Genomic DNA, 109,962 nt, shown 5'->3' with positions numbered 1-109,962 from the left:
TACGCCCTCGATCCCGCGCCGACCTACGCGCGGCTGCGCCGGGAGCGCCCGGTCACCCAGGTCGCCCTGCCCAGCGGGCAGAAGGCGTGGCTGGTCACCAGCTACGCGCACGTACGCGCCCTGGTCACCGATCCGCGGATCAGCTCCGACCACACCCATCCGAACCTGCCGATGCTGGCGCCGCTGCGCCCGGAGGACATCGACACCCCGCACGAGCCCGTCAACACGCTGGTCGGGCTCGATCCGCCGGAGCACTCCGCGCCGCGCCGCTCCGTCATAGCCGAGTTCACGGTCCGCCGCATCCAGGAGATGCGCCCCCGCATCCAGGAGATCGTGGACGGTTGCGTGGACGAGCTGATCGCGGCCGGCCCCGGCAGCGACCTGGTCAGCACGGTGGCGGTGAGCGTGCCGTCCCAGGTGCTGTCGGAACTGCTCGGGGTGAACCCGCCCGACCGCGAGTTCTTCCACGTGCGTGCCTCCAAGATGCTCGGCAGGACGACCAGTCCGCAGGAGCGCCGGACGGCCATGATGGAACTGGCCATCTTCATCAACGGCCTGCTCATCGAGAAGGACCGCGAGCCGACGGACGACCTGCTGGGCCGCCTCATCGTCAACAACCGCGAGACGAAGGTCTTCACCCACCAGGGCCTGCTGCACATGGCCTACCTCCTGCTGGTCGCCGGCAACGAGACGACCGCGAACATGATCTCGCTCGGCACCACGGGCCTGCTGGAGAACCCGCACGTCCTGGCCGAGCTGAAGGCCGATCCGAGCCTCATCGGGCGCACCGTCGAGGAGCTGCTCAGATACTTCACCATCTCGGACGTCCTGGTCCGCGTGGCCAAGGAGGACATCGAGATCGAGGGGGCGACGATCCGGGCGAACGACGGCGTGCTGCTCTGCCTCGGTTCGGCCAACCGCGACGAGACGATCTTCGAAGATCCCGACAAGCTGGACATCCACCGGGGCACGCGGCATCACATGGCCTTCGGTTACGGCATTCACCAGTGCCTCGGGCAGAACCTGGCCCGCGCCGAGCTGGAGATCGTCTTCACCACGCTGTTCGCCCGGCTGCCCAACCTGCGGCTGGCGAAGCCCCTGGCGGAGCTGCCGTTCAAGTTCGACTCCAACACGTACGGCCTCCACGAGCTGCCCGTCCAGTGGTGAGTCGTCGGGTGGACCGTGAGGCGGAGGCGAGGGACATGCGCATCGTTGTCGAGCGGGACGCCTGCATCGGGGCCGGTCAGTGCGTACTGACCGAGCCGCGCGTCTTCCGGCAGAGCGAGGAGGACGGCATGGTGCAGCTGAACACGGATCGGCCGGCTCCGGACGCGGTGGAGGCGGTGGAGACCGCGGTCTCCCTCTGCCCGGCCCGGGCGCTCTCCCTTGAGCCCTGACGTGCGGGGCGGGAGGCGCCGGCCGTCCGGCGCCCTCGCGGTCGTGTGCGGGTCGGTGCGGTGACGGGAGGACCGATGGGTACGGAGAAGGCGTGGCCCCGGGCCGGCACCGGGTTGCGCGGGATGGTCGGCGACCGGGCCGTGGAACTGGGCGAGCCGCACGGTTGGCGGGCGCTGGACTGCGACGTGACCGACGCCGCCGCGGTGCGCAGGGCGGTCGCGCAGACGCCGGCCGAGGTCGTCGTCCATTTCGCCGCGTTCACCGACCTCGCCGCCGCCCACGCGCAGACCGGTGAGCGCGGCGGATCCTGCTACCGGGTGAACGTCGACGGGACGCGCAACCTCGCGCAAGCCTGCCGGGAGAACGACAAGTACCTCATCCACGTGTCCACCGACTACGTCTTCAGCGGCGCCGAACAGGAGCCCTACCGGGAGTCGGACATGCCGGCCCCGCAGGACTGGTACAGCCGGACGAAGTACTGGGCCGAGGGCGAGGTGCGCGGGTCGGGGTGCCGGTTCTCCATCCTCCGGCCCTCGTTCCCCTTCCGGGCACGGTACGCCCGCAGGGGGGACATCGTCCGGAAGATGATCAGCGGGCTCACCGCCGGGCGGACGCCGCCGATGTTCTGCGACACGCTGGTGAGTCCGGTCTTCGTCGACGAGTTCGTCGCGGCGATCGACCGGGTCGCCGAGCTGCGGCCCCCGGAGGGGCTCTTCCACTGCGCGGGCGGCACCAGCCTGTCGCCCTACGACCTCGTGGTGCTGGTGGCCCGCGTCTTCGACCTGGACAGCTCGCAGGTCTCCCCCGGCCACTACGCCGACTACGCGCGCACGGCCGGCCGGCCCTATCCCCGCTACCTCAACATCTCGAACGAGCGCGCCGCACAGGTGCTCGGCATCCGGTTCTCCCCGATCGAGGCGGCCCTCGAGACGATGCGGGATCAGCTGAGCAGCGCCGGCGCGGGGACGGCGGCGGCACCGCCGCCGGGCTGATCGTCAGCTCGGCCCGGTGCGCGGCGGGTCGGTGCGACCTACGGCCCGCGCGGCCCGCGCCGACGTGCTGCCGGCGGGACGCCGGAGGCCGGCCGGAGGGCGGCGACGACGATGCCGCCGCCGCTTCCTGCCCGCTCTCACCGATGCTTGGCCACGAACTCGTGGATCGAGTCGACCACGTACTGGATCATCTCGCCGGTGATGCCGGGATACACCCCGATCCAGAACGTGTGCTGGGTGATGATGTCGCTGACCGACAGGTCGCCGGCGATCCGGTACTCGACGTCCGCGTACGCGGGATGGCGGGTCAGGTTGCCGCCGAAGAACCGGCGGGTGGCGATGCGCCGGCCCTCCAGGAAGGCGACGAGCTCCTGACGGGTGTACGGCGCGTCCGGCTGCACCGTCAGCACGAAGCCGAACCAGCTCGGGTCCGAGCCCGGCGTGGGTTCCGGCAGCAGCAGGCCGTCCAGTCCGTCGAGCCCGTCCCGCAGCAGACGCCAGTTGCGGCGCCGCGCCTCGCCGAACTCGTCGATGCGCTGCAGCTGGGACAGGCCGATCGAGGCGTGCAGGTCCGTGCTCTTCAGGTTGTATCCGACGTGCGAGAAGATGTACTTGTGGTCGTAGCCACGCGGCAGGGAGCCCAGTTGCTGGTCGAAGCGCTTGAGGCACCTGTCGTCCTCGCCGGGTTCACACCAGCAGTCGCGTCCCCAGTCGCGGATCGACTCCACCAGGCGGGCCAGCGCCAGGTCGTTGGTCAGGACGCAGCCGCCCTCACCGAACGTGATGTGGTGCGCCGGGTAGAAGCTCACCGTGGCGAAGTGCCCGAAGGTGCCGGTCAGCCGCCCCTGGTACAGCGATCCGACCGCGTCGCAGTTGTCCTCGATCAGATACAGGTCGTGCTCCCGGGCCAGCGCGGCGACCTCGGCCACGGCGAAGGGGTTGCCGAGGGCGTGCGCGGTCATGATGGCCCGGGTACGCGGCCCGATCGCCTCGGCGATGCGTTCCGGAGTCGGGTTGTAGGTCCCCAGCTCGACGTCGACGAACACCGGCTTCAAGCCGTTCTGCAGCACGGGATTGACGGTCGTGGGGAACCCGGCGGCAGCGGTGATGACCTCGTCGCCGGGGCGCAGCCGCGCGTCTCCGAGCTGCGGTGACGTCAGCGCGCTCAGCGCCAGCAGATTCGCCGACGACCCGGAGTTCGTCAGGTGCGCCTTGCGGAGTCCGAAGTAGCGCGAGAACTCCCGCTCGAAGCGGCGCGCGCTCGGGCCCGCCGCGATCCGCATCTCCAGCGCCGCCTCGACCAGGGCGACACGATCGCTCTCCTCCAGCACAGCCCCCGAGGTGAGGACCGGGGTGGTCCCCGGCACGAACCCGTCGACGCGCTGGTCCCGGTGGTATTTCCGGACCAGCTCAAGAATGGCGTCCTTGTCCTCGCCCATGAATGGGTACCTCCATAGCCGTCCTCCGACGCTGTCGCCGGGAAGTCGAGGGTGTTGATCAGGTCTACCGGGCATCGGAACCGGGTCCTCGTCCGCCGCCGCCGACCACCCGGTCTGCCAGTACGAAGCTTGAGCGCCCGCACTAACGGCGGACTAGTCGAGCGCTAAAAGCACCGCACCCGTCCCGTCCCGGGCACGGGCCTCACCCGAGCTGCTCCAGGACCTGCACCACGTCCGCCGGGGACGGGGTGGCCGCGATCTCCTCCCGCAGCCGCTCGGCGGCATCCCGGATCTTGCCGTCCGTGAGCGCCGCGTCGACCGCCGACGCGATGGTGGCGGTGTCGGCCGTCGTGGCATCCAGCATGGTGCCGGCCCCCGAGGCACTGAAGTTGAACGCCACGGCGGGCGTGTCCGAGGCCTGCGGCAGCATCACCTGCGGCACGCCGTGGCACGCCGCGGTGAGCACCGAGCCGGCGCCGCCCGCGTTGACGACGGCGCCACACGATTCCAGGTACAGGTTGATCGGCACGTTGTCGGCCACGCGTACGTTGTCCGGCAGCGCGCCGAGGCGCTCCCGGTCCGCACGCACCACCGCGAGGACGACCTCCACGTCGCCAGCCGCCAGCGCGCCGACCACGCGGGCCAGGACGGTGTCGTCCGCGCCGAGCATCGTGGTCGTCGTGCCCCAGGTGACACACACCCGCGGACGGGAGGGCGGCTCCAGGAGCCAGTCGGGGGCGGCGGCCGCGCCGTTGTGGGGGACGAAACGGGTGGGGATCCGGCCGACGACGTCGGGCAGTTGCAGGCTGCCCGGCCACGGATCGACCGTCCGCACCGGATGGTCGTCGCGGACCTCGACGCCGTACCGGTCGTACAGCTCGACCAGCCCGGGAGGCCATTGCTCCCGTTCGGCTCCGGTGGTCGGCTGCCCCTGCACGGGGCACAGGCGGCGCAGCAGGTCGGGCCCCGTGAGGTGACGCACCAGCGGAACGCCCAGGGTCTGCGACAGCAGCGGGGCGGCCAGCATCAGCGGATCGGTGATCACGAGGTCCGGCTCCCAGCGCCGCGCGAAGCGCAGGAGGTCCGGTGCCATCACGGTGACCGTCTCGACGAGTGGCCGCAGCGACTCCTGCTGTATCCGGCGACGCTCGTCGACCGGCACGGCGGAGTCGAGGCTCTCCTTGTAACGCTGGGCCTGCTGTCTGTTGCTCAGGTGCTTCAGCATGTCGTAGCCGTGGCCGACCTCGACGGCGGGCAGCCCCAGGCCGACCGTCGCTTCGGTGAGCTCGGGCTGCCCGGCCACCCGTACCTCGTGACCGGCCGTGCGGCAGGCCCAGATCAGGGGGGCGAGTTGGTACAGGTGGGAGCGAACCGCCATCGAGGTGAACAGAATACGCACGGATTAACCTCGCATGGTTGTCGAGAGGACAACAGACGACGCGGTCGAGCACGTAGCGCCGGCCTGATCGGTCCCGGTCTCCGGCCGCCTCTTCGCGGATCGACCGCTGCCGTGGGCCAACCCAGTACAGGGAGGTTCCCTAAAACCCTGCTGAAAGGACGGCCCGTGCGCCTCGGCCACCGTTGTTGTCACGTGCGGGCCGGCGACGACGTGGGACCCGTCACAAGCCACAAAAGATACAGATGGTGCGAATGCTTCAGAACCTGATATCGAAGGATCAGTAGGTATCTATAGTAGCCTCCTCGCTACGATCCGTGACGGAGGGGGCCGTGATGAGCGAGGCGCTGGAGGTGCCGCTGTACATGCGACGCTACGGGTTGGACCCGGGGAAGGAGCTGGACGAGATCCTCGAAACCGAGGGCGTCGTCCAGGTGGCCCTGCCCGACGATACGCCCGCCTACCTTGTCTGCCGCTACGAGGACGCCCGGCAGGTGCTGTCCGATCCCCAGCGGTTCACCAGCGTCCTGCCGCGCTCGATCGGAGCGCATCTGGACGACGAGGAACGCCGGCGACTGCAGGCCGGGACGATGCTGCTGTTCGATCCTCCCGAGCACACCCGCCTGCGGCGCACGATGACACCGCAGTTCACGGCGCGCCGGCTCGAACGCCTGGAGCCGACGATCGCCGGCATCGTGGAGTCCGCGCTGGACGACCTGGAGGGCGCCGGCAAGCCGGCCGACCTCGTGCGCCACTTCGCCCTGCCGGTCCCGCTGCTGGTGATCTGCGAGCTGGTGGGAGTCGAGGGAGACGACCACGCCGAGATGACCGACCGGTTCACGCGCCTGATGGACCTGTCGCTGACGCCGCAACAGCACACGGCGGTGCACGCCGAGAACCGGCGCTTCCTGGCGGAGCTGGTCATCCGGGCCCGGGCGGCGCCCGGCGAGAACCTGCTGGGAATGCTCGTGCGCGAGCACGGTGCCCAGCTCAGCACGGAAGAGGTGGTCGGCATCGTGGCCTCGTTGCTGATCGGCGGCCACGAGACGACCTCGGGCATGCTCAGCCTCGGCACGCTGGCACTCCTGCAACACCCGGACCAGCTCGCCATGGTGCGTGACGACCCCACGAAGGCCCAGCAGGCCGTGGAGGAGCTGTTGCGCTTCCTGTCGGTCGTGTCGGTCACCGGGCGCACGACGACCACCGACGTGCACCTCGCCGGCCGCACCATCCCCGCCGGCTCGTCGGTGCTGATCTCGCTGCCCCGGGCCAACCGGGACCGGGCCTTCCTCCGGGACGCCGACCGGCTCGACATCGACCGGGCCGCCCCGGGCCACGTGGCCTTCGGCCATGGCGTGCATCGCTGCCTGGGCGCGCCACTGGCACGCCTGCAGATGCGCATCGCCTTCCCGGCGCTGCTGCGACGCTTTCCCGGGCTCGCCCTGGCCCAACCGGACGCGGAGCCGGCCTTCCGGCCCTTCGGCGCGGTCTACGGAGTGGAGACCCTCCCGGTCACCTGGTGACCGTCGCTCCCGGCCATCGATCGCCGATGTCGGCGCGCCCAGGGTGACGTCAGTGAACCGCTGAGCCGGAAGGCGGGTGGGGCCCGGCTGTCGCCGGGCCCCACCCGCGCCGACTCAGCGGCGGCTGCCGATCATCACGCCCCGGTCATCCGACGCGAGCGACGGACGGCCAGTACGGCACCCGTGCCGAGGGTGACCATGCCGGTGCCCAGACCCAGCGTCCACCACAGGCTTGATCCGCTGTCACCGGTCACCGGCAGGTGCGGGTGGCGCGTCGGGTACGGCGACGCGGTCGGCGACTGCGTCGGCTGGGTGGGCGACGGGGACGCCGTGGGCGTCACGGTGGGCGAGGCCGACGGCTGGGTCGGTGACGCCGTGGGCGTCTCGGTGGGCGAGGCCGACGGCTGCGTCGGGGTGGCCGTCGGCGATGTGGGGGCCAACGGCCGCTCACAGTTGGCCTCGGCGAGGATGACGGTGCCGACCGGGATGTCGATGACCTGACCGCCGACGACCGAGCCCGTCAACCGGACGGTGGCCAGCACGGCGACCGCGGCGGCGGTGTCGGCTGTGGTCTCCTCCACCGCGGTGAGGGTGACGGTGAGGCTGGCCTCGGTCAGGCCGGGCACCACGACGGCGGCGCTGGCGGTGACCCCGGGGGTGTTCGGTACCAGCACGGCGGGCGCGCCGAACAGCGTCAACCCGACGACGTTGGTGTCGGCGGTGGGCGTGCCGCTCTGCGGGCAGTTCACCTCGGCGGTGATCAGGTCGGCGGCGACGACCGGGATGCCCAGGATCCCGAGCGCGAGTTCGGCGATGTCGGAGTTCGCCGACGACGCGGTCGGCCCGCGGGTGGCGCTGACCTCCAGCACGGTGCCGCTGGCGGTGACCCCCACCGCACCGGGGATCGTCACGGCGAGTCCGGTGGTGGTGTCGGTGCCGCCGCCGGGCGGCGCGGTCGCGCTGCCGATGGTGGCGTTGGCGGTGATGACCGGCACCCCGAGGACGCTGGCGGAGAGATCCACCACCACACCACGGGCACTGGCGTCACCAGGTGCCGCGACGGCGGGACCACCGGTCGTCAGGGCGACGAGCCCCGCGATCCCCGCTCCGGCGACGGCAACGGTCGCCACTGATGCCATTCGTCTTACCAGTTTCACGCTCTGCCTCTTGTCCATCTGCCCTTCCGCCCTCGGAAGGAATACGCCACATGAGGTTAGACGGCCATATACCCCAATAGTGCATCAAACGGACAAAATGCCGGCAGTGACCCTACCGGCTAGCAATATTGTGTGCCACACACTATCGTGTGACTCGTGGTAAGCGACGACATCCTGCGGACCCATCTCCAGGAGCTGCGCCGGGGCACGGTGGTGGTGGCGAGCCTGGTCGCGCTGCGGCGGCCCGACTACGGCTACGCCCTGCTCCAGCGGCTCACCGACCACGGCTTCCCCGTGGACGCCAACACGCTCTACCCCCTGCTGCGCCGACTGGAGGAGCAGGGCCTGCTGACCAGCGAGTGGAACACCGAGGAGAGCCGGCCCCGGAAGTTCTACCGGACCAGCGACGAGGGGGAATCGGTGCTGCGCCTGCTGCTCGCCGACTTCTCCGCCGTGCAGAGTTCCCTCACCGGCCTGATCGAAGGAGTGGCCCGATGAGTTCCCTGACCGACCGCTACCTCGCCGCCACGCTGCGGGCGGTGCCGGCCCCGCGCCGGGCGGAGATCGCCGACGAGCTGCGGGCCTCCATCGCCGACATGATCGACGGCCGCACCGACGCCGGTCAGGACCGCGAGACCGCTGAGCGCGAGGTGCTCACCGAGCTGGGCAACCCCGAGCGGCTGGCCGCCCGGTACGCCGACCACCGCCTCCAGCTCATCGGCCCCGCCTACTACCTGGCCTGGCGGCGGCTGCTGCGGCTGCTGCTCGCCACCGTGCCGATCGCCATCGGCGCCCTGGTGGCCGTGCTCGACGCCGTCGACGGCGACAGCGTGGGATCGGCCATCGGCGTCGGCGTCACCACCGGCATCGAGGTGGTGGTCCAGGTCGCCTTCTGGGTCACGCTCACCTTCGCGGTCGTCGAGCGGTTGAGCCTGCCGCTGCACCTGCCCCGGTGGACCGTCGACCAGCTGCCCGAGGACCGACCGGCCGGGCGCGGCGTCCCGCTCGCCGACACGGCCGTGTCGATCGCGGCCCTGGTGCTGCTGATCGCGTTCCTGCCCTGGCAGCACTTCCGGTCCTGGGTGCGCGACGACGGGGGCGACCACATCCCGGTGCTCGACCCCGCGCTGTGGCGGTTCTGGTTGCCGGCGCTCATCGCCCTGCTGGTCGCCGAGATCGTCCTGCAGGTGGCCCGGCACCGGGCCGGCCGCTGGACCTGGCCGCTGGTCGGCGCGAAGGTCACCCTCGACCTGGCGTTCGCCGTGCCGGTGGCGTGGCTCGTCCTCACCGACCGGCTGCTCAACCCCGAGTTCGTGCAGCGCGTCGACTGGCTGCGCGACGGCGCCAACCTCGACGTCGTCTACACGATCGCCCTGGTCGCGGTGGTGGCGTCGCTGGTGCGCAACACCGTGGCCATCGCCGCGCAGGCCCGCCGCCGGGCGGCCTGAGCGCCCCGCGACGCCCGTCCCCGGGCCGGCCCGCCCACGGCGGCCGGCCCGGGCGCGTCGGCGGGGTGCCCGGCCGGGGTCACCAGGGCACGGCCTCCCAGCCGGCCGGCAGCGCCGGCACCGGCCAGGCGGGGTCGGGCCGCCAGCGCGCCCAGGCCGGGTCCCACCAGCGCTTCCCCGCGTCGAGCAGCGCGGCGATCCGGTCGCCCTCCACGCGGATGGCCTCCGCCATCCCCGGGTATCTTCCCTCGGCCAGGCGCTGGGCGAACACCTCCACGTCCTTGAAGACGTACCGGTCGGCGTCCGCCGCCCACCACAGGTCCAGCTCGTGGTCGAGGGTGTCCACCCCGATCGGGGTACGCCGCACCGGGTCCTGGAGGTTGAAGTACCAGCCCGCGAACTCCCGCCCCGGCCCGGCCCAGAACACGTCGACGGAGTGCGCCTCGCCGGGACGGTGCAGCATGAGCTTGCCGTGCCCGCGCCAGGCCCGCTGCCCGGCCACCTGCCACGGGTGCCGCCCGCACGGGAAGCTCCCCTGCTCGGGGAAGCCGAACTCCGCACCGCCGGGCAGGTAGAGGGCGAGCAGCTCCGCGGAGTCCACGACGCAGATCGTCGGGACCCCGAACCAGACCTCACCGCGCAGGATCTCCCGCCGGACGACCACGTCGCCCGGCGCGAACCGCCGCCCGCCCCCGGTCGCCACGGCTCAGCCGACCGCCGCCATGACCTCGTCGGATACGTCGAAGTTCGCGAATACGTTCTGCACGTCGTCGCAGTCCTCGAGGACGTCGATCAGCTTGAAGACCTTGCGGGCGCCGTCCTCGTCCAGCTGCACGTTGACGCTGGGGATGAGGGACGACTCGGCCGACTCGTACTCGATGCCGGCGTCCTGCAGGGCGGTGCGGACCGCGATCAGGTCGCTCGGCTCGGAGACCACCTCGTACGCCTCGCCGAGGTCGTTGACCTCCTCCGCGCCGGCGTCGAGGACGGCCATCATCACGTCGTCCTCGCTGGTGCCCGCCTTGGGGACGATCACCACGCCCTTGCGGGAGAACATGTACGACACCGAGCCGGCGTCGGCGAGCGAGCCGCCGTTGCGGGTCAGCGCGGTGCGCACCTCGGTCGCCGCCCGGTTGCGGTTGTCGGTGAGGCACTCGATCAGCATCGCGACGCCGTTCGGGCCGTACCCCTCGTACATGATCGTCTGCCAGTCGGCGCCGCCGGCCTCCAGGCCGGAGCCGCGCTTGACCGCCCGGTCGATGTTGTCGTTCGGTACGGAGTTCTTCTTCGCCTTCTGGATGGCGTCGTAGAGCGTCGGGTTGCCGGCCGGGTCGCCGCCGCCGGTGCGGGCCGCGACCTCGACGTTCTTGATCAGCTTGGCGAACATCTTGCCGCGCTTGGCGTCGATCACGGCCTTCTTGTGCTTGGTGGTCGCCCACTTTGAGTGGCCGGACATCTGCTACCTCCGTCTGTTGATCACGCCTGCGTCGACTGCCCGCGCCAACTCCACTTCTCCACCGGCGTACGACGGGCCGGTCGGCTCTGCGTGGATGGCCGCGGCGGGCGCGGAGCCCTGCCGAACCGCGGCAATCCTACCGAGGTGGGGTGCGCCGGTGTCACACCCGGCACCGGCACGCCCGGCGGCGGACGCGCCGAGGGCCCGCCCGGTCGTCCGGGCGGGCCCTCGGCCACGGCTCAGGCGGCGCGCACCAGGTCCACGAAGTAGCGGTGCAGCCGCAGGTCGCCGGTCAGCTCGGGGTGGAACGAGGTGGCCAGCAGGTTGCCCTGCCGGACCGCGACGATCCGCCCGGCGGCCGGCCCCTCGGTCACCTCGCCGAGCACGTCGACGCCGGCGCCGACCCGCTCGACCCAGGGCGCCCGGATGAACACCGCGTGGAACGGCTCCCCCTCGACCCCGGCGATCGTCACCGGGGCCTCGAACGAGTCGACCTGCCGGCCGAACGCGTTGCGCCGGACGGTCATCTCGATGCCGGCGAAGCCCCGCTGGTCGGGGCGGCCGTCGAGCACCTCGGTGGCCAGCATGATCATGCCGGCGCAGGAGCCGTAGACCGGCATGCCGGCGGCGATCCGTTTGTCGATGGGCTCACGCATGTCGAAGATGTCGGCGAGTTTGCTGATCGTGGTGGACTCGCCGCCCGGGATGACCAGGCCGTCGACCGCGTCCAGCTCCTGCGGCCGGCGTACGGGGCGGGCGTGCGCGCCCGCCCCGGTCAGGGCCGCCACGTGTTCCCGGACGTCGCCCTGGAGCGCGAGCACACCGATGGCGGGTGCTGCCGTCACGTTCGCTCCTCTCCTCGGCTGGTGGTCAGGAAGGGGCCCTTCCTCTGCGGAATGCGTTACCAGGGGGCCCCTCCTTGCGCGTCACCAGCCGCGTTCGGCCAGGCGGTGCGGCTGCGGGATCTCGTCGACGTTGATGCCGACCATCGCCTCGCCGAGGCCCCGGGAGACCTTGGCCAGCACGTCCGGGTCGTCGTGGAAGGTGGTGGCCTTCACGATCGCGGCGGCGCGCTGCGCCGGGTTGCCGGACTTGAAGATGCCGGAGCCGACGAAGACGCCCTCCGCGCCGAGCTGCATCATCATCGCCGCGTCGGCCGGGGTGGCGATGCCGCCGGCGGTGAACAGCACCACCGGGAGCTTGCCGGTCTCGGCGACCTCCCGGACCAGCTCGTACGGCGCCTGGAGCTCCTTGGCCGCGACGAACAGCTCGTCGGCCGGCAGGGAGCTGAGCCGGGCGATCTCCTGGCGGATCCTGCGCATGTGCATGGTGGCGTTGGAGACGTCGCCGGTGCCGGCCTCGCCCTTGGAGCGGATCATCGCCGCGCCCTCGGTGATCCGGCGCAGCGCCTCGCCCAGGTTGGTCGCCCCGCACACGAAGGGGACGGTGAACGCCCACTTGTCGATGTGGTTGGCGTAGTCGGCGGGGGTCAGCACCTCGGACTCGTCGACGTAGTCCACGCCGAGGGCCTGCAGGACCTGGGCCTCGACGAAGTGGCCGATGCGGGCCTTGGCCATGACCGGGATCGACACGGCGTCGATGATGCCGTCGATCATGTCGGGGTCGCTCATCCGGGACACCCCGCCTTGGGCGCGGATGTCGGCGGGGACCCGCTCCAGGGCCATCACCGCGACGGCGCCGGCGTCCTCAGCGATCTTGGCCTGCTCGGGGGTGACCACATCCATGATCACGCCGCCCTTGAGCATCTCGGCCATGCCGCGCTTGACGCGGGCGGTCCCGACGACGGGGGTGGCGCTGGCGTTCGGGGAGGTGGTTTCGGGCACGGGTCATCGCTCCTCGGCGTGCTCGGGGGGTGACGGCTAGCTGAATGCTACGACGGGTGCAACGCCGCTCCGACAGCCAATCAGACCCACGGTGGCCTGCCCTGTGGCCGTCGTCACCCGGCCGGCGCGGCTCAGGCGGGCACGTCCGCCGGAAGCTCCAGGGTCGGATCGTCGATGTCGAAGTAGCGCGGCCAGGGGTGCCGCCGCCCCATCCGCAACAGCCGCACCAGAGGTCGGCCCCGGGCGGACCGGGCGTCGCGGACCAGGTCGGTGTGCACCTGGCGGGCCAGCGCGAGCCGCCGGCTCGCGGCGATCACCGCCTCGCAGTCCGGTTCGGTCGGGTCCAGCCGCACCGCCCGCAGCTGCCGGGTGAGGTCGTTCTCGGCGGCCTCCCGCTCCTGCGGCTCGGCGTCGAGGGCGATCCGGGCCGCCGCGTACAGCTCGACGCCGTAGCGGCGCTCGGCCAGCACGGCCGCCGCCGCGGCCCGGCGCAGCAGGTGCGCGTCGAGGGCCCGGGCGGCGGACTCCGCGCGGACGCGCAGCCGCTCGACCCGGCCGGCGGTCCAGATCAGGTACGCCGCGACGAGCCCGACGACCAGGCTCGCGCCCACCACCCACCACATGCCCGGCATCGTAGTGCTGCTCCGTTCGCCTCGTCCGGGGTGCGGCCGACGCGGCCGGCGGTCACTCCCGTCACGGAAGCCACCCCGGTCACACCACTCAGCCGAGCCCCGCCCACTCCTGGTCGATGACCCGCCCGTCGGTCGCCTCGATCGCCGCCGCGTAGACCTCCAGGACCCGGCGGGCGACCACGGGCCAGTCGAAGTGCGCCACCACCTGGTCGCCGCAGGCGGTCAGCTCGGCCCGCCGCGCCGGATCGTCGAGCAGCGCCGCGAGGGCCTCCCGCAGCGCCGCGGCGTCGCCGGTGGGGAAGAGCTGCCCGGCCCGGCCGCCGTCGAGCACCCGGCGGAACGCGTCGAGGTCACTGGCCACCACGGTCGTGCCGGCGGCCAGGGCCTCGGTGAGGATCATGCCGAACGACTCGCCGCCGGTGTTCGGGGCCACGTAGAGGTGGACGCTGCGCAGCATCCGCGCCTTGTCGGCCTCGGAGACCAGGCCGAGGAACGTGACCCGGTCCCGCAGCGGGGCGGGAAACCGGTCGAACAGGTCGTCCGGGTCGCCCGGCCCGGCGACCAGCAGCCGCAGCCCGGGCCGGGTGCCGGCCAGCTCGACGAACGCGTCGCGCAGGATCGGGAAGCCCTTGCGGGCCTCGGTGAACCGGCCGAGGAAGCCCAGCGTGCCGCCCTCGCCGGGCCCGCACTCCCCGGGCCAGCCGGGCAGCGGTGCCGCGTGGCTGAACTTGGCGACGGTGACGCCGTTGGGGATCTCCACCGCGCCGCCGTCCATGTGCTCGACCTGGACCTTGCGGGCCAGCGCGCTGACCGCGATGCGGGCGGTGATCCGCTCCAGCACGATCTGGAGCACGCCCTGTGCGGCGGCGAGCACCCGGGACCGGGTCATCGCGGTGTGGAAGGTGGCCACCACCGGACCCTTGGCCGACAACACGGCCAGCATCGACAGGCTCAGGGTCAACGGCTCGTGCACGTGCAGCACGTCGAACTCGCCCCGGGCGATCCAGCGCCGGACGCGGGCGGAGGAGACCGGGCCGAACGCGATCCGGGCCACCGACCCGTTGTACGGCAGCGGCACGGCCCGGCCCGCCGGCACCACGTACGGCGGCAGCGGGGAGTCCTCGTCGGCGGGGGCGAGGACGCTCACCTCGTGCCCGAGCCCGAGCAGCGCCTCCGCCAGGTCCATCACGTGGTTCTGCACCCCGCCGGGCACGTCGAAGGAGTATGGGCACACGATGCCGATCCGCATTCCCGCGCCCCTTCGCCTCAGGCCGTCCCGGTGGCGGCCGGCGGGCCGGCGGCGGGCCGGGACCCGTCGCCGGTGCCGCGCTGGTCCAGCCACATCCGCTGCAACATGTGCCAGTCTTCCGGATGCCGGGCGATGCCCGCCGACAGACCGTCGGCAATGTGCTGGGTCAGCACCCGGACCCGCTGGTCCAGCGGCCCGCTGTCGGCGTCGGGCAGGGGCAGCGGGCCGGCGATCGAGGCGCACGCGGCGTCCGGTTCGTACCACATCGAGGCGACGTAGAGCGGCGCGCCGGTGCGGATGGCCAGCAGCGCCGGGCCGGCGGGCATCCGGGTCCGCGCGCCGAAGAAGTCGACCTCGATCCCCCGGGCCGAGAGGTCCCGGTCGGCCAGCAGCGGCACCACCGCGCCGCTGCGCAGCCGGTCGACCAGCACGTCGAAGGCGGGGCGGTCCCCGCCGTGGGTGGGCAGGATCTCCATGCCCAGGCCCCGGCGGAAGGCGAGGAAGCGCTGGTAGACGGCCTCGGGCTTGAGCCGCTCGGCGACCGTGGTGATCGGCCAGCCGGTGGCGGCCACCCAGGCGCCGGCGGCGTCCCAGTTGCCGGCGTGCGGCAGCGCCACCACCGCGCCCCGGCCGGCGGCCACGTCGGCGGCGAGCCGGTCGACGCCGTCGGGGGCGAGCCGGAACCCGGTGAGGATCTGCTCGCGGCTCAGCGACGGCAGCCGGAACGCCTCCATCCAGTAGCGGGCGTAGGAGCGCAGGCCCCGGCGGACCAGGTCGTCCAGCTCCGCCTCGGGCAGCTCGGGGCCGACGACCCGGCGCAGGTTGGCGCGCAGTCGGGCCGTACCCCCGCCGCCGGCGCGGTGGGCGCGGTCGGCGCCCGCCCGGAAGGCCACGGCCACGACGGACCGGGGCAGCGCGCGGGCCAGGCGCCAGCCGGCGACGTAGCCCAGCTCGGTGAGGTTCACCCCCGGGACCCGCTCGGCGTGTTCGCCTGGGCCTGCCGGTAGACGTGGGCCATCCGCTGGCCCACGGTGAAGATCGAGACGGCGGCCAGCAGCCAGAGCGCGACCTGGAGGGCGTACGGGACGCCGACGCCGGTGAGCAGGCCGCCGACGCCGACGATGAGCAGCCGCTCGGTGCGCTCGGCGATGCCGACGTTGCAGGTCATGCCGAGGCCCTCGGCGCGGGCCTTGACGTAGGAGACGAGGCCCCCGGCGGCCAGGCAGAGCAGCGCGGCGGCGACGCCGGCGTGGTCGCCCTCGGTGGCCAGCCAGTAGGCGACCGCGCCGAAGACGGCGCTGTCGGCGACCCGGTCCATGCTCGAGTCGAGGAACGCGCCGAACCGCGTCGAGCCGCCGCTCATCCGGGCCATCGTGCCGTCGAGCAGGTCGGTGAGCGCGAAGAACGTCACGACCAACGCGCCGGCGACGAGGTGGCCGCGGGCGCCGAGGCCGAGCGCGCCGACGAGCACCCCGAGGGTGCCGGTCACGGTGACGGCGTTCGGGGTCACGCCCGCGCGGAGCAGGCGGCGCGCGATCGGCTCGACGACGCGGGTCATCCCCGCGCGGGCCGACACTTGGAAGATCTTCGCCATGGCGGTCCCACGATAACGGCCGGCACCCCGCGGCGGTACGCCCCGGTCGCCGACCCGCCCGAGGAAGTCTTGTGCCGGCTCCGCAAGAGGTGTGAGATCGGGTGTGTGGGTGAGTTAGCTCACCCGCCGGACCGTCCCGTATCAGTCGTGCAGCCGATCACCGGAGGATGTCGCCGCGGCAGCAGCATCGGGCCGCTTCCCGTCGCGCGCGGCGGTCGCCACCCACCACCGGCCAAGGGAGGTGCGCCCCATGGCGCAGAAGAGTCAGGACAAGGGGGCCGCCGGCGGCGTGCCGACGGTCACCGAGCCCGGCGGGGTACGCAACGTGGTGCTCGTCGGGCACTCCGGGGCGGGCAAGACGACCCTGGTCGAGGCGCTGCTCGCCGCCACCGGCACGATCGGCCGGGCCGGCTCGGTCGCCGACGGCACCACGGTCTGCGACCACGACCCGGCGGCGGTGCGCCAGCAGCGCTCGGTGAGCCTGGCCTGCGCCCCGCTGGTGCACCAGGGCGTCAAGATCAACCTGCTGGACACCCCCGGCTACGCCGACTTCGTCGGCGAGCTGCGCGCCGGCCTGCGGGCCGCCGACGCCGCCCTGTTCGTGGTCTCCGCCGTCGACGGGATGGACGCCACCACCGCCGCGCTGTGGGAGGAGTGCGCCGCCGTCGGCATGCCCCGGGCGGTCGCGGTGACCCGGCTGGACCACCCGCGCGCCGACTTCGACGAGGCCGTGGCGCTGTGCCAGCGGGTCTTCGGCGACAACGTGCTCCCGCTGCACCTGACGATGCTCGGCGACGACGGCGAGTCGGTGGCGGGGCTGCTCGGCCTCGTCACCCGCCGGGTCTTCGACTACACCGCCGGCCTGCCGGCGCAGGTGCGCGAGCCGGACCCGGAGCACCTGCCGGCGATCGCCGAGTCCCGCAACGAGCTGATCGAGGGGATCATCGCCGAGAGCGAGGACGAGTCCCTCATGGACCGCTACCTCGCCGGCGAGGAGATCGACACCGCCGTGCTGGTCGCCGACCTGGAGAAGGCCGTCGCCCGGGGGCACTTCCACCCGGTGCTGCCGGTCTGCGCGGCGACCGGGGTCGGGCTGGACGTGCTGCTCGACGGCCTGGTGTCGGCGTTCCCCTCACCGCTGGAGCACGAGCTGCCCGCCGTCACCGGGGTCGACGGCTCGCCCCGGCCGCCGCTGACCTGCGACCCGTCCGGGCCGCTCGTGGCCGAGGTGGTCCGCACGACCGTGGACCGGCACGTCGGCCGGGTGTCGCTGGTCCGGGTCTTCTCCGGCACCCTGCGCCCCGAGCTGACCGTGCACGTCGCCGGCCACGGCATGGCCGAGCGGGGGCACCCCGACCACGACGCCGACGAGCGGGTGGGGCACATCTACACCCCGCTGGGCGCGAGCCTGCGCGAGGTGGGCGCGTGCGTGGCCGGCGACATCTGCGCGGTCACCAAGTCGGGCAGCGCGGAGACCGGCGACACCATCTCCGCCAAGGACGACCCGCTGCTGGTCGCCCCGTGGGAGATGCCCGAGCCGCTGCTGCCGGTGGCCGTCGTCGCGCGCAGCCGCGCCGACGAGGACGCGCTGGCCCGCAACCTGGCCCGGCTCGTCGCCGGCGATCCGACCCTGCGGCTGGAACGCAACCCGGAGACCCACCAGCTCGTGCTGTGGTGCATGGGCGAGGCGCATGCCGACGTGGTGCTCGACCGGCTGCGCGGCGGCGGCGTCGAGCTGGACACCGAGCCGGTGCGGGTGCCGCTGCGGGAGACCCTCGCCACGCCCGCGAAGGGGCACGGCCGGCACGTCAAGCAGTCCGGCGGCCACGGCCAGTACGCCGTCTGCGACATCGAGGTCGAGCCGCTGCCCCGGGGCGCGGGGTTCGAGTTCGTCGACCGGGTCGTCGGCGGCGCGGTGCCGCACCAGTACGTCCCGTCGGTGGAGAAGGGCGTCCGGGCGCAGCTGGAGCGGGGCCTGGTCGCCGGGCACCCGGTGGTGGACCTGCGGGTGACCCTGGTCGACGGCAAGGCGCACAGCGTCGACTCCTCCGACGCGGCGTTCCAGACCGCCGGGGCGCTCGCGCTGCGCGACGCCGCCGAGAAGGGCCAGCCCGTCCTGCTGGAGCCGATCGACGAGGTGGTCGTGCGGGTGCCGGGGCACGCCGTCGGCGCGGTGCTGGGCGACCTGGCCGGCCGGCGCGGCCGGGTGCTCGGCACCGAGCCCGACCCGGACGCCGAGGGGCAGACGCTGGTGCGCGCCGAGGTGCCGGCCGTCGAGCTGCTGCGCTACGCCGTCGAGCTGCGCTCGCTCACCTCCGGGACGGGCACCTTCCGCCGCCGGTTCGCCCGCTACGACCCCGCCCCCCCTCACTGACCCGCGTTCAGGGGCGGGTGGGCGGGGTCGGAGGCATGGGCCAGTAGGGGCGGTCGGCGGAACGCAGGGCCGCCGACCGCAACGCCGCCAGTTGGCGTTCCACCTCGGCGAAGTGGTCCGGGGCCAGCGGGCCGAGGGCCATGGCGGCGGCGTTCTCCTCCACCTGGGCGACCGTGCGGCAACCGGGGATCGGGATCGCGCGGTCGCTGCGGGCCCAGAGCCAGCCCAGCGCCCCCTGGGCGAGGGTGCGGCCGTCGGCGGTCAGCGCCGCCCGGACCGCGCCGACCCGGCGCAGCCACTCCGGGGCGGGCCGGCCGCTGCGGAACCACTCCAGCCAGGTCGCCGTCGCCCCCCGCACGTCGTCGCGGGGCAGGGTGGAACCGGCGGCGTACTTGCCGGTGAGCAGGCCCATGCCCAGCGGGCCGCGGTTGATGCTGGCCAGGTCGTACTTGTCGCAGACGGCGAGCATGTCGGGGGTGTCGCGCAGCACGGACAGGTCGTGCTGCACGGCGGTGCCGAGGCGGGCGCCCTGGCCGAGGGCGTCGGCCCGGTCCACCCGGTCGGTGCTCCACCCGTACGCCCGGATCAGCCCCTCGGCGACGAGGTCGTCGCAGGCCGCGAAGAGAGCCTGCGCGCGCGGCACCGGCAGGTCGCCCAGGTGCAGCTGGTAGAGGTCGATGCGGTCGGTGCCGAGGCGACGCAGCGAGTCGACCACGGCCCGGCGCAGGTGCGCCGGCGAGGCGTCCTGCCCGGTGGCCTGGCGGGTCGGGGGGTCGAACGTGTAGCCCCACTTGGTGGCGATCACGGCCTCGTCGCGGCGGCCGGCGAGGGCCCGGCCGAGGACCTGCTCGCCGTGCCCGGCGCCGTACGTGTCGGCGGTGTCGAAGAGGGTCACGCCGAGATCGAGCGCCCGGCGGACCGCGCGGATCGACTCGGCGTCGTCGACCGCGCCCCAGCCCAGCGGCTGGGTGCCCTCGGCCCAGGGGCCGCCGATGGCCCAGCAGCCCATGCCGAGGGCGCTGACCTCGATGCCGCTGCGACCCAATGTCCGTGTCGTCACTGCCACCGCCAGATCGTGCCACTCGGAGCGCCGCCGCGGGCGGCCGTTTCACCGGAACGGGACGACCCGGCCACGCAGGGTCAGCTCGGCCAGGCGCGGCGGAACAGGTCGCGGGTGTCGGTGAGCAGTTGGGGCAGCACCTTCGTCCGCCCGATCACCGGCATGAAGTTGGCGTCGCCGCCCCACCGGGGCACCACGTGCTGGTGCAGGTGCTCGGCGATGCCGGCCCCGGCGACGCCGCCCTGGTTCATCCCCAGGTTGAACCCGTGGGCGTTGCTGACCCGCCGCACCACCCGCATCGCGGTCTGGGTGAAGGCCGCCAGCTCGGCGGTCTCGGCGAGGTCGAGGTCGGTGTAGTCGGGCACGTGCCGGTAGGGGCAGATCAGCAGGTGCCCCGGGTTGTAGGGGTAGAGGTTGAGCACCGCGAAGACCCGCTCGCCCCGGGCCACCACCAGGCTCTCCTCGGCCGGCAGGCCGGGGGCCAGGCAGAACGGGCAGCCGCCTGGCTTGTCGTAGCCGCCCTCCGGGCGGTCGGAACCGGAGACGTACGTCATCCGGTGCGGAGTCCAGAGCCGTTCCAGCCCGTCGGTCATGCCGTTGCCCGTGTGCCGTTCCGCCCCTGTCACGCCGTCGATCCTACGTTCCCGGCGGCGGATAGGGGGTGAAGAATCTTGACGAAGAGACGTTGATCAATGAAGCTTCCAGTCAGGAGAAAGCTCGACAACCGTCGATGGGAGATCACGTGAAGACCGCACTCCGACGGCTCGGCAGGGCCCTGGCCGCCTGCGCTCTCGCCGCCGCCACCACCCTGGTGGGGCTGACCGTGACGACCGGCGCCGCGCACGCCGACGGGTGCTACACGTGGGGCCGGTCGCTGGCCTCCGGCGCCACCGGCGAGGACGTCCGGCAGCTCCAGATCCGCCTCGCCGGCTACCCCGGCTACGGCGCGGTCCTCGGCCTCGACGGCTCGTTCGGCCCGGCCACCCGCTCGGCGCTGATCCGCTTCCAGCAGGCGTACGGCCTCTCCGCCGACGGCGTCGCCGGCCCGCAGACCTTCAACCTGCTGTACGCGCTCCAGGACGACGACTGCACGCCGGTCAACTTCAGCTACGCCGAGCTGAACAACTGCAACGGCGACTGGTCCGGCGGGGCCGTGTCGGCGAGCACCGCGCGGTTCAACGCGCTCGTGTCGATGTGGAAGCTCCAGGCCCTGCGGCACGCCCTCGGCGACCAGTCGATCCGGATCACCAGCGGCTTCCGCAGCTACGCCTGCAACAGCGCGGTCGGCGGCGCGTCCAACAGCCGGCACCTCTACGGCGACGGCGTCGACATGGGCTCGGGCCCGCACTCGCTGTGCCGGCTGGCCCAGCAGGCCCGCAACCACGGCTTCGCGCAGATCCTCGGCCCCGGCTACCCCGACCACAACGACCACGTCCACGTCGGAGCGGCGGGCGGCTGGTCGGCCCCGAGCTGCGGCATCTGACGGTCACCGGGCGGGAAGGGTTCCCCTCTCACGGCGGCCGTGAGAGGGGAACCCTTCCTAGCGAATGCGTGAAGAGGGTCCCTCCTTACCCCTGGGCCGACGGGCCGGCGTTGGTGCGGGAGTTGACCACGTCGAGCACGTGGGCCACCGCCTCGTCGACCGGCACGCCGTTGCGCTGCGAGCCGTCCCGGTAGCGGAACGACACCGTGCCGGCGGCCACGTCGTCGTCCCCGGCGATCACCATGAACGGGATCTTCTGCTGCTGGGCGTTACGGATCTTCTTCTGCATCCGGTCGTCGCCCGCGTCGACCTCGGCGCGGACGCCCTGCCGACGCAGGGTGGTGACGAAGTCCTGCAGGTAGTCGGTGTGGTCCTCGCGGATCGGGATGCCCACCACCTGCACCGGGGCCAGCCAGGCCGGGAACGCCCCCGCGTAGTGCTCGGTGAGCACGCCGATGAACCGCTCGATCGACCCGAACTTGGCGCAGTGGATCATGACCGGCTGCTGCCGGGTGCCGTCGCTCGCCTGGTACTCCAGCCCGAAGCCCTTCGGCTGGTTGAAGTCGTACTGGATGGTCGAGAGCTGCCAGGTGCGGCCGATGGCGTCCTTGGCCTGCACGGAGATCTTCGGGCCGTAGAAGGCCGCGCCGCCCGGATCCGGCACCAGGTCCAGCCCGGTCTCCCGCGCACACCGCTCCAGCACCGCGGTCGCCGTCGCCCAGTCCTCGTCGGACCCCACGAACTTGTCGAGCTTGGCCTCGTCGCGGGTCGACAGCTCCAGGTAGAAGTCGTCGATGCCGAAGTCCTTCAGCAGGCTCAGCACGAAGTTGAGCAGGTGCTTGATCTCGCCCGGTGCCTGCTCCCGGGTGCAGTACGAGTGCGAGTCGTCCTGGGTCAGGCCACGCACCCGGGTCAGCCCGTGGACCACGCCCGACTTCTCGTAGCGGTAGACCGACCCGAACTCGAACAGCCGCATCGGCAGCTCACGGTAGGACCGCCCGCGCGAGCGGTAGATCAGGTTGTGCATCGGGCAGTTCATCGCCTTGAGGTAGTAGTCCGCGCCCTCGAGCTCCATGGGCGGGTACATGCCGTCGGCGTAGTAGGGCAGGTGGCCCGAGGTGTGGAAGAGACCTTCCTTCGAGATGTGCGGGGTCCCGACGTACTGGAAGCCCTCCTCGATGTGGCGGGCACGGACGTAGTCCTCCATCACCCGCTTGATCACGCCGCCCTTGGGGTGGAACACCACCAGGCCGGAGCCGATCTCGTCCGGGAAGCTGAACAGGTCCAGGTCCGCCCCGAGCTTGCGGTGGTCGCGGCGGGCGGCCTCCTCCAGGAGCTTCAGGTACGCCTTCAGCTCGTCGCGGGTCGGCCAGGCGGTGCCGTACACCCGCTGCAGCTGCGGGTTCTTCTCGCTGCCCCGCCAGTATGCGGCGGCCGACCGCATCAGCTTGAACGCGCCGATCAGCCGGGTGCTCGGCAGGTGCGGGCCCCGGCACAGGTCCGACCAGCAGACCTTGTCCTCCTTGGCGGCGAGGTTGTCGTAGATGGTCAGCTCGCCGCCGCCCACCTCCATCACCTCGGAGGAGTCCAGCCCCTCGCCCTTGACGTCGATCAACTCCAGCTTGAACGGCTCGGCGGCCAGCTCGGCCTTCGCCTCGTCGAGGCTGGCGAACCGCCGCCGCCGGAACCGCTGCCCGGACTTGACGATCTCCTGCATCCGCTTCTCGAGCTTCGCCAGGTCGTCGGGCTGGAACGGCTTGTCGACGGCGAAGTCGTAGTAGAAGCCGTTCTCGATCGGCGGGCCGATGCCGAGCTTCGCGTCGGGGAAGACGTCCTGCACCGCCTGGGCGAGCACGTGCGCGGTCGAGTGGCGCAGCACGTTGAGCCCGTCCGGGGTGTCGAGGGCGACCGGCTCGACGACGGTCTCCTCGGCGGGCGCCCAGTCAAGGTCGCGCAGGTTGCCCTGCGGGTCGCGGACCACGACGACCGCCTTCGGGCCGGTGGACGGCAGCCCGGCCGCGGCCACCGCGTCGGCCGCCGTCGTCCCGGCGGCGACGACGACGGGGTCGGCCACGACGGGGGTACGGGGTGCGAACACGGTGACTCCTCCAGAGGACGACAAACAGCGGCCGGCTGGCCGCCCCCGCTGATGCTAGCGGGCAAGGAAGGGTCCCTTCTTATCGCATTCGGTAGTGGAAGGGCCCCTTATTAACGCTGAGGGCCGGGCAACGCGGCGGGCGGCGGCGAGCGGGCGGGCCGGCGGGCGAGAGCGGGCCGGCGGGCGAGAGCGGGTGTCGGATTGAACCTTTCGGCCGCGCCAGCCGAACTACCGGGTGGGGCCGGTGTCGGAAGCGGCCGGAGGAAGACGAAGGGCAGGGGCGAGGGTGGCGATGATCCGCAGGCACAAGCGAGGGCTCCGGATGTCGGCGTCGGCCGTCCTGGCCGTCGTCGCGGCGACGCTGGGCTGGGCCGGCACGGCGCTGGCGGCGGACGTGACGAGCACCCCCGAGCAGGCCCGCCAGGGCGACCCGGTACGGCTGGAGATCGTCGTGCCCGAGGAGCGCCCGGGCACCCGGACCGAGCGGGTCGAGCTGCGGCTGCCGGCGGCGGCGCCCGTGGGCGAGGCGTACCCGATGTCGGTGCCCGGTTGGGCGCCCCGGATCACCACGCGGAAGCTGGCCGAGCCGATCCCCGGCATCCACGGCACGACGATGGACACGGTCACCGCCTCGGTGGTCTGGACCCGGGCCAAGGGGGCGCCCGCCGGCCCCGCCCGGCTCGCCGTCTCGATGGGGCCGCTGCCCCAGGCCGAGAGGATGGTGTTCGAGGTGGTGCAGACGTACTCCGACGGCGCGGTCGTGCGCTGGGCGGACCCGGCCGGCGGTGCGCGGCCCGCACCGGTGTTGACCCTGCTGCCGGCGGCGAGCGGCCACGGCGGGGACGGGGCCACGGGCGCGCACGGCGGGGGCCCGTCCGACACGACGGCGGCCGGCGAGGCTCCCACGCCGGCCGTCGCCCTGTCGGACGGCGACGCCGCGGGTGACCGTGGGTTCACCGATGCCCTGCTGGCGGCGGGGCTGGTCGCGGGGCTCGGCGGGGGCGCCGCGCTCGGTTGGCTGGCGACCCGGTGGCGGCGACGGACCGACCCGGCGGGGGTGACCGCGCCCGAGGGCGACGAGCTGCGCCGGATCCTCGACGGCGACCTCCCGCCGCCGGACGCGGACGACACCGCCGGGACCACGGGCCACACCGCCGGGGCCACGGGCGAGACGACCGGGACCGCGGGCGAGACCACCACGACCGCGGGCCACACCGGCGAGACCACGGACGGGACCGCCGACGAGGCCGGAGCGGTCGCGGCGCCGGAGCCGCAGCCGGCGGGCCGGTAGAGCGGCGACGCGGCCGGTCAGGCTACCCAGTCGGGCAGGGGCTCGCGGGCGGCGAGCCAGTCGGCGGGTACGCCGCCCGGCGTGCCGACGCCGGTGTGGGCGGCCACGACCGCCCCGACGATGGCGGCCGTGGTGTCGACGTCCCCGCCCGCCTCGACGCAGGCCCGGATCGCGGCCGGGTAGTCGTCGAGGTGGGTCGCCGCCGCCCAGAGCGTGAACGGCACCGTGTCCTGCGCGGTCACCCGGGAGCCGTTGCCGAGCGCGTCCACGGCGACGGCGAGGGGGCGGCCGAGCAGTCCGGCCGCGCGGCGTACCCCCTGGTGCACCTCGCCGGGGTCGAGGGCCGCGGCCACCGCGGCGAGCAACCGCGACGGCGGCGGGCGGTCCCCGTCGAGGCGGGCCCGGGTGGCCAGGGCGGCGGCCACCGCGACCGCGACGGCGCCGGCGATGCCCTCCGGGTGGGCGTGGGTGACCTCGGCGGAGGCTCGGGCCTGGGCCGCCGCCTGCCGGGTCGAGTCGGCGAACCACGCACCGAGCGGGCCGACCCGCATCGCCGCGCCGTTGCCGCACGAGCCCTGCCCGTCGAACGCGGAGGCCGCGGCGACGGGCCACGGCGTGCCGGTGCGGATCAGGCGCAGGATGGTCACCGCGCCGGGCCCGTAGCCGCGGTACGGCTCGCAGCGGTGCGCGAAGGCCAGCGCCAGCCGGTCCCGGTCGATCTCCCCGACCTCGGTCAGCTCGGCCACCACGGAGCAGGCCATCTCGGTGTCGTCGGTCCACTGCCACGGCGACGGCGGGAACCGGCCGGCGGCGAGGTCGGCGGGCCGCCGGCCCGGCACGAAGAACTGCGAGCCGAGGGCGTCGCCGACGGAGAGGCCGTGCAGGCTGTCCCGGGCGAGCGCCGCGCGGGTGTCCGCGAAGAGCGTGAATGCCATGGCCGTACCAGCTTGCCCGGTCGCCGGGTGCGCCGCAACGCGCCCCGCTTGCCATCGCGAGTACGGTGCTGACGTGGCCACGGTGCTCCTGGTCGAAGACGACCACGTCGTACGCGGCGCGATGCTGCGGTCCCTCGCCGACCGTGGGCACGCCGTGCACGCCGTGGGCACCGCGCTGGACGCGCTGCGCCGGGTCGCGGCCCAGACCCCCGACCTGGTGGTGCTGGACCTGGGCCTGCCCGACCTCGACGGCTCGGACGCCCTGCGGATGCTGCGCGGGATCACCGACGTGCCGATCATCATCGCCACCGCCCGCGACGACGAGCAGTCGGTGGTGCGGCTGCTGCGGGCGGGCGCGGACGACTACATGGTCAAGCCGTTCACCGGCGCGCACCTGGACGCCCGCATCACCACCGTGCTGCGCCGGGCGGGCCGGGCCAGCCGGACGGTGCAGCCGGCCGTGCACACCGTCGGCGGCCTGCGGGTGGACGTCGGGGAGCGCAGCGCCCTGCTCGACGGGGTGCCCCTCGCGCTGACCCGCAAGGAATTCGACCTGTTGGCGTATCTCGCCGCCCGACCCGGGCGGGTAGTGTCCCGCCGGGAACTCTTGGAGGAGGTATGGCGGCAGCCGTCGGTCGGCGAGGACCAGACCATCGACGTTCATCTTTATTGGCTACGTCGCAAAATGGGCGAGTCCGCGGCGAAGCCGCGCTACCTGCGCACCGTGCGGGGGGTGGGCTTCCGGTTGGTGGCCCCGGACTGAGGGTCGCGCTGGCCTGGCTCACGGCCGGCATGTGCGCCCTCGTCGCGCTCGCGTTCCTCATCCCCCTCGGCATCAGCCTGGGCGAGCGGACCCGCGAGGAGGCCATCGCGGACGCCGCCCGGCGCAGCGCGCTGGTCACCGGGGCCCTCGCGGTCAGCACCGAACCGGCCGTCGTCCAACGCGCGGTCGAGGCCAGCGGCGAGGACCCGGCGACCCGGCCGGTGGTGCACGGGCTGGGCGGTGACGACGCGGCCGGCCGGGCCGACGGGGCCGCGCTGGCCCGGGCCGCCGCCGACCGGCGTTCCGTGGTCACCGACGTGCCGGGCGGGGTGCTGCGGCTCGACCCGGTGGTGCTGGGCGACTCGGTGGCCGTGGTCGAGGTGTTCGTCCCGGACGCCGCCCTCGACGAGGGCGCCACGGGCCGGTGGCTGCTGCTCGCGGCCGTGGCGCTGGCGCTGGTGGGCGCCGCCGTGCTGGTGGTCGACCGGGTCGCGGCCCGCACCGTCGACTCGACCCGGGGGCTCGTGCAGGCCGCCCTCGCCGTCGGCGACGGCGACCTGGGGGTACGCGTCGAGCCGACCGGCCCGCGCGAGCTGGCCGAGGCCGGGTACGCGTTCAACCGGATGGCCGACCGGCTGGTGGCGGCGCGCACCGACGAGCGGGAACTGGTGGCCGACCTGTCGCACCGGCTGCGCACCCCGCTGACCGTGCTGCGGCTCGACGCCGACGGGCTGGACTCCGACGACACCAGCGTCGGCTCGTTCACCGAGGCGGAGCTGGACCGCCGGCGCGCGATCCGGCGGATCCGGCAGGCGATCGTCACCCTGGAGGGCGAGATCGACGTGCTGATCAACACGACCCGCAAGGCGGTCGCGCACGAGTCCGGGCCGGCGATGTGCGACGTCAGCGAGGTCGTCCGGGACCGGATGGTGTTCTGGTCGGCCCTCGCCGGTGACCAGAACCGGCCGCACCGGGTCAGCGGCGCGCAGCTGCGCATCCCGGCGCCGGTGCCGCGCGCCGAGCTGGCCGCCGCGCTCGACGCGGTGATCGGCAACGTGTTCCGCTACACCCCGCAGGGCACCGCGTTCGAGGTGGCGGTCTCCCGCCGGGACGGGTATGTCGCGATCCGCATCGACGACGCCGGCCCCGGCATCGCCAACCCGGACCGGGCGCTCGCCCGGGGCGCCAGCGACCAGGGCTCCACCGGCCTGGGCCTGGACATCGCCAAGCGGGTGGCGTTGCAGGCCAACGGGTCGGTGAGCATCGACCGGGCCCGGCTCGGCGGGGCCAGCGTGGTGATGCTGCTGGCCGACCCGGAGGCCGTCCCGCGGCAGGTCAACCGGTTCGGCCTGGTCGGACGGATGGCCCGCGACGCGCGGGAGCCGAAGGCCGAGGGCCGCCGCTGGACCCGCCGCCGCCCGTCGGACGGCTGACCGCCCCGGCTGCTCTGCGGCTGGCCAGCCGCCGGCCCGGGGCGCGGCCGGTTGTGCGCAGACGCAAGTCTTCCTTAGATCCGGATTAACCACGGCGGCACGCCGGGCGCGCGGTGGCAGGATCTGGGGCGAACCCATCAGTTCCACCGGCCATTCCGGGATCTCCTCCGGTCGGTGGAGCCGTGCGCGCGGCGGGAGTGCGGTCCCCCCACAACCTCCTCCCGCCGCGCGCCAGCCCGGATCCGGGCGCCCGTCGACCCGCGCTCCGGCGGGCCGACAAGCCCCCGGTCAGCCGGCCGACGCGGCCAGGTAGCCGTCGATCTCGCCGGCCAGCCGCGCCTTCTCCCCCGGCGACAGGAACGACGCGGTCACCGCGTCGGTGGCCAGCGCCGCCAGCCCCTGCGGGCCGAGGCCGAGCAGCCGGGCCGCCACCGCGTACTCGTCGTTGAGGGTGGTGCCGAACATCGGCGGGTCGTCGGAGTTGATGGTGACCAGCACACCGGCCTCGACCAGCCGGGGCAGCGGGTGCGCGTCGAGCGAGGCGACGGCCCGGGTGCGCACGTTGGAGGTGGGGCAGACCTCCAGGGCGATGCGGTGCTGCGCCAGGTGGGCCAGCAGCTCGGGATCGTCGGCGGCGGAGATGCCGTGGCCGATGCGTTCCGCGCCGAGGTCGCGCAGCGCGTCCCAGACCGTCTGCGGGCCGGTGGTCTCGCCCGCGTGCGGGACCGAGCGCAGCCCGGCCGCCCGCGCCTGGTCGAAGTACGGCGCGAACTGGGGCCGGGGCACGCCGATCTCGGGGCCGCCCAGGCCGAAGCTGATCAGGCCGGCGGGCTGCTCGTCGAGGCAGATCCGCAGGGTCTCCTCGGCGGCCGGCAGCCCCGCCTCGCCGGGGATGTCGAAGCACCAGCGCAGGGCGATGCCGAAGTCGGCCTCGGCCCGCTTGCGGGCGTCCTCGATCGCCTCGCAGAACGCCGGGGCGGGGATGCCCCGGCGCACGTGCGAGTAGGGCGTGACGGTCAGCTCGGCGTACCGGACCTGCTGGCGGGCCAGCTCGCGGGCCACCTCGTGGGTGAGGATCCAGACGTCCTCGGGGTCGCGGACCAGGTCCACCACGCTGAGGTAGACCTCGATGAAGTGGGCGAAGTCGCGGAAGGCGAAGTAGTCGGCGAGGGCGTCCGGGTCCGCCGGCACCGGGCTGGCCCCCTCGTGGCGGGCGGCCAGCTCGGCCACGATGCGCGGCGACGCGGAGCCGACGTGGTGCACGTGCAGCTCCACCTTGGGCAGGCCGGCGATGAAGGCGGACAGGTCGGTCACGGGCTCTCCTCGGGAGGGTGCGGCGGGCGGGCACCGGTGCGGGCGACGACGAACACGCGGCGGAACGGGAAGCACACCCGCCCCTGCCGGACCGGGTACGCCGCCGCGAGGCGGGCGGCGAGCTGGGCGCGGAAGTCGGCCCACCGGGCGTCGTCCAGGGCCGCCCGGACGGGGCGCAGGGCGGTGCCCTCCATCCAGGTCAGCACCGGGTGGTCGGCGTCGGCGGGGGCCGGCAGCAGGTGCACGTACGTAGTCTCCCAGGCGTCGACCGCGCAGCCGGCCCGGGTCAGCAGCGTGGCGTAGCCGACCGCGTCGTCGACCGGGTCGTCGCGCAGCGCCGGGGCGAGCGCGGCGGCCCACGGCCCGCCCCGGGCCACCGCGTGCAGCGCCCGGTGCGAGGGGGCGGCGAAGTTGCCCGGCACGGCGAAGGCGAGCCAGGCCCCGGCGGGCAGCTCGGCGGCCCACCGGGTCAGCAGCTCCCGGTGGCCGGGCACCCACTGCAGCAGCGCGTTGCTGACCACCACGTCGACGTCGGGGGCCGGCCGCCAGTCGCGCACGTCGCCGACCGCGAAGTCCACCGGCGCGGCCAGCGCGACGGCCCGGTCGATCATGTCCGCCGAGGCGTCGAGGCCGGCGACGCGGGCGTGCGGCCAGCGGGCCGCCAGGCCGGCGGTCAGCGTCCCGGGCCCGCAGCCGAGGTCCACCACGGCCCTCGGCCGCTCCGCCGGGACCCGCGCGAGCAGGTCGTGGAAGGGCCGGCCCCGCTCGTCGCGGTAGCGCAGGTACGTCGCCGGATCCCACATCCCGCCTCCAAACCGTACGTCCGTCTTGTTTCAAGGTACGGCCCGCCGCACGGCCGGACAAGCCGATCACTAGGCTCGGGGCATGGAGCAGCGCACCTTCACCCGGCTCGGACGGCACGTCGGCGTGGTCGGGCTCGGCGCCTGGCAGCTCGGCGCGGACTGGGGGCGGGTCGACGAGGCCGACGCGATGGCCGTCCTGGCCGCCGCCGTGGACTCGGGCGTCACGTTCGTCGACACCGCCGACGTCTACGGCGACGGGCGCAGCGAGCAGTTCATCGGGCGGTTCCTGCGGTCCCGCCCCGACGCGGGGCTGACCGTGGCGACGAAGATGGGCCGCCGGGTCGAACAGCGGCCGGAGGCGTACACGGCGGAGAACTTCCGGGCCTGGACCGACCGGTCCCGGGCCAACCTCGGCGTGGACACCCTCGACCTGGTCCAGCTGCACTGCCCGCCCACCGCCGTGTTCGCCGACGACCGGGTCTTCGACGCCCTCGACGCCCTCGTCGCCGACGGGCGCATCGCCGCGTACGGGGTCAGCGTCGAGACCTGCGACCAGGCGCTCACCGCGATCGCCCGGCCCGGCGTGGCGAGCGTCCAGATCATCCTGAACGCGCTGCGCCTCAAGCCCCTCGACCGGGTGCTGCCGGCCGCCTCGGCCGCCGGGGTCGGCATCATCGCGCGGGTGCCGCTGGCCAGCGGCCTGCTCTCCGGCCGGTACGACGAGCACACCACCTTCGCCCCCGACGACCACCGCACCTACAACCGGCACGGCGAGTCGTTCGACGTCGGGGAGACGTTCTCCGGGGTGGACTTCGGCACGGGGCTGGCCGCCGTGCGCCGGCTCGCCCCGCTGGTCGGCACGGGCCGCACCATGGCCCAGTTCGCGCTGCGCTGGGTGCTCGACCAGCCCGGCGTCACGGTGGTCATCCCCGGTGCCCGCGACGCCGAGCAGGCCCGGCGCAACGCCGCCACGGCCGGCCTCGCGCCGCTCACGCCCGACGAGCTGGCCGCCGTGCGGGACACCTACGACGAGTTGATCCGGCCGCAGGTGCACGACCGGTGGTGACCCGCCCGGCAGCGGTGCTCGCGCACCGCGGTGACGACGCGGATGCTGGAACGACGCGCATGCTGGACCGGGCCGGCGGGCCCGCCCGGTGAGCGGAGGGGGGACGCGATGAAGGGGTGGCTCCGGCTCACCCTCGGCCTGCTCGCGGTGGTCGTCGGCGCCGTCTGGACGGTGCAGGGCCTCGGCTACGTCGGCGGGAGCATGATGACCGACCAGCGGATCTGGGCACTGCTCGGCCCGGTGCTGGTCCTGATCGGACTCGCGACCCTCTGGTACGGCCTGCGCGCCCGACGCCGCCGTCCCTGACCGCCGGCCCGCGGTGGTGGGGAGGCGGTCGCGACCCGGGTGCCGGCGGGATCGCCCCGGGGTGGGGCGGACACGTGAAAAGCCCCGCATCCCGAACGGGACACGGGGCTTGACTTGATCCGGGTCGGATCATCCCCTCGGCCGGCGGGCCGGCCACGGCTGCTCAGATCGGGCGGACCTGCTCAGCCTGCGGGCCCTTCTGACCCTGGGCGATCTCGAACTCCACCCGCTGGTTCTCCTCCAGCGTGCGGTAGCCGCTGGTCTGGATGGCCGAGAAGTGGACGAACACGTCAGCACCCCCGCCGTCGACGGTGATGAAGCCGAAGCCCTTGTCTGCGTTGAACCACTTCACGGTTCCCTGCGCCATGTGTATCTCCTTCTAAAACTGGCGGCCGAGCACGCCGTGCGGCCGATTGGCCGTTTTCGAGCAGCGGCGCCTGAGGCGGCCCCCTGTGCAGGAGACTTCTCTCAACCCACGCTGTCTCGCAACAGCGTGGAACAGCAAACCACGTAGCGAAAACTCTGCACAGCCTACCGGACGAAATTCTTCGACATGTGACCTGAAGGACGCCCGAATTCCGACCTCCCGGGCCCTTCCCGCACGCACGAAGGCCCCCTTCCCGGTCACCCGGGAAGGGGGCCCACGCTGTCTTGGCTGGTCAGTCGGGCCAGCGGCCGGTCAGCCGGCGCACGCCCACCGCGCCACCCCGGTCGACGGCCGCGCGTACCACGGAGAAGATCGCGCCCTGGAGGGCGGCGGCGGCGAGGATCTCGCCCCAGCCGCGGTCCTCGTCGGTCGCGCTCGGTGCCTCGCCGTCGCCGGCCGTCACCTTCCAGACCTGCCGGAAGATCACGCCCGCGACCGCACCGGCGGCCAACCCCATCAACACCCCGACAGGCTTGTACGCGGCCCTGCCGATGCCCTTGCTCACCTGCGCCTCCCCCGGACGATCAACAGCACGATCATGGTAGCCACCGCGCCGGCGGCGACCGCCGCCCACGGCACCGGGCTGCGGCCCAGCTCCGCACCGGAGGCGGCCCGCTCCCGGGCGGCCTCGGCGCCCTGGGCAGCCTGCCCGCGCACCCGGGCCACGGTCTGCGCGGCCTGCTCCCGCATCCGCCCCCTGGCCTGCTCGGCGGAGGAGCGCAGCCGGGCCTTCACGTCGGCCTTCGCGGCCAGCGCCTCCATCGTCTCGCCGAGCTCCACCCGGGTACGCCGGATCTCCTCGCGCAGCGCCTCCGTGTCTCCCGTGCCGTTCGTGCCGTTGCTCGCGCCGCCCGTCATGCCCGTCCCCTGTCCTTCACCGCGGCGGTGACGGTGTCCACGTCCGCCCGGACGCTGCGCACCGCCGCCGCCGGAACCGGCGGGACCGCCTGGCCGACCTGCTTCTTGCCGACCAGGGCGAGGATCCCGGCCGCCAGGAAGAGCACCACCGCGACGATCAACGCGGCCGCCCAGGCCGGCACGACCAGCGCCAGCAGCAGGATCGCGGCGGCGATCAGCGCGCCCAGGCCGTAGAGAGCCAGTGCGCCGCCGCCGCCGAAGAGGCCGATCCCGATGCCAGCGTGCTTGCCCTTCTGGGTCAGCTCCGCCCGGGCCAGGGCCAGCTCGTCGCGGACGAGTCGGGAGACCTGCTCCGTGGCCCGCTGCACGAGTTCGGCGGTGGACGGCTCGCTCCCGGTCCGCGACGTGCGGTGATTCGCGACGTCAGCCATGCTGTCCTCCTTTCGTCATCACCGCGCTGTATGCCCGGAGTCGCCGCCCGTCAATCCTGCGCGGGGCGGCCAGTCGCACTGACCGCGCCGCGCAGCAGTCCCCGGGAGACGGCCGTTCAAACCCCGCCCGGACCCCGCGACGGGCGGCCGGCCTCCCGCCGGTTCAACGCCCCGCCGCCGGGACAGGACACGTCGCGCCGTGCACGCCGTCAGCGCGGGGCGGCGGCGTGGTTGTCGGACGAGGCTGCGCCGTGGTTGTCGGCCGGGGCCGGGGCGTCCGGGCGGGCGGCGGACTCGTCCGGGCCCACGAACGCCTCGCTGCGGGCCGCGCCGTCGTCGCTGCCGCCGAAGACCCGGGCGTCGTCGGGCACGTCCGCCTCGGCGCGGCGGCGTGCCGGGCGGCGGGGCTGCACCGCCTGCCAGGGCAGCGCGCCGGACGCGTCGCCGACCTCGGCGCGCATCCGGGGCAGCGCGGTCGGGCGGTGGTCCCGCACCCAGCCGACCAGGTGCTCCCGCACCAGGCAGCGCAGGTCCCACAGGCTGCCGGCGTTCGCCGCGCTGACCAGCGCCCGCACCTTGATCAGGCCGCCCGTGGCGTCGGTGACCTGCAGGACGCAGACCCGGCCGTCCCACAGCTCGCTGCCCTCCACCAGCCGGCGCAGCTCCTCCCGCATCGCCTGCACGTTGATCGACCAGTCGACGTCGAACTCGGCGGTGCCCAGCACCGCCGCCTCCGTGCGGGTCCAGTTCTGGAAGGGCTTGCTGGTGAAGTACGAGGTGGGCAGGATCAGCCGGCGGTCGTCCCAGATCTGCACGACGACGTAGCTGAGGGTCAGCTCCTCGATGCGGCCCCACTCCCCCTCGACGACCACCACGTCGTCGAGGCGTACCGCGTCGCTGAAGGCGAGCTGGAGGCCGGCGAAGACGTTGCCGAGCAGGCTCTGCGCGGCGAGCGCGGCCACCACACCGACCACGCCGGCCGAGGTCAGCACGCCGGCCCCGACGCCCCGGACGCTCGGGAAGGTCATCAGCATCACGCCGACGGCGAGGATCACGATCACCGCGATGGTCAGCCGGCGCAGCATCACCACCTGGGTACGCACGCGGCGGGCGTGCCGGTTGTCCGGCACGTCGACCCGGAACCGGGCCAGGGCGACGTCCTCGACCACCACCAGCAGCGAGGCGACCAGCCACGACAGGGTGGCGATGATGCCGAGCACCAGCGCGTGCAGCACCACCTGCCGCCACGGTGTGCCGACGGCGTAGCCGGTGGAGAACCGGACGGCGAACTGCACGGCGAGCACGGTCGCGGCGACCTGGAACGGACGGTGCGCGTGGTCGGTCAGCTCGGTCATCAGCAACGAACGTCGGCCGAGCCGACGGGTCGTCCGGTGCACCACCTCGGCCAGGAAAAGGGCGATCGCCGCCGCAGCGAGCGCGGCGACGATCGTCATGAGGTAGCTCTGCACGGGTGTCTCTCCCCCTTCAGCGGGTCCCTCGATCCGGGCAAAGGCCCAATGGTGCCCGCTGTCCGCCGTGTCGGCCAAGCCGGGCCGAGACCGGCCGGGCCAGGACGATCACACCTTGCGGTACCGGGACTGGAGGAAGCAGTACACGCCGAAGCAGGCGATGCCGAGGGCGACCAGGGCGAGCAGGAACGGGCCGTACGACTGGTCGCGCAGGGTGCGCAGCGCGGCGTCGAGGCCGCGGGCCTTCTCCGGGTCGTAGTTGACCGCGGCGACGACCACCAGCAGGCCGGCGATGCCGTACGCGACGCCCTTGGCGATGTAGCCGGCCGTGCCGAGGCGCAGGGCCAGGGTCTGGGTGTGCGCGTCCATCTCGCCGGTCTTGAGGTGCTTGCGGAACTTCTTCTTCCAGCCGTAGATCACCAGGCCGACGCCGATCGCGGCGAGCACCAGCCCGGCCAGGCCGACCAGCAGCCGACCGCCGCCGGACTCCATCAGCTTGCCGGTGAGGGCCTCCTGCTGGTCGGCACCGCTCGACCCGGCGTTGGAGAAGACCTTCCAGGCGGTCCAGGCGAAGTAGAGGTAGACGAGGGTACGGGCGGCGGAGGCGATCCGCTCGAAGAGCCGCTCCCGGCCACGCTCGGCGCGGTGCCCGACGGCGGCCTCCAGCGCCTGCCAGATCGCCATGGCGAGCATGCCGACGGCGATCGCGACGCAGAGGAACTTGCCCATCGGCTGCTCGGCCAGGGTGCTCAGCGCACCGGTCTGGTCGCCGTCCTTGCCGCCCGAGTCGCCGAAGGCGATCTGCAGGGCGAGCCAGGCGAACAGCAGGTGCACGACGCCGTAGCCGATGAAACCGGCCCGGGCGAGTAGTTCGAGCCACCGGCTGTTCGCGGCCTGCGAGGCGGTGGCTTCGGCGTTTCGGGTGAGTGACATGGCGCCTCAATCTCCGATTGCGGAGATCCCCAAACGTCGGCCACCGCCCGCGCGGTGCCCCGGCTAGCCGTTGGGGTTGCGCGACACGCGGATCTTGACCTGCTCGTCGGTGACGCTGTCCAGGGTGACCGCGAAGCCGCCGACCTCGGTGGCCTGCTGGCCCACGGTCAGCGACAACTGCTCGCCGGCGACCTCGACGGTCACCTGGTCGCCCTGGGCGCCGACCAGCTTGGCCTCGACGCCGAGGATGGTGGCGCTGGCCTCGACGCCCCGGTCGAAGGTCACCGTGCAGGCGTCCAGGCCGCAGTCGGTGGAGGCGCCCTCGGAGCTGCATCCGGCGAGCAGGGCGACGCCGAGTGCCAGGCTGGCCAGCAGGCCGGCGGCGCGGCGGGTGGGGGTGGACGGGGAGGTACCGCGTCGGTTCGTCACGCGATCAAGGGTACGAGACCCCCGCGACCCGCCCGGCGTGCAAGGAAGGGCCCTTGTCAACGCTTCCGGTGGAGAAGGGCGCCCTTCTCCACCCCGCACCGGCGGCAGGCCGCCCGCCGCCGGGAGCGGAGTGGGGGTGAACTGGACCGGCCGGCGGGTGGCGGGGGCAGAATGGCCGGGTGAGCTTCCTGGTCGAGGACAATCCCGCCCGCCACCGCTTCGAGATCCTGGTCGACGACGCGCTGGCCGGGTTCACCGCGTACCTGCCCCGGGGCGAGGTGCTGATCTTCACCCACACCGAGGTCGACGCGAAGTTCCAGAACATGGGTGTCGGGGCGGCGCTGATGCGGGCCACCCTGGACCAGGTCCGCGAGCGCGGCGGCCGGGTGGTGCCGAGGTGCCCGTTCATGGCGGCCTTCATCGAGCGCCACCCCGAGTACGCGGACCTGGTCACCCCCGCCCCCTGACGGCCGCAACGGCACCTGATCCCGCCGGGCTCAGCCGACCACGGGCTCGGCCACGCCGGCCAGCGGCATCGCGGCGACGCGTCCCGTGCCGGCCAGCAGTTCGGCGGCGGCCAGGGCACCGGCCCGGGTCGCGCCGTGGGTGGCGACGTGCACGGCGCCCGTGACGAGGGCCGGCACGCCCAGCTCGACCACCACCGCGTCCGGGCGGGCGACGAGGGCCCGGGCCACGGCGGCGCGCATCCAGTCGTGCCGGTGCAGGTCGCGGACGACCAGCACCAGCGGCCGGCCGGCGGCCCCGCCGACAGCACCGGCAGGAGCACCGTCGACCGCCCCTGCGGGGACGTCGCCGAGATCGTCCGCGCCGAGGCGGACCGCGGTGGTGCCCGGGAGCAGGGCGGCCAGCGGGGCGGCGATCCCCCACGGGGTCTCCGCGCCGATGGCGATGTTGCGGGGCGGCTCGAACTCGACCACGTGCGGGGCCCCGGCCAGCGGCAGGGCCCCGGCGGCGCTCGCCGTGACCCGTACGGCGCGGCGGGCGGCGGCCAGCCCGATCGGGGAGCCGCCGGGCGTGACGGTGGGGCGGGACGGGGCGTCGGCCCGGGCGGCCACCGTCCAGGCCGCGAGCTGGCCGACCCGCTTGGCCGCCTCGGCCAGCCGTTGTTCGGGCAGCTCGCCGGAGACGACGGCGGCGACGATCGCGTCGCGCAGCTCGCGGGCGGCGTCCTCGTCGGCGCGTTCACCGCCGACGCAGATCGCGTCCGCTCCGGCGGCGAGGGCGCGGACCGCCGCGCCGGCGAAGCCGTACCGGTCGGCGACCGCCCGCATCTCCACCGCGTCGGTGACGATCACGCCCGAGAAGCCCAGTTCCTCGCGGAGCAGGCCGCCGAGGATGCGGGGGCTGAGGGTGGCCGGCAGCCGCGGGTCGAGCGCCGGCACGAGGAGGTGGCCGGTCATCACCGCCTGCACCCCGGCCGCCACGGCGGCCCGGAACGGCACCAGTTCGGCGGCGTCGAGCTGTGCGCGGCTGCCGCCGATGCGGGGCAGGTCGTGGTGGGAGTCGACGCGGGTGTCGCCGTGGCCGGGGAAGTGCTTGGCGCAGGCGGCGACGCCGCCGGACTGGAGGCCGCGTACCCAGGCGGCGGTGTGCCGGGCGACGAGGTCCGGGTCGGCGCCGAAGGCGCGTACCCCGATCACGGGGTTGGCGGGGTTGGAGTTGACGTCGGCGTCCGGGGCGTAGTCGAGGGTGACCCCGACGGACGCCAGCTCGCGGCCCAGGTCGCGGGCGACCTCGGCGGTCAACTGCGGGTCGTCGACGGCGCCGAGGGCGAAGTTGCCGGGCCGGGAGCTGCCCCGGCCGGACTCGATGCGGGTGACGTCGCCGGCCTCCTCGTCGATGGCGACGATCACGTCGGGGCGCTCGGCGCGCAGCGCGGCGGTGAGCGCGGCGACCTGGTCGAGGTCGACGATGTTGCGGGCGAAGAGCACCACCGAGCCGAGCCCGTCGCCGAGCCACCGCAGGACCCACGGCGGCGGGGTGGTGCCGACGAATCCGGGTTGCAGGACGGCGGCCGCCAGGCTCGCCAGGTTCCCCGTCGGTGCGCTGCTCATGCGGCTGCCGTACCCCCGTCTTGTGCCGTGTCGGACCGGCCGCGGGCCGCGGCGGTGCTGCCATGGTCACACCACCGCCAGCAAATAGTCAATAAACCTTACTGTTACCGTCTGGCGCGGTCCGGCCCTTCGTGGGAGAGTTCCCACATGCCTGTCCCGCCGCTCGCCGACGCCAGCAGCGCGGCCGACGTGCCCGGCGTCCGCCTGCTCGGCCTGATCGTCGGCGGCCTCCTGCTGCTCGCCGCGATCCGGGCCATGTTCGGCCGGCGCTGACCCCACGGCCGCCGCCCGGCCGCCGGGCGGCACCGGCCCGCCGCCACGGCCGCCGCCCCGCCGCGCCGGGTTCACCCCGCGACCCGTGGGGTACGGCGGTGTCGTGCCGCCGGTGCGCCGCGCACCGGGCACGGCGAGGGGGAACGATGCGGATCGGCTACTTCCTGTCCAGCGAGGAGCTGACCCCGGCGCAACTGCTGGGGCAGGCCCGGGGTGCCGAGCGGGCCGGCTTCGAGGCGCTGTGGATCTCCGACCACTACCATCCGTGGACGGACGCCCAGGGCCAGAGCCCGTTCGTCTGGTCGATGATCGGGGCGCTCAGCCAGGTCTGCTCGCTGCCCGTCACCACGGCCGTGACCTGCCCGACGGTGCGCATCCACCCGGCGGTGCTCGCCCAGGCCGCAGCGACCAGCGCCGTGCTGCACCAGGGGCGGTTCGTCCTCGGGGTGGGCTCCGGCGAGGCCCTCAACGAGCACATCTTCGGCGACGCCTGGCCGCAGGCCGACGTACGGCTGGAGATGCTGGAGGAGGCCGTCGAGGTGATGCGCGAGCTGTGGCGGGGCGGGTTCGTCAACCACCACGGCCGGCACTACACCGTCGAGCACGCCCGCCTCTACACCCTGCCCGACGCTCCCCCGCCGGTCTACGTCTCCGGTTTCGGCCCGAAGGCCGTCGACCTGGCCGCCCGCATCGGCGACGGGTACGTCAGCACGTCGCCCGACGCCGACCTGGTCCGCCGGTTCCGCGCCGGCGGCGGCGGCGACAAGCCGTGCCAGGCCGGCTTCAAGGCGGCGTACGCCGACAGCGAGGACGCCGGCGCGGCGATCGCGTACGAGCGGTGGCCCAACGCCGGCGTGCCGGGCGAACTGTCCCAGGTGCTGCCCTCGCCCCGGCACTTCGAGCAGGCCGGGCAGCTCGTGCGGCCGGAGATGATGAAGGAGTCGTTCGTGTGCGGCGACAGCGCCGACGCGCACCTGGAGATGATCGACCGGTACGCGCAGGCCGGCTTCGACGAGGTCTACGTGGCCAACACCGGCCCGCACCACGAGGGGCTGTTCGAGCTCTACCGCACCTCCGTGCTCCCCCGGCTGCGCTGAGCCGCCGGGTTTCGGGGGTGATCGGGTCGGGTACCTCCGGCCCTCGATGAAGCTGTCCACGCACTCCATGACGTTGCGCCGCGCGGCGCGGAGCCTCTTCGGCTGGAAAGCGCTGCGGCCCAACCAGCTCGCCGCCATGCGCGCGGTGATGAAGCGACGCGACGCCCTGGTGGTGCTGCCCACCGGCGCCGGCAAGTCGGCGATCTACCAGATCCCGGCCAGCCTGATCCCCGGCCCGACCGTGGTGATCTCCCCACTGCTCGCCCTCCAGCAGGACCAGATCGCGGCCCTCAACGAGCGCCGCCGCCCCGAGCTGCGGGCGGTGCGGATCAGCTCGGACGAGACGCCCGCCCAGCAGGCGGAGGCGATCGAGGAGGTCCGCGCGGGCCGGGCCGAGTTCCTGTTCATCACGCCGGAGCAGTTGGCCAACCCCGACCGGATGGCCGAGGTCAGGTCGCTCAAGCCGGCGCTCGTGGCGATCGACGAGGCGCACTGCATCTCGGCCTGGGGGCACGACTTCCGCCCCGACTACCTGGCGCTGGGGCACCTCATCGAGGGCATCGGCCGGCCCCCGGTGGTCGCCCTGACCGCCACGGCCTCCCCGCCGGTACGCGACGACATCGTCGCCCGGCTGCGGCTGCGCGACGCCGAGGTGGTCGTGTCCGGGCTGGACCGGCCGAACCTGTTCCTGGAGGTCGCGCACTGCCCCACCGAGGACTACCGGTGGCGGCGGCTGCTCGCCCTGCTGCGCGAGGACAGGCGCCCCGGGATCATCTACGTGCCGACCCGGCGGGCGGCCGAGGAGCTGGCCGCCCGGCTCACCGACGCCGGCTTCCCGGCCGAGTTCTACCATGGCGGGATGCCCGCCGGGGCACGCGGCGAGCTGCACGAGGCGTTCCTCGCCGACCGGGTGCCCATCATGGTGGCCACCTCGGCGTTCGGCATGGGCATCGACAAGCCGAACATCGCCTGGGTGGTGCACATGGCGCTGCCGGACTCGCCGGACAGCTACTTCCAGGAGATCGGCCGGGCCGGGCGCGACGGGGAGCCGGCCCGGGTGCTGCTGCTGTGGCAGGCCGAGGACGTCGGCCTGCAACGCTTCTTCAGCGGCGGCCTGCCGGACGCCACCGAGCTGCGCGACCTGGCGGCCCTGCTGCGGCGCAAGCCGGCCACCAAGAAGGAGCTGCGGGAGGCGACGGGCCTGGGGCCGCGCAAGCTGGGCCAGTATCTCGCCCTGCTGGAGCAGGTCGGTGCCGCCGAGCCCCGGTCGCGGCAGCGCATCGGCGCGCCCCGGTACTCGCCGACGCCGGTCGAGGCCGGCGACGCGGCGCGGGCCGAGGCGGAACGCCAGCAGACCGTCACCCGGTCGCGGACGGACATGATGCGGGCCTTCGCCGAGACGACCGGCTGCCGGGGGCAGGCGCTGCTGGCGTACTTCGGTGAGCAGATGACGAAGGTCTGCGGGCACTGCGACAACTGCCTCGCCGGCACCAGCGTCGCCGACGACGGCGCGAGCGGGCCGTTCCCGGTGCACAGCCAGGTGCGCCACCCCGAGTGGGGACCCGGCATGGTGCTCAGCTACGAGGAGGACCGGATGACGGTGCTCTTCGAGGAGGTCGGGTACAAGACGCTGTCGGTGCGCGTGGTGTCCGAACAGGGCCTGTTGACCCTCGACTAGCCTGAGCCGGGCCGACAGGCCACGGCACCGGGACGGACCACCGTGCCCACGGCACAGAGATGGAACGACGAGAGGAGCGCGGTCGTGATCGAGCAGCCGGCGTACACCGGGTTCGGTTTCTCCGACGAGGAGTGGGGGCTGCTGGTCGGCCTGCCGCAGTCGGTGCTGACCGCGGCGAGCGCCGCCGAGCACGACAGCGCCCGCCGCACCATGGCCGAGAACGCGGCCGGGCTGGAGAGCATCGCCACGGGCCGCGAGTCGGGCAGCCCGCTCGTGGCCGCCGTGGCGGGCGAGATCGTGTCCCGGGTGGGCGACCCGGAGGCCGGCGAGGAGCTGCCGGTGATCGCGCCGGCCGACCCGCGTGCGGTGATCGAGGACGTGCTGAACCGGGCGGCCTCGGCGGCCCGGCTGCTGGCCGAGAAGGTCGACGAGGGCGAGGCCGGCGCCTACAAGCACTGGCTCGTGGAGATCGCCGAGCACGTGGTGAGCGCGGCGTCCAGCGGCGGGATCCTGGGCCTCGGCGGCGACGTGGTGAGCGACTCCGAGCGGCGCTTCCGCGACCGGCTCTCCCAGGTCCTCAACGACTGAGCTGCCACGGGTGCTCGATCGTCTGCTGTTTCTTGAGCCGACACGCCGGTGGAGGTCTCCGGCAACAGCAGACGATCGAGCGTCCTTCCGGGGCCTAGCCGCCGACCTTGTCCAGCTCGGCCAGGTCGTCGGCGGAGAGGGCGAGGCCGGCGCCCGCGACGTTCTCCCGCAGGTGCGCGACGGACGAGGTGCCGGGGATCAGCAGGATGTTCGGTGACCGCCGCAGCAGCCAGGCCAGGGCCACCGACATGGGTGCCGCCCCCAGCCGGGCGGCCACGGCCGCGAGCGCCGAGGACTGCAGCGGGGTGAAGCCCCCGAGCGGGAAGAACGGCACGTAGGCGACGCCCTGCTCGGCGAGCGCGTCGATCAGGGCGTCGTCCTGGCGGTGCGCGAGGTTGTACATGTTCTGCACGCACACGATCGGCGCGATCGCCTGGGCTTCGGCGACCTGCTCCGGCGTCGCGTTGCTCAGCCCGAGGTGCCGGATCAGGCCCTGCTGTTGGAGCTCGACGAGCGTCTCGAACGCCTCGGCGACCGGGCCGGGCCGGGGCCCCTCGGCGTCGCCGAGCCGCAGGTTGACCAGGTCGAGCACGTCGAGCCCGAGGTTGTCGAGGTTCTCGTGCACGGACCGGCGCAGGCTCTCCGGGTCCCGGGCCGGCGGCCAGCCGCCCCGCTGGTCGCGGTTCGCGCCGACCTTGGTCACGATGTGCAGCGAGTCGGGGTACGGGTGCAGCGCCTCGCGGATCAGCCGGTTGGTGACGTGCGGCCCGTACGCGTCGGAGGTGTCGATGTGGGTGATGCCGAGGGCGACGGCCTCCCGGAGGACGGCGAGCGCGCCGTGGTGGTCGGCCGGCGGACCCATGACCCAGGGCCCGGCGAGTTGCATGGCGCCGTAGCCGAACCGGGTGACGGTCAGGTCCCCCAGCGTCCAGGTGCCACCGGGAAGGGAAGGGGACGTCAATGCTGCACCTCTGCTTTCGTGTGCTGGGTGTCGGTGCCGGGCACCGCGGATGCCGGCTCCACTCTGATCGGGTAGCTTCCTGTCCGGAAGTAGGCACCTGGAAGTGCGTAACGCACCAGCGGTGGAAGGGGCGGCCCGATGGCGACGACGACGGCGGAGCAGAAGAGGGCGCGGGCGAAGGCCGAGTATGACGCGTTCGTGGCGCAGTGTCCGAGTCGCCAGCTGCTCGACCGCATCGCGGACAAGTGGGTCACCCTGGTGCTGGCCGCGCTGGGCAGCGACGGCTCGCACCGGTTCGGCGCCGACTGCGGCGGCGACCCCCGGCCGCTGCGCTATTCGGAGCTGTCGCGCCTGCTGGCCGGCGTCAGCCAGAAGATGCTGACCCAGACGCTGCGGTCCCTCGAACGCGACGGCCTGGTCACCCGGGCCGTGACGCCGACCGTGCCCGTCACGGTCACCTACGAGCTGACCGCGCTCGGCCACTCCCTGCACCAGACGATGCGCGGCGTGAAGGGGTGGGCCGAGGCGCACATGGACGACGTGCTGGCCAACCGCGCGACGTACGACACCCGTCCCGCCTGAGGCCGCTCACGTGCGGAAAGCCCGCGCAGCTCAGGCCTGCGTACCGGCGGTCGATCACCCGGCTGACCGCCCCGACCGGTCCCCGGCGGTGCCGCGCCACCCGGCGGCACCGCTCACCGGCGCTAGCGTCGACAATGGAGGAAGGCGACGACGGGGAGGCCGGTGATGGGTGGGCTGCGCACCGAGAGACTGGACACGACCGCGCTGCCGGCGGCGGAGCGCTGGCCCTTCTTCACGGAGCTCGCCTCCCGCGCCTCGGCCCCGATGGCCATGGACAGCGAGCACACGGCGGACTTCCGGGCCGACGTCGACATCCTGACGCTGGGCGAGGTCGAGCTGTGCCGGTTCCACTACCAGTCCCTGATCGGCCTGCGCACCCCGCGCCTGATCCGGCAGGCCGACCCGGAGGTCTTCCAGGTCGCCCTCACCCTCGCCGGCAGCAGCGCCATCGACTCCGGCCGGGCCACGAACGCGATCCCGATCGGCGACCTCACCCTGGTCGACTGGGCGCGCCCCCACCGGATCGTGCACTCCGGCCACGACGCCGAGCGGGCCCAGGCCAGCGCCGTCACCGCGCTGGTGCCCCGCGCCCGCCTGCCGCTGCACCCCGACAAGGTGGGCGGGCTGACCGCCGCGCGGATGTCGGGCACGGAGGGCCCCGGGGCGCTGCTGGCCCAGCACCTGCTCCAGATCACCCGGCACCCGGAGCAGTTCCGGGCCGCCGACGCGCCCCACCTCGCCGACGTCACCCTCACCCTGATCACCATGCTGCTCGCCCGGCACCTCGACGCCGAGTCCCGGCTCCCGGCCGAGATGCGCCAGCAGGCGCTGCTCACCCAGGTCCACGACTTCATCGAGCGCCACCTCGGCGACCCCGACCTGTCGCCCCGGGCCGTCGCCGACGCCCACCACGTCGCCCTGCGCACCCTGCACCGCCTCTTCGCCGACGAGGAGGAGTCCGTCGGCGGGGCCATCCGCCGCCGCCGGCTGGAACGCTGCCGGCGGGACCTGGCCGACCCGCTGCTGCGGGACCGGCCCGTCCAGGCCATCGCCGCCCGCTGGGGCTTCCGCGACAAGGCGCACTTCAGCCGCGCCTTCCGCGCCGCGTACGGCCTCAGCCCCCGGGCCTGGCGGGAGAGCACCCGGCCGGGGCCCGGCTGACGCCGGGCGCGGCGATCGGAACCGCAGGGCCACTCCCCGCGACGGCACGGATCGTCAACCACCTGACACCCAAGGTCAACTCCCCGGCCGGTCCCTCCCAGATACTGGTTACGGGCCGGGCTCGGGGCAACCCCGTGGCGGCCCGCACGTAACGGGGGCCGTGGCGAGGCGCCCGCGACACGACGGTCGCGGGCGGCCGCCCGGTGCCGCCGAGACCGGCGGCGGGGCCCTCAGGCGTCCGCCAGCAGCTCCAGCACCCGCAGCTCCGCCTCCGCGCGGGGCGTCTCCGGCCCCACCGGGGCGACCACGCCGTCGTGGAACAGGTCCACCACCCGGGGGTCCACGTACGAGGTGCGGGCGACGGTCGCCGTGTTGCCCAGCAGTTCCGCGACCTGCCGCATCACCGCCGCCACCGCCCGGCGGCGGGCCGTCACGGAGCGGGCCGGCGCGTGCCCGGCCAGTTCGGTGGCCGCCAGGACGGTGGCGTGCCAGGTGCGGAAGTCCTTCGCGGTCATCTCGCCGCCGCTGGCATCGCGCAGGTACTCGTTGACCTCGTCGCTGCGCACGTCCCGCCAGCCCCGGCCGTCCCAGTAGCCGAACAGTCGGTCGGCGGCACGCCGGCGGCGACGCAGGTTGCTCAGCACCCGGCACAGCTGCGGGTCCTCGATGCGGCGCACCTGTTCGACGCCACCCTTGGCGGGGAACGCGAAGACCACGCAGCCGCCCCGGCTGCGCGCGTGCTCGGGGCGCAGCGTGGCCACGCCGAAGGTGGCGTCGTCGCCGACGGCGTACTGGTCGCTGCCGACGCGGAACATGCCCATGTCGAGCAGCCGGGTGACCGTGGCCAGCACCCGGTCCCGGTTCAGCCCCCGGCCGGTCAGGTCGTGGCCCACCCGCTCGCGCAGCACGGGGAGGCGCTGGGCGACCTCCAGCACGTGGTCGAACTTCGCCTCGTCGCGCTGCTGCCGCCAGCGGGGGTGGTAGAGGTACTGCTTGCGCCCGGCCGCGTCGACGCCGGTGGCCTGGATGTGGCCGTTGGGGTACGGCGAGATCCACACGTCCCGCCAGGCGGGCGGGATCACCAGGTCCCGTAGCCGGGCCAGCTCGTCGGGGTCGCGGACCGGGTCGCCGGCCGGGTCGAGGAAGAGCCAGCCCCGGCCGCGCCGCCGGCGACCGTAGCCGGGCCTGCCCGGGTCGCTACGCCGTAACCGCACCGGCAACTCGCACCGCCTGTTCCGCCTCCGCCACGGCGGCCAGCACCTCGCCGACGCCGATCGCCGCCAACACCGGATCGGTACCTACCCCGGCAGATGCGGACCAATCCCCCTCCGGCCCGCCGGGCCCCTGCTCCCCCGCCCACAGCGCCCGGTGCCACGGCCGCTCCGGCGGCGGCCCCCACTCGGTCGGCGGGACCGGGCCGAAGAGGACCACCGACGGGGTGCCGTAGCCGGTGGCGAGGTGGGCGACGCCGGTGTCGCCGCTGACCACGAGGCGGGCGTGCGCCACCAGGGCGGCCAGCCCGCCGAGGTCCGTGCGGCCGGCGAGCACCGCGTCCGGCGCGAGCCCCGCCCGACGGGCCACCCGCCCGGCCAGCGCCCGCTCGTCGGCCGACCCGGTGACCACGACCCGGTGGCCGCGCCCGGCCAACGCGCGGGCCACCGCCGCGAAGCGCCCGGCGGGCCAGCGCTTCGCCGGGATCTTGCTGCCCGGATGCACGACGCTCACCCCGGCCGGGGTCGGGCCGGCGGGCGGGCGGCGCAGGGCGAGGTCGGCGCGGTCGGCGGGGATGCCGTACCAGTGCAGCAGGCGGCACCAGCGGTCGACCTCGTGTTCGCCGGGTCGCCAGTCGGGGCCGTCGGCGTGCCCGGCGTCGGGGTTGGCGAAGGCGAGCAACCGCCGCGGCCGGGTGGCGGCGAGCAACCGGTGCGACTGCGGGCCGCGTCCGTGCAGGTTGACGGCCAGGTCCGGGGGCGGGTCGGGCCGGTCGAGGGGGGCCAGCCCGGTCGCCGGCACGAGCCGGTCGACGCCGCCGACAAGGTTGACGAGGGGGGCCAGCCAGGCAGGGGCGGCCAGGGCGAGTTCCCGGTCGGGGTGGGCGGCGCGCAGCGCGCGCAGCGCGGGCACGGCGGTGGCGAGGTCGCCGACGCCGAGGGCGCGCAGGGCGAGGATCACGGGTACGACGACTCCCGCTCGGCGCAGACGACCAGTTCGCGCACGGCGCTGCCGGGCGGCTGGGAGAGGGCGAACATGACGGCGGCGGCGGTGTCGGCGGGGTCGTTGAGGCTGGCGTCGGGGCCGGGCCGGTACTGGGCGTCGCGTTCGTCGAAGAACGCGGTGCGCATGCCGCCGGGGACGAGCAGGGTGACGCCGACCGAGCCGGCGAGTTCGGCGGCGAGGGCGCGGGTGAAGCCGACGACGCCGAACTTCGCGGCGCAGTACGCGGTGGCGTCGCTGACGGCCTTGACGCCGAGGGTGGAGGCGACGGTGACCACGTTGCCCCGGGCCGCCTCCAGCCAGGGCAGGGCGGCCCGGACGACGGCGGCGGTGGCGAGCAGGTCGACGGTGACGATGCGGTCCCAGGTGTCGCCGGGGACGTCGGCGAGCCGGCCGGGCACGTCGATGCCGGCGGCGGTGACGACGGCGTCGAGGCCGCCGGAGCGTTCGGCGAGGTGCCGGGTGGCGGCCTCGGCGGCGCGGGTGTCGGCGAGGTCGCACTCGACCCAGGGCACCCCGTCGGCCGGCGCCTGCCGGTCCAGCACCACCGGCCGGCCGCCGGCCTTCGCCACGGCGGCCACCACGGCCGCCCCCAACCCGCTGGACCCGCCCGTGACCAGTACGGTCGGCCCGGCTCCCGGTGCGCTCGCGCTCATCGTGCCCCCTTGATCGTCGTGCCGTCCACGTCGACGCCCACCCGCCGGCCCGGCGCCCGAGGCCCGCTCGCTCCGCCGGTGGCGCGGGCGGCGGCGATCATGTCGGTGGTCGAGCGCCCGTCGAGGTACGGCACGACCACCGTGTGCCCGCCCCAGCGGCGCAGCACCTCCGCCTCGGGCAGCGCCGGCTCGCCGCCGCCGGCGTAGTCGCCGCCCTTGACCCACACGTCCGGGCGCAGCCAGGTCAGCGCCGCCTCCGGGGTGGGCTCGTCGAAGACCAGCACCGCGTCGACGCAGCCCAGCGCCGCCAGGAGCCGGCTGCGGTCGCCCTGCGGCACCACCGGCCGGTCCGGGCCCTTCAGCCCGGCCACGCTCGCGTCGGAGTTGACGCAGACGACGAGGCAGTCGCCGAGCTGCCGGGCCGCCTCCAGGGTGGCCACGTGCCCGGCGTGCAGCAGGTCGAAGCAGCCGCCGGTGGCCACCACGGTCCCGCCGGCCGCGCGTACCCCGGCGACGACCTCGGCGGCGGCGGCGACCCCGATCCGGGGCCCGCCGGGGCGCGACGGCGGCGCGGCGGCGACCCGGACCGGTGCCGGCAGGGCGGCGGCCACTCCCCCCGCGGCGACGTACCCCGACGCCTCGGTGACGGCCGCCTGCACCGCCTCGGAGACCAGCGCGCCCCGGGACAGGGCGATGGCGGCGGTCGCGGCGAACCGGTCGCCCGCGCCGCAGGTGTCCCCCTCGGCGCTGGCCGGCGCGGGCACCACCAGCGGCGTGGAGCCGGCGTGGCAGAGCAGCGCCCCGTCGCCGCCCAGGGTCACGGTGACCGCGCCGGCCCGCCAGCGCCGGCGCAGTTCCTGCGCGCCCCGCGACGCGGTGGCCAGCCGGGACGCGCCCGGCGCGGCCTTCACCAGCTCGCGCACCTCGGACTCGTTCGGGGTGGCCAGGTGCACGCCCGGCACGGCGGCCGGGCCGCGCGGGTGCGGGTCCCACACCACGGGGGCCCGGGTGCCCGCGAGCGCCGCCCGCAGGGCCGGCTGGCGGGCCACCCCCCGGCCGTAGTCGCTGACCAGCACGGCGGACGCGGTGGCCAGCAGCCGCAGCACGGCCTCGCTCGGCTCCCCGGGCTCCCCGGCCGCCCCGCCCCGGTCGTGGCGCAGCAGCACCCGGCCCCGGGCGTGCAGCCGGATCTTCTCGCAGGTGGCGCCGCGCAGCGGCAGCGCGTACACCTGCACCCCGGCGGCGGCGAGCAGCTCGGCCAGCCGCGCCCCGCCCGCGTCGTCGGCGAGGGCGGTCACCAGCGCGACCTCGGCGCCCTGCGCCGCCGCGAAGACCGCCGCGAGGCCGGCCCCGCCGGGCCGGTCGACGGCCGTGGACTCGTCGAGGACCGGTACCGGCGAGTCCGGGCACAGCCGGTTCACCACCCCCTCGACGTCCCGGTCGAGCAGGATGTCACCGACCACCACCACGGGTCCCGTCATCAGCTCGCCTCCTCATCCCGCCTCGGTCTGCCGGCCCGTACCGTCGTCGAGCACCACCTCGACCCCGGCGCGCACCGGACCGCCCGGCGCGCCGGTAGCCGGTGCCGCGCCGGCGGCCGGTGGCACGGCGCGGCCCGCCGCCGCCAGCGCGGCGGGGAGCACCCGGTCGACGTACTCGCAGAGCACGTGGGTGGAGACCAGGTGCAGCTCCTGGACGACCTGGCTGTCGGGGGAGGCGATGGCCAGGGTCTCGTGGCAGGCGTCGGCGAGGGGGTTGGGGGTGGGGCCGGTGAACGCCCAGCAGCGCAGCCCGGCGTCGCGGCCGGCGTGGGCGGCGGCGACGAGGTTGACGCTGGCCCCGCTGGTCGACATGAGCAGCAGGATGTCGTCGGGCCGGCCGTGGGCGCGGACCTGCCGGGCGAAGACCTCGTCGTAGCCGTAGTCGTTGCCGATGGCGGTGAGCGCGCTGGTCTCGGCGTGCAGGGCGATGGCCGACAGCGGCTCGCGGTCGTCGCGGAGCTTGCCGACGAGTTCGGCGGTGAGGTGCTGGGCCTCGGCGGCGCTGCCGCCGTTGCCGGCCACCAGCAGCCGGCCACCGGCGGCCAGGCGGTGCGCCAGCTCCCCGCCCCAGCGGGCCAGCAGCTCCTCCGAGCGCCGGTAGGGCAGCAGCGCGGCGGCCAGGGCGGCCAGGTGCGCGTCGAGCACGGAGGCGGCGGGACCGGCCGGGCGGGCGGCGGCCATCAGGCGACCACCCGGGTCGGCCGGCGCACGGCGGCCACCGCGCCGTACACCTCCGCCAGCCGCTGGGCGGTGGCCGCCCAGGAGTAGCTGCGCCGGGCCCGGTCGCGGGCCGCCCCGGCGTACGCGAACCGGCGGATCCGGTCGTCCAGCAGGCCCCGGATCGCGGCGCCCAGCGCGCGCGGGTCCCGGGCCGGCACCAGGTCACCGGTGACCCCGTCGAGGACGGTGTCGGTCAGCCCGCCGACGGCCGTGCCGACCACGGGCACGCCGCAGGCCATGGCCTCCAGCGGGGTCAGCCCGAACGGCTCGTACCAGGGGGCGGCGACCAGCACGTCGGCGGAGCGGTACCAGCGGCCCATCTCCTCCCGGGGCACGGCCCCGACCAGGCGCACCCGGTCGGCGACGCCGCACTCGCGGGCCAGGGCCCGCAGCCGCCGGGCGTGCGGGTCGGTCTCCAGCAGCCCTTCGGGCGGGCCGCCCACCACCACGCACTCGGCGTCCGGCACCAGGGGCATCGCCCGGATCACGTCCTGGAAGCCCTTGCGTTCCACCAGCCGGCCGACGGTGAGGACGCGGGCCCGGCCCGGGTCCCGCTCGACGGCCGGGCCGAGCGGGGCGAACGTGGCCAGGTTGACCCCGGACGGGACCACGCTGATCCGGTCGCGGGGCACCCCGAGGCGGACCAGCTCGTTCACCTCGTCCTGGCACTGGGCCACGACCCGGTCGACGGCCCGGCCGAGTTCCCGCTCGTCGCGGATCCGCCCGGGCGGGCTGGTGTCCTGGGCGCCCTGGTGCCGCCGCTTCACGGTGCCGAGGGCGTGGTACGTCTGCACCACCGGCACGCCGGTGCGCCGGCCGGCGGCCAGCGCGGCCAGTCCGCTCATCCAGAAGTGGGCGTGGATCACCTCCGGCGTCCCGTCCCCGCCCCGCCACCGCTGGGCCAGCCAGCGGCCGAACGCCGGCATGTGCGGCAGCAGCGCGTCCTTGGCCATCGGCTCCGCCGGGCCGGCCGGCACGTGCACCACGTCGTACCCGTCGGGGGCGCGGACCGTCACCGGCAGGTCCACCGCGTCGCGGCGGGTGTAGACCCGCACGTCGTGACCGGCGGCGGCGAGCGCGGCGGAGAGCTCCGCGACATGCGTGTTCTGGCCGCCGGCGTCCTCGCCGCCGAGGACGGCGAGCGGGCTGGCGTGCTCCGAGATCATCGCGATGCGCATACTTCCTCCTCCAGCAGCCGGTCCCAGTCGGCGAGGAAACGCTCCAGCCCGTAGCGGTCCCGGGCGGCCTTGCGCGCCGCCGCGCCCGCCCGGCCGGCGGCCTCGGGGTCGTCGAGGAACCGGCGGGCGGCCCCCAGCAGGTCGTCGACGCGGGTGGAGAGCGCGCCGGCCTCGGGCGGGACGGCCACCACCGCCTCGGTGGTGGCGAGCGCGACGACCGGCATGCCGATGGTCATGGCCTCGATCAGGCTGAGCCCGAGGGAGGTCCACCGGCACAGGTGCAGGTACGCCCGCCGCCGGCCCAGCTCGGCGTGCATCCGCTCCTGCGGCACGTCGTCGTGGCTGGCGACCCGGTCGGCGGGCAGCCCGAGCCGGTCGGCCAGCCCGGTCACCCCCATGCCGAAGACGTCGAGGGGCGCCAGCTCGGCGAAGCGGGGCAGCAGGTCGGTGCCGGTGACCCGCCAGCGGCGTACCGGCTCGTTGATGACGACGGCGAGCCGGTCGAGTTCGCCGGTCCACTCGACGGCCGGGGCGACGACGCCGTGCTCGACGACGGCGGTGCGGGTGGCCCCGTTGTCCCAGAACAGTTCGTTGAACCCGGTGACGTGGGTGAGCAGCAGGTCGTCGCGGTCGGCCATCGGGTGGCGGGTGTTGGGCACGTCGCCCTTGGGGGTGTTGTGCTCGACGTAGATCGCCGGCACGTCCCGGCCGACCCGCCGGCCCAGCCAGTCGCAGGCCAGGTCGAACTCCTCGGGACGCTGCAGGACGACCAGGTCGACGTCGGCCCGGCGCAGCTCCCGGGGGGTGACCTCGACGGCGCTGTCGGGCCACGGGTAGGTGCGGGCCCGGCCGAGGCCGTAGGGGCCCCGGTCGGGGGTGACGGGCACCAGGTAGCGGTGCCTGCCGCGCACGAAGGACGTGGTCCAGGAGCCGTGCACGTGCCAGACCAGGATGTTCATCGGCCGCTCCCGCCGCCGGCCGGCACGGCCACCCGGTCCGCCGGGCCGGCCGCCGCACGGCGCGATCCGCCCGGTCCGTCGGACGCGCCGTGGTCGCCGGCCGGGCCGGCGGGCGTGCCGGCGCGCACGCCGAGCAGGCGCAACGCGTCGAGGACCGCGCCGGGGTCGATCCCGGCCAGGCAGGGGTGCCCGGGGACGGGGCAGGTGGCGGCGCGGGTGTCGCGGCAGGCGGCCCCGGCGTCGCCGAGGCGCACGGTGGGCACCCGGTACGGCCCCCACTGCCCGTACGGGACGGTCGGGGCGAACAGGCTGACCACGGGCACGTCGAGCGCGGCGGCCAGGTGGGCGGGGCCGGTGTTGCCGACGACGAGCGCGGACGCGCCGGCGATGATGCCGGCGAGCTCGGCCAGGCCGGTGCGCCCGCCGAGGTCGACGCCGCCGGCGGCGGCCACCCGGGCGGTGAGTTCGCGTTCGCCGGGTCCCCCGGTGACCACCACCCGGTGGCCCGCCCCGGCGAGCGCGCGGACGATCCGGGCGGCCAGTTCGGGCGGGCAGGCCCGGGCGGTGGCCGTCGAGCCGGGGTGCAGCACGACGTACCCGGGCCGGTCGAGTCGCGGCGGCGGGGCGGGCACCGCGTCGCGGCGCAGGCGCAGCCGGGGCTGGTCGTCGCCGGGCAGGGCGTGGCCGGCGGCGGCGGCCAGCGACAGCGCCCGCTCCGGCTCGGGTACCCCCGCCGGCACCCGGTGGCGCACGTCGAGGAGGCTGCCCGGGTAGTCGTCGCTGATCGCGGCGATCCGGGGCACGCCGGCCAGGCGCAGCAGCAGCGCCAGCGGCAGCGGCGACTGGTGGAAGCTCGTGAAGATCACCGCCTCGTCGGCGCCCACGGCCGCGAGGCGCCGCACCAGCCGGCGGGTCCGGTCCGGGTCCACGGGGCCCGGGTCCGGGTCGATCCACTCCAGGGGCCACTCGACGATCTCGTCGATCCCGGGCAGCAGCTCCGCCGCCGCCCGGCCGCGCGGCCCGCACAGCAGCACCACCCGCCGCGCGTGGGCGGCCACCGCCCGGATGCCCGGCCCGGTGACCAGCACGTCGCCGGCCGAGTCGCTGCGCACCACCAGCACGGTGCCCGCCGCGCGGGGCGCGCCGGGGGCCACGGCGGCCTGCCGGCGCAGGATCTCGTCGACCGCCGCCGGCAGGGTGGGGCGTACGCACGGGGCGGCCGCCACCTCCTCGGGCCGGGTGACCGGCGTCGGCACCAGCACCCCGTGCGCCCCGGCGGCCAGCGCGGCGGCCATGTCCCGCCCGATGTCCCCCACCACCACGCAGCGCTGCGGCGTCGTGCCCAGCCGCGCCGCCGCCGCGTGGACGAGGCCCGGGGCGGGCTTGCGGCAGTCGCACCCGGCGTCGGCGTCGTGCGGGCAGACGTGCCAGGAGTCGAAGGGTCCCAGCAGCTCCTCGATGCGGGCGTGCACCCGGTCCAGCTGCCCCTCGGTGAAGCAGCCCCGGGCCAGCCCGGACTGGTTGGTCACCACGGCCAGCCGCAGGCCCGCGGCGCGCAGCCGGTCCAGGGCCTCCCGCGCGCCCGGCAGCGGGCGCACCTTGTCGGGGTCGCCGTTGTACGGCACGTCCTCCACCAGCGTGCCGTCGCGGTCCAGCAGCACCGCGTCGAACAGGACACCGCCGGACCCGCCCCGGCCAGGACCCGGGTCGACCCGGGCTGACCTGCGCTGATCCGGCTCCATCTGGTCCCGTCGCACGGGCGGCGGGTTCCCTGCGCCCCGGGGAGTAAACGTCGTCGGCGGCGCGGTGCCCGCCGCCGCCGGGTGCGGCGACGCCCGCCGCCCCGCCACCGTCCGGTGCCGCGATACCCGCCGCCGCCGAGAAGCTAACCCACCCGGCTCGTTAGGGGCCGCCGGGAGCGGGGTATGGGGGCGCAGTGGCGATTGTGGAGAAAGTGATCCAGGCACCCCCGCAGCAGGTGTTCGACGTGCTCGCCGACGGCTGGACGTACAGCGACTGGGTGGTGGGCACGGTGCACGTGCGCGACGTGGACGACGCCTGGCCCCGCGTCGGCACGCGGCTGCACCACAAGGCCGGGCCGTGGCCGTTCTCCCTCCAGGACGCCTCGACCGTGCTGGCCTGCGAGCCGCCGCACCGGCTGGTGCTGAAGGCGGGGCTGTGGCCGGCGGGCGAGGCGACCGTGGTCTTCACCCTGGAACCCGTCGGCGACGGCGTGACGCGGGTGCGCATCGGCGAGGAGTTCGCCGCCGGCCCGCTGCGCTGGGTCCGCACCAAGCTCAACGACCTGGTGCTGCACCAGCGCAACAAGGAGACGCTGCGCCGGCTGTCCGACATCGCGACCCGGCAGAAGGCGGACCGCTGACGAGTCGGCCCGCGGCGACCCGGCCCCGGCGCGCCACCCGGCTCCCCGCCCTGCGCACGGCGTGTCGCACGCGTCGGACGGGGAGCCATTACGACATGGAACGGGCAACTGGCTACCCTCTCAGGTAAACCTGTCGGCAAACCGAGGATGTCCGTCATGATCGAACCCGTGCAGTTGCCCGCCCCCTGGCGGGACGCACGCCTGACCGTCGTGGTTCCCACCTACAACGAGGCGGGGAACCTCCCGGTCCTGGTCGAACGGCTCCTCGCGCTGCCGCTGCCGGGCCTGAAGGTGCTGGTCGCCGACGACAACTCCCCGGACGGCACAGGCGAGGTGGCCGACAAGCTGGCCATCGAGCACCCCGACCGGGTCCAGGTCGTGCACCGCGCCGGCAAGGAGGGCCTCGGCCGGGCGTACGTCGACGGGATCGGCCGGGCCCTCGACGGCGGCGCCGAATACGTGGCGCAGATGGACGCGGACCTGTCGCACCCGCCGGAGGCGCTGCCCGGCATGCTCGGCGCGCTGCTGTCCACGCAGGCGGGTGTCGTCATCGGTTCGCGCTACGTGCCGGGCGGGCAGCTCGACGAGGCGTGGCCGCTCTACCGTCGCGCGCTCAGCGGCTGGGCCAACCTCTACGTGCACACGCTGCTGCGGGTGCGCATCCGCGACCTCACGGCGGGCTTCAAGATCTGGCGGGCCGACGCGCTGCGCGACATCGGGCTGGACCGGGTGCAGTCCAACGGCTACAGCTTCCAGGTGGAGATGCACTACCTGGCCACGAAGCTGGGGCACACGATCCTGGAGGTGCCGATCCGGTTCGAGGAGCGCCGCGAGGGCGCCTCGAAGATGACCACCGCCACCAAGATCGAGAGCGCGCTGATGCCGTTCAAGCTGCGCACCCGGCACCGCAACATCGAGCCCTGACGCGCCGCCGGGCGGCTCTTCAGCGGTAGACCGCCCGGTGCGCCGCGCCGATCACGCCCGCGTACAGGCCGCCGGTGAGCGCCCGGTCGCGGGCCAGCGCGGCCCGGGCGGCGTTCGCGCCCGGCGCGCCGTGCACCCCGCCGCCCGGGTGCGCCGAGGCGCTGGCCAGGTACAACCGGTCCACCGGGGTGTCCGCGCGGCCCAGGCCGGGGATCGGCCGCAGGAAGAGCTGCTGGTACGCCGCCGCGGTGCCGCCGCCCAGCGCCCCGCCGACCAGGCTCGGGTCGCCCCGCTCCAGGTCGGCCGGGCCGGCGACGTGCCGGCCGAGGATCCGGGCGCGGAACCCCGGGGCGGCGGCCTCCAGCACGTCCTCCATCCGCGCGACGTGCGCGGCGACGTCCTCGGCCCGCCAGTCGCGCCGGAACGGCAGGTGGGTGTACGCCCACAGCGACTCGGTGCCGGGCGGGGAGTGGCTCGGGTCGGCGACGCTCATCTGCCCCACCAGCAGGAACGGGTCGCGGGGCACCTGGCCCCGGGCCAGCTCGGCGGAGTACGTCGTCAGCCCGTCGAGGTCCGCGCCGAGGTGCACGGTGCCGGCCCCGGCCACGGCCGGGTTGGTCCACGGCACCGGCCCGGACAGCGCCCAGTCGACCTTGAGCGTGGAGCCGTCCCAGCGGAAGTGCGCCAGGTCCTGCACGAGCCGGGGCGGCAACGCCGCCGCGCCGACCAGGTCCAGGTAGAGGGCGGGGGCGGGGACGTCGGCGAGGACGGCCCGCCGGGCCCGCCAGGCCCGGCCGTCGACGGTGCGTACCCCCATCGCCCGGCCCCGGGCGGTGAGCACCCGGTCGACGCGCGCGTCGTGGACGATCCGGCCGCCGCGCGCGGTGAGCCGGTCGACCAGCGCGTCGGTGATCCGCTGCGCACCGCCGACCGGCACCGGCCAGCCGACCTGCTGGCCGAGCATGGCCAGCAGCCAGCCGTAGACGCCGGAGCCGGCCTCCTCCGGTGACAGGTCGGTGTGCAGGGCGCAGCCGGCCAGCAGCAGCGTGCCGCCCTCGCCGTCGAACAGCTCGGCGCCGAGCTTGCGCACGGGCACGACGAGCCGGCGGGCCAGCCGCAGCGACCCGCCGACCCGCAGCCGGCGCAGCAGGGCGACGCCGCCGCGCACCGGCGGGTAGGGGGTGGTGATGGTGGCCAGCATCGGCCCGGCCACGTCGAGCCAGTCGGCGTACGCGTGCCGCCAGCGCTCCCCGTCGGCGGGCGCGAACACGGCCAGCGACGCGGCGGTGGCGTCGAGGTCCCGGTTGAGCACGGCCGCCCGCCCGTCGGGCAGCAGGTGGGCCAGCACGTCGGGGGCGTGGGTCCAGCGCAGCCCGTGCCGGTCCAGGTCGAGGCCGGCGAGCACCGGGGAGGCGTACCCGAGGGGGTAGAAGGAGCTGTAGAGGTCGCTGAGGTAGCCGGGGACGGTCACCTCGGCCGAGCGCACCGCCCCGCCGGGCGCGCCGGTCGCCTCCAGCACCAGCACGTCCCAGCCGGCGTCGGCCAGCAGGTTGGCGGCCACCAGGCCGTTGTGGCCCGCGCCGACGACGACCGCGTCGGCGCGCTCCGGGCCGGTCGGCACGCCGGACGTGGCGGCGGTGGGGATGCCGGTCGAGGTCATCCGACCCGCCTACCCGGGGCCACCCGCGGCGAAACGCGTTTGCCGGGCCGGGGCCGGGGGATGCACCGCCGCATGTACACGGTTGCGCAGCTCATCGGTGGGGTGTGGGGCGCCGGCGGCGCGGGGGGCGAGCTGGTCGTCCGCGATCCGGCCGACGGCCACCCGGTCAGCACGGTGCCGGTCGCGACGGCGGACGAGGTCGGCAAGGCGGTGGAGGCCGCGCGGGGGGTCGCGCCCGGGTGGGCGGCGACGGACCCGGCGGAGCGGGCCGCCGCGCTGCACCGGGCCGCCGACGCGGTGCAGGCCGCGGCGCAGGAGCTGGCGGCGGCGGTGACGGCGGAGATGGGCAAGCCCCTCGCGGACGCCCGGGGCGGCGTCGAGGCGGGCGTCGGCACCCTGCGACAGTACGCCGAGCTGGCCCCGGTGCGGGGCGGGCGCACGCTGCTCGGCGGCGCGGAGTCCATCGACTTCATGGCCCCGCAGCCGCGCGGCGTGGTCGCGGCGATCACGCCGTGGAACGACCCGGTGGCGGTCTCCTGCGGGCTGCTCGGCGCGGCCCTGGTGACCGGCAACGCGGTGCTGTACAAGCCGAGCGAGCGCACCCCGGCGACGGGGTGGCTGCTGGCCCGCGCGCTGGACGAGGTCCTGCCGCCGGGGGTGCTGTCGCTGCTCACCGGCGGCGCGGAGGTCGGCGCGGCGCTGGCCGGCGGCGACGTGGACGTGGTGGCGCACGTGGGCGCGACGGCCACGGGCCGCCAGATCGCCGCCGCGGCGGCCCGGACGGGGGCGAAGGTGCTGCTGGAGAACGGCGGCAGCGACCCCCTCGTCGTCGACGCCGGGGTCGACCCGGTCTGGGCGGCGGAACAGGCGGCGCTGGGCGCGTTCGCCAACGCGGGGCAGATCTGTGTGGCGGTGGAGCGGATCTACGTGCACCGGGACGTGGCGGAGGACTTCGTCGATGCGCTGGTGCGGCGGGCCGAGGCGCTGCGGGTCGGCCCGGGGCGGGACCCGGCTACGGAGCTGGGGCCGCTGGTCGACCGGCGGCACCGCGACCACGTGCACGGGCAGGTGACGGCGGCGGTGGCCGGCGGGGCGCGGCTGCGCGCGGGCGGGGTGCTGCCGGACGGGCCGGGGGCGTTCTACCCGGCGACGGTGGTCGTCGACTGCCGGCACGAGATGACGCTGGTGCGCGAGGAGACGTTCGGCCCGGTCGCCCCGGTGGTGGTGGTCGACTCGTTCAGCGAGGCGCTGCGGTGCGCGGCCGACTCGCCGTACGGGCTGGCGGCGACGGTGCTCACCGGCTCGATGAGTCACGCCCAGCGGGCCTGGCGGGAGCTGCCGGTCGGCACCGTGAAGGTCAACGCCGTGTTCGGCGGCGCGCCGGGCGGGGCGGCGCAGCCGCGCCGGGGCAGCGGCCAGGGCTTCGGCTACGGCCCGGAGCTGCTGGACGAGTTCACCGCCACGAAGGCCGTGCACATCGAGGCCCCGGGCGGCGGCCACTGGTGAGCGTACGGCGTGGGGCCCGGGACCGTGCGGCCCCGGGCCCCGCGCTGTCGTGGCCGGTCAGCGGCCCCCGCGCGCCTTGCGGGTGGCGTTGTTGTTGGCCTTCTCGATGGCCTTGACCAGTTCCGGCTTCGTCATCCGGGACCGGCCGGGCACGTCCAGCTTGCGGGCCACCGCCATCAGGTGGTCCTTGGTGGCGTTGGCGTCGACGCCGCCCGCCGTGGGGGCGCGGCGCGCCGGCCCGCCGCCGGCCGCCTGCTGGTCGCTGGGCCCCTTGCGGCCCTTGGGCTCCCAGTGGTCGCCGACCTTCTCGAACTCGTGCTTGACGGCGGCGAACGCGGTGCGGTGGGCCCGCTCGCCCTCGCCGTACGTCTCCACCGCCGAGTCGTGCGTCTTCTCCCAGGTGCGCTGCGCCTTCTCCGGGGAGCGCCGCAGCGTGCTGGGCAGTACCTCGCGCCCGGGCATGTCGTCCTCCTCCGCGTCGACTGCTTCCCGGTTGACCGTTCCCCCGGGCCGCCTGGGCAAACCGCCGGCCCGCGCGGCGGACCGCCCCGCCCCGTGTCGGGTTTGTCGATTTCCGACGCTGGGTACGGGCGGGGCCAGGCGAGCGCCGGGTGCCGGTCACCCCGCCGCCCGGGACGCAGGGGGCGGTCATGGCAGCGACGACGGAACCGGACACGGCGGTCCTCGACGACGGGCGGGCGCGGCGGCCCCGCCGGGTACGCCAGCTCAGCTGGCCCACCTGGCGGGGGGTGCTGGTGCGCAGCGGCCGGAACTTCGTCAAGGACAACTGCGCGGACTGGGCCGCCGCGCTCACCTACTACGGGGTGCTCGCCCTGTTCCCGTCGACGATCGTGGTGGTCGCCCTGGTCGGCCTGGTCTCCGACGGCGAGCGGACGGTCGACACGGTGATCGACCTGGCCCGGGACGTCGGCGCCGGGTCGGTGGTCGGCAACGAGGGGTTCGTGAGCGTGGTGCGGGGCGTGGTCGACCAGAGCGGCGGCGCGAAGACGCTGCTCAGCTTCGGTCTGCTCGGCGCGCTGTGGTCGGCGTCGGGGTTCATCGGCGCGTTCACCCGGGCGTCCAACGCCATCTACGGGGTGCAGGAGGGGCGGCCGGTGTGGAAGCTGCGCCCGTTGCAGATCGGGCTGGCCGCCGTGACCATGCTGCTGCTGGCCGTGGTGGCCACCGGGCTCATCGTCAGCGGCCCGGTCGCCGACGCGGTGGGCGACCTGCTGGGCGCGGGCGGGCTGGCCCGCACGGTGTGGGGCGTGGCGAAGTGGCCGGTGCTGGCCATGGTGATGATGGTGCTGCTGTCGCTGCTGTTCTGGATCGCCCCGAACGTGCGCCAGCCCCGGTTCCGCTGGCTCACCCCGGGCGGCGCGGTCGCCCTGGTCTCCTGGGCGCTGGCGTCGTTCGGTTTCGGCCTGTACGTGGCGAACTTCGGCTCGTACGACGTGACGTACGGCAGCCTCGGCGCGGTGATCGCGTTCCTGGTCTGGCTCTACCTGTCCAACTCGGCGCTGATGCTCGGCGTGCAGATCAACGCCGAGCTGCAGCGGGGCCGGGCGTTGCAGGCCGGTGAGCCGGACCCGGAGGAGCCGGTGCTGCCTCCGCGCAGCCCCGCCGCCGGGTGACGGGTCGCCTCGGCCGGGCGGCCGCGCCGGTTTACCGGCGTCCGCCCCGGGTAGCGCAGAAGGCATGGAACGTGGCAGCAGCAAGCACAGCCCGAGGGTCGACGAGCAGATGAGCCAGGAGGTCAGCGGCCTGGTCCAGGGCCCCGGCACCGGCGGCTCGCGGGTGGACGAGTTCCGCCAGCCCGAGCCGGCCGGCGAGGACCAGCCGGAGGCCACCACGGCCCCGGCGGGCGAGCTGCGCACCGGTTCCCCGCAGGGGATGAGCTCCACCGACGTGGAGCAGCGCAGCCGGCTCGGACGGTTCATCACGATGACCGCCCTGCCCGGCGACCGGGAGGCGCTCGTCGCCAACGCGCGCGACAACGACGCGCCGGACGACCTGGTCGCCGCCCTGGAGGGGCTGCCGCCGGGCACCCGCTACCAGACGGTTTCCGAGGTGTGGGCCGCCCTCGGCCACAGGAACGAGACGACGCGTTGGTGAGGGGGACCGTCCCCCGGCCCGCCCCGCACCCGCGCACTGAGGAGGATTGCTGATGAGTGGCGTCACCGAGCACGTGGACGTGTCCGTCCCGATCCGGACCGCGTACGACCAGTGGACGCAGTTCGAGGAGTTCCCGCACTTCATGGAGGGGGTGCAGGAGGTCCGGCAGCTCACCGACACGAAGACCCACTGGACGGTGGAGATCGCCGGGGTCAAGCGCGAGTTCGACGCCGAGATCACCGAGCAGCTGCCCGACGAGCGGGTGGCCTGGCGTTCCACCGGCGGCACCCAGCAGGCCGGGGTGGTGACCTTCCACCGCCTCGACGAGGCCAACACGCGGGTGACCCTCCAGTTGGAGTTCGAGCCGCACGGCGTGGTGGAGCAGGCCGGCGACAAGCTCGGCGTCGTCGACCGCCGGGCCAAGGGCGACCTGGAACGGTTCAAGCAGTTCATCGAGCGGCGCGGTCAGGAGACCGGCGCCTGGCGCGGCAGCGTCGACCGCCCCCAGCCCTGACCTTCCCCCGCACGAGCTGACCATGGCCGCCGGCATCCGGCGGCCATCGTCGCGCCCGGGGCCGTTTGCGATCACCGGCCCCGGGTACCGCGAAGGGCATGACGGACAACGACAGCCACGTGTGGCGCGACGAGCAGCGGCTCCCGTTGGAGGAGCTGGACCGGGCGCTGGCCCGGTCGACCCTCGACGGGCAGGCCGACGACGTGACCGGCAACGACGCCGGGGAGGAGGCCGCGTTCGGGCACGGCCCGGAGGCGGTGGACCGGGGCGCGTCGCCGGCCGGCCGGGAGCGGGAGCGCACCGACGCGGAGCGGGCGTACCGGCCGTCGACCACGGGACGGACCGGCCCCGACACGATGTGACCGCCGCCCGCTGGTGGCGGTCAGGGGCGGCGGGACGCGACGGCGTGCAGGGTGGTCAGGGCCGCGGCGAGGACCACCAGCGCGGGCCCGAGGGCTTCGACCGAGGTGTACGCGACCAGCGCGCCGATGCCGCTGGGCACCAGCGCCCCGCCCAGCCCGGCCGCCGCGATCTGCACGCCGATGGTGCGGTCGGCGTGCGCGGCGCCGACCCGCTCGGCGGTGCCCAGGGTGAGCAGCGGGAACACGGGCGCGGCGGCGAAGCCCAGCACCAGCAGGCCGGCCACGGCCACCCAGGCCGGCGCGGGCAGGGCGATCAGCACCGCGCCGGCGACCATGCCGAGCAGGCTGGCGCGCAGCACCCGCCCGGTGCCGAGACGCTCGGCGACGAAGCCCTGCACCACCCGCCCGAGAAACAGGCTCCCCCAGTACCCGGAGACGCAGACTCCGGCCACCCCGGCGGCCAGCCCCCGCCCCTCGGTGAGCAGCAGGAACGCCCACAGGCCGGCGGCGATCTCGATGGCGACGTACACGGCGAACGCGAGGGAGCCCAGCCAGACGGCCGGCAGGCGCAGCGTGTCGCGTACCCGGACGGGGTCGGTGGTGGGCAGCGGGGCCGGGCCGGCGGCGGACGGGGCCGGGGCGGACCGGTCGGCCCAGGCCCGCACGGTGAGGGCGAAGGCGGTGCCGAGGGTGAGCTGGGCGGCGGCGACGGTGCCGTAGCCCCAGCGCCAGGAGAGGCCGGCGCTGAGCACGGCGGTCATGATCAGTGGGCCGATGGCGACGCCGAGGCCGAAGAAGGCGTGCATCCAGTTCATGTGGCGGGGGCCGAACGCGTTGGCCGCGTACGCGTTGAGCCCGGAGTCGATCGCCCCCGAGCCGAGCCCGAGCAGCAGCGCGCAGCCGGTCGTGACGGCGAGCCCCGGGCTGGACGCGTACCCGGTGAGCGCGAGGCTGGCCAGCAGGGTGCTGCCGGCGAGCAGCCGGCCGACGCCGAGCCGGGCCAGGGAGAAACCGGCCAGCACGCTGGCGGTGAGGTATCCGGTGGTCCCGGCGGTCAGCATCAGCCCGACGGCCTCGGTGGGCACGTCGAAGTCCGCCCGCATGGACGGCCAGCCGACGCCGAGCAGTCCGTCGGGCAGGCCGAGGCTGACGAAGGCGAGGTAGGCGAGCAGGAGCAGGGCGGGACGGGGCGACGCGGGGGTGGACACGATCGACCATCCTGCCTCACCCCAGCGAGAGCAACCAACGACTTCCCGCGCCTCCCCCGAAACGCCAAAAAGCGCGGTACGTCCGGCCGAAAACCCGGACAGGTCATCCAGAATCGTCCGATCGGGTGACGGCGATCCCGGCGCGTCGCGCAAGACTTTCCGAATGCAACAGGGCTCCGGCTTCCTCACCGTTCGTCAGCGTCGCCTCGCCTGGCTCGGCTTCCTCCTCGCCGCCGTCCAGGCGCCGGTCGCCGCCAAGTTCGCCACCGACGACTCGTGGCTGTTCAGCCTCTGCGTCGCCCTGATGGTCGCCACAGTGATCATCGCCGACGACGCCTCCCGGCGTCGCCCGGCGAACGCACGCTCCTCCGACTAGCGCGGCGGCGACGCGCCGGCCCGCTCGCCGGACCACCAGGTCGGTCACCGAAGGTAACGGCGGCAACACCGCGGACCGGTCGGCACCTCACGCTGGGTCACACCCCATCCAGCCTGCGCCACCAGTACCCCGCCCTTTGCTCTGCACCCACCCACGCAACACCCGGCCCGAGCTGGGGATATCCGAGATCCCGCCGGGCGAAGGCCGCCGCGTGCGGTTGCGCTGAGTGAACCGTTGCGTATCCGGGTGCAGAGCAAAGGGGTTCACCGGGGCCCTGCCGACCCCGCCCTTGGGGACAACGCAGGGTGACGACTCGGCGGGCGTACACGAGCGCAGGCCGCAGGCGGACGGCCCGGCGTCCGTCGCCGGGCCCGGTGTCACTCGCCGGCCGGGCGCGCCTCGTGGCCGGGGCGGCCCCGGGTGCGCCGCCGCTCCTTCATCTCCGCCTCGTACAGGTGCCGCCGGCCGGCGACCAGCTCGTCGCGGGCCTCCCGGTCGAGGTCCCGGAACAGCGCGTAGTAGCCGTCGTCGAAGTCCTCGACGATCTGGAAGGTCCACCGGCCGGCGATCACGTTGCGCCCGAGCAGGTCGGTGGCGATCCGGTCGGCGATCACGTCGTGCCCTGCGGCGCGGAACTTCTCGACGGCGTCGTCGAGCATCAGGTCCGCGTGGCCGACGAGCTGGTGCAGCGTGTAGAGGTGCCCGCGCGCCCGCTCGACGGTCTCCAGCGCCTCGCTGAGCTTGCCCAGCGCCTCGACGGTGTCGTCGCCGACCCCGGCGGGGCGGCGGTGCCGCTCGTCGGGCTGGTCCTGCTGTCCCATTGCGTTCCTCCAGGGTGCCGGTCGCGTCGGTGTCGACCCGTTCTCCCTTCTGCCCCGCGCCGGCCGGGTCAATCCCGGCGGCCGGGGTGTCGGCCGACCGGTGGAGGACCCGGGACCGGCCGAGCGGCGGAGGCGCGCGCGGTTACCGGCCGGTTAGCCTCGGTCCTCATGCGTGTGCCGTCGAACCGGGCCACGGGCCGCTCCGCCGTGGACTCCGCCAGCTCCGCCCTCGCCGTGCTGACGGTCTCGATCGGCACCGCCGGGCTCGCCGCCGCCGCCACCTGCCCCGGGTTGCTGGCCGAGGTCGACCAGCACGCCGCCGCAGTCCGGGACGCCCTGGGCGGCGACCGCCGGCCGCTGACCCCCGCCGCGCTCGCCGGCTACGCCGAGGGCGTCCGCGACGCGGCGCGCGAGCACGGCTGGCAGCCGCCCACCCGCTCGGCGGACTTCGCCGAAGCCGACTGGCTGCTCACCCGCCTGCTCGCGGTCTGCGCCCTGGCCCGTTCCCTGGGCACCCACCCGGCCCCGCTGCCGACGCTCTGACCACACCCCGGACGCGGGCCGCATCCGAGAACGGAGGGGACCCGTGCGGGCCCCCTCCGTCTCGTGCTACCCCCGGTCAGCTACCCGGGCGGCCGAACTGCTGGGTCTCGTCGCCCGGCATGTTGCCGGAGCGGTACGTCCCCTGCCCGCCGCGGGCGCCGGTCATCGACCCCTCGGGCATGGCCCGGGCGCGCTCGGCGCCCCGGTCGGCCATCCGCCGCTCGACGTCGCCCCGGCCGGTGGCCTGCGCCTGGCGGTGCTCCCGCAGCGCCCGGGACTCCTCGGCGGCCCGGTCGAGCCACCCCTCCCAGCGGTTCTGCATCGGCCGCACCAGGCCGCCGCCGACGCCGACGATCAGGATGCCGGCCACCGTGGCGAGCACCGCGATCAGCACCGGCGTGGTGACCGTGGTGGCGATGCCCACCTGGTTGAGCGCGGCGATGACACCGAGCGCCAGGATGAAGATCGCCGTCACGTCGGCCAGCACCCGGCCGTAGGACAGGCCGCCCAGGAAGCCGGTGACCAGGTCCCGCACCGCGTTGGCGATCGCGGCGGCCACCACCACGATGACGATCGCGATGAACGCCCGGGGCAGCCACGAGACCACGCCCCGGATCAGGTCGCTGATCGCGTTCGGCCCCCACACCCCGAAGGCGAACTGCAGGGTGAACAGCAGCACGGCGTAGTACGCCAGTTTCGCCAGGATGTCGCTGGCGTCGTACTTGGTGCGTTCCAGCGCGCGCCGGACCCCACCCCGTTCGACCGCACGGTCGAACCCCACCCGTTCCAGTGCCGCGTCCACGATCTTGAGGACCGCTTTGGCGATGAGCCACCCCACCACGAGGATCACGATGAACGCGATCGCCCTCGGGACGAAGAGCAGCACCGACCTCCACATATCGGTCAGGGCCGTACCGATGTCTACCTGCCCGACCGCGAGGGTTTTCTGCATGGTGTCCCTCCTGTCGCATGGACTTCGGCGCGCGCATACCCGCCTCGGTGCGCCGCACGCCGCGCGACGCGTACCGAATTTCCCGACATCGCCGCCCAGAGCGGCCCTGACCTGCGCTGACGGGCACCGGCCTCCGGCCCCGGGCGGCCGGTCGACGCGGGTCGGCCCCGCGATCGGGCCGTGAGCGGGGCGCTCCGGCTAGGCTGCGGACATGCCAGGCACGGTCGGGCGAGTCCCCACGCCAGCAACGCCCGCCGCGGAGGCGTCCGCCTCCGACGCCGCGGGCGTCGTCACCGGCCGCTCCCGGGCCGCGACGACTGCCGGCCCGCCCCAGCACTGGGACCCGTTGGTACGCGGCGCGGCCGAGCTGATCCTCGCCTCGCCGGTGCCGATGGCGCTGGCCCTCGGCGACGATCTCCTGCTGTTCTACAACGACGCGTACGCGACCCTCATCGGCGACCGCCACCCCGACGCGGCGGGCCGGCCGGCCGGCGAGGTCTTCGCCGACGTGTGGGGCGAGCCGGGCGTCGGCGACGCGTTCGAGCGCGCCTACCGGCAGGGCGAGTCGTCGCTGGAGCGGGAGGCGGTGCTCCCGTACGACCGGCAGCACCCCGACGCCCGGGGGCAGGCGGTGTTCACCCGGGGCCACTCCCCGGTGCGCGACAGCGCGGGGCGGATCGTCGGGGTGTTGACCGTGACCGCCGAGACCAGCCAGGTCACCGAGCAGTTGCAGAGCCTCAGCGACGTGGCCGCCGCGCTGGCCGGCACGCTCACCCTGGACGACGTGGCCCGGGTTTCCCTGCGTTACCTGCTCACCGCGTTCGACACCGACCGGGTCACCTTCGGCGTCGACGACGGGGCGGGGTGGCGCACGGTGCGGCGGGTCCGCGGCGAGCTGCTGGACGAGGCCGACGAGCGGCTGCCCCCGCTGTGGCGGCGCTCGCCCGCCGACTCCACCGGGCCGCTGATCGTCGCCGCGCGCAGCGGGGTCGCCCAGTTCGTCTCCGACGGGCAGCCGCTGCGGGACATCGCGGTGGACCGGCACGACCAGAAGGTGCGGGCGCTGGCCGCCCAGCCGTTGCGCACGTCGGCGCTGCGCGGCGGGCTCACCGTCGGATACCACGCGGCGCGCGCCTGGTCGGCCGCCGAGCGGGCCCTGCTGGCCGCCTCGGCCGAGCTGATCGGCCAGGCCGCCGAGCGCGCCCGCCGGTTCGAGACCCAACACGGCACCGCCCAGCTGCTGCAACGCAGCATGCTGCCGGAGCACCTGCCGGACCTGCCCCGGCTGCGGATCGCCGCCCGCTACGACGCCGGTGTCGACGGCAACGCCGCCGGTGGCGACTTCTACGACGCGTTCCTGCTGCCCAGCGGCGAGCTGGGCGTCGTCCTCGGCGACGTGGCGGGGCACGACGTGCAGGCGGCGGCCCGGATGGGCCAGGTCCGCGCGGCGCTGCGCGCGCTGGCCCTGAGCGACCCCCGGCCCGACGCCGTGCTCGCCGGGCTGGACCGCCTCGTGGGCAGCCTCGGCGCCGAGACGGGCAGCCAGGAGCTGTTCGTGACGGTGGTGTTCGGGGTGGTCGACGCGCAGCGGGAGCGGCTCACGCTGGCCAGCGCCGGGCACCCCGCGCCGCTGGTGCGCCGGGGCGGGCCCGGCGGGGAGCCCGTGGCGGAATACCTGGACGTGCCGCCCGGCGCCCCGCTCGGGCTGGGCTGCGCCCCGTGCACCACCACCGTCCGCTTCGCCCCCGGCGACACCCTGCTGTTGTTCAGCGACGGCGTGGTCGAGCGGCGGCGGCAGAGCCTCGTCGCAGGGCTGGACAGCCTGGCCGCCGCCGTGGCGGGGGCGGCCAGCGGCGATCCCCGGGCCCTGTGCGCGGTGGCGACGGCAGCCGTGGCCGGGGCCACGGAGGACGACGTGGCGGTGCTGGCGGTGGAGCACGCGCTGATCCCCAGCCGCTCGGCGAGCATCGAGGTGCCGGCGGAGCCGACCGCGCCGAGCCGGGTGCGGCACTGGATGACCGCCCAGCTCACCGACTGGCAGGTGCCCGAGGCGGTGGTCGGCGCCGCGGTGCTGTGCACCAGCGAGCTGACGACCAACGCGCTGCTGCACGCCGGCACCGCCGCCCGCGTCGAGATCGACCTCAGCCCGGAGCGGCTGTTGGTGTCGGTGGCCGACTCGGGCACCCGGGGCACCGTGACCCGGGCCCGCACCGACACGTTGAGCAGCCGGGGCCGGGGTCTCGGCCTGATCGAGCAGCTCAGCGACGCCTGGGGCACCGACCCGACGGTCCGTGGCTCGACGGTCTGGTTCGAGATCCTCATCCCAACCGGGCAACGGGACGTCCCGGCCGGGTAGGGCGGGCCCCGACCGGGTAGGAGGGCACGCATGGCCACCGACAATCAGCGCGGCGTCCTCTTCGACGTCGACGGCACCCTGGTCGACACCACCTATCTGCACACGGTGAGCTGGTGGGAGGCGCTGCGGCAGGCCGACCAGCCGGTGCCGATGGCGACCATCCACCGCGCCATCGGGATGGGCTCCGACAAGCTCCTGGACCACCTGCTCGGCCCGGAACGGGACCGCACCGCCGACGGGAAGCTGCGCGACGCCCACGACAGCCTCTACGGCGAGTACTGGGAGCGGCTGGTCCCGCTGCCCCGCGCCGCCGACCTGGTGCGCGCCTGCGCCGCCCGGGGGCTGCGGGTGGTGCTCGCCACCTCGGCCGCCGCGCACGAGGTGGGGGCGCTGCGCCGGGCGCTGGACGCCGACGACGCGATCACGACGGTCACCTGCGCGGCGGACGCCGAGCAGAGCAAGCCCGCCCCGGACATCCTGGTGGCCGCGCTGGAGCAGTCCGGCCTGGACGCGTCCCGGGTGGTCTTCGTCGGCGACTCGGTCTGGGACGTCGCCGCCGCCGGCAAGCTGGACATCCCGTGCGTGGGGTTGACCTGCGGCGGGACCAGCCGGGGCGAGCTGGCCGGGGCGGGCGCGGTAGCCGTCTACGACGACCCGGCCGCCCTGCTGGAGGCCCTGGCGGACTCCCCGCTCGCGGCACCGCGCTGACCGCCGCGAGCGGGGAGCGCGGCACCGCGCGCGGCTGACCCCCGGGGGGTGCCCAGCGGTCAGCCCTGGCGCGGCGCGGCGCATCGATTGCGGCGAGCACGCTTACGGCGGCCGTCCACGGGGCAAGGTCCGTCACCACTCGCCCGCATCTCGCGGACGGGCGGAAGGGTGGTGCCGTGGAGCCGGTAGACGTCTCGTTCGCGGTGGTGGGGCTGGGTGCCCTGCTCGCCGGGATCCTCCCCCGGGTGTTGGAGCGCCGGCCCCTGTCGATGCCGATCGCGTTCCTCGGCCTGGGCATGCTGATCTTCATCCTGCCGACCGGGCTGCCCGGCCCGGATCCGCTGGAGCACCCCGAGATCGCCACCCACCTCACCGAGATCGGCGTGATCGTGGCCCTGATGGGCGCGGGGCTGAAGATCGACCGCCCGCTGAGCTGGGCCAGGTGGTCGTCCACCTGGCGGCTGCTGGCGATCGCGATGCCGCTGTGCATCGCGGCGGTGGCGCTGCTGGGCTGGTGGTGGGCGGGGCTGGTGCCGGCCGCCGCGCTGCTGCTCGGCGCGGCGCTCGCCCCGACCGACCCGGTGCTCGCCTCCGACGTGCAGGTCGGCGAGCCGACCGACGTGGAGGACTCCGAGGACGAGGTGCGGTTCGCGCTGACCAGCGAGGCCGGCCTCAACGACGGCCTGGCCTTCCCCTTCGTGTACGCGGCCGTCGCCATCGCCACCGCCGGGCTCGCCCCGCGCGAGTGGTTCGTCGACTGGTTCACCGTCGACGTGCTCTACAAGCTGGCCGTCGGCGTCGGCGGGGGCCTGGCGGTCGGCTGGCTGCTCGGCAAGCTGTTCTTCCGGGCCCCGAGTCAGTTGCGGCTGGCCCGCCACGCCGAGGGGTTCCTGGCGCTGGCCGCGACGTTCCTGGCGTACGGGCTGGTGGAGGTCGTGGGCGGCTACGGCTTCCTGGCCGTGTTCGTGGCGGCGCGGGCGATCCGGGCGGCCGAGCGCACCCACGAGTTCCACTCGGTGCTGCACGACTTCGCCGAGCAGGTCGAGCGGCTGCTGACCGTCCTGTTGCTGCTGCTGTTCGGCGGCGCGGTGGTCGGCGGGCTGCTCGCTCCGCTGACCTGGCCGGCGGCACTGGTCGGGCTGGCGCTGGTCTTCGTGGTCCGGCCGCTGGTCGCCTGGTTGTCGCTGCGCGGCGCGCCGGGCCGGCCGGCGGAGCACTGGGTGATCTCCCTGTTCGGCATCCGGGGCGTGGGCTCGTTCTACTACCTGGCGTACGCGACGACGAAGGCCGACTTCCCGCAGGCGGAGCTGCTGTGGGCCACGGTCGGCCTGGTGGTGGTCGTGTCGGTGGTGGTGCACGGGGTGGCCGCCACCCCGGTCATGCAGCTCCTCGACCACGAGGGCGAACGCACCGGCTCCCCCACCTCCCGCGATCTTGCACTTACGGCCCGGGAATAACGGGCATAAGCCCCGCTCCAGGGGCCGCAACTGCAAGATCGCCGAGGGTGGGTGGGGGTCCGGGGGGGGGTCAGGGGGTCAGGCGGGCGGCCAGGGCCCGGCCGAGGTCGTGGCCGGAGCGCCAGGCGCTCTGGATGCGGGGCTCACCGAAGGCGTCCCCGGCCAGGCCGATGCCGTCGGCGTCGAGGTGGTACGTGCCGTCGCCGGCCCGGTCGACGGGCTTCGCGTACGTCCAGCGGTGCACGTGCACGTGCTCGGCGCGGTCGGGCAGGCCGAGCAGGTCGCGGACGGCCTCCTCGATGGCCCGTGCGGCCCCGGTGGGCTGGGCGAGGTGCCCGGCGGCGAACTCGGGGGTGGTGTGCGCGACCAGCACCGGGGCGCGGTCGCCGCGCCGGTCGCCGTCGTCGCAGACGAGGTTGAGCAGCGGGTGGTCGTTGACGAACGCGCCCCGGAAGTCGGCCCAGGACCGGGTGGGGAAGCGCAGCACCCCGCTGAGCGTCGGCGACCACCGCTGCGCCTGCACGGCGGCGGTGGCCGCCTCCAGCGCCGGGTCGAGCAGCAGGGCCGCCTGGGGGCCGGGCACGGCCAGCGCCACGGCGGCGCAGGGCTCCCCGTCGACGGTCGGCCCCGGCTCGACGCCGAGCACCAGCCGGTCGACGACGACGGGCAGGTCGGCGGCCAGGTGCTCGACCAGGGAACGCAGCCCGCGCGGGGCGGCCCAGCGCATTGGCCCGGGCACCTCCCGCCGGCCGGCGGCGGAGTAGGCGACGAAGGTGTCGGTCCATTCCCGGGCCAGCCCGGCGGCCGCCCAGCCGCGTACCACCTCGGCGAAGCCGGGGTCGCTGACGGTGAAGTACGCCGCGCCGAGGTCCGCCGGTCGCCCGTCGAACCTCTTGCTGGCCATCCGGCCGCCCGGCACCCGGCCGCGCTCGCGGACCTGGACGGGGATCCCCGCCCGGTGCAGCTCGGCGGCGCAGGCCACCCCGGCGATGCCCGCCCCGACCACCACGACGCGCGTCCGCTCCACTCCCATCCGATGATCGTAGGGGGTGGGGCGGCCCGGCGGTCTGGCAAGCTCGTGGGGTGACCGACGACCTGGATCGGGCGCTCGCCGGGGTCGGGCCCCGGCTGCGGGCGCTGCGCCGGCAGCGCGAGACGACGCTGGCCGAGTTGTCGGCGGCGACCGGCATCTCGGTGAGCACCCTGTCCCGGCTGGAGTCCGGTGCCCGCCGGCCGACCCTGGAGCAGTTGCTCCCCCTGGCGCGGGCGCACGGGGTGACGCTCGACGACCTGGTGGGCGCCCCGCCGACCGGGGACCCGCGCATCCACCTGCGCCCCGTCACCCGGCACGGCATGATCATGTTGCCGCTGACCCGCCGGGCGGGCGGCATCCAGGCGTACAAGCTGGTGATCCCGGCGGGCGGTGGGCGGCGGGAGCCGGATCCGCAGACCCACGAGGGCTACGAGTGGCTGTACGTGCTCAACGGCCGGCTGCGGATGGTGCTGGGCGAGCGGGACCTGGTCCTCTCCCCCGGCGAGGCGGCCGAGTTCGACACCCGCGTCCCGCACTGGTTCGGGGCCGCCGACGCCGGGTCGGTGGAGTTCCTCAGCCTGTTCGGCAGCCAGGGCGAGCGGGCCCACCTGCGCGCCCGCCCGAAGGCGTGACCCGGAAACCGATCGAACAACGTCACAGGGTCTTCACATGCTGGCAATGGACGCGTACCTTGTCGAGAAAGCGTGGGAGCGCTTCCACGCATAAACATCGATCCGTGGAGGACGACGCCCATGCGAAGCAGACCGGCGCTCGCGGCCGTGGCCGCCAGCGCGACCGCACTCACCGCCGCCACCGTCGCGGTCGGCCTGCTCGGGGCCACCCCGGCCGCCGCCGCCGACTCCGCGTTCTACGTCGACCCGCAGGCCAGCGCCGCCCGCTGGGTCGCCGCCAACCCCGGCGACTCGCGGGCCGCCGTGATCCGGGACCGGATCGCCAGCGTGCCGCAGGGCCGCTGGTTCACCACCACCAACACCTCGACCGTACGGTCCGAGGTGGACCAGTTCGTCGGTGCCGCCGCCGCAGCCGGGAAGATCCCGATCCTGGTGGTCTACAACATCCCCAACCGCGACTGCAGCGGCGCCAGCACCGGGGGCGCGCCCAACCACACCGCCTACCGGCAGTGGGTGGACCAGGTCGCCGCCGGCCTGGCCGGACGGCCCGCCACGATCGTGCTGGAGCCCGACGTCCTGCCGATCATGACGAGTTGCCAGAACTCCAGCCAGCAGGCCGAGACGCGGGCGTCGATGGCGTACGCCGGCAAGAAGCTCAAGTCGGGCTCGTCCCAGGCGAAGGTCTACTTCGACGCGGGGCACTCGGCGTGGCTGGCCCCCGCCGAGATCGCGTCCCGGCTCAACGGGGCGGACATCGCCAACAGCGCCGACGGCATCTCGCTCAACGTGTCGAACTACCGCACCACCGCCGAGTCCGTCTCGTACGCCAAGCAGGTCATCGCCGCCACCGGCGTGTCCCGGCTGAAGGCCGTGATCGACACCAGCCGCAACGGCAACGGCCCGGCCGGCTCCGAGTGGTGCGACCCGCCGGGGCGGGCGATCGGCACGCCGAGCACCACCGCGACCGGCGACTCGGCGATCGACGCGTTCCTGTGGGTGAAGCTGCCCGGCGAGGCCGACGGCTGCATCGCCGCGGCCGGCCAGTTCGTCCCGCAGCGGGCCTACGACCTGGCGATCGCCGCCGGCCCGCTCCCGACGACCGCCCCGCCGACGACCGCCCCGCCGACGACCGCCCCGCCCACCACCGCGCCCCCGACCACCGCGCCGCCGACCACCGCGCCGCCGACGACGAACCCCCCGGCCGGCGGGTGCACGGTCACCTTCACCCCGAACACGTGGGCCGGCGGGTTCACCGCCGAGCTGCGGATCACCAACGGCGGAGGCGCGCTCAACGCCTGGTCGCTCAGCTTCGGCTTCCCGGCCAGCGCCGGGGTGCGGCTGTCCAGCGGCTGGAACGGCGAATGGAGCCAGAGCGGCGATACGCTCCTCGTCCGCAACGTGGCCTGGAACGGCAGCCTGCCGGCCAACGGCACGGTGAGCGTCGGGTTCCAGGGCACCTTCTCCGGGTCCTCGCTGCCCGCCCCCAGCGGCTTCACCCTCAACGGCTCCCGCTGCAACTGAGCAAGGAAAAGGGACCCCTCTTGACGCCTCCGGTATGGAGGGGTCCCCTTCTCAGCACCACCACCACCGGGCCCCGGCCGCCGCGCGAGAAGCGCGGGGCCGGGGCCCGGACCCGTCGGACGGGCGGGCGACGCCGGTCAGGCGCCCTGGCCCTGGTTCTGCATGAGCCCGCCGTCCATGAAGTACGTCGACCCGGTCACGTAGTCGGCGTCGTCGCTGGCCAGGAAGACGGCCAGCCGGCCGATCTCCTCGGGTTCGGCGGCCCGCTTCCAGGGAATCGACTGCACCTGCTCCTCCAGGTAGGCCGGGTCGTCGATGGCCTTCTGGTTGAACGGGGTGAGCACCATCCCCGGCCCGATGTTGTTGACGTTGAGGTGCATCGGGGCGACCTCCAGCGCGAGGCTCTTGGCGAACTCCAGCAGCGCCCCCTTGCTGGTGTCGTAGTCCGAGCCGCCGGCGCGGGCCACCTCCTGGTGGATCGACGTGATGTTGATGATCTTCCCGTGGCCGCCCTGGTCGCGGCGGTGCTGGACGAACCGCCGGGAGCAGAAGAACGCCCCGTACACGTTGGTCCGGATCGCCCGGTCCCACGTCTCGGTGTCCAGGTCCGCCACGGGGACGCCGGAGGCGTCGACCCCGGCGTCGTTGATCAGCACGTCGAGACTGCCGAACTCGGCGATGGCCGCATCGAACATCGCCTCGACGTCCTGCTCGTCGGTGATGTCGCAGCGCATCACCACCGCCCGCCGGCCGGCCCGCTCCACCCGGTCCCGGGTGTGCTCGGCCCCCTGCCGGTCGTGCAGGTAGTGCACCACCACGTCGGCGCCCTCGCGGGCGAACTCGATGGCGCTGGCCTGCCCGATCCCCGAGTCCGAGCCGGTGATCAGGGCCGTCCTCCCGTCGAGCCGTCCGGTCATCAGCGTGCTCCCTCCGGTCGTGCCGTGCCCGTCGGCACGGTCTGGCGCGGGCGGTCCGCACCCGTTGCACGTCGCCGCCCATCGGCGTCGACGTCGGCGTCGGCTTGTTTCCGGCCGGCGGTCGCCTCCGTCAGGTGCCCAGCGGCGTTGATCAGGCCGATGTGCGAGAACGCCTGCGGGAAGTTGCCGAGCTGCTCCCCGGTGGCCTGGTCGATCTGCTCGGCGAACAGGCCCAGGTCGTTGACCCGGCCGGCGAGGGACTCGAACAGCCGCTCGGCCCGGTCCACCTCCCCGGCCAGGGCCAGGCAGCCCACCAGCCAGAACGAGCAGATGACGAAGCCCGCCGGGTCGCCGTCCCACCGCCGCAGCAGGCCGTCGTGGGACAGCCGGGCCTCGACGACGTCGATGGTGGCGCGCATCCGGGGGTCGTCGGCGGGCAGGAACCCCACCAGCGGCATGAGCAGCACCGAGGCGTCCAGGTCGGGGGAGTCGAAAGCCCCGGTGTACGCGCCGACGCGCTCGTTCCACCCCCGCCGCAGCACCGCCGCGCGGACGGCGTCGCGGGCGGCCGCCCAGCGGGCCACGTCGGCGGCGTCGCCGAGGCGGGGCCCGAAGCGCACCGCCCGGTCCAGGGCGGTCCAGCACTGCACCTTCGACGACACGTAGTGCCGCTCGGCATCACGGGCCTCCCACATCCCGGCGTCGGGTCGGTGCCAGTCGGCGACCGCCTGGTCGGCCAGGGCCCGCAGGAGCTGGTGCACCTCCGGGTCCATCGGGTCGAGGTAGTGGCGCATCAGCCACGCCGCGTCGAGGATCTCCCCGAGCACGTCGGTCTGCCGCTGCCGCCACGCGTCGTTGCCGACGAAGACGGGCCGGCTGTCGGCGTACCCGGCGAGGTGGTCGAGGGGGTGCTCGGTGAGGTCCCGCTCCCCCTCGACGCCGTACATGATGGGCACCGGCTGGTTGCCGATGCGGCCCATCGCCCGCGCCACCCAGGCGAACTGCCGGTTGGCCTCGTCGGGGCAGGCCGCCCGCCACAGCGCCCGCAGGGTCAGGCTGAAGTCCCGCACCCAGACGAAGCGGTAGTCGTAGTTGCGGTCCCCACCCAGCGCCTCCGGCAGCGAGGTGGTCGCCGCCGCGACGATCGCGCCGCTGGGCTGGTACGTCATGCCCTGCACGACCAACGCGCTGCGCCGCACCGGCTCCGGCCAGCGGCCCTGGTACGGGTGCAGCCCCGCCCACGAGCGCCAGCCGGCCGCCGCCTCCGCCACCGTCGCCGCCGCCTCCGGCGTCACCGGGTCCCCGCCGTCGTACGTCGGCGCGTACCCCAGGGTGAAGCCGTAGGACTCGCCGGCCCGGACGGTGAACGTGGCGGTGGCCTCGCTCTCGCCGCAGGTCAGCGGCACGTCGCCGCGCAGCCGCAGCTTCGCCGCCCCGGCGGTGGCGTCGAGCCCCCCGGGGTGCGCGACCAGGTACGCGGCGACCCGGCCGTACTCGAAGCGGGGCCGGTAGGTCAGCCGCACCGGCACCGCGCCGGAGACGCCCTCCACCAGCCGGGCGAGGACGCGCGGCGAACGCCGGCCGATGTCGTGGCCGCGCGCGCCGGGCTCCAGCGCGAGCGCGTCCGTCACCGCGACCGACCCGCCGTCGGTGGTGAAGACGGTACGCAGCACCAGCGTGTCGTCCAGGTAGGAGCGTTCGCTGGTGAACCCGGCCCCGGCGGGGCTGATCGACCAGTGCCCCGCGTCGTCGTCGAGCAGCCGGCCGAAGACCGACGGGGCGTCGAACCGCGCCGGGCACCACCAGTTGACCGAGCCGGCCCGGTCGACCAGGGCCGCGCTGCGGCCGTCGGCCAGGAAGCCGTGTTCGCTGATCCGTCCGCTGTCCACGCCGGTGCCTACCCGGCCGGGCCGAGCAGCATTCGCCGGGGACGGCGACGTTACCGCTCGCCGGCCGGGGGAAGGCGGGTGGTCGACGAAGGAGGACACCATGACCAGACCCACGACTTCGACTGCGGCCTGGCAACCCGGAATGCCGGGCGCGAACAACCTCCCGTACGGCCCGGCGGGCCGACCCGCCGCGCCCGCTGGCGACGGCCACGGCCCGCAGGTGGGCGCGCCGACGGTGACGATCGGGTCGTACCCGGACTATCCGTCCGCCCAGCGGGTGGTGGACTATCTGGCCGACAACCGGTTCCCGGTGGAGCACACCGCCATCGTGGGGACGAACCTGACCCTCGTCGAGACGGTGCTCGGCCGACTGACCACGGGCCGCGCGGCCCTGATCGGCGCCGGCACGGGCGCCTGGTTCGGCCTGTTCATCGGCCTGCTGTTCGGCATCTTCACCGCCGGTAGCTGGATCGCGGTGATCCTGGTCGGGCTGGTGATCGGCGCGATCTGGGGGGCCGTGTTCGGCGCGGTGGCGCACGCGATGAGCGGGGGCCAGCGGGACTTCACCTCGGCGAGTTCGCTGCGCGCCGCCCAGTACGCGGTCACCGTCGACGCCGGCGTGGCCGACCAGGCCCGGCAGCTGCTCGGCCGGATGCACATGACGCCGACGGGCGCGACCGCCCGCTGAGCGGTGACCTGACCGCCCACCGGCGGCCCCGGGGACTCCCCCGGGGCCGCCCGGCGTGCCGGGGGCGGGCCGTCGTCCGGGGGCCAGCCGCCCCGCCCCGCGGCCCGGCGTCCACCCCGCCAGGCCGGTGTCCGGTGCGGGGCCGGCATCCGGGGCCAAGCCGGCATCCGGGGCCAGGCCGGCATCCGGCAGCCGCCCCGCCCGAGATCGACTCCGTGTCGGCGACATGGCGGTATCCGGGCGGCCGGGATACCGCCATGTCGCCGACATGACGCGCGGGCCCGGGGCGGGGCGGGGCGGGCCGGGGCAGGCCGGGGCGGGGCGGGGCGGGCCGGGGCACGCCAGGTCGGAGAGTCCGGGTCAGCCGGCGCGCCTCGCCCGCTCGACGGAACCCGCCCGCGCGACGAAGCCGCGCCACGCGGCGGGCGCGAAGGTGAGCGTCGCGCCGGCCCGGTCCTTGCTGTCCCGCACCAGCACCACGCCGGGCAGGTTGTCGGCGACCTCGACGCAGTCGCCGCCGTTGCCGCTGCTGCGGGTGCTCGTGCGCCACCGCGCGCCAGTCAGGTCCATGCTTTCGCCATCTCCCCGAGTAGGTCGGCCGATTGCCAGTGGGAGAGCGCCTCGCCGCGCACGTTCTCCCAGACGGTCAGCAGGGCCGCGACGTCCTCCGGGTCGGTGACGAGCTGCCCGTCGAGCTGAGTGTCCACATAGCCCGCCGTCCGCAGCTCCGGCCCCACCGCGAGCACGAACGGACCGTTGAGCCCAGCGTACGCGCCGACCGTCGCCGGCACGACGTGCACGCGGACGTGCGGGGCCGCGCAGGCCGCCACCAGGGCCTCCAGTTGCCCGCGCATGACCTCCGGGCCGCCGACCGGGCGGCGCAGCGCCCCCTCGTCGATGACCGCCGTGAGGCGGGGCGGGTCGTCGCGGCGCAGGATGTCCTGGCGGGCCAGCCGGTTGGCGAGGTGCTGCTCGACGTCGCCCGGGGCGATCAGGCCCGTGCCGCCGAGCACCGCGCGGGCGTAGCCCTCCGTCTGGAGCAGGCCCGGCACCACCATCGACTGGTACGACCGCAGCGACACCGCCTCCCGCTCCATCTCCTGCCACGGCCGGAACCACGCCATGGGGTAGCGACGTCTCGACGTGTCCGGCCAGATGTCCCGGATGGGCTGCCCGAGCGCCTCGGCCGCCGCCACCCGGTGCCGGGCGTGGGGTATGCGGTCCTCGTTCAGCCAGCGGGCGACCGTCTTGCGGTCGACGCCCAGCCGGGCGGCGAGTGACTCGATCGAGTGCCCGCTGTCGCGCAGGGCGAGGCGCAACGCATCGTTCATGGTCTCCCCCGTGGTCGTGTGGGATGTCTGCGCACCATAGCCAGCACGGGCTGTTCCTGTCCGCTTACACACGGCAAGTTGGGGTGTCGAAGGGCGCGGATCGACGGGACCGGGAGACGCCATGACACACCACACAGGACGCGAGCCGGGGTCGATCGCGCCAGAGCGGCTCGACGCGGAGAAGGCGGTGCGGCTCGACGCGGAGAAGCCAGAACGGCGCGACGCGGGGGAGGCGGCGTCTGCGGTGCGCCCCGCCGACGTGCCGGTCGACCTGGAGCTGCACTGCGCGGGGCGGCCCGCCTGGCGGTGCGTGCACGACGGCGAGCCGTTCCCCTGCCCGACCTGGCGGGCCCTGCCCCTGGACGACAGCCTGCGCGCCGTCCTGCTGGCGGCGTTCACCCTGTTCCTCCGCCCGGCGATCCGCGACCTGCGGGGCCAGCCCGACGGGCCGACCCCGCCGGAGATCGTCCGACGCTTCCTGTGGTTCCTGCCGGTCACCGACGAGGAGGCGCGCGCCGTCGCGCTGCGGTACCGCTGATGCCGCGCCCGCGCCCCCACCTGCCGGTACGCCCCGTGTGGCTGTGCGGGCGCTGCGGCGTTCCGTGGCCCTGCGGCGCGGCCCGGCTGTCGCTGCTGTCCGAATACCGGGGCGACCGCACCTCGCTGCTGGTCTACCTCGCGGTGCTGCGGGAGGAGGCGAGGGAGCACCTGACCGCCCTGCACCCGGCCACCCCGCCCGGCGGCCTGGCCGACCGCTTCCTCACCTGGGCCCGCGCCCGCCCCTGACCGATCCTGGCCCGCCCCGGCGATGATCGACTCCATGTCGGCGACATGGCGGCATCCGCACCCCCGGGACACCCCCACCCGCCCGACATGAGCCGGCCACCCGCCCAGCCCACCCCCGGCGGGACGGCCCCGGGCGGGTCGGTCAGGGGTCGGTGGCCAGGCGGGCGTGCAGGTGCTCGTCGTGGCGGCGGCCGTCGCCGTAGCGGTGCGACTCGCGCAGGGTGCCTTCGAGGGGGTAGCCCGCCCGTTCGGCGACCCGGCAGGAGGCGGGGTTGGCCACCGCGTGGAACAGCTCGACGCGGTGCAGGCCGAGCATGGCGAAGCCCCAGCCGGTGAGCCGCCGGACGGCGGCGGTGGCCACGCCCCGCCCCCGGGCGGCGGGGACGGTCCAGTAGCCGATGTTGGCGTGACCGCCGCCGATGCCGCTCAGCGACACCGAGCCGAGCAGCGCGGTGTCGCCGGGGTCGGCGACGGCGAGGGAGGCGTGGTCCCCGGCGGACCAGTCGGCCCGGCGGCGTACCCACTCGCGCGCCCGCGCCTCGTCCATGTCGCCCTGCGGGTTCCAGGTCGTCACGGCCGGGTCGCGCAGGGCGGCCAGCACGGCGGGGGCGTCGGCCGCGCGCCAGGGGCGCAGCAGCACCCCGGGGGCGGCCAGGCGTACGTCGTCCATGGTCCAGCAGTCTGTCAGCCGCCGCCCGGGGCCGCCCGGCGTTTCTCCTTCAAATCCGAAGCGAAGCGCCGCAGGAACGGAAAGTAGCACAGCTCACCCCCACTCCTGGTCACTTGTCAAAATTTGAAAGAGTGCTACTGTTGCGGCATGACGGAGAGCCTGGACAGCGAGCGGATGGCCTGCTGGCGGGCCTACATCGAGTCGAGCCAGCGGCTGTTCACCCAGCTCGAGGACGACCTGCGGGCCGACAGCGAGCTGAGCTTCGCCGACTACCACGTGCTGGTGCTGCTCTCCGAGGCGCCGGGGCAGCGGCTGCGCATGGGCGAGCTGGCCGGTCGACTGGTCTTCTCGCCCAGCCGGCTGACGTACCAGATCACCACCATGCAGAAGCGCGGCCTGGTGGCCCGGCAGTCGTGCGCCGAGGACGGGCGCGGCAGCGAGGCGGTGCTCACCGCCGCCGGGCTGCTGGCGCTGCGCGAGGCCGCGCCGCACCACCTGCGCTCCGTGCGCGCCCACCTGATGGACGACCTCGACGACGCCGAGGTCGCCTGCCTGACCCGGGTCTTCGAACGCCTCGGCCGGCGGCTGCGCGCCGACCGCGACGCCTCGTCCACCCCCCGCGAGTAAAGGAGTTCGAGATGCCCGCCATCACGGTCGACGACGTTCTCGTCCTGCCCCGCCTGCCCCGGCTCGACGAGTCCACCCGCTACCGTCCGGTCCGCAAGCTGACCACCGCCCCCAGCGGCTACGAGGGCGAGGGCTTCCCCGTCCGCCGGGCCTTCGCCGGGGTGCCGATGCACGAGCTGGACCCGTTCATCCACCTCGACCAGATGGGCGAGGTCGACTACGCCCCGGGCGAGCCGAAGGGCACCCCGTGGCACCCGCACCGGGGCTTCGAGACGGTGACCTACATGATCGACGGGATCATGGACCACCAGGACACGCTCGGCGGCGGCGGCACGATCACCGACGGCGACACCCAGTGGATGACGGCCGGCAGCGGCCTGCTGCACATCGAGGCCCCGCCGGAGCACCTGGTGGTCAGCGGCGGCCTGTTCCACGGCCTCCAGCTCTGGGTCAACCTGCCGAAGGTGGCGAAGATGAAGCCGCCGCGCTACCAGGACATCCGCGGCAAGGAGTCGGCGCTGCTCACCACGCCGGACGGCGGGGCGCTGATCCGGGTCATCGCCGGTGAGGTCGCCGGGCACCAGGGGCCGGGCTCGACGCACACCCCGATCACCATCGCCCACGTGACGGTGCAGCCCGGGGCCGAGCTGAGCCTGCCCTGGCGGGCCGACTTCAACGCCCTGGTCTACGTGCTCGCCGGGCGCGGCACGGTCGGCACCGAGCGCAGGCCGTTCCACACCGGGCAGCTCGCCGTCCACGGTCCGGGCGACGCGCTGCGGGTGACCGCCGACGCGACGCAGGACTCGAACGCCCCCGCCCTGGAGCTCTACATCATGGGCGGGCAGCCCATCCGGGAGCCCGTGGCCCATTACGGGCCGTTCGTGATGAACACCCGGGACGAGCTGATCCAGGCGTTCGAGGACTTCCAGGCCGGGCGGCTCGGGGTGGTCCCGGCCGAGCGGCTGCCGCACACCGGCGGGCAGGGCGAGCGCCCCTGACGCGGGCCGTGCCGGGCGTCACCGGGGTTGTCCCCGGTGACGCCCGTCGGCGTACCCGAAATGGCTGCCGGTCAGGAGACCGCGAAGATCCCCGCCACCCCCAGCAGCACCATCACCAACACGGCGACGAGCGCCCCCCGCTCACCCTCCACCGGCTGTTCGTGCTGCTCGGTCATGACATCGGTCGGCTCGGCGGGCATCGTGCGGCCTCCTCGGTGTGCGCTTCGCTATCTCGGATGTGGCTCCGCGCGGATCGTCGGCCAGGTCACCGGGGGTGCCGGTCGGCGTGCGGACCCGGCGCGGGGGTCCTACGGTGAGGACGTTGTCGACCTCGGGAGCTGGAGCGTGCCGATGCGGGACTGGTTCCTCACCGCGGCCGAACGCGCCAACCCGGTCTCACGGATACCCGTCTGGACGACCGGAAACCTCGCCGAGCCGCTGATTCACGGCTCGGCCTACTTTGACCGGCTGGTCAGCGAGGTGGAGGCGCTGCGGGCCGGCGACCATCTGTTCTTCACCGACTGGCGCGGCGACCCCGACGAGCTGATGCGCCCGGACGGCCCGACCGTCGCCCAGTTGTTCAGCCAGGCCGCCCAGCGCGGGGTGGTGGTCAAGGGCCTGCTGTGGCGCTCGCACCTCGACGCCCTGTCGTTCAGCGAGGCGGAGAACCGCAGCCTCAGCGAGACGATCTGCGCGGCCGGCGGCGAGGTGCTGCTCGACCAGCGGGTCCGCCGGGGCGGCTCGCACCACCAGAAGCTCGTCGTGCTGCGCCATCCCGAGGACCCGGAACGCGACGTCGCCTTCGCCGGTGGGATCGACCTGTGCCACAGCCGCCGCGACGACGCCGAGCACCGCGGCGACCGGCAGGCCGTGCTGATGTCGCCCCGGTACGGCGACCACCCGCCCTGGCACGACGTGCAGCTCGCGCTGCGCGGGCCGGTGGTCGGCGCGCTGGACACCACGTTCCGCGAGCGGTGGACCGACCCGATGCCGCTGGACTCGGAGAACCCTCTGGCCTACCTGCGGGACCGGCTGCGCGGGTCGGACCTGCGCCCGGACCCGCTGCCCGACCAGCCGGCCGACCCGCCGCCGTGCGGCCCGCACCGGATCCAGGTGCTGCGCACCTATCCGGCGGTGCGCCCGCGCTACTCCTTCGCCCCCGACGGCGAGCGGACGGTGGCGCGCGGCTACACCAAGGCGGTACGCCGGGCCCGCCGGCTGATCTACCTGGAGGACCAGTACCTCTGGTCGACCGAGGTGGCCGACCTGTTCGCCCGGGCGCTGCGGGACAACCCGGAGCTGCACCTGGTGGCGGTGGTCCCCCGGCACCCCGACGTCGACGGCCGGTTCGCGCTGCCGCCGAACCTGGTGGGGCGGGAGCAGGCGCTCGCGCTGTGCGGGAAGGCCGCGCCCGACCGGGTGCACGTCTTCGACGTGGAGAACCACGCGGGCGACCCGGTCTACGTGCACGCCAAGGTGTGCGTGGTCGACGACGTGTGGGCCAGTGTCGGCAGCGACAACTTCAACCGCCGCTCCTGGACCCACGACAGCGAGCTGTCCTGCGCCGTGCTCGACGAGACCCGGGACGACCGCGCCCCGCTGGACCCGGCGGGGCTGGGCGACGGGGCCCGCCGCTTCGCCCGGGACCTGCGGCTGCGGCTGTGGCGGGAACACCTGGACCGGGACCCGGACGGCGGCGGGGACGCCGACCTGCTCGACCCGGCCTCGGCGGTCCGGGCGATCACCTCGGCGGCCGACGCGCTGCAGCGCTGGCACGACTCGGGGCGGGTGGGCCCGCGACCGCCGGGCCGGCTGCGCCCGCACCGCCCCGAGCGGCTGCCGTGGTACACCCGGGCCTGGGCGCTGCCGGCGTACCGGCTGGTCTACGACCCGGACGGCAGGCCACTGCGGGCGCGCCGATCCGGCACCTGGTGAGCGGGCGCGTACCCGCCCGGCCCGCCCGGGTACGCGAAGGAGGCGCGCGGCGAGTAGAAGCCCTCTGTGATGGTCAGCGGGTTGGCCGGGCGCAGCGCGTGGACGGGGTGGTCGGGGTCGAGGAAGTCGACGGACTCCACCTCGAACGGCGTCACCGGTTCGGCCACGTACGGGTGGACGCCGCCGGTCAGCTCCCCGTCGCGGGCGGTCACGTAGCGGTGGTGGCCGCTGCGGATGAGGTGACCGGTGTGGCCGACGTGGACCCGGGTGCGGATCAGCGGCATGCCGTCGACCTCAGTCTGCGCCACCAGCGTGTCGCCGCGCCGCTCCAGCCAGGTGTGCCCGGCCCCGACGGGTGCGCCGCGCGCGGCGGCATAGCCGCGCATCCGGGGGCTGGAGCAGAGGTAGTGCGTCCACCAGCCGCCCGGGGCGCCCTGGCCGGCGACGCAGATGCCGAGGTAGGTCAGCGAGTATGCGCCGAGGCCGGAGGTCTGGGTCTCGTCGTCGACCACGTACTGGTTCATGAAGACGTGGGGGTCCGCCCCGGCGCGCAGGCCGGCCGGCAGTAGGGCGACGACCGCGTCCGGGGCCGCCGGCAGCCAGCAGAGGTAGACCATGCGGCTGTGCACGACGAGGTGCGGGTCGGCGGGGTCGAGCACGGCGCCTCCGGGCGGGGGAAGGTTCCCCGCGACGCTACGGGCCGTCCCGCACGCGGGACAACGACGGAAAGCCGACAGTTCGGACCCATAACCGACCTGGAACCGGTAATCGCGATCACAGATTCGTACGTTGCTGCCCTTTTTGGGGGTTTTGTTGTCGAACACACCTTAAGTACATCGTACTTTCGGCTAGATTTCTGGAGGCCGATCAGGCTAAGGTGAGTCCCGAACGGACCATCTGAAGCTAAACCAAAGCGTCACGTCTTTATCCGCGGACGAGGTGCAGGGAGGACCACCCATGACCGCGCCAACGACCAGCGAGCAGACGACCACAGCGCCGGAGTCCACGGCCAAGCTCGATCCGCGTGCGCTCACCGACAGCGCCGCCGATCTGCTCAACGCGATGGCGGCACTGCCCGCCAACCACCCGTCGCGCGCCGCGATGCGGGACCGGGCGATCGAGGCCTGGCTTCCCCTGGCCAACCACCTGGCCCACCGCTACAGCGGGCGGGGCGAGCCGACCGACGACCTCGCGCAGACCGCCGCCGTCGGCCTGATCAAGGCCATCGACAAGTTCGATCCGTCGCGCGGCGTCGACTTCGCCGGCTACGCCATCCCGACCATCATCGGCGAGCTCAAGCGGCACTTCCGCGACCGCACCTGGGACATCCGCGTCCCGCGCCGCCTCCAGGAGCTGCGCCTGGCGATCTCCGACGCCAACAGCTCCCTGCTCCAGACGCTGGGCCGCTCCCCCACGGTCGCCGACATCGCCGCCCACCTCAAGCTCACCGAGGAAGAGGTCCTGGAGGGCCTGGAGGGCGCCCGCGCCTACAACGCGGTGTCGCTGTCCACCCCGACCGGCGACGGCGACCGGGCCACCGAGCTGGGCGACATGCTCGGCGGCGAGGACAACGAGTTCGAGCTGGCCGAGCTCCGGGTCGCCCTCGGCCCGGCGCTCGCCACGCTCGACGAGCGCGAGCAGAAGATCCTCACGCTGCGCTTCTACGGCAACCTGACCCAGTCGCAGATCGCCGAGCAGATCGGCGTCTCGCAGATGCACGTGTCCCGGCTGCTCGCCCGGGCGCTGACCAAGCTGCGGGGCCAGCTCGACGGCACCTACTAGGCCCGCCCGCACGAAAGACGAGGGGGCCCGGCGCGCGCGTGCGCCGGGCCCCCTCGCGTGTCGGCTCCTCAGCCGGTCGTCGCCGGCTCCCGCCACATCGGGAAGAACGGGGTGCCGTCCGGCAGCCGGAAGACCTCCCGGGGCCGGTAGCCGTGCCGGGCGTACAGGTCCCGGCCGATCTCGCTGCTCGCCTCCAGATAGCCGGGCACGCCGTTGGCGTCCAGCCAGGCGTGGTGGTGGCGCAGCAGCGCCGAACCGATCCCCCGCCCCTGCCGGTCGGGCGTGACCGCGAGGAACGCCAGGTGGTGGTGCCCGTCGTGCGGGTGGCTGGCGGCGAACAGGTCGTCGAGGTGGCGGAACCGGTCGACCCACGCGCCGCACGCGGCGGCCAGCCGGGCGTCGTAGTCCACCGGTGGCGGGACGTCGTCGCCGGTCTGCGGGAACCACACCGCGACCCCCGACCGGTCGGCCGTGGCGTGCACCTGGCCGTGCGCCATGGCGTGGCCCACCAGGATCTCGAAGTTGTCGGCCAGCACGGCCCGGCGGCGCGTGGCGTCCGGCACGAGCCAGTGGGTCGCCGGCAACACCAGGAACGCCTCGGCGATCCGCTCGGCCACCAGCCGGGTCTCGGCCGGGCCGAGCCGCTCGATGCGTACGTCGCTCACCTGTGCGCCCCCGCGCCCACGCGGGCCGGCTCGCCGTCGAAGCCCTGGGCGGCCAGCAGGGTGGCGCTCTCCGCGCCCAGCCCGATCCGGGCGTAGACGTCGGGCCGGCTGTTGCGCAGCACCAGCGCCCAGAGCACGCCGACCAGCGCGGCCACCGGGTACGCGGCCGGGACGGCCCAGCGCAGCGCGGAGTCGGGGGCGACGCCGAGCAGGATGGCGAAGTTGTCCACCGCCACCGTGATGATGGCGACCAGCGCCACGGCGGCCAGCCCCGGGGCGATCAGCCGCCGCCACAGGTTCTCCTGCGCCCGGGTGCGGGCGAAGTAGGCCATCACCGCGATCGACGTGGTGGCGATCAGCAGCAGCACGCCGAACCCGCCGCCGGAGCCGGCGTAGTAGAAGAGCTGGAGCACCGGGTCCCAGCCGTTGACCGCGTACAGCACGATCACCAGCAGGCCGAGGGCGCTCTGCGCGAGCGAGGCCACCCGGGGCGAACCGGTGCGCGGCGAGGTCTGCCCGAACGCCGCCGGCAGCACCCGCTCCCGGCCGAGCGCGAACGCGTACCGGGCGGTGGTGTTGTGGAACGAGATCATCGCGGCCAGCACGGAGGTCATGAACAGCGCCTGCCCGATGGTGACGGCGGTGTCGCCGAGGTGCGCCCCGGCCAGGTTGAAGATCAGCTCGACGCTCTGCTCGCCAGCCTGCGCCGAGATCTGGTCCGGCCCGACGGCCACGGTCATCGCCCACGACGACAGGGCGTAGAGCCCGGCGATGATCGCCACCGACAGGTACGTGGCCATCGGGACCGTGCGCTTCGGGTCCCGGCTCTCCTCGCTGAACACCACGGAGGACTCGAAGCCGACGAAGCCGGTCATGGCGAGCACCAGCAGCGCGCCGGCCCCCGGGACGAGCAGGCTGTCCGGGGACAGCGCGGCGAGGCTCACCGAGCCGCCGGCCGGGTGGCCGAGCTGCCCGAGGTCGAACACGAGGATCACCGCGATCTCGGCGACCAGCAGCACCGCCAGGACCATGCCGTTGACGTCGACCCGCAGCAGGCCGAGCACGGCGACCAGGGCCCACGCGACCAGGGCCACCACCCACCAGGCCGGCGACGCGCCGAACAGCCGCTCCAGCACCGGCGTCGCCGCCGCGCCGACCGCGCCGTACAACCCGACCTGGAGCGCGTTGTACGCCAGCAGGGCGACCCACGCCGCGCCGACGCCGGCCGGGCGGCCCAGCCCCCGCGAGACGTACGCGTAGAACGCCCCGGCGTTCTCCACCCGGCGGGCCATCGCCACGTACCCGACGGAGAAGAGGGCGAGGACCGCGCCGACCACCAGGAAGGCCAGCGGCATCCCGGTGACGCCGGTGACGGCGTAGCCGGTGGTGACCACGCCGGCCACCACGGTCAGCGGCGCGGCCGCCGACAGCACGAAGAAGATCACCGACGGCACGCCGAGGCGGCCACGGGCCAGGGCGTCGGAGACGTTGCTCGGTCGTTCGAATGTAGTCGTGGGGGGCATCGACTGCTCCGGTTCGAGGAGGGGTGAGGGGCCGGCGGCCGTCAGGGCATGCCGCGCAGCACGGCCGCGCCGACGGCGGCCTCGGTGTGCGCGACGAGCTCCTTCAGGGGCGGGGGCAACGCCGGGATGAGAACACTGAGCCGGTGGTGGGCGCGGGGGCCGGCACTCCACAGCACCTCGCGGGTGAGGCCGGCGGCGGCGACCAGGCCGAGCAGCAGCGCGTCCGGCACGGTCGGGGGCTCCGGCCGGTCGAGCAGGGCCCGCAGCCGGGTCGCCGGCCAGGCCACCGCGTTGAGGTCGATCGGGACGTAGCTGACGGTGGTGCGCAGCAGGCGGCGGTTCTCCTGCCGGCGCAGCACGCCGGCGCGGGCCAGCCGCTCCGCCACCGAGGTCGCCGCGCTCTGGCCGAGGAAGCTCAGCCAGGTGCGCACCGACTGGTGCTGGGACTCGCCGACCAACTGGTCCAGGACGGTGTGGGCCAGGGCGTCGGCGGGCGGGCGGCGGTCGACGACGGTCACGTTCCCGGCGGCGACGGTGACCTGTCCGAACAGGACCAACTCGCCGAGCAGGGCCGCCGCCAGGCCGATGCCCGCCGCGCTGGGATGCAGCTTGGGCTTGCCCCGGCTGTCGTTGTGGGCGATCAGATAGAACTCGTCGGCGGTGAGCACACGAGCCTCCCGAACGGATTGTCCACAACTGATCGACGCCGGGTGAAAGGATGCACGTCAGCGGGTTGCAACGCAACTCCCACTTTCGACAGTTGCACTCCGTGTCCGAACGACCTGGGGATCTTGGCGTGACAGACTCGGAGGGTGACCGCCAGCCCGACCGTCCGCCGCCGTCGTATCGCCCGCGAGCTGCGCCACCTGCGCGAGCGCTCCGGGATGACCCTCGACGTCGCCGCCCGCCAACTCGACATGTCCAAGAGCAACCTCTCCCGCATCGAGAACGCCCAGATCGGCATCAAGCCCCGCGACGTCCGGGCCGCCCTGGCCCTCTACCAGGTCACCGGGGCCGACGCCGAGGCGCTGATCGAGATCGCCCGGGGCGCGCAGCAGCGCGGCTGGTGGCAGAACTACAGCGACGTGCTCCCCGAGTGGTTCGAGTTCTACGTCGGGCTGGAGGCCGAGGCGGCGTCGCTGCGCACGTACGAGGCCGAGGCCGTGCCCGGCCTGCTCCAGACCGAGGCGTACGCCCGGGCGATCTACCGGCTGACCGCCGGGGAGGAACGCATCGAGCGCAAGGTCGCCGCCCGGCTGCGCCGGCAGGACGTGTTGCACCGGGAGAACCCCGTCGAGCTGTCGGTGGTGCTCAACGAGGCGGTGCTGCTGCGGCCGGTCGGCGAACCGGCGGCGATGGCCGAGCAGCTGGCCCACATCCACCACGTCGCACAACTACCGAACGTCACGGTGCAGGTACTTCCGTTCGCGGCCGGCGGGCACCCGGCGATGACCACTCCCTACGTCATCCTGGGCTTTTCCGACGACGCCGACGCATCCGTGGTTTACCTGGATAACCTCACGATGGGACTGGCTCTGGAGGAAGCCGATCATGTGCGCGGGTATAGCCTGTTGCACGAGAAGCTGTGCCGGATGGCGCTCAGTCCGGCGGATTCGTTGACCCGCCTGGAGGAGGCTTCTCGTAACTTTGCGTGACCGCATCGCGGCGCGCCAGCAGAAAGACGAGAGGTACGGGGATGACCGCGCTCGACCTGTCCCGGGCGGCCTGGCGGACCAGCAGCCGCAGCAGCGGCAACGGCAACTGCGTCGAGGTGGCCACAGCCGACGGTCGGGTCGCGGTCCGCGACTCCAAGGACCGCGAAGGCCCCGCGCTGGTCTTCGCCCCGGGGGCGTGGGACGCGTTCGTCGCCGGCCTCGACGCCGTACGCCCCCGCTGACGCCCGGCGGCCCGGTGCGACAGTAGGACGGTGCTCGCCGACGTAACCCTCGACCTGCCGGTCCGCCCCGCGCTACCGGCGCTGCTCGACGCCCTGCGCGCGGCCGGCGGCGCGGTCCTGGTCGCGCCGCCCGGCACGGGGAAGACCACCCTGGCCCCGCTGGCCGTGGCCGGGGCGGTCGCCGGCCGGGTGGTGCTCGCCCAGCCGCGCCGGGTGGCCGCCCGCGCGGCGGCGCACCGGATGGCCGCCCTGCTCGGCGAGCGGGTCGGCGACCGGGTCGGGTACGCGGTGCGCGGCGAGCGCCGGGTCAGCGCCGCCACCCGGGTCGAGGTGGTCACCACCGGCCTGCTGGTACGCCGGCTGCACCGCGACCCGGAGCTGCCCGGCGTCGGCGCGGTGCTGCTCGACGAGTGCCACGAGCGGCAGCTCGACGCCGACCTGGCGCTGGCGTTCACCGCGCAGGCGCGCGAGACCCTGCGCCCGGACCTGTGGCTGCTGGCCATGTCGGCGACCCCGGACGCGGGCCGCTTCGCCGCGCTGCTCGGCACCGGAGGCACGCCGGCCGAGGTGGTGCGGGCGGAGGCCGCGCTGCACCCGGTGGCCCGGGTCTGGGCCCCGCCGCCCCGCCCGGCCCCCGTGACCGCCTCCGGCCGGGTCGACCCGGCGCTGCTGGACCACGTGGCGGCCACCGTGCGCCGGGCGCTCGCCCAGCACGACGGGGACGTGCTGGCCTTCCTGCCCGGGGTGGGCGAGATCGCCGCCGTGACCGGTCGGCTGGCCGCCCTGCGGGGCACCGTGGACCTGCTGCCGCTGCACGGGCGGCTGCGCGCCGCCGAGCAGGACGCCGCGCTGCGCCCCGCCGGCCGGCGGCGGGTGGTGCTGGCCACCGCCGTGGCGGAGAGCAGCCTGACCGTGCCCGGGGTCCGGGTGGTGGTCGACGCCGGGCTGGCCCGGGTGCCCCGGGTGGACCTGTCCCGGGGCCTGGGGGCGCTGGTCACCGTGCCGGTGTCCCGGGCGGCGGCGACCCAGCGGGCCGGCCGAGCCGGCCGGGAGGCACCCGGGCACGTCTACCGCTGCTGGTCGGAGGCGACGCACGCCCGGCTCGCCGCCCAGCCGGAGCCGGAGATCGCCACCGCCGACCTCACCGGCTTCGCCCTGGAGCTGGCCGCCTGGGGCGACCCGGACGGCACCGGGCTGGCCCTGCCGGACCCGCCGCCGGCCGCCGCCATGACGGTCGCCCGGGACACCCTGACCACCCTCGGCGCCCTGGACGCGGCGGGCCGGATCACCGACCGGGGGCGGGCCATCGCCGGGGCCGGGACGCACCCCCGGCTGGCCCGGGCGCTGCTGGACGGCGCGCCGGTGGTCGGCGCGGACCGGGCCGCCGCGGTCGTCGCGCTGCTCGCCGACGACACCGTCGCCGGGCCGGGCGACGACCTGACCGCCGCGTGGCGGCGGCTGCGGGCGGGCACGGATCCGGCGGCCACCGCCCGCTGGCGCGCCGAGACCCGCCGGCTGCGCGCCGCCCTGCCCACCGGGGCGACCACCCCGACGCCCCCGCTGCCCGACGAGCTGGCCGCCGGGCTGGTGGTCGGGTTGGCGTACCCGGAGCGGTTGGCCCGCCTCCGGCGGGCCGGCGGGTCGACGTACCTGATGGCGGGCGGCACCGCGGCGGAGCTGGCCCCGGGGTCGGCGCTGGCCGGCACGGCGTGGCTGGCCGTCGCGGTGGCCGACCGGTCCCCCGGCGCGCCGACCGCCCGGGTGCGGCTGGCCGCCGGCCTGGACGAGGCGACGGCGCGGGAGGCCGGCGGTCCGCTGCTGCGCTCCGGGCGGGAGGTGGCCTGGTCCGGCGGGGACGTGGTGGCCCGGGAGGTGGTCCGCCTCGGCGCGATCGAGCTGGTCGCCCGACCGCTGGCCCGCCCCGGGCCGGAGCTGGTGGCCGCCGCGCTGCGCGACGGGCTGCGCCGCGACGGCCTCGCGCTGCTGACCTGGTCGCCGGCCGCGCGGGCGCTACGCGAGCGGATGGCGTTCTGCCGGCACGCGCTCGGGCCGGACTGGCCGGACGTGACCGACGACGCGCTGCTGGCCGGCGTGGCCGACTGGCTGGGCCCGGAGCTGGCCGCCGCCCGCCGCCGCGCCGACCTGGCCCGGGTCGACGTCGTCGCCGCGCTGCGCCGGCTGCTGCCCTGGTCGCTGGCGGCCCGGCTGGACGATCTGGCCCCGGAGCGGATCGCCGTGCCCAGCGGCTCCCGGGTCCGGGTGGACTACGCCGACCCGGCGGCCCCGGTGCTCGCGGTGAAGCTCCAGGAGACGTTCGGCTGGGCCGACGCGCCCCGGGTCGCCGGCGGCCGGGTGCCGGTGCTGCTGCACCTGCTCTCCCCGGCCGGTCGGCCGGTGGCGGTCACCGCCGACCTCGCGTCGTTCTGGCGCACGGGCTATCCGCAGGTCCGCGCGGAGCTGCGGGGGCGCTACCCCCGCCACCCCTGGCCGGAGGACCCGACCACGGCCGAGCCGACCCGCCGGGCGGCCCCCCGCCGCCGCTGACCCCGGCCCCGCTGACCCCGGCCCCGCTGACCCCGGCCCCGCTGACCCCGGCCCCGCCGGGCCGGGCCCCGGGCCGGCCCGGGCTCGGCGGCAGGCCCGCCCGGCCGGGTCGGGCTCACCATGTCGGCGACATGGGGGTGTCCCGGGGCCCCGGATACCGCCATGTCGCCGACATGGCGGCGGCCAACCGGCAGGCGGCCGACAGGCAGGCGGGCGGGCAGGCGGGCGACGGGCGGGCGGCGGGTCAGTCCTCGGCGACCACGTCGGCGATGACGACGGTGACGTTGTCCGGACCGCCGGCGCGCAGCGCCAGGTCGATCAGCCGCCGGGCGCACTCGTCGCGGTCCGGGTGCCCGGCCAGCACCTCGGCGAGGGTGTCCGGACGTACCACGTTGGACAGGCCGTCGCTGCACAGCAGCCAGCGGTCGCCGGCCCGGGGCACCATGGTCGCGTACGCTGGGGAGACCTCGCCGCCCTGCAACGCCTGGGTGACCACGGCCCGGCGGGGGTGGCTCGCGGCCTGGTCGGGGGTGATCAGGCCCTGGTCGACGAGCATCTGCACGAAGGTGTCGTCGCGGGTGATCTGCTTGAGCACCCCCTCCCGGTAGAGGTAGGCGCGGGAGTCGCCGACGTGGGCCAGGGCGAGGCAGCTTCCGGTGCGGGCGAAGAGCAGGGCTGTCAGGGTGGTGCCCATGCCCTGCCGCTCGGGGTCCTCGCGCACGGCCTCGGCGATCCGCGCGGTCGCCTGCTCGATGCCGCTCTGCAAGGCGGCGACGAGGGCGTCCTCGGGTGTGGCCAGGTCCAGGGGTCCGACCGCGTCGATCGCGATGCGGCTGGCCAGGTCTCCGGCGGCCATCCCGCCCATGCCGTCGGCGACGGCGACGAGCCAGGTGCCGGAGTGCAGGGCGTCCTGGTTGCCGCTGCGGATCAGCCCGCGGTCGCTCGCCCCCACGGAACGCAGCTTCAGGGTCATGGCACGCAGCCTGCCAGTTGGAGGGCGCAGTTGTCTCTAGGAGATCGCGAGGACGCCGCGTGGCGCGGCGAATCTCACGCGGCGGGACGGGTCGACCAATCTTATTCAGCGACCTCAATTGACACGGCAGACACCCGCTGGAAATATCAGGTCGATAGTGGGAGCGCTCCCAGCATCGGCGCAGCCCCGTCCCCCGGAAGGATCCCCCGTGACGCCATCCCGACGACGTCGACGCCGCCTCGCGGCACTCGCCGCGGCGACCACCCTGGCCCTCACCGGCACCACCGCCGGTGTGGCCCACGCCGAGGTTCCGCCGGACGCCCCCGAGCAGCTGAAGAACGGCGACTTCAGCGAGGGCGTCTCCCCCTGGTTCTCGTACGGCACCGGCCCGCTCGGCGTGACCGACGGCCGGCTGTGCGCCACCGTGGCCGGCGGGCTGGCCAACCCCTGGGACGCCGGCATCGGCCAGGACGCCGTGCCGCTGACCGCCGGCTCCGAGTACGAGCTGTCCTTCGACATCACCGCCACCCCCGGGGCGAACGTCAAGGCCGTGCTCCAGCTCGGCGCCGCCCCCTACACGCAGTACGCCAGCGTGGACGCCGCCGCCACCGGCACCAGCGCGCACTTCGCCAAGACGTTCACCGCGAGCGAGGACAACCCGAGCGCGCAGATCATCTTCCAGGTCGGCGGTGCCGCCGCCGAGCAGACCATCTGCCTCGACAACGTCTCGCTGCGCGGCGGCGAGCCGCCGGTGCCGTACGAGCCGGACACCGGGCCCCGGGTGCGGGTCAACCAGGTCGGCTACCTGCCGGGCGGCCCGAAGAACGCCACCGTGGTCACCGAGGCCACCACCCCGTTCGCCTGGCAGCTGCGCTCCGCCGCCGGCGCGGTGGTGGCCAGCGGGCAGAGCAAGCCGCGCGGGGTCGACGAGGCGTCCGGGCAGAACGTGCAGACCATCGACTTCTCGTCGTTCCGCACGCCGGGCACCGGCTACACGCTCGTCGCCGACGGCGAGACCAGCCACCCGTTCGACATCTCCGGCACCCTCTACGACAAGCTGCGCAGCGACGCCCTCCAGTTCTTCTACATCCAGCGCAGCGGCATCGCCATCGACGGCGACCTGGTCGGCGAGGAGTACGCCCGCGCCGCCGGTCACGTCGGCGTCGCCCCCAACCAGGGCGACACCAGCGTGCCCTGCCAGCCGGGGGTCTGCGACTACTCCCTCGACGTGCGCGGCGGCTGGTACGACGCGGGCGACCACGGCAAGTACGTGGTCAACGGCGGCATCGCCACCTACCAGTTGCTGAACACCTTCGAGCGCACCAAGACGGCGGCCACCGCCGACGCCGGCGCGGGGCTGGCCGACAGCACCCTGCGGGTGCCCGAGCGCGGCAACGCCGTGCCCGACATCCTCGACGAGGCCCGCTGGGAGCTGGAGTTCCTGCTGCGCATGCAGGTGCCGGCCGGCAAGCCGCTGGCCGGGATGGCCCACCACAAGATCCACGACAAGAACTGGACGGGCCTGCCGCTCGACCCGGCCGCCGACCCGCAGCCGCGCGAGCTGCACCCGCCGTCCACGGCCGCCACGCTCAACCTGGCCGCCGTCGCCGCCCAGTGCGCCCGCCTGTTCGCCCCGTACGACGCGGCGTTCGCCACCCGCTGCGGCACCGCCGCGAAGACCGCGTACGCCGCCGCCAAGGCGCACCCCGCGATCTACGCCAGCCCCACTGACGGCACCGGCGGCGGCACGTACGACGACACCGACGTCAGCGACGAGTTCTACTGGGCCGCCGCCGAGCTGTTCCTGACCACCGGTGAGGCCGCGTACCTGACCGACCTGACCGCCTCGAAGCACCACACCGGCGCGGTCTTCGGCGACCAGGGCTTCGGCTGGCAGGGCGTCGCGGCGCTGGGCCGCCTCGACCTGGCCACCGTCCCCAGCGGCCTGCCGGCCGTCGAGCGCACCCGGGTCCGCGCCTCGGTGACCGCCGCCGCCGACCGTTACCTGGAGATCGCCGCCGGCCAGGCGTACGGGCTGCCCATGCCCGGCGACGCCAACAGCTACTTCTGGGGTGCCAACGGCAACATCACCAACAACGCGGTCGTGCTGGGCACCGCCTTCGACCTGACCCGCGACGCGAAGTACCGCGACGGGGCCGTGCAGGCGGCCGACTACCTGCTGGGCCGCAACGCGCTCAACATCTCGTACGTGACCGGGTGGGGCGAGCACACCGCGCGCAACCAGCACAGCCGGATGTACGCCAACCAGTTCGACCCCACCTCGCCCAACCCGCCCGCCGGCTCCCTCGCCGGTGGCGCGAACGCCGGCCTGCAGGACCCGTTCTCGTCGAACCTGCTCGCCGGCTGCAAGCCGATGTTCTGCTACGTCGACGACATCAACTCGTACTCGACCAACGAGATCGCGATCAACTGGAACTCGGCGCTGACCTGGCTGGCCTCGTTCCTCGCCGACCAGGACGACGCGCCGGCCGTGCCGGTGCCCACCTGCTCGGTGTCGTACGACAACTACGGCACCTGGCACGGCGGCACCGGGTTCACCGCCCAGGTGACCATCCGCAACACCGGCACCGCCGTCGTGAACGGCTGGACCGCGAAGTTCGCCTTCACCGGTGACCAGAAGGTGCGGGAGGCGTGGATGGCGAAGGTGACCCAGTCCGGGGCCACCGTGACGGCGAAGAACGAGTCGTACAACGCCCGGATCGACCCGGGCGGCGCGACGACCTTCGGCTTCAACGCCACCACCGGCGGCGGCGCGAACCCCGCGCCGGGCCTGGTCACGGTCAACGGCGCGCCCTGCACCCTGTCCTGACCCGACCATACGGAAAGGGTGGCCTCCCGTTCGGGGGGCCACCCTTTCGGCGTTCCGGCCGGCGGCGACGCCGCGCGGATCAGGGGGCGTCGTGCGCCCCGGCGGTGACCCCGCCCGCCATGCTCGGGGCGGCCTCGCCGCCGACCCAGACGTACGTCTTCCCGACCGTCGTCGTCGCGGCGAGGCCCCCGGCGAAGAGCTGGTTGACCCGGGACGCCTCGGCGGCGCTGGGGATCGCGTTGGTGCAGGACACCGGCGCGCTGCTGCCGGACATCAGGTCGGAGCAGAGGCCGGTGCGCTTGTCGGGCAGGCCGAGGATGTGGCCGATCTCGTGGGTGGCGATGCGGGTGCGGTTGTAGCCCTCGTTCACCGCCTCCCAGCCCATCCAGACCCGGCCGTTGCCCAGCGAGGTGGTCTGCGCCCGGGGCCAGCCGTTGTCGACGTAGATGGTGATGTTGCCGGGGGTGGCGGGCAGCAGCCGGACGGTGCTGACGTTGCTGTTCCAGATCTGGGCGGCCTGGTCGAAGTTGGTGCGGAACTCGCCGGCCCGGCTCGCGTCGTAGTAGACGGTGCGGACGGCGGACGCGCTGGTGCCGGTGGCGGCCAGCACCCCGGCGGCGGCCAGGACGGTCGCGGCCAGGGCTCCGGCCGTACGCAGCAGGTGTCGTCGGATCACACGCACTCCTCGGAGGTCACGGCGGCAGCGCCGCCCCGATCGATGTGCGTCGATGATAGATCCAGCCTGGCCGATCCATCCGCATAGCGGCTGCGTCATACGAGCCGCGTCGGCCCCGCCCTCCCGGGTGACGGCTCAGCCGATCTCCTCGTCGACGAAGCACCAGCGCCACGCCTCCCCCGGCTGGATGGAGCGCATCACCGGGTGGCCGCTGGCCGCGAAGTGCTTCGACGCGTGCTGGTACGGCGACGAGTCGCAGCAGCCCACGTGCCCACAGGTCAGGCAGGACCGCAGGTGCACCCAGTCGGCGTTGCCGACGGCCACGCAGTCCGGGCACTCCGTCGTGGTGCCCGGCTCGGCCGTGCCCGCCCCCGCCAGGTGCTCGCAGCTCATGACTCCTCCTCCCGCCGCAGCAGCGACTCCTCCAGGTCCAGGTCGCGGTACGCCCGCACCAGCACCTCCTCCGGTATCCGGCCGGAGTCGCGGGCGGCCCGGAACACCTCCCGCTCCGCGTCGATCATCTCCTGCCGCAGCCGACCGTACGCCTGCGACGGCGTTTCCCGCTCGGTGCCGCCCAGCCGCTCCCACGCCAGGTTGGTGCGCTCCTGCGCCACCCGGCGCAGCCGCTCCACGACCGCCGTCGGCGCCGACTCGGCCAGCTCGTCGAGCCGCTCCCGGGCGGCCCGGCTGGCCTGCTGCTGCACGCCCGCCGCCGAGAGCGCGTCCTGCACCGGGTCGTCCGGGGGCAGCTTCAGCCGGCGGGCCACCGCCGGCAGCGTCGCGCCCTGGCCGACCAGCGTCACCACGATCACCGCGAAGGCCAGCCAGATGAACAACTGCCGGGGGTAGGGGCGGTCCTGCGCGAGGGTCAGCGGCAGGGCCAGCGCGGCGGCCAGGGTGACCACGCCCCGCATCCCGGCCCAGCCGATGACGATGGGGAACTTCGCCAACGGGGCCGGGTCCCGCTGCCGCACCCGGGGCACCAGGCGGGCCAGGTAGGTGGCCGGGAAGAGCCACACGAACCGGGTCAGGAAGACGGTGACCAGCACCGCGCCGGTGATCGCGGCGAGGAAGCCCAGCGGCTCGTCCAGGTCCCGCACCACCTCGCGCAGCTGGAGGCCGACCAGCAGGAAGACCAGCCCCTCCAGCAGGAACCGGACCAGCCGCCAGAACGCGCCGATCTGCAGCCGGGAGGCCGCCGACATCAGCAGTGGCATCTTGTGCCCGATCCCGAGGCCGGTCACCACCACGGCGACGACCCCGGAGGCGTGGATCTCCTCGGCGGCGAAGACCACCGCGAACGGCACGATCAGCGACACCGCGTTGTCCAGCAGCGGGTCGGTGATCCGCTTGTGCAGGAACCCGAAGACCACCACCCCGAGCAGGCCCATCACGATGCCGCCGCCGGTGGCGACGAGCACCTCCCAGGCCACGTCGCCGACCCCGACCGAGGTGCCGATCGTCGCCATCGTGGCCACCCGCAGCAGCACCAGCGCGGTGGCGTCGTTGATCAGGCTCTCGCCCTCCAGGATCGTCACCACCCGGCGGGGCAGGCCGATCCGGCGGGCCACGGCGGTGGCCGCGACCGCGTCCGGCGGGGCGACCACCGCGCCGAGGGCCAGGCAGACGGCGAACGGCACCGCCGGCAGCAGCAGGTGCACCACGAGGCCCACCGCGAACGCCGTGAAGATCACCAGCCCGACGGCGAGCAGCAGGATCGGCCGCAAATTGAGCCGGAACGCCGGCACCGACGTCTCCAGGGCCGCCACGTAGAGCAGCGGCGGCAGGATGCCCACCAGCACCAGGTCCGGGTCGAGCCGGACCTGGGGGAAGCCGGGCACGAAGGAGAGCGCGAGGCCGACCACCACGAGCAGGATCGGCGCGAGCAGCCCGAGCTTGCGGGCCAGCGCCGCGCCGAGCGTCGCGATGGCGAGGAAGACGACGACCTCGAACAGGGGCTCCATGGGGTACGAGCCTAGGGCCCCACCCGGCGCGGACCGATCACGCGGCCCGCAGTTTCGGCAGCACCTGGGCGCCGAACGTGTCGATGAAGGCCCGCTGCTGCTGCCCGACGTGGTGCAGGGCGATCTGGTCGAAGCCCAGCTCCACGTACTCCTGGAGCCAGCCGACGTGCCGGCCGAGGTCGGCCGAGACGTTGACCGTCGAGGCGACCTTCGCCATCGGCACGTCGGCGGAGACCACGTCGAAGTGCTCGGCGGTCTCCAGGTCCCAGCAGACCGGCGGCGCGAAGACGTTGCTGCGCCACTGGTCGTACGCGATCGCCTCGGCCTCGGCCTGCTCGGGCGCCCAGCTCACGTGCACCTGCAGGTGCAGCGGGCCCCGGCCCCCGGCGTCGCGGTAGGCGTCGATCATCTCGCGCAGGTGGCCCGTGGGGGCGTTGACGGTGATCAGCCCGTCGGCCCACTGCGCGCACCAGCGGGCGGTGGCCACGCTGACGGCCGCGCCGATCAGGGCCGGCGGCTGCTCGGGGCGGGTCCACAGCTTGGCCCGGTCGACCGTGACCAGGCCGTCGTGGCTGACCTCCTCGCCGGCCAGCAGCGCCCGGATCACGTCGACGCACTCGCGCAGCCGCGCGTTGCGCACGTCCTTGCGGGGCCACGGGTCGCCGGTGATGTGCTCGTTGCTGGCCTCGCCGGTGCCCAGCGCCGCCCAGAACCGGCCGGGGTACATCGCGCCGAGGGTGCCGATGGCCTGGGCGATGATCGCCGGGTGGTAGCGCTGGCCCGGCGCGTTGACGACGCCGAAGGGCAGGTTGGTGGCCTGGAGGGCCGCGCCCAGCCAGGACCACGCGAACCCGGACTCGCCCTGCCGGGCGCTCCACGGGGAGAAGTGGTCCGAGGACATGGCGGCGTCGAAGCCGGCCCGCTCGGCGTGGATCACCGCCTCCAGCAGCCTGGCCGGGTGGATCTGCTCGTGGGACGCGTGGAAGCCGAACACCGTCATGGGCGCACCTCCTACCCGCGCCGGCGCCCGTTTACTCGGCGTGCGCCCCCGCGCCGGCCGTCGCCTCGCCCCGGCCCACCCAGACGGTCTTGGTGTTGCAGAACTCGCGCATGCCCAGCGCGGACAGCTCGCGGCCGTAGCCGGAGTTCTTCACGCCGCCGAAGGGCAGCTCGGGGAAGGAGGTCGTCATCCCGTTGACGAAGACGTTGCCGGCGTCCAGGTCGGTGGCGAAGCGCTCCTGCTCCTGCGGGTCGGTGGTCCAGGCGTTCGCGCCGAGGCCGAAGGCTGTCCCGTTGGCCACCTCGACCGCCTCGGCGTACGACGACACCCGGAACAGCCCCGCGACCGGCCCGAACACCTCCTCCGACCACATCCGCATCTCCGGCCGCAGGTCGGTGACGACGGTCGGCGGGTAGAACCAGCCCGGCCCGGCCGGCTTCTCGCCGCCGCAGAGCACGGTGGCGCCCTGCTCGACGGCGTCGCGGACCTGGGCGTCGATCTCGTCGCGGCCGCGTTCGCTGGCCAGCGGGCCGACGTCGGTGGCGGGGTCCATCGGGTCACCGACCCGCAGCGCGGCCATGTTCGCCGCGAACCGCTGCGCGAACGCGTCGAAGACGTCGGTGTGCACGATGAAGCGCTTGGCGGCGATGCAGGACTGCCCGTTGTTCTGGCAGCGGGCGGTGGTGGCGACCTCGGCCGCGCGGTCCAGGTCGGCCGACGGCATCACCACGAACGGGTCGCTGCCGCCCAACTCCAGGACGGTCTTCTTCAGCTCCCGGCCGGCGATCTGGGCGATGGACCGGCCGGCGCCCTCGCTGCCGGTGAGGGTCGCGGCGCGCACCCGGGGGTCGCTCAGGATCCGGTCGACGGCGTCCGAGCCGACGAGCAGGGTGGTGAACGCCCCCTCGCCGAAGCCGGCGCGGCGGAACAGGTCCTCCAGGTACAGGGCGGTCTGCGGCACGTTCGAGGCGTGCTTGAGCAGGCCGGTGTTGCCGGCCATCAGGGCGGGCGCGGCGAACCGCATCACCTGCCAGAGCGGGAAGTTCCACGGCATCACCGCCAGCACCGGCCCGATCGGCTGGTAGCGCACGAAGGCGCGGGCGGCCTTGACGGCGCGGGCGTCGGCGGGCTCGTCGGCGAGCATCCGCTCGGCGTGGGCGGCGTAGAACCGGCACGCCGAGGCGCACTTGGTGACCTCGGCCTGCGCGGCGGCGTACGTCTTGCCCATCTCCGTGGTCATCAGCCGGGCGGTCTCGTCGCGCTCGGCGTCGAGCAGGTCGGCGGCGGCGGTCAGCCACCGGCCCCGCTGGGCGACGGTGGTCCGGCGCAGGTCGCGGAAGGCCAGGTCGGCCCGCTCGATGGCGGCGTCGAGCTGGGCGTCCGACATGGGGTCGTACGACGTGAGCACCTGTCCGGTGGCGGGGTTGGTGGTGGCGATGGACATCTCGTACTCCTGTCACTCGAACAGCGAGTGCCGCGCGCCCGGGGACTCCCGGCGGCGCGCGGCACGGCGGCGCTGGATGACGACCAGGTCGACCGCGGCGACGACGGCGAAGACGGCGCAGACGACGCCGAGCCACACCACGCCGGCCCACACCGCCAGCACGGCGAAGATCACCATGGTCACGAGCCCGAAGCCGGCGAGTACGAGGCGGAGGTTCAACGCGCTGTACGCGTGGCCCACGGTGCCGCGGGCGCGACGGGGCTGCGATCTCGTCATCCCTGCGGGCTACCCCCGATCGGCCCGGTTAACCGGGCATCGGGTCGCGGTCGAGCCGATTACCACACGCGGGGACGCCCGGGGCGTCGAGTGCCGGAAAGCCGACAGCAGACCACCGCCCGCGCCGGTGACGCACGTAGGGTTGGCTGGCTGTCGCACTCCGCCGCGCGACAGGAAAGCAGCACTGGGGAAGCGGGACTGGGGAAGATGCCTCGACGCTGGGTCGCCGCCGTCGCCTGCCTGCTGGCCCTGGTCGCGCTCGCCTGCGAGAGCGGCGGCGAGGCCGGCCCGCGCCCTTCGGGCGGGTCACCGGCCCCGGGCACGCCGGCCGTCATGGCCGCCCTCGGCGACTCGATCAGCACCGGCTTCGGCTCCTGCCTGATGCTCAGCTCGTGCGAGCGCAACTCCTGGTCCACGGGTGACGGGCTGCGGGTGGACAGCCACTACCAGCGCCTGCTCGACCGCAACCCCAAGCTGCGCGGCGCGGCGCACAACCACGCCAAGCCGGGCGCGCGGGCGGCGGCGCTGGCCGGGCAGGCCGAGGCGGCCGTCCGCGACCGCGCCGACTACGTGACGGTGCTGATCGGCGCGAACGACGCGTGCCGCGACGACGTCGCCGCGATGACCCCGGCGGCGACGTTCCGCAAGCAGGTGGACGAGGGCCTGCGGGTGCTGCGCACGGGCCGCCCCAAGGCGCGGGTGCTGGTGGTCAGCGTCCCCGACCTGTACCGGCTCTGGGAGGTCGGGCACACCGACTCCCGGGCGGTGCGGGCGTGGGGGCACGGGGTGTGCCCCGCACTGCTGGCGAACGCCACCTCGACCGCGCCCGCCGACGTGACGCGCCGGGCGAAGGTGCGGGACCGCATCGACGCGTACAACGCCCAGTTGAAGTCGGCCTGCCGGGCGTACGGCTCGCGGTGCCGCTACGACGGCGGGGCGGTGCACCGCGTCCGCTTCACCCTCGACCTGGTCAACGCGCTGGACTGGTTCCACCCCAACGTCGCCGGCCAGGGCCGGCTGGCCGACGTGACCTGGCGCGCCGCCGGCTTCGACTGACCGGGCCGAGCCGGGCCTGGCCGGGCCGCCGGCTTCGGCTGACGGAGCCGGGCCGGCGGGGCACGCTCAGCGGGGCCGGGCCGGCCGGCGCATTCAGCGGGGCCGGGGGACGCCCCCGGCGGGACCCATGCTGCGGTAGAGCTGCCGCGACCGCTCGGCCAGGTCCTTGGTCGCCGACGAGTTCGCCCAGGTGCCGAGGATGATCGCGGCCCCCGGGATCACCTTGGCGAAGATCCGCTTCGCCGCGCGGACCCCGGCCATCTGGGCCAGCCGGACGCCCAGTCGCAGCATCACCTTGCCGAGCGCGGCCTGCCCGCCGGAGCCGAAGAGGGCCCCGGCGCGCTCCCGCCCGGCGGCCACCCCCAGCGCCAGGCGGGCGGTCTCGGCGACCTTGTGCACCTTCTGCAGCACCAGCAGGTCGGTGGCCCGGTCCGGGTGCGTCGGGTCGATCCCGTGCGCCGCCGCGATGTGCAGGACCATCCGCGCCTGGGTCCAGGCCAGCACCCCGACGTCGATCACCGCGCCGGGGAGCCCGGCCGCGCCGGAGACCGCCCCGGAGAGCCGGGCCCGGTTGACGAACCGGCGGACGGCCTGCTCGGCCAGCTCCTCCGTCGGGGCACCGGGGCGCTCCGCCCGCGCGCGGGCGGCCCACCGCGCCGCCTCCGGCCCCAGGCGGCGCACCGCCTCCAGGGCCAGGTGTTCCGGCGCGTACTGCGGGTCCTCCCGCATGCGGTCCCAGAGCCGGGCCGGCGGCCCCTCCGGCGCGTCCTCGGCGGCGACCGCCGGGACCGGCAACCCCGGTGCCGCCTCCGGCACCGCCGCTGCCGCCTGCGGTGGCGCCGGTGCCGCCGGAGGCGACGGGACCGGCATGGGGACGGTGGGCTGGCCGTCGACGGGGGCGGAATCGGTCACGGAGGCTCCCGGGGTCGGAGACGGGCGGTACGGCGGCGTCGGCGCGGTCAGCGCCGGCTGGACAGGCGGGAGGCGAGCTGCTTCAGCTTGCGCTGCGTCTCCGGCTTGGCCAGCTCGCGGCGGCCCCGGTCGACGAGTTGCTGCCCCTGCGGCGACCGGAGAAACCGGGTGAGCCGCTGCACCAGTGCTGACATGTCGTCCTCCTGTCGGTCGTCCTCCTCCATGTGTACCCTGCCCCGGCAAGCGCGAATCGTCCACTGTGGTCGATCGAGGGGTCCGACGGGCCACCGCCGGCACGCCCCGCGCGGGACGCCTGCGGGCAACCGGGGTCACATCCCGGCGGAGAGGAAGGCGTCCACCACCTCCGCGGCCCGCCACTCGTGCTGCGCGTAGAGGTCCGGGTAGGCGGAGATCTGCACGGACTGGGCCGCGACCGTCAGCGGCAGGTCCTCCCAGCCGGGGATCTCGGCGAGGGCGGCGAGGAACTGCCGGGTGGCGAACGCGGGGTCCATGAGCTGCCCCACCTCGCCCCAGCCGCTGCTGGCGCGCTGCTGGAACAGCCCGACGGAGTCGTGGTCCCAGCCGATGCCCTGGTGCGGGTACTCCTGCGACTCGGGCAGCACCCCGCTGGCGACGTTGTAGAGGTTGCTCTCCTGCATCGCGGTGGCCACCGCGATGACCAGACCCCGCCGGGGGAAGCCCAACTCCCGGCCGGTGCGCACGATCACCTTCGCGTTCGCCATCTGCGCCCGGGTCAGGCCGGCCACCGGCGCGGGGTCGGCGGGCCGCTTCGGCGCGACGCGCTTGCGGCTGGCCGACGGTGACGCGGTGGCCGACGGGACGCTGGCCGTAGACGTGGGTGTGGGGCTCGCCGAGGGGGTGGGCGTCGGGCCGGGCGCGCGGTCCAGCGACCGCGAGGCGGCCTCGGCGGCGGCGCGGCGGGCGAGGTCCACGTCGGCGGCGGGGGGCGCGCCCCGCCCGGTGTCCGCCGGCTCCTCCCGGGCCTGGGCCAGGGCGGCCAGGCCCAGGCAGCAGACCACTCCGGCGGCAACGGCCACCCCCGCCCGACGGCCCCGACGGGGAGGCCCGACGCGGCCGGGGTCACCGGCCGCCGACCGGTCCGCCGGCCCGTTCGGAACCGGGAGGTTACGTCTCCACCCGGAGGGGGTAGGAACCAGGCCAGCGAGGGAAGTGAGGGAAGTCCGGAGGCGCCCGGGGCGTGCGCCGCCGGCGATGGTGGTGGGTGGCCGTTCGGACGAGGGGGAAACGTCCGAACGGCCCACCGCCGTGTCCGGGCCGCGCTGGTCGTCGAGGATGCCGTCGTCACGCATTCGACGAGGCTAGGCAGGTCATTCCGGGATAACCCAGGCCCTCAGGGTGGCCCTCGCCACACCGACGGGCCGGCGATGCGGACACCCGGGCGACCGCCGCCACGGCCCGGCGCGGACGGGACGGGCCGGACGAACCTCCGGTACGCATCGACGGGCGCACCGGGCGGCCGACAACGTCCCGAAACCCGAGCGACCCACCCCCTCCCCGCCCACCCCGCCGATCGGACGACCCCGCCTCACCCGTCCGGCCCATCCCCGAGGGTGGCGGCGGGGCGGCCCGCCGAGCCGGGAGGGCAGCCGGGGACCGGGGCCGTTGCCTGATTGTGATCATGGATCGGGCGTGGGACCGCCCGACGCAGGAATGCACGAGGATGGCGGGTACGTTGCCCGAACCGGGAGCCGTGCGCGTCACGGTCCCGTACGCGCCAGCCCAGGGAGGTCCGCACCGGTGCTCGACCCACACGAGCTCTACGAGCTCTCCGACGATCTGCCCGAACTCGGACAGCCGGTCCTGCTCCAGGCCCTCACCGGCTTCGTCGACGCCGGAAGCGCCACCCGGCTGGCCCGTGAGCAGCTGTTCTCCTCCCTCGACGCCCGCCCCGTCGCCAGCTTCGACGTCGACCAGCTCTACGACTACCGGTCCCGGCGTCCCCCGATGACCTTCGTCGAGGACCACTGGGAGGACTACGACGCCCCCAAACTGGAGGTGCACCTGCTGCACGACGACGACGAGACCCCGTTCCTGCTGCTCAGCGGCCCCGAGCCGGACCTGCAGTGGGAGCGGTTCGTGGCCGCCGTCGGCGGGCTGGCCGCCCGACTCGACGTCCGGCTCACCGTCGGGCTCAACTCGATCCCGATGGCGGTGCCGCACACGCGCCCGACCGGGGTGACCGCGCACGCCACCCGCCGCGAGCTGATCTCCGGGTACGAGCCGTGGCTGCAGCGCGTCCAGGTCCCCGGCAGCGTGGGGCACCTGCTGGAGTTCCGCCTCGGCGAGCAGGGCCGCGACGCGCTCGGCTTCGCCGCCCACGTGCCGCACTACGTCGCCCAGGCCGAGTACCCGGCCGCCGCCGAGGTGCTGCTGGCATCGGTGTCGCGCAGCACCGGCCTGCTGCTGCCCCGCGACGGCCTGCGCTCGGCCGCCGAGGTGGTGCGGGTGGAGATCGACCGGCAGGTCGCCCAGACCGAGGACGCCGCCGCCCTGGTCTCGGCCCTGGAGGAGCAGTACGACGCGTTCGCCCGGGGGCGGGGCGAGAAGAACCTGCTCGCCACCGAGGGCGGTCCGCTGCCGACCGCCGACGAGCTGGGCGCGGAGCTGGAGCGGTTCCTGGCCGAGCAGGGCCGGCCGGGCGACACCCCGGGGAGCTGACCGGGCGGCCGGGGCGGGGATGCGGCAGGCTGGAGGCATGCGCCTGGCGACCTGGAACGTGAACTCGGTGAAGGCCCGCCTGCCCCGGCTGCTCGACTGGCTGGCCACCACCGCCCCCGACGTCGTCTGCCTCCAGGAGACGAAGTGCCCGGACGGGGCGTTCCCGGTGGCCGAGGTCGGCGAGCTGGGATACACGGTGGCCAGCCACAGCGACGGCCGGTGGAACGGGGTGGCGATCCTGTCCCGGGTCGGGCTGGCCGACGTGACGGTCGGCTTCCCCGGCGAGCCGGGCTTCCCCGAGCCGGAGGCCCGGGCCGTCTCGGCCACCTGCGACGGGCTGCGGGTCTGGTCCGTGTACGTGCCGAACGGCCGCGCCCCCGACGACCCGCACTACGCGTACAAGCTGGCCTGGTTCGCCGCCCTGCGCGACGCGCTGGAGCAGGAGCTGACCGGCGGGCTGCCGCTGGCCGTCTGCGGCGACTTCAACGTCGCCCCGACCGACGCCGACGTGTGGGATCCCGCCCTGTTCGTCACCTCCACCCACGTCACGCCGGCCGAGCGGGCCGCCCTCGCCGCCCTGCGTGACCTGGGGCTGGCCGACGTGGTGCCGACCCCGATGAAGGGGCCGCACCCGTTCACCTACTGGGACTACCGGGCCGGGATGTTCCACCAGAACAAGGGCATGCGCATCGACCTGGTCTACGCGTCCGCGCCGTTCGCCCGCGCGGTCCGCGCCGCGTACGTCGACCGGGAGGCCCGCAAGGGCAAGGGTCCCTCCGACCACGCCCCGATCGTGGTGGACGCCGACCTGGTCCCGGCCGTGGAGACGTTCTGAGTAGGGTGGGGCCATGGCAGTCGTGAAGATCAACGCGATCGATGTCCCCGAGGGCGCGGGCGAGGAGCTGGAGCGGCGGTTCGCGGCGCGGGCCGGCGCGGTGGAGGGCTCCCCCGGCTTCCTCGGCTTCGAGCTGCTGCGCCCGGTCGGCGGCGAGACGCGCTACTTCGTCTACACGCGCTGGGAGTCGGAGGAGGCGTACCAGAACTGGGCGGCCGGGCCGGCGCGGGCCGCGCATGCCGGCGGCGCGGGCGGCGAGCAGCGACGCCCGGTCTCCACCGGCGCGACCCTGCTGGAGTTCGAGGTGGTCCAGCAGGTGCCGGCCGCCGGCGGGCAGGGGTCCTGACCCCGCCGTCGACCCGTCACGGCACGGCCGGCGCGGCCGACCGCCAGCCCGCGCGGTGCAGCCGTTCGGCGCCGTCGAGCAGAAGGTCGAGGGCGAACTCGAACTCGAACTGCTCGTCGCAGCCCTGACCCACGGCCGCCAGGTCGCCCCCGGTGGCCGCCGTGGCGATGGCCAGGATGTGCGGGAACCGCCGCGCGAACTCGCGTGCCGTCGCCTCCTGCTCGTCCGGGGCGGGCGGTCGCGGGGCGGCCGGCTCGGGGGCGTTGAACAGCTCGGGGCTGAAGCCCCAGACCCGGTTGCCCAGGGCGTGCATGACGTGGTGGGTGAGGTCGGCGGAGAAGCCGCCGGCCAGGAACGCGCCGGCCAGCGAGTCGAGGTGGGCCAGGACGGTCGGCGTCCGGCTGGTGCGCGACTCGATGGCCTGCCGCGCCCAGGGGTGCCGGAGCACCACCCGCCGCGCCGCGAGGACCCGCTGCCGCACCGCGCCCTTCCAGTGCAGGCCCGGGTCCGGCGGCGCGATCCCGGCGATGACGGTGTCCACCATCCCGTCGAGCAGTTCCTCCTTGTCGGCGACGTGCTTGTAGAGCGCCATCGGCACCACGCCCAGGTCCTGGGCGAGCCGCCGCATGCTCACCGCCGCGATTCCGGCCTCGTCGGCGAGCGAGACGGCCGCCCGTAGCACGCGTTCCCGGTTGAGCCGCTCGCGCGCACCCACGTCGAAGCCCGGCATGACAAGTCCTCCACGGTCGCACCCTTGACGGTGTACGCCGTACACCTTACCGTGGGCGCGAAGGTGTACGACGTACACCTCGCCGCCGGGAAGGGGAGGGTGGAGATGACCGCCAGCACGGGAACCACAGCCGCACGGATGCCGGTGGGCTCGCCCGGGAGGAGGACGGCGCTGGTCGCGGGCGTGTTCTACCTGATCACCTTCCTCGCCTCGCTCCCCGCCGTGGCGCTCATCGACCCGGTGCTCAGCAACCCCGACTACATCGTCAGCGCCGGCAGCGACACCCGGGTGATCGCGGGCTGCCTGCTCGACCTCGTCAACGCCGTCGCCTGCGTGGGCACGGCCGTCGCGCTCTTCCCCGTGGTCAGGCGTCAGCACGAGGCCGCCGCGCTCGGCTTCGTCACCGCCCGCGTCCTCGAAGCCGCGATCATCGTCGTGGGCGTCGCGAGCCTGCTGGCGGTGGTGACGCTGCGGCAGCAGTTCACCGCCACGGCCGGCACCGACGCCCCCACCCTCGTCGCCGTCGGCACGTCGCTCGTCGCGGTCCGCGACTGGACGTTCCTGCTCGGCCCCGGCCTCGTCCCCGCCGCCAACGCGCTGCTGCTCGGCTACCTGATGTACCGCTCCGCGCTCGTGCCCCGGATCATTCCCGTGCTCGGGCTCGTCGGGGCGCCCCTGCTCGCCGCCTCGGCCGTGGCCACCATGTTCGGGCTCAACGAGCAGGCGTCCGCGCTCTCGGCGGTCCTGACCATCCCGGTGGCCGCGTGGGAGCTCTCGCTCGGGGTCTGGCTGGTCGTCAAGGGCTTCCGGCCGGCCCCGATCCTCGCCGGACCCACCGCCTGACCAGCCCATCCCTTGACCGGCCCATCCCTTGACCAGCCCATCCCTTGACCAGCCCATCCCTTGACCAGCCCATCCCTTGACCGGCCCCACCGCCGACCGGGCCCACCGCGTGACCGGCCGCACCCACGACTGGCCCCTCCCCCACCGTTCCCGGCCGGGCTATTTGCGTTGCCCGTCCCCGGGCCCGTGTCTACTGTGCGGTGATGCCCTCGCCACTGCTCACAGTGACCTTCGACGCGCACGACGCCGTTCGCCTGGCGCGGTTCTGGGCCGGCATGCTCGGCCGGGAGGTCACCGGGGACGCCCGTGGCGCGCTCCTTCCCGGCGACGACACCCAGCCCAGCCTCCGGTTCGTCCCGAGCCCCACCGAGAAGGCGGGAGCCAACCGCCTGCACCTGCACCTGACCAGCACCGACCCCGCCGACCAGCAGCGCCTGGTGACGACGGCACTGGGGCTCGGCGGCGGCCACCTCGACGTCGGGCAGCGCCCCGAGGAGGGGCACATCGTGCTGGCCGACCCCGAGGGCAACGAGTTCTGCGTGATCGAGCCGGGCAACCGCTTCCTCGCCGGGTGCGGCCTGCTCGGGGAGCTGGCCTGCGACGGCACCCGCGAGGTGGGGCTGTTCTGGAGCCGGGCGCTGGACTGGCCGCTGGTCTGGGACCAGGACCAGGAGACCGCCATCCAGTCACCGCACGGCGGCACGAAGGTCGCGTGGGGCGGCCCGCCCGTGGCCCCGAAGACGGCACGCAACCGGCAACGCTTCGACCTCGCCCCGCCCGCAGGCGACCAGCAGGCCGAGGTCGACCGGCTGGTCGCCCTCGGGGCGACCCGGCTGGAGACGGGCGCGGACGGTGCGGTCGTCCTGGCCGACCCCGACGGCAACGAGTTCACCCTGCCCGCCCCGCCTCGGTGATCAAGAGAAAAGCGGCAGAGTCGATCTCAACGATGACGCAAACCTCTTGATCACCGAGGCTGTCGGGGGGCGGGGGGTAGGAGGGTGGCGAAGGCGATGACGTTGTCGGCGTAGCCCGTGCGGCCGCCGACCCACGCGCCGCCGCAGGTGATCAGCCGAAGCTCCGGCGGGCCGTCGTCGCCGTACACCCGGTCGGTGGGCAGCTCGTCCTTGCCGAAGTGCTCGACGGAGTCCACCGCGAAGACCGCCACGTCGCCGTCGGCGCGGGTCACCTCGATCCGGTCGCCGGCCCGCAGCCTGCCCAGGTCGTAGAAGACGGCCGGACCGTCGCGGGTGTCCACGTGGCCGACGATGACGGCCCGGCCCGGCTCGCCGGGGATCACGCTGCGGTCGTACCAGCCGGTCTCGGCGGCGGCGCTCAGCGGCGGCACGGCGATCGACCCGTCGGCGGCCTGCCCGACCGGGCCGACGGGCGCGGACACCCGGATCGCCGGCACCCGGAGGCTCACCGGTCGGCCCACGGCCGGACGGGGCGCGTCGTCGACGGCGGCTGCCGCCCGTTCGGCCGGCCGGGTCGCCCACTCCAACGGCCCCGCCGCGCGGCCGAGGCCGGCACCGGTGGCGAAGACGCCGAGCAGCACCAGGGCCACGGCCGCCGGCACCGACCAGGGCCGGCGGCGGCCGGCCAACCCGGTGGTACGCGGGGACGCCGCGCCCGGGGCGGTCCGCGCGGACGCCACCGCCCGGACGGTACGCGCGGACGCCGCACCCGGGGCGGTACCTGCCGACGCCACGGCCGGCCTCAGCTGCGGTTTCCGCCGCGGCGGGACCGCGGTCGACGGGCCGTGGCCACGCCGATCGTCACCCCGGCCACGGTCAACGCCACGCCGCCCGGCAGCAGCAGCCCGTCGGTGGCGCCCCGGGCGGTGCCACCGAAGCCCGTGTTCGGCCCCCGGCTGGGATGGTGCGTCGGCGGGTACGTCGGATGGTGGGTCGGCTGGTAGGTCGGCTTGTGGGTGGGCGCGGGCGAGGGCTGCTTCTTGACCACCTGGAGCATCGTGGTGGCGGTCTCGCCGCCCCGGCATTCGAGCTTGACCCGGTAGTTGCCCGGCCAGATGCGCTCGCGGACCATCGGGGTGCCGGTGAGCAGGCCACGCTGCGGGTGCACGGCGACCCGGCCGAAGGCGTCGGAGACCACGATCGCCGGCACCGAGTTGTCGTGGCAGCTCGCCCGGATCCCCACGAGGTAGCCGGGCTGCACGGTGCTGGGGGTGACCTCGACGAAGACGAGCCAGCCGGGCTGCGAGCCGGGCTGCTGCCCACCGGCCGGGCCGGGCGGGCCGACCGGAGGCTCGGGGGCGGGGGCGGCCACGGGGACGGCCTCGGGTGCCCCGGCGGCCCGCGCGCCCGCCGCGAGCGGGCCGGCGAACGCGGCGACGGCGACGGCGAACGCGGCGCCGATCCGCGCGGCCAGCCTCGTGCCGGGGCCCGTGGCCGGTCCGGCGCACTGGTGCGTGGCTGCCCCCATGACCCCTCCGGCGCGGTTGTGCGTCGCCGGGCAGCGGCCCGCCCGGCCTGCCGTACGGGATGAATCTTCTCATCCCCGGTCGTACCTCACAGCCGATCCGGCGCGCTGGTCGCGTAAGCTCGGACCGCTGTGACCTCCACCGAAGCGAACCCCGTCGTGACCGTGCCGCCCCACGCGTCGCGGATCCGCACCTTCCACCCCCGCCGGGGCCGGATGACCGGCCGCCAGCTCGACGCGCTCGACCGGCTCTGGTCGGCGTACGGCCTGACGGTCGCCGACGATCCCGCCGCCGCGCCCGTGGACCTGGCGGCGCTGTTCGGCCGCCGGG

Annotated in this window: 111 protein-coding genes and 3 pseudogenes (2 of these 114 only partly in view); 52 read left to right on the top strand and 62 right to left on the bottom strand. The window is 74.7% G+C overall.

The features are described 5' to 3' along the window. The 3 genes from TK50_RS12660 to TK50_RS12650 all read left to right on the top strand — a co-directional run. Positions 1-1,167 carry the 3' portion of a cytochrome P450 gene (locus TK50_RS12660; RefSeq protein WP_063838566.1) on the top strand. Its footprint begins 72 nt before the window's first position, so 1,167 of the gene's 1,239 nt are visible here — the last part of the coding sequence; the start codon falls outside the window, past its left edge; its stop codon occupies positions 1,165-1,167. A 35-nt stretch (positions 1,168-1,202) separates the two neighbouring features. Further along, positions 1,203-1,397 (top strand): ferredoxin, encoded by a 195-nt coding sequence (locus TK50_RS12655; protein ID WP_043964383.1) that lies wholly within the window; start codon positions 1,203-1,205, stop codon positions 1,395-1,397. A gap of 75 nt (positions 1,398-1,472) precedes the next feature. Continuing rightward, positions 1,473-2,390, top strand: coding sequence for an SDR family oxidoreductase (locus TK50_RS12650; protein WP_043962925.1), 918 nt, complete (start codon positions 1,473-1,475; stop codon positions 2,388-2,390). Between the two features lie 137 nt (positions 2,391-2,527). On the opposite strand, the gene rfbH is transcribed toward TK50_RS12650, so the two are convergent. Together rfbH and TK50_RS12640 are read right to left on the bottom strand one after the other, a co-directional pair. Further along, positions 2,528-3,829 (bottom strand): lipopolysaccharide biosynthesis protein RfbH, encoded by a 1,302-nt coding sequence (rfbH, locus tag TK50_RS12645; protein ID WP_043962924.1) that lies wholly within the window; start codon positions 3,827-3,829, stop codon positions 2,528-2,530. Positions 3,830-4,031: 202 nt separating this feature from the next. Continuing rightward, positions 4,032-5,228 (bottom strand): nucleotide disphospho-sugar-binding domain-containing protein, encoded by a 1,197-nt coding sequence (locus tag TK50_RS12640; protein ID WP_043962923.1) that lies wholly within the window; start codon positions 5,226-5,228, stop codon positions 4,032-4,034. Between the two features lie 332 nt (positions 5,229-5,560). Between TK50_RS12640 and TK50_RS12635 the strand changes: the two genes are divergently transcribed. Further along, positions 5,561-6,748 (top strand): cytochrome P450, encoded by a 1,188-nt coding sequence (locus TK50_RS12635; protein ID WP_043964381.1) that lies wholly within the window; start codon positions 5,561-5,563, stop codon positions 6,746-6,748. A gap of 134 nt (positions 6,749-6,882) precedes the next feature. Here the strand turns inward: TK50_RS12635 and TK50_RS12630 are convergent, their stop codons facing one another. Further along, a complete protein-coding gene (locus TK50_RS12630) occupies positions 6,883-7,770 on the bottom strand; it encodes a hypothetical protein (protein WP_144420223.1) in 888 nt (295 codons plus the stop codon). Between the two features lie 291 nt (positions 7,771-8,061). On the opposite strand from TK50_RS12630, the gene TK50_RS12625 reads away from it, so the two are divergent. Next, complete coding sequence (locus TK50_RS12625) at positions 8,062-8,403, top strand: PadR family transcriptional regulator (RefSeq protein ID WP_043962921.1); 342 nt, start codon at positions 8,062-8,064, stop codon at positions 8,401-8,403. After that, a complete protein-coding gene (locus tag TK50_RS12620; protein WP_043962920.1) occupies positions 8,400-9,353 on the top strand; it encodes a permease prefix domain 1-containing protein in 954 nt (317 codons plus the stop codon). Before TK50_RS12625 ends, TK50_RS12620 begins: the two co-directional genes overlap by 4 nt. A gap of 79 nt (positions 9,354-9,432) precedes the next feature. Here TK50_RS12620 and TK50_RS12615 read toward each other — a convergent pair whose 3' ends face one another. The 8 genes from TK50_RS12615 to pgsA all read right to left on the bottom strand — a co-directional run bounded on the left by TK50_RS12615 (position 9,433) and on the right by pgsA (position 16,128). Further along, complete coding sequence (locus TK50_RS12615; protein WP_229404432.1) at positions 9,433-10,056, bottom strand: ribonuclease FAU-1 family protein; 624 nt, start codon at positions 10,054-10,056, stop codon at positions 9,433-9,435. Positions 10,057-10,059: 3 nt separating this feature from the next. Next, complete coding sequence (locus tag TK50_RS12610; RefSeq protein ID WP_043962919.1) at positions 10,060-10,809, bottom strand: YebC/PmpR family DNA-binding transcriptional regulator; 750 nt, start codon at positions 10,807-10,809, stop codon at positions 10,060-10,062. 239 nt (positions 10,810-11,048) lie between these two features. Beyond that, a complete protein-coding gene (gene pdxT / locus TK50_RS12605; RefSeq protein WP_043962918.1) occupies positions 11,049-11,654 on the bottom strand; it encodes a pyridoxal 5'-phosphate synthase glutaminase subunit PdxT in 606 nt (201 codons plus the stop codon). A gap of 81 nt (positions 11,655-11,735) precedes the next feature. Further along, the gene (gene pdxS / locus TK50_RS12600; RefSeq protein ID WP_043962916.1) at positions 11,736-12,653 is read right to left on the bottom strand and encodes a pyridoxal 5'-phosphate synthase lyase subunit PdxS; all 918 of its coding nucleotides are present in this window, start codon (positions 12,651-12,653) and stop codon (positions 11,736-11,738) included. Positions 12,654-12,784: 131 nt separating this feature from the next. Further along, positions 12,785-13,276 (bottom strand): hypothetical protein, encoded by a 492-nt coding sequence (locus TK50_RS12595; RefSeq protein ID WP_043962915.1) that lies wholly within the window; start codon positions 13,274-13,276, stop codon positions 12,785-12,787. Positions 13,277-13,373: 97 nt separating this feature from the next. Beyond that, complete coding sequence (locus TK50_RS12590; RefSeq protein ID WP_043962914.1) at positions 13,374-14,534, bottom strand: glycosyltransferase family 4 protein; 1,161 nt, start codon at positions 14,532-14,534, stop codon at positions 13,374-13,376. A gap of 17 nt (positions 14,535-14,551) precedes the next feature. Beyond that, positions 14,552-15,499 carry a phosphatidylinositol mannoside acyltransferase gene (locus TK50_RS12585; protein ID WP_043962913.1) on the bottom strand — a complete coding sequence of 316 codons (948 nt, stop codon included), beginning with the start codon at positions 15,497-15,499 and terminating at the stop codon, positions 14,552-14,554. Then, positions 15,496-16,128 (bottom strand): phosphatidylinositol phosphate synthase, encoded by a 633-nt coding sequence (pgsA, locus tag TK50_RS12580; protein ID WP_043962912.1) that lies wholly within the window; start codon positions 16,126-16,128, stop codon positions 15,496-15,498. The genes TK50_RS12585 and pgsA overlap by 4 nt, the downstream gene beginning before the upstream one ends. 250 nt (positions 16,129-16,378) lie before the next feature. Between pgsA and TK50_RS12575 the strand changes: the two genes are divergently transcribed. Continuing rightward, positions 16,379-18,502 (top strand): elongation factor G-like protein EF-G2, encoded by a 2,124-nt coding sequence (locus tag TK50_RS12575; RefSeq protein ID WP_043962911.1) that lies wholly within the window; start codon positions 16,379-16,381, stop codon positions 18,500-18,502. 7 nt (positions 18,503-18,509) lie between these two features. On the opposite strand, the gene TK50_RS12570 is transcribed toward TK50_RS12575, so the two are convergent. Continuing rightward, positions 18,510-19,568: an aldo/keto reductase gene (locus TK50_RS12570; RefSeq protein ID WP_043962910.1), complete on the bottom strand. Its 1,059-nt coding sequence runs from the start codon at positions 19,566-19,568 to the stop codon at positions 18,510-18,512. 74 nt (positions 19,569-19,642) lie between these two features. Continuing rightward, entirely contained in the window at positions 19,643-20,155 is a 513-nt protein-coding gene (locus tag TK50_RS12565) for an HIT family protein (protein ID WP_199486067.1), read from the bottom strand. A gap of 149 nt (positions 20,156-20,304) precedes the next feature. On the opposite strand from TK50_RS12565, the gene TK50_RS12560 reads away from it, so the two are divergent. Beyond that, positions 20,305-21,045, top strand: coding sequence for a D-Ala-D-Ala carboxypeptidase family metallohydrolase (locus tag TK50_RS12560; protein WP_229404427.1), 741 nt, complete (start codon positions 20,305-20,307; stop codon positions 21,043-21,045). Between the two features lie 85 nt (positions 21,046-21,130). Here the strand turns inward: TK50_RS12560 and thrS are convergent, their stop codons facing one another. Further along, the gene (gene thrS / locus TK50_RS12555) at positions 21,131-23,143 is read right to left on the bottom strand and encodes a threonine--tRNA ligase (protein ID WP_043962907.1); all 2,013 of its coding nucleotides are present in this window, start codon (positions 23,141-23,143) and stop codon (positions 21,131-21,133) included. Between the two features lie 292 nt (positions 23,144-23,435). Between thrS and TK50_RS12550 the strand changes: the two genes are divergently transcribed. Then, the gene (locus tag TK50_RS12550) at positions 23,436-24,434 is read left to right on the top strand and encodes a YcnI family protein (RefSeq protein ID WP_144420222.1); all 999 of its coding nucleotides are present in this window, start codon (positions 23,436-23,438) and stop codon (positions 24,432-24,434) included. 17 nt (positions 24,435-24,451) lie between these two features. On the opposite strand, the gene TK50_RS12545 is transcribed toward TK50_RS12550, so the two are convergent. Next, positions 24,452-25,369 (bottom strand): ADP-ribosylglycohydrolase family protein, encoded by a 918-nt coding sequence (locus tag TK50_RS12545; protein WP_043962906.1) that lies wholly within the window; start codon positions 25,367-25,369, stop codon positions 24,452-24,454. Between the two features lie 73 nt (positions 25,370-25,442). Here TK50_RS12545 and TK50_RS12540 point away from each other — a divergent pair, with 73 nt between their 5' ends. Both TK50_RS12540 and TK50_RS12535 read left to right on the top strand, forming a co-directional pair. After that, a complete protein-coding gene (locus tag TK50_RS12540; RefSeq protein ID WP_043962905.1) occupies positions 25,443-26,132 on the top strand; it encodes a response regulator transcription factor in 690 nt (229 codons plus the stop codon). A gap of 29 nt (positions 26,133-26,161) precedes the next feature. After that, entirely contained in the window at positions 26,162-27,565 is a 1,404-nt protein-coding gene (locus TK50_RS12535) for a HAMP domain-containing sensor histidine kinase (protein ID WP_199486010.1), read from the top strand. A 288-nt stretch (positions 27,566-27,853) separates the two neighbouring features. Here TK50_RS12535 and TK50_RS12530 read toward each other — a convergent pair whose 3' ends face one another. Next, positions 27,854-28,879 (bottom strand): adenosine deaminase, encoded by a 1,026-nt coding sequence (locus TK50_RS12530; RefSeq protein ID WP_043962904.1) that lies wholly within the window; start codon positions 28,877-28,879, stop codon positions 27,854-27,856. Continuing rightward, positions 28,876-29,682: a trans-aconitate 2-methyltransferase gene (locus TK50_RS12525; protein ID WP_043962903.1), complete on the bottom strand. Its 807-nt coding sequence runs from the start codon at positions 29,680-29,682 to the stop codon at positions 28,876-28,878. The genes TK50_RS12530 and TK50_RS12525 overlap by 4 nt, the downstream gene beginning before the upstream one ends. A gap of 82 nt (positions 29,683-29,764) precedes the next feature. Here TK50_RS12525 and TK50_RS12520 point away from each other — a divergent pair, with 82 nt between their 5' ends. Both TK50_RS12520 and TK50_RS12515 read left to right on the top strand, forming a co-directional pair. Further along, positions 29,765-30,748: an aldo/keto reductase gene (locus TK50_RS12520; RefSeq protein ID WP_043962902.1), complete on the top strand. Its 984-nt coding sequence runs from the start codon at positions 29,765-29,767 to the stop codon at positions 30,746-30,748. Between the two features lie 108 nt (positions 30,749-30,856). Next, on the top strand, positions 30,857-31,054 hold the full coding sequence (locus tag TK50_RS12515) for a hypothetical protein (RefSeq protein ID WP_043962901.1): 198 nt from the start codon (positions 30,857-30,859) through the stop codon (positions 31,052-31,054). Between the two features lie 163 nt (positions 31,055-31,217). Here the strand turns inward: TK50_RS12515 and TK50_RS12510 are convergent, their stop codons facing one another. The 7 genes from TK50_RS12510 to TK50_RS12480 form a co-directional block, all read right to left on the bottom strand. Continuing rightward, positions 31,218-31,421 (bottom strand): cold-shock protein, encoded by a 204-nt coding sequence (locus TK50_RS12510; protein WP_007075740.1) that lies wholly within the window; start codon positions 31,419-31,421, stop codon positions 31,218-31,220. A 292-nt stretch (positions 31,422-31,713) separates the two neighbouring features. Further along, complete coding sequence (locus TK50_RS12505; RefSeq protein WP_043962900.1) at positions 31,714-31,986, bottom strand: DUF4235 domain-containing protein; 273 nt, start codon at positions 31,984-31,986, stop codon at positions 31,714-31,716. Continuing rightward, positions 31,983-32,339, bottom strand: a complete 357-nt coding sequence (locus TK50_RS12500) for a DUF3618 domain-containing protein (protein ID WP_043962899.1) — start codon at positions 32,337-32,339, stop codon at positions 31,983-31,985. Before TK50_RS12500 ends, TK50_RS12505 begins: the two co-directional genes overlap by 4 nt. Further along, positions 32,336-32,770 carry a phage holin family protein gene (locus tag TK50_RS12495; protein ID WP_043962898.1) on the bottom strand — a complete coding sequence of 145 codons (435 nt, stop codon included), beginning with the start codon at positions 32,768-32,770 and terminating at the stop codon, positions 32,336-32,338. The genes TK50_RS12500 and TK50_RS12495 overlap by 4 nt, the downstream gene beginning before the upstream one ends. 209 nt (positions 32,771-32,979) lie before the next feature. Next, positions 32,980-34,239, bottom strand: coding sequence for a mechanosensitive ion channel family protein (locus TK50_RS12490; RefSeq protein WP_043962897.1), 1,260 nt, complete (start codon positions 34,237-34,239; stop codon positions 32,980-32,982). 108 nt (positions 34,240-34,347) lie between these two features. Continuing rightward, on the bottom strand, positions 34,348-35,172 hold the full coding sequence (locus TK50_RS12485; protein WP_043962896.1) for a DUF1206 domain-containing protein: 825 nt from the start codon (positions 35,170-35,172) through the stop codon (positions 34,348-34,350). Positions 35,173-35,235: 63 nt separating this feature from the next. Next, entirely contained in the window at positions 35,236-35,601 is a 366-nt protein-coding gene (locus TK50_RS12480) for a hypothetical protein (protein ID WP_043962895.1), read from the bottom strand. A gap of 179 nt (positions 35,602-35,780) precedes the next feature. Between TK50_RS12480 and TK50_RS12475 the strand changes: the two genes are divergently transcribed. Then, complete coding sequence (locus TK50_RS12475; protein WP_043962894.1) at positions 35,781-36,068, top strand: GNAT family N-acetyltransferase; 288 nt, start codon at positions 35,781-35,783, stop codon at positions 36,066-36,068. Between the two features lie 30 nt (positions 36,069-36,098). Here TK50_RS12475 and TK50_RS12470 read toward each other — a convergent pair whose 3' ends face one another. Beyond that, positions 36,099-37,676, bottom strand: coding sequence for a glycoside hydrolase family 3 protein (locus TK50_RS12470; protein WP_043962893.1), 1,578 nt, complete (start codon positions 37,674-37,676; stop codon positions 36,099-36,101). Between the two features lie 147 nt (positions 37,677-37,823). Here TK50_RS12470 and TK50_RS35420 point away from each other — a divergent pair, with 147 nt between their 5' ends. From TK50_RS35420 to TK50_RS12455, 4 genes are all read left to right on the top strand, one after another. Further along, positions 37,824-37,949 carry a hypothetical protein gene (locus TK50_RS35420; protein WP_255699930.1) on the top strand — a complete coding sequence of 42 codons (126 nt, stop codon included), beginning with the start codon at positions 37,824-37,826 and terminating at the stop codon, positions 37,947-37,949. Between the two features lie 146 nt (positions 37,950-38,095). Further along, positions 38,096-39,046 carry a TIGR03557 family F420-dependent LLM class oxidoreductase gene (locus TK50_RS12465; RefSeq protein WP_043962892.1) on the top strand — a complete coding sequence of 317 codons (951 nt, stop codon included), beginning with the start codon at positions 38,096-38,098 and terminating at the stop codon, positions 39,044-39,046. 46 nt (positions 39,047-39,092) lie between these two features. Next, positions 39,093-40,724 carry a RecQ family ATP-dependent DNA helicase gene (locus tag TK50_RS12460; protein ID WP_043962891.1) on the top strand — a complete coding sequence of 544 codons (1,632 nt, stop codon included), beginning with the start codon at positions 39,093-39,095 and terminating at the stop codon, positions 40,722-40,724. 84 nt (positions 40,725-40,808) lie between these two features. After that, positions 40,809-41,312, top strand: a complete 504-nt coding sequence (locus TK50_RS12455; protein ID WP_043962890.1) for a hypothetical protein — start codon at positions 40,809-40,811, stop codon at positions 41,310-41,312. A gap of 94 nt (positions 41,313-41,406) precedes the next feature. On the opposite strand, the gene TK50_RS12450 is transcribed toward TK50_RS12455, so the two are convergent. Next, entirely contained in the window at positions 41,407-42,273 is an 867-nt protein-coding gene (locus TK50_RS12450; RefSeq protein ID WP_063838565.1) for an aldo/keto reductase family oxidoreductase, read from the bottom strand. Between the two features lie 138 nt (positions 42,274-42,411). On the opposite strand from TK50_RS12450, the gene TK50_RS12445 reads away from it, so the two are divergent. Together TK50_RS12445 and TK50_RS12440 are read left to right on the top strand one after the other, a co-directional pair. After that, entirely contained in the window at positions 42,412-42,855 is a 444-nt protein-coding gene (locus TK50_RS12445; RefSeq protein ID WP_043962889.1) for a winged helix-turn-helix transcriptional regulator, read from the top strand. Between the two features lie 165 nt (positions 42,856-43,020). After that, entirely contained in the window at positions 43,021-44,016 is a 996-nt protein-coding gene (locus TK50_RS12440) for a helix-turn-helix domain-containing protein (protein ID WP_052503706.1), read from the top strand. Between the two features lie 230 nt (positions 44,017-44,246). Here the strand turns inward: TK50_RS12440 and TK50_RS12435 are convergent, their stop codons facing one another. The 8 genes and pseudogenes from TK50_RS12435 to TK50_RS12400 form a co-directional block, all read right to left on the bottom strand. Beyond that, on the bottom strand, positions 44,247-45,230 hold the full coding sequence (locus TK50_RS12435; protein WP_043962887.1) for a DNA topoisomerase IB: 984 nt from the start codon (positions 45,228-45,230) through the stop codon (positions 44,247-44,249). Next, complete coding sequence (locus tag TK50_RS12430) at positions 45,214-46,188, bottom strand: glycosyltransferase family 9 protein (RefSeq protein ID WP_043962886.1); 975 nt, start codon at positions 46,186-46,188, stop codon at positions 45,214-45,216. The genes TK50_RS12435 and TK50_RS12430 overlap by 17 nt, the downstream gene beginning before the upstream one ends. After that, on the bottom strand, positions 46,185-46,886 hold the full coding sequence (locus TK50_RS12425) for an SDR family oxidoreductase (RefSeq protein WP_043962885.1): 702 nt from the start codon (positions 46,884-46,886) through the stop codon (positions 46,185-46,187). Before TK50_RS12425 ends, TK50_RS12430 begins: the two co-directional genes overlap by 4 nt. Further along, a complete protein-coding gene (locus tag TK50_RS12420) occupies positions 46,883-48,367 on the bottom strand; it encodes a PfkB family carbohydrate kinase (RefSeq protein WP_043962884.1) in 1,485 nt (494 codons plus the stop codon). The genes TK50_RS12425 and TK50_RS12420 overlap by 4 nt, the downstream gene beginning before the upstream one ends. Positions 48,368-48,379: 12 nt before the next feature. Then, complete coding sequence (locus tag TK50_RS12415) at positions 48,380-49,108, bottom strand: D-sedoheptulose-7-phosphate isomerase (protein WP_043962883.1); 729 nt, start codon at positions 49,106-49,108, stop codon at positions 48,380-48,382. Beyond that, positions 49,108-50,325, bottom strand: a complete 1,218-nt coding sequence (locus TK50_RS12410) for a glycosyltransferase (RefSeq protein ID WP_043964369.1) — start codon at positions 50,323-50,325, stop codon at positions 49,108-49,110. The genes TK50_RS12415 and TK50_RS12410 overlap by 1 nt, the downstream gene beginning before the upstream one ends. Next, positions 50,310-51,284, bottom strand: a complete 975-nt coding sequence (locus TK50_RS12405; RefSeq protein WP_043962882.1) for a glycosyltransferase — start codon at positions 51,282-51,284, stop codon at positions 50,310-50,312. The genes TK50_RS12410 and TK50_RS12405 overlap by 16 nt, the downstream gene beginning before the upstream one ends. A 110-nt stretch (positions 51,285-51,394) precedes the next feature. After that, positions 51,395-53,026 (bottom strand): annotated as a pseudogene (locus tag TK50_RS12400) (HAD-IIIA family hydrolase); the annotation flags it as partial. Positions 53,027-53,229: 203 nt separating this feature from the next. Here TK50_RS12400 and TK50_RS12395 point away from each other — a divergent pair. Both TK50_RS12395 and TK50_RS12390 read left to right on the top strand, forming a co-directional pair. Then, positions 53,230-53,667 (top strand): SRPBCC family protein, encoded by a 438-nt coding sequence (locus TK50_RS12395; RefSeq protein ID WP_338390897.1) that lies wholly within the window; start codon positions 53,230-53,232, stop codon positions 53,665-53,667. 156 nt (positions 53,668-53,823) lie between these two features. Then, positions 53,824-54,591, top strand: a complete 768-nt coding sequence (locus TK50_RS12390; protein ID WP_043962880.1) for a polyprenol monophosphomannose synthase — start codon at positions 53,824-53,826, stop codon at positions 54,589-54,591. A gap of 19 nt (positions 54,592-54,610) precedes the next feature. Here the strand turns inward: TK50_RS12390 and TK50_RS12385 are convergent, their stop codons facing one another. Further along, positions 54,611-56,251: a phytoene desaturase family protein gene (locus TK50_RS12385; RefSeq protein ID WP_241773979.1), complete on the bottom strand. Its 1,641-nt coding sequence runs from the start codon at positions 56,249-56,251 to the stop codon at positions 54,611-54,613. Between the two features lie 72 nt (positions 56,252-56,323). Here TK50_RS12385 and TK50_RS12380 point away from each other — a divergent pair, with 72 nt between their 5' ends. After that, a complete protein-coding gene (locus tag TK50_RS12380; RefSeq protein ID WP_043962879.1) occupies positions 56,324-57,757 on the top strand; it encodes an aldehyde dehydrogenase family protein in 1,434 nt (477 codons plus the stop codon). 57 nt (positions 57,758-57,814) lie between these two features. On the opposite strand, the gene TK50_RS12375 is transcribed toward TK50_RS12380, so the two are convergent. After that, on the bottom strand, positions 57,815-58,219 hold the full coding sequence (locus TK50_RS12375) for a ChaB family protein (RefSeq protein WP_043962878.1): 405 nt from the start codon (positions 58,217-58,219) through the stop codon (positions 57,815-57,817). A 188-nt stretch (positions 58,220-58,407) separates the two neighbouring features. Between TK50_RS12375 and TK50_RS12370 the strand changes: the two genes are divergently transcribed. The 4 genes from TK50_RS12370 to TK50_RS12355 all read left to right on the top strand — a co-directional run bounded on the left by TK50_RS12370 (position 58,408) and on the right by TK50_RS12355 (position 60,748). Next, positions 58,408-59,391 (top strand): YihY/virulence factor BrkB family protein, encoded by a 984-nt coding sequence (locus TK50_RS12370; protein WP_043964365.1) that lies wholly within the window; start codon positions 58,408-58,410, stop codon positions 59,389-59,391. Positions 59,392-59,455: 64 nt separating this feature from the next. Further along, a complete protein-coding gene (locus TK50_RS12365) occupies positions 59,456-59,872 on the top strand; it encodes a DUF2795 domain-containing protein (protein ID WP_043962877.1) in 417 nt (138 codons plus the stop codon). Positions 59,873-59,924: 52 nt separating this feature from the next. Further along, positions 59,925-60,386 carry an SRPBCC family protein gene (locus tag TK50_RS12360; protein WP_043962876.1) on the top strand — a complete coding sequence of 154 codons (462 nt, stop codon included), beginning with the start codon at positions 59,925-59,927 and terminating at the stop codon, positions 60,384-60,386. Between the two features lie 98 nt (positions 60,387-60,484). Beyond that, a complete protein-coding gene (locus TK50_RS12355) occupies positions 60,485-60,748 on the top strand; it encodes a hypothetical protein (protein ID WP_043962875.1) in 264 nt (87 codons plus the stop codon). 20 nt (positions 60,749-60,768) lie between these two features. Here the strand turns inward: TK50_RS12355 and TK50_RS12350 are convergent, their stop codons facing one another. After that, positions 60,769-61,956 (bottom strand): MFS transporter, encoded by a 1,188-nt coding sequence (locus TK50_RS12350; RefSeq protein ID WP_241773978.1) that lies wholly within the window; start codon positions 61,954-61,956, stop codon positions 60,769-60,771. A gap of 163 nt (positions 61,957-62,119) precedes the next feature. On the opposite strand from TK50_RS12350, the gene TK50_RS12345 reads away from it, so the two are divergent. Further along, the gene (locus TK50_RS12345) at positions 62,120-62,332 is read left to right on the top strand and encodes a hypothetical protein (protein WP_043962874.1); all 213 of its coding nucleotides are present in this window, start codon (positions 62,120-62,122) and stop codon (positions 62,330-62,332) included. A gap of 377 nt (positions 62,333-62,709) precedes the next feature. On the opposite strand, the gene TK50_RS12340 is transcribed toward TK50_RS12345, so the two are convergent. Then, complete coding sequence (locus TK50_RS12340) at positions 62,710-63,153, bottom strand: hypothetical protein (RefSeq protein ID WP_043962873.1); 444 nt, start codon at positions 63,151-63,153, stop codon at positions 62,710-62,712. Positions 63,154-63,321: 168 nt separating this feature from the next. Between TK50_RS12340 and TK50_RS12335 the strand changes: the two genes are divergently transcribed. Beyond that, complete coding sequence (locus TK50_RS12335; protein ID WP_043962872.1) at positions 63,322-63,696, top strand: DUF6401 family natural product biosynthesis protein; 375 nt, start codon at positions 63,322-63,324, stop codon at positions 63,694-63,696. Between the two features lie 76 nt (positions 63,697-63,772). On the opposite strand, the gene TK50_RS12330 is transcribed toward TK50_RS12335, so the two are convergent. Next, positions 63,773-64,648 carry a mechanosensitive ion channel family protein gene (locus TK50_RS12330; protein WP_043962871.1) on the bottom strand — a complete coding sequence of 292 codons (876 nt, stop codon included), beginning with the start codon at positions 64,646-64,648 and terminating at the stop codon, positions 63,773-63,775. 211 nt (positions 64,649-64,859) lie between these two features. On the opposite strand from TK50_RS12330, the gene TK50_RS12325 reads away from it, so the two are divergent. The 3 genes from TK50_RS12325 to TK50_RS12315 all read left to right on the top strand — a co-directional run bounded on the left by TK50_RS12325 (position 64,860) and on the right by TK50_RS12315 (position 69,169). Beyond that, positions 64,860-67,004 (top strand): ATP-binding SpoIIE family protein phosphatase, encoded by a 2,145-nt coding sequence (locus TK50_RS12325; RefSeq protein ID WP_043962870.1) that lies wholly within the window; start codon positions 64,860-64,862, stop codon positions 67,002-67,004. A gap of 30 nt (positions 67,005-67,034) precedes the next feature. Then, positions 67,035-67,712, top strand: a complete 678-nt coding sequence (locus TK50_RS12320) for an HAD family hydrolase (protein WP_043962869.1) — start codon at positions 67,035-67,037, stop codon at positions 67,710-67,712. A gap of 176 nt (positions 67,713-67,888) precedes the next feature. Next, positions 67,889-69,169: a cation:proton antiporter gene (locus tag TK50_RS12315; protein WP_043962868.1), complete on the top strand. Its 1,281-nt coding sequence runs from the start codon at positions 67,889-67,891 to the stop codon at positions 69,167-69,169. A gap of 70 nt (positions 69,170-69,239) precedes the next feature. On the opposite strand, the gene TK50_RS12310 is transcribed toward TK50_RS12315, so the two are convergent. Next, positions 69,240-70,202, bottom strand: coding sequence for an NAD(P)/FAD-dependent oxidoreductase (locus TK50_RS12310; RefSeq protein ID WP_043962867.1), 963 nt, complete (start codon positions 70,200-70,202; stop codon positions 69,240-69,242). A 50-nt stretch (positions 70,203-70,252) separates the two neighbouring features. On the opposite strand from TK50_RS12310, the gene TK50_RS12305 reads away from it, so the two are divergent. Continuing rightward, positions 70,253-70,834 carry a helix-turn-helix domain-containing protein gene (locus TK50_RS12305; protein WP_043962866.1) on the top strand — a complete coding sequence of 194 codons (582 nt, stop codon included), beginning with the start codon at positions 70,253-70,255 and terminating at the stop codon, positions 70,832-70,834. Between the two features lie 120 nt (positions 70,835-70,954). Next, entirely contained in the window at positions 70,955-72,355 is a 1,401-nt protein-coding gene (locus TK50_RS12300; protein WP_052503704.1) for a glycoside hydrolase family 6 protein, read from the top strand. A 137-nt stretch (positions 72,356-72,492) separates the two neighbouring features. Here the strand turns inward: TK50_RS12300 and TK50_RS12295 are convergent, their stop codons facing one another. Together TK50_RS12295 and TK50_RS12290 are read right to left on the bottom strand one after the other, a co-directional pair. Further along, a complete protein-coding gene (locus TK50_RS12295; RefSeq protein ID WP_043962865.1) occupies positions 72,493-73,272 on the bottom strand; it encodes an SDR family NAD(P)-dependent oxidoreductase in 780 nt (259 codons plus the stop codon). A 113-nt stretch (positions 73,273-73,385) separates the two neighbouring features. Then, positions 73,386-75,161 (bottom strand): annotated as a pseudogene (locus TK50_RS12290) (glycoside hydrolase family 15 protein); the annotation flags it as partial. A 220-nt stretch (positions 75,162-75,381) separates the two neighbouring features. Between TK50_RS12290 and TK50_RS12285 the strand changes: the two are divergent. Then, positions 75,382-75,849 (top strand): general stress protein, encoded by a 468-nt coding sequence (locus tag TK50_RS12285; protein WP_374199625.1) that lies wholly within the window; start codon positions 75,382-75,384, stop codon positions 75,847-75,849. Between the two features lie 360 nt (positions 75,850-76,209). Here the strand turns inward: TK50_RS12285 and TK50_RS12280 are convergent, their stop codons facing one another. Both TK50_RS12280 and TK50_RS12275 read right to left on the bottom strand, forming a co-directional pair. Then, positions 76,210-76,419, bottom strand: coding sequence for a DUF397 domain-containing protein (locus TK50_RS12280; protein ID WP_043962862.1), 210 nt, complete (start codon positions 76,417-76,419; stop codon positions 76,210-76,212). After that, the gene (locus TK50_RS12275; protein WP_043962861.1) at positions 76,410-77,180 is read right to left on the bottom strand and encodes a helix-turn-helix domain-containing protein; all 771 of its coding nucleotides are present in this window, start codon (positions 77,178-77,180) and stop codon (positions 76,410-76,412) included. Before TK50_RS12275 ends, TK50_RS12280 begins: the two co-directional genes overlap by 10 nt. A gap of 121 nt (positions 77,181-77,301) precedes the next feature. Here TK50_RS12275 and TK50_RS12270 point away from each other — a divergent pair, with 121 nt between their 5' ends. Both TK50_RS12270 and TK50_RS12265 read left to right on the top strand, forming a co-directional pair. Beyond that, positions 77,302-77,718, top strand: coding sequence for a hypothetical protein (locus tag TK50_RS12270; protein ID WP_241773977.1), 417 nt, complete (start codon positions 77,302-77,304; stop codon positions 77,716-77,718). Beyond that, a complete protein-coding gene (locus TK50_RS12265; protein WP_043962860.1) occupies positions 77,718-77,966 on the top strand; it encodes a hypothetical protein in 249 nt (82 codons plus the stop codon). Before TK50_RS12270 ends, TK50_RS12265 begins: the two co-directional genes overlap by 1 nt. A gap of 142 nt (positions 77,967-78,108) precedes the next feature. Here TK50_RS12265 and TK50_RS12260 read toward each other — a convergent pair whose 3' ends face one another. Continuing rightward, positions 78,109-78,636 carry a GNAT family N-acetyltransferase gene (locus tag TK50_RS12260; protein ID WP_043962858.1) on the bottom strand — a complete coding sequence of 176 codons (528 nt, stop codon included), beginning with the start codon at positions 78,634-78,636 and terminating at the stop codon, positions 78,109-78,111. A 147-nt stretch (positions 78,637-78,783) separates the two neighbouring features. On the opposite strand from TK50_RS12260, the gene TK50_RS12255 reads away from it, so the two are divergent. The 3 genes from TK50_RS12255 to TK50_RS12245 all read left to right on the top strand — a co-directional run bounded on the left by TK50_RS12255 (position 78,784) and on the right by TK50_RS12245 (position 82,196). Next, positions 78,784-79,263 (top strand): MarR family winged helix-turn-helix transcriptional regulator, encoded by a 480-nt coding sequence (locus TK50_RS12255; RefSeq protein ID WP_043962857.1) that lies wholly within the window; start codon positions 78,784-78,786, stop codon positions 79,261-79,263. Positions 79,264-79,274: 11 nt separating this feature from the next. Beyond that, positions 79,275-80,261: a pirin family protein gene (locus tag TK50_RS12250; protein ID WP_043962856.1), complete on the top strand. Its 987-nt coding sequence runs from the start codon at positions 79,275-79,277 to the stop codon at positions 80,259-80,261. Between the two features lie 345 nt (positions 80,262-80,606). Beyond that, entirely contained in the window at positions 80,607-82,196 is a 1,590-nt protein-coding gene (locus TK50_RS12245) for a phospholipase D family protein (protein ID WP_043962855.1), read from the top strand. Here TK50_RS12245 and TK50_RS12240 read toward each other — a convergent pair. Continuing rightward, positions 82,145-82,855, bottom strand: a complete 711-nt coding sequence (locus TK50_RS12240) for an acetoacetate decarboxylase family protein (RefSeq protein WP_043962854.1) — start codon at positions 82,853-82,855, stop codon at positions 82,145-82,147. The two genes, TK50_RS12245 and TK50_RS12240, sit on opposite strands and share 52 nt — an antisense overlap. Before the next feature lie 298 nt (positions 82,856-83,153). Here TK50_RS12240 and TK50_RS12235 point away from each other — a divergent pair, with 298 nt between their 5' ends. Further along, positions 83,154-83,978 (top strand): SigB/SigF/SigG family RNA polymerase sigma factor, encoded by an 825-nt coding sequence (locus TK50_RS12235; RefSeq protein ID WP_043962852.1) that lies wholly within the window; start codon positions 83,154-83,156, stop codon positions 83,976-83,978. 68 nt (positions 83,979-84,046) lie between these two features. On the opposite strand, the gene TK50_RS12230 is transcribed toward TK50_RS12235, so the two are convergent. The 3 genes from TK50_RS12230 to TK50_RS12220 are packed head-to-tail and all read right to left on the bottom strand — an operon-like array spanning position 84,047 to position 86,834. Further along, entirely contained in the window at positions 84,047-84,643 is a 597-nt protein-coding gene (locus tag TK50_RS12230; RefSeq protein ID WP_043962851.1) for a GNAT family N-acetyltransferase, read from the bottom strand. Continuing rightward, entirely contained in the window at positions 84,640-86,166 is a 1,527-nt protein-coding gene (locus tag TK50_RS12225; protein ID WP_043962850.1) for an APC family permease, read from the bottom strand. The genes TK50_RS12230 and TK50_RS12225 overlap by 4 nt, the downstream gene beginning before the upstream one ends. Before the next feature lie 41 nt (positions 86,167-86,207). Continuing rightward, complete coding sequence (locus tag TK50_RS12220; protein ID WP_043962849.1) at positions 86,208-86,834, bottom strand: GOLPH3/VPS74 family protein; 627 nt, start codon at positions 86,832-86,834, stop codon at positions 86,208-86,210. A 144-nt stretch (positions 86,835-86,978) separates the two neighbouring features. Here TK50_RS12220 and TK50_RS12215 point away from each other — a divergent pair, with 144 nt between their 5' ends. Genes TK50_RS12215 through hrpB form a run of 3 tightly spaced genes read left to right on the top strand, consistent with a single transcriptional unit; the run spans position 86,979 to position 90,607 of the window. Beyond that, complete coding sequence (locus TK50_RS12215) at positions 86,979-87,821, top strand: helix-turn-helix domain-containing protein (RefSeq protein WP_043962847.1); 843 nt, start codon at positions 86,979-86,981, stop codon at positions 87,819-87,821. A 41-nt stretch (positions 87,822-87,862) separates the two neighbouring features. Beyond that, entirely contained in the window at positions 87,863-88,063 is a 201-nt protein-coding gene (locus TK50_RS12210; protein WP_043962846.1) for a DUF397 domain-containing protein, read from the top strand. A gap of 30 nt (positions 88,064-88,093) precedes the next feature. Then, entirely contained in the window at positions 88,094-90,607 is a 2,514-nt protein-coding gene (gene hrpB, locus TK50_RS12205; protein WP_043962845.1) for an ATP-dependent helicase HrpB, read from the top strand. Between the two features lie 244 nt (positions 90,608-90,851). Here hrpB and TK50_RS12200 read toward each other — a convergent pair whose 3' ends face one another. Beyond that, positions 90,852-91,580 carry a PP2C family protein-serine/threonine phosphatase gene (locus TK50_RS12200; protein WP_043962844.1) on the bottom strand — a complete coding sequence of 243 codons (729 nt, stop codon included), beginning with the start codon at positions 91,578-91,580 and terminating at the stop codon, positions 90,852-90,854. Positions 91,581-91,788: 208 nt separating this feature from the next. Here TK50_RS12200 and TK50_RS12195 point away from each other — a divergent pair, with 208 nt between their 5' ends. Next, positions 91,789-94,410, top strand: a complete 2,622-nt coding sequence (locus tag TK50_RS12195) for a glycoside hydrolase family 9 protein (protein ID WP_043962843.1) — start codon at positions 91,789-91,791, stop codon at positions 94,408-94,410. 109 nt (positions 94,411-94,519) lie between these two features. On the opposite strand, the pseudogene TK50_RS12190 reads toward TK50_RS12195, so the two are convergent. From TK50_RS12190 to TK50_RS12165, 6 genes and pseudogenes are all read right to left on the bottom strand, one after another. Further along, positions 94,520-95,086 (bottom strand): annotated as a pseudogene (locus TK50_RS12190) (snapalysin family zinc-dependent metalloprotease); the annotation flags it as partial. Positions 95,087-95,221: 135 nt separating this feature from the next. Continuing rightward, positions 95,222-95,479 (bottom strand): UBP-type zinc finger domain-containing protein, encoded by a 258-nt coding sequence (locus TK50_RS12185; protein ID WP_043962841.1) that lies wholly within the window; start codon positions 95,477-95,479, stop codon positions 95,222-95,224. Then, positions 95,476-97,050 carry a Na+/H+ antiporter gene (locus TK50_RS12180; protein ID WP_043962840.1) on the bottom strand — a complete coding sequence of 525 codons (1,575 nt, stop codon included), beginning with the start codon at positions 97,048-97,050 and terminating at the stop codon, positions 95,476-95,478. The genes TK50_RS12185 and TK50_RS12180 overlap by 4 nt, the downstream gene beginning before the upstream one ends. A gap of 37 nt (positions 97,051-97,087) precedes the next feature. Then, on the bottom strand, positions 97,088-98,050 hold the full coding sequence (locus TK50_RS12175) for a TIGR03885 family FMN-dependent LLM class oxidoreductase (protein ID WP_043962839.1): 963 nt from the start codon (positions 98,048-98,050) through the stop codon (positions 97,088-97,090). A 31-nt stretch (positions 98,051-98,081) separates the two neighbouring features. Beyond that, on the bottom strand, positions 98,082-99,494 hold the full coding sequence (locus TK50_RS12170) for an NADP-dependent succinic semialdehyde dehydrogenase (protein ID WP_043962838.1): 1,413 nt from the start codon (positions 99,492-99,494) through the stop codon (positions 98,082-98,084). Between the two features lie 12 nt (positions 99,495-99,506). Further along, positions 99,507-99,770 (bottom strand): DUF6343 family protein, encoded by a 264-nt coding sequence (locus TK50_RS12165; protein WP_043962837.1) that lies wholly within the window; start codon positions 99,768-99,770, stop codon positions 99,507-99,509. Between the two features lie 207 nt (positions 99,771-99,977). Between TK50_RS12165 and TK50_RS12160 the strand changes: the two genes are divergently transcribed. After that, positions 99,978-100,826 carry a GDSL-type esterase/lipase family protein gene (locus TK50_RS12160; protein ID WP_043962836.1) on the top strand — a complete coding sequence of 283 codons (849 nt, stop codon included), beginning with the start codon at positions 99,978-99,980 and terminating at the stop codon, positions 100,824-100,826. Between the two features lie 93 nt (positions 100,827-100,919). Here TK50_RS12160 and TK50_RS12155 read toward each other — a convergent pair whose 3' ends face one another. The 3 genes from TK50_RS12155 to TK50_RS12150 all read right to left on the bottom strand — a co-directional run bounded on the left by TK50_RS12155 (position 100,920) and on the right by TK50_RS12150 (position 103,069). After that, entirely contained in the window at positions 100,920-101,738 is an 819-nt protein-coding gene (locus tag TK50_RS12155; protein WP_144420221.1) for an EcsC family protein, read from the bottom strand. Between the two features lie 47 nt (positions 101,739-101,785). Then, complete coding sequence (locus TK50_RS34395; RefSeq protein ID WP_176734219.1) at positions 101,786-101,932, bottom strand: hypothetical protein; 147 nt, start codon at positions 101,930-101,932, stop codon at positions 101,786-101,788. A 135-nt stretch (positions 101,933-102,067) separates the two neighbouring features. Further along, entirely contained in the window at positions 102,068-103,069 is a 1,002-nt protein-coding gene (locus TK50_RS12150; RefSeq protein ID WP_052503703.1) for a hypothetical protein, read from the bottom strand. A 448-nt stretch (positions 103,070-103,517) separates the two neighbouring features. On the opposite strand from TK50_RS12150, the gene TK50_RS12145 reads away from it, so the two are divergent. The 3 genes from TK50_RS12145 to TK50_RS12135 are packed head-to-tail and all read left to right on the top strand — an operon-like array spanning position 103,518 to position 105,619. Continuing rightward, a complete protein-coding gene (locus TK50_RS12145) occupies positions 103,518-104,438 on the top strand; it encodes a proteasome assembly chaperone family protein (protein WP_043962835.1) in 921 nt (306 codons plus the stop codon). A gap of 37 nt (positions 104,439-104,475) precedes the next feature. After that, positions 104,476-105,273 carry an exodeoxyribonuclease III gene (locus TK50_RS12140; RefSeq protein WP_043962834.1) on the top strand — a complete coding sequence of 266 codons (798 nt, stop codon included), beginning with the start codon at positions 104,476-104,478 and terminating at the stop codon, positions 105,271-105,273. A 13-nt stretch (positions 105,274-105,286) separates the two neighbouring features. Continuing rightward, complete coding sequence (locus TK50_RS12135) at positions 105,287-105,619, top strand: antibiotic biosynthesis monooxygenase family protein (protein WP_043962833.1); 333 nt, start codon at positions 105,287-105,289, stop codon at positions 105,617-105,619. 16 nt (positions 105,620-105,635) lie between these two features. Here the strand turns inward: TK50_RS12135 and TK50_RS12130 are convergent, their stop codons facing one another. Further along, the gene (locus TK50_RS12130; protein ID WP_043962832.1) at positions 105,636-106,349 is read right to left on the bottom strand and encodes a TetR/AcrR family transcriptional regulator C-terminal domain-containing protein; all 714 of its coding nucleotides are present in this window, start codon (positions 106,347-106,349) and stop codon (positions 105,636-105,638) included. Positions 106,350-106,412: 63 nt separating this feature from the next. Here TK50_RS12130 and TK50_RS12125 point away from each other — a divergent pair, with 63 nt between their 5' ends. After that, entirely contained in the window at positions 106,413-107,192 is a 780-nt protein-coding gene (locus TK50_RS12125; RefSeq protein WP_241773976.1) for a DUF4386 domain-containing protein, read from the top strand. Positions 107,193-107,395: 203 nt separating this feature from the next. Further along, a complete protein-coding gene (locus TK50_RS12120; RefSeq protein ID WP_144420220.1) occupies positions 107,396-108,106 on the top strand; it encodes a VOC family protein in 711 nt (236 codons plus the stop codon). 50 nt (positions 108,107-108,156) lie between these two features. Here TK50_RS12120 and TK50_RS12115 read toward each other — a convergent pair whose 3' ends face one another. Beyond that, positions 108,157-108,846, bottom strand: coding sequence for a class F sortase (locus TK50_RS12115; protein ID WP_082106267.1), 690 nt, complete (start codon positions 108,844-108,846; stop codon positions 108,157-108,159). A 62-nt stretch (positions 108,847-108,908) separates the two neighbouring features. Continuing rightward, positions 108,909-109,634 carry a hypothetical protein gene (locus tag TK50_RS12110; RefSeq protein WP_043962830.1) on the bottom strand — a complete coding sequence of 242 codons (726 nt, stop codon included), beginning with the start codon at positions 109,632-109,634 and terminating at the stop codon, positions 108,909-108,911. 213 nt (positions 109,635-109,847) lie between these two features. On the opposite strand from TK50_RS12110, the gene trmB reads away from it, so the two are divergent. After that, positions 109,848-109,962 carry the 5' portion of a tRNA (guanosine(46)-N7)-methyltransferase TrmB gene (gene trmB, locus TK50_RS12105; RefSeq protein ID WP_374199624.1) on the top strand. The gene runs 518 nt beyond the window's last position, so the window shows 115 of its 633 coding nt (coding positions 1-115); it begins with the start codon at positions 109,848-109,850; its stop codon lies off the right edge, out of view.

This window comes from Micromonospora haikouensis (assembly GCF_000876225.1).
Lineage (GTDB): Bacteria > Actinomycetota > Actinomycetes > Mycobacteriales > Micromonosporaceae > Micromonospora > Micromonospora haikouensis.
This window is presented reverse-complemented; position numbering and strand designations above follow the sequence as displayed.

Bases quoted from the DNA above. Each gene is read 5' to 3' on its own strand.
- TK50_RS12655 (WP_043964383.1), top strand. From the start codon at position 1,203: ATGCGCATCGTTGTCGAGCGGGACGCCTGCATCGGGGCCGGTCAGTGC.
- TK50_RS12650 (WP_043962925.1), top strand. From the start codon at position 1,473: ATGGGTACGGAGAAGGCGTGGCCCCGGGCCGGCACCGGGTTGCGCGGG.
- rfbH (WP_043962924.1), bottom strand. From the start codon at position 3,829: ATGGGCGAGGACAAGGACGCCATTCTTGAGCTGGTCCGGAAATACCAC.
- TK50_RS12635 (WP_043964381.1), top strand. From the start codon at position 5,561: ATGAGCGAGGCGCTGGAGGTGCCGCTGTACATGCGACGCTACGGGTTG.
- TK50_RS12620 (WP_043962920.1), top strand. From the start codon at position 8,400: ATGAGTTCCCTGACCGACCGCTACCTCGCCGCCACGCTGCGGGCGGTG.
- TK50_RS12610 (WP_043962919.1), bottom strand. From the start codon at position 10,809: ATGTCCGGCCACTCAAAGTGGGCGACCACCAAGCACAAGAAGGCCGTG.
- TK50_RS12595 (WP_043962915.1), bottom strand. From the start codon at position 13,276: ATGTGGTGGGTGGTGGGCGCGAGCCTGGTCGTCGGGCTCGTCGCGGCG.
- TK50_RS12590 (WP_043962914.1), bottom strand. From the start codon at position 14,534: ATGCGGATCGGCATCGTGTGCCCATACTCCTTCGACGTGCCCGGCGGG.
- pgsA (WP_043962912.1), bottom strand. From the start codon at position 16,128: ATGGCGAAGATCTTCCAAGTGTCGGCCCGCGCGGGGATGACCCGCGTC.
- TK50_RS12575 (WP_043962911.1), top strand. From the start codon at position 16,379: ATGGCGCAGAAGAGTCAGGACAAGGGGGCCGCCGGCGGCGTGCCGACG.
- TK50_RS12565 (WP_199486067.1), bottom strand. From the start codon at position 20,155: ATGACCGACGGGCTGGAACGGCTCTGGACTCCGCACCGGATGACGTAC.
- TK50_RS12550 (WP_144420222.1), top strand. From the start codon at position 23,436: ATGATCCGCAGGCACAAGCGAGGGCTCCGGATGTCGGCGTCGGCCGTC.
- TK50_RS12545 (WP_043962906.1), bottom strand. From the start codon at position 25,369: ATGGCATTCACGCTCTTCGCGGACACCCGCGCGGCGCTCGCCCGGGAC.
- TK50_RS12535 (WP_199486010.1), top strand. From the start codon at position 26,162: ATGTGCGCCCTCGTCGCGCTCGCGTTCCTCATCCCCCTCGGCATCAGC.
- TK50_RS12525 (WP_043962903.1), bottom strand. From the start codon at position 29,682: ATGTGGGATCCGGCGACGTACCTGCGCTACCGCGACGAGCGGGGCCGG.
- TK50_RS12520 (WP_043962902.1), top strand. From the start codon at position 29,765: ATGGAGCAGCGCACCTTCACCCGGCTCGGACGGCACGTCGGCGTGGTC.
- TK50_RS12515 (WP_043962901.1), top strand. From the start codon at position 30,857: ATGAAGGGGTGGCTCCGGCTCACCCTCGGCCTGCTCGCGGTGGTCGTC.
- TK50_RS12510 (WP_007075740.1), bottom strand. From the start codon at position 31,421: ATGGCGCAGGGAACCGTGAAGTGGTTCAACGCAGACAAGGGCTTCGGC.
- TK50_RS12500 (WP_043962899.1), bottom strand. From the start codon at position 32,339: ATGACGGGCGGCGCGAGCAACGGCACGAACGGCACGGGAGACACGGAG.
- TK50_RS12495 (WP_043962898.1), bottom strand. From the start codon at position 32,770: ATGGCTGACGTCGCGAATCACCGCACGTCGCGGACCGGGAGCGAGCCG.
- TK50_RS12485 (WP_043962896.1), bottom strand. From the start codon at position 35,172: ATGTCACTCACCCGAAACGCCGAAGCCACCGCCTCGCAGGCCGCGAAC.
- TK50_RS12470 (WP_043962893.1), bottom strand. From the start codon at position 37,676: ATGAGCAGCGCACCGACGGGGAACCTGGCGAGCCTGGCGGCCGCCGTC.
- TK50_RS35420 (WP_255699930.1), top strand. From the start codon at position 37,824: ATGCCTGTCCCGCCGCTCGCCGACGCCAGCAGCGCGGCCGACGTGCCC.
- TK50_RS12465 (WP_043962892.1), top strand. From the start codon at position 38,096: ATGCGGATCGGCTACTTCCTGTCCAGCGAGGAGCTGACCCCGGCGCAA.
- TK50_RS12460 (WP_043962891.1), top strand. From the start codon at position 39,093: ATGAAGCTGTCCACGCACTCCATGACGTTGCGCCGCGCGGCGCGGAGC.
- TK50_RS12445 (WP_043962889.1), top strand. From the start codon at position 42,412: ATGGCGACGACGACGGCGGAGCAGAAGAGGGCGCGGGCGAAGGCCGAG.
- TK50_RS12440 (WP_052503706.1), top strand. From the start codon at position 43,021: ATGGGTGGGCTGCGCACCGAGAGACTGGACACGACCGCGCTGCCGGCG.
- TK50_RS12425 (WP_043962885.1), bottom strand. From the start codon at position 46,886: ATGAGCGCGAGCGCACCGGGAGCCGGGCCGACCGTACTGGTCACGGGC.
- TK50_RS12420 (WP_043962884.1), bottom strand. From the start codon at position 48,367: ATGACGGGACCCGTGGTGGTGGTCGGTGACATCCTGCTCGACCGGGAC.
- TK50_RS12415 (WP_043962883.1), bottom strand. From the start codon at position 49,108: ATGGCCGCCGCCCGCCCGGCCGGTCCCGCCGCCTCCGTGCTCGACGCG.
- TK50_RS12410 (WP_043964369.1), bottom strand. From the start codon at position 50,325: ATGCGCATCGCGATGATCTCGGAGCACGCCAGCCCGCTCGCCGTCCTC.
- TK50_RS12405 (WP_043962882.1), bottom strand. From the start codon at position 51,284: ATGAACATCCTGGTCTGGCACGTGCACGGCTCCTGGACCACGTCCTTC.
- TK50_RS12390 (WP_043962880.1), top strand. From the start codon at position 53,824: ATGATCGAACCCGTGCAGTTGCCCGCCCCCTGGCGGGACGCACGCCTG.
- TK50_RS12385 (WP_241773979.1), bottom strand. From the start codon at position 56,251: ATGACCTCGACCGGCATCCCCACCGCCGCCACGTCCGGCGTGCCGACC.
- TK50_RS12380 (WP_043962879.1), top strand. From the start codon at position 56,324: ATGTACACGGTTGCGCAGCTCATCGGTGGGGTGTGGGGCGCCGGCGGC.
- TK50_RS12375 (WP_043962878.1), bottom strand. From the start codon at position 58,219: ATGCCCGGGCGCGAGGTACTGCCCAGCACGCTGCGGCGCTCCCCGGAG.
- TK50_RS12370 (WP_043964365.1), top strand. From the start codon at position 58,408: ATGGCAGCGACGACGGAACCGGACACGGCGGTCCTCGACGACGGGCGG.
- TK50_RS12365 (WP_043962877.1), top strand. From the start codon at position 59,456: ATGGAACGTGGCAGCAGCAAGCACAGCCCGAGGGTCGACGAGCAGATG.
- TK50_RS12360 (WP_043962876.1), top strand. From the start codon at position 59,925: ATGAGTGGCGTCACCGAGCACGTGGACGTGTCCGTCCCGATCCGGACC.
- TK50_RS12355 (WP_043962875.1), top strand. From the start codon at position 60,485: ATGACGGACAACGACAGCCACGTGTGGCGCGACGAGCAGCGGCTCCCG.
- TK50_RS12345 (WP_043962874.1), top strand. From the start codon at position 62,120: ATGCAACAGGGCTCCGGCTTCCTCACCGTTCGTCAGCGTCGCCTCGCC.
- TK50_RS12340 (WP_043962873.1), bottom strand. From the start codon at position 63,153: ATGGGACAGCAGGACCAGCCCGACGAGCGGCACCGCCGCCCCGCCGGG.
- TK50_RS12335 (WP_043962872.1), top strand. From the start codon at position 63,322: ATGCGTGTGCCGTCGAACCGGGCCACGGGCCGCTCCGCCGTGGACTCC.
- TK50_RS12330 (WP_043962871.1), bottom strand. From the start codon at position 64,648: ATGCAGAAAACCCTCGCGGTCGGGCAGGTAGACATCGGTACGGCCCTG.
- TK50_RS12325 (WP_043962870.1), top strand. From the start codon at position 64,860: ATGCCAGGCACGGTCGGGCGAGTCCCCACGCCAGCAACGCCCGCCGCG.
- TK50_RS12320 (WP_043962869.1), top strand. From the start codon at position 67,035: ATGGCCACCGACAATCAGCGCGGCGTCCTCTTCGACGTCGACGGCACC.
- TK50_RS12310 (WP_043962867.1), bottom strand. From the start codon at position 70,202: ATGGGAGTGGAGCGGACGCGCGTCGTGGTGGTCGGGGCGGGCATCGCC.
- TK50_RS12300 (WP_052503704.1), top strand. From the start codon at position 70,955: ATGCGAAGCAGACCGGCGCTCGCGGCCGTGGCCGCCAGCGCGACCGCA.
- TK50_RS12295 (WP_043962865.1), bottom strand. From the start codon at position 73,272: ATGACCGGACGGCTCGACGGGAGGACGGCCCTGATCACCGGCTCGGAC.
- TK50_RS12280 (WP_043962862.1), bottom strand. From the start codon at position 76,419: ATGGACCTGACTGGCGCGCGGTGGCGCACGAGCACCCGCAGCAGCGGC.
- TK50_RS12275 (WP_043962861.1), bottom strand. From the start codon at position 77,180: ATGAACGATGCGTTGCGCCTCGCCCTGCGCGACAGCGGGCACTCGATC.
- TK50_RS12270 (WP_241773977.1), top strand. From the start codon at position 77,302: ATGACACACCACACAGGACGCGAGCCGGGGTCGATCGCGCCAGAGCGG.
- TK50_RS12265 (WP_043962860.1), top strand. From the start codon at position 77,718: ATGCCGCGCCCGCGCCCCCACCTGCCGGTACGCCCCGTGTGGCTGTGC.
- TK50_RS12260 (WP_043962858.1), bottom strand. From the start codon at position 78,636: ATGGACGACGTACGCCTGGCCGCCCCCGGGGTGCTGCTGCGCCCCTGG.
- TK50_RS12255 (WP_043962857.1), top strand. From the start codon at position 78,784: ATGACGGAGAGCCTGGACAGCGAGCGGATGGCCTGCTGGCGGGCCTAC.
- TK50_RS12250 (WP_043962856.1), top strand. From the start codon at position 79,275: ATGCCCGCCATCACGGTCGACGACGTTCTCGTCCTGCCCCGCCTGCCC.
- TK50_RS12235 (WP_043962852.1), top strand. From the start codon at position 83,154: ATGACCGCGCCAACGACCAGCGAGCAGACGACCACAGCGCCGGAGTCC.
- TK50_RS12225 (WP_043962850.1), bottom strand. From the start codon at position 86,166: ATGCCCCCCACGACTACATTCGAACGACCGAGCAACGTCTCCGACGCC.
- TK50_RS12210 (WP_043962846.1), top strand. From the start codon at position 87,863: ATGACCGCGCTCGACCTGTCCCGGGCGGCCTGGCGGACCAGCAGCCGC.
- TK50_RS12200 (WP_043962844.1), bottom strand. From the start codon at position 91,580: ATGACCCTGAAGCTGCGTTCCGTGGGGGCGAGCGACCGCGGGCTGATC.
- TK50_RS12185 (WP_043962841.1), bottom strand. From the start codon at position 95,479: ATGAGCTGCGAGCACCTGGCGGGGGCGGGCACGGCCGAGCCGGGCACC.
- TK50_RS12180 (WP_043962840.1), bottom strand. From the start codon at position 97,050: ATGGAGCCCCTGTTCGAGGTCGTCGTCTTCCTCGCCATCGCGACGCTC.
- TK50_RS12175 (WP_043962839.1), bottom strand. From the start codon at position 98,050: ATGACGGTGTTCGGCTTCCACGCGTCCCACGAGCAGATCCACCCGGCC.
- TK50_RS12170 (WP_043962838.1), bottom strand. From the start codon at position 99,494: ATGTCCATCGCCACCACCAACCCCGCCACCGGACAGGTGCTCACGTCG.
- TK50_RS12165 (WP_043962837.1), bottom strand. From the start codon at position 99,770: ATGACGAGATCGCAGCCCCGTCGCGCCCGCGGCACCGTGGGCCACGCG.
- TK50_RS12160 (WP_043962836.1), top strand. From the start codon at position 99,978: ATGCCTCGACGCTGGGTCGCCGCCGTCGCCTGCCTGCTGGCCCTGGTC.
- TK50_RS34395 (WP_176734219.1), bottom strand. From the start codon at position 101,932: ATGTCAGCACTGGTGCAGCGGCTCACCCGGTTTCTCCGGTCGCCGCAG.
- TK50_RS12150 (WP_052503703.1), bottom strand. From the start codon at position 103,069: ATGCGTGACGACGGCATCCTCGACGACCAGCGCGGCCCGGACACGGCG.
- TK50_RS12140 (WP_043962834.1), top strand. From the start codon at position 104,476: ATGCGCCTGGCGACCTGGAACGTGAACTCGGTGAAGGCCCGCCTGCCC.
- TK50_RS12135 (WP_043962833.1), top strand. From the start codon at position 105,287: ATGGCAGTCGTGAAGATCAACGCGATCGATGTCCCCGAGGGCGCGGGC.
- TK50_RS12130 (WP_043962832.1), bottom strand. From the start codon at position 106,349: ATGCCGGGCTTCGACGTGGGTGCGCGCGAGCGGCTCAACCGGGAACGC.
- TK50_RS12120 (WP_144420220.1), top strand. From the start codon at position 107,396: ATGCCCTCGCCACTGCTCACAGTGACCTTCGACGCGCACGACGCCGTT.
- TK50_RS12110 (WP_043962830.1), bottom strand. From the start codon at position 109,634: ATGGGGGCAGCCACGCACCAGTGCGCCGGACCGGCCACGGGCCCCGGC.